At 40.7% G+C, this 115343-nt stretch carries 85 protein-coding genes (1 of these 85 running past the window's edge); 47 read left to right on the top strand and 38 right to left on the bottom strand.

Translation table 11 applies throughout. From position 1 onward, the window contains the following. The 5 genes from H6H03_RS24395 to H6H03_RS24375 all read left to right on the top strand — a co-directional run. Positions 1-439, top strand: partial view of an SDR family oxidoreductase gene (locus tag H6H03_RS24395; protein ID WP_190957640.1) — the 3' portion only. It extends 374 nt beyond the left edge of the window; only the last 439 of its 813 coding nucleotides appear in the window; its start codon lies beyond the left edge, outside the window; the stop codon is at positions 437-439. A 256-nt stretch (positions 440-695) separates the two neighbouring features. Next, entirely contained in the window at positions 696-821 is a 126-nt protein-coding gene (locus H6H03_RS41450) for a hypothetical protein (protein ID WP_277926181.1), read from the top strand. A 91-nt stretch (positions 822-912) separates the two neighbouring features. Further along, complete coding sequence (locus tag H6H03_RS24385; RefSeq protein ID WP_190957639.1) at positions 913-3300, top strand: glycoside hydrolase family 15 protein; 2388 nt, start codon at positions 913-915, stop codon at positions 3298-3300. 74 nt (positions 3301-3374) lie between these two features. After that, positions 3375-3965 carry a DUF4232 domain-containing protein gene (locus H6H03_RS24380; protein WP_190957638.1) on the top strand — a complete coding sequence of 197 codons (591 nt, stop codon included), beginning with the start codon at positions 3375-3377 and terminating at the stop codon, positions 3963-3965. Positions 3966-4208: 243 nt separating this feature from the next. Continuing rightward, on the top strand, positions 4209-4649 hold the full coding sequence (locus tag H6H03_RS24375) for a cupin domain-containing protein (RefSeq protein ID WP_190957637.1): 441 nt from the start codon (positions 4209-4211) through the stop codon (positions 4647-4649). Positions 4650-5071: 422 nt separating this feature from the next. Here H6H03_RS24375 and H6H03_RS24370 read toward each other — a convergent pair whose 3' ends face one another. Then, positions 5072-7663 carry a chloride channel protein gene (locus tag H6H03_RS24370; RefSeq protein ID WP_190957636.1) on the bottom strand — a complete coding sequence of 864 codons (2592 nt, stop codon included), beginning with the start codon at positions 7661-7663 and terminating at the stop codon, positions 5072-5074. An 839-nt stretch (positions 7664-8502) separates the two neighbouring features. On the opposite strand from H6H03_RS24370, the gene H6H03_RS24365 reads away from it, so the two are divergent. The 3 genes from H6H03_RS24365 to H6H03_RS41445 all read left to right on the top strand — a co-directional run bounded on the left by H6H03_RS24365 (position 8503) and on the right by H6H03_RS41445 (position 16995). Continuing rightward, positions 8503-11643: a two-partner secretion domain-containing protein gene (locus H6H03_RS24365; protein ID WP_190957635.1), complete on the top strand. Its 3141-nt coding sequence runs from the start codon at positions 8503-8505 to the stop codon at positions 11641-11643. Positions 11644-11657: 14 nt separating this feature from the next. After that, complete coding sequence (locus tag H6H03_RS24360) at positions 11658-14279, top strand: CHAT domain-containing protein (protein WP_190957634.1); 2622 nt, start codon at positions 11658-11660, stop codon at positions 14277-14279. 883 nt (positions 14280-15162) lie between these two features. Beyond that, the gene (locus tag H6H03_RS41445) at positions 15163-16995 is read left to right on the top strand and encodes a calcium-binding protein (RefSeq protein WP_190957633.1); all 1833 of its coding nucleotides are present in this window, start codon (positions 15163-15165) and stop codon (positions 16993-16995) included. Between the two features lie 360 nt (positions 16996-17355). On the opposite strand, the gene H6H03_RS24350 is transcribed toward H6H03_RS41445, so the two are convergent. The 5 genes from H6H03_RS24350 to H6H03_RS24330 form a co-directional block, all read right to left on the bottom strand. Continuing rightward, on the bottom strand, positions 17356-18141 hold the full coding sequence (locus tag H6H03_RS24350) for a DUF928 domain-containing protein (protein WP_190957632.1): 786 nt from the start codon (positions 18139-18141) through the stop codon (positions 17356-17358). 80 nt (positions 18142-18221) lie between these two features. Further along, positions 18222-20561, bottom strand: a complete 2340-nt coding sequence (locus H6H03_RS24345; protein WP_190957650.1) for a CHASE2 domain-containing protein — start codon at positions 20559-20561, stop codon at positions 18222-18224. Positions 20562-20713: 152 nt separating this feature from the next. Continuing rightward, positions 20714-21856: a DUF1822 family protein gene (locus tag H6H03_RS24340; protein ID WP_190957631.1), complete on the bottom strand. Its 1143-nt coding sequence runs from the start codon at positions 21854-21856 to the stop codon at positions 20714-20716. A 2-nt stretch (positions 21857-21858) separates the two neighbouring features. Continuing rightward, positions 21859-23076: a sigma-70 family RNA polymerase sigma factor gene (locus H6H03_RS24335; RefSeq protein ID WP_190957630.1), complete on the bottom strand. Its 1218-nt coding sequence runs from the start codon at positions 23074-23076 to the stop codon at positions 21859-21861. Between the two features lie 48 nt (positions 23077-23124). Next, positions 23125-25842 carry a CHAT domain-containing protein gene (locus H6H03_RS24330; protein ID WP_190957629.1) on the bottom strand — a complete coding sequence of 906 codons (2718 nt, stop codon included), beginning with the start codon at positions 25840-25842 and terminating at the stop codon, positions 23125-23127. 332 nt (positions 25843-26174) lie between these two features. Here H6H03_RS24330 and H6H03_RS24325 point away from each other — a divergent pair, with 332 nt between their 5' ends. The 5 genes from H6H03_RS24325 to H6H03_RS24305 all read left to right on the top strand — a co-directional run bounded on the left by H6H03_RS24325 (position 26175) and on the right by H6H03_RS24305 (position 31009). Then, positions 26175-26543: a Nif11-like leader peptide family RiPP precursor gene (locus H6H03_RS24325; protein WP_190957628.1), complete on the top strand. Its 369-nt coding sequence runs from the start codon at positions 26175-26177 to the stop codon at positions 26541-26543. 121 nt (positions 26544-26664) lie between these two features. Beyond that, entirely contained in the window at positions 26665-27852 is a 1188-nt protein-coding gene (locus tag H6H03_RS24320) for a radical SAM protein (protein WP_190957627.1), read from the top strand. A gap of 99 nt (positions 27853-27951) precedes the next feature. Next, positions 27952-28839, top strand: a complete 888-nt coding sequence (locus tag H6H03_RS24315; protein ID WP_190957626.1) for a hypothetical protein — start codon at positions 27952-27954, stop codon at positions 28837-28839. Positions 28840-28887: 48 nt separating this feature from the next. Continuing rightward, on the top strand, positions 28888-30132 hold the full coding sequence (locus H6H03_RS24310; RefSeq protein WP_190957625.1) for a cupin domain-containing protein: 1245 nt from the start codon (positions 28888-28890) through the stop codon (positions 30130-30132). Between the two features lie 127 nt (positions 30133-30259). Then, positions 30260-31009, top strand: a complete 750-nt coding sequence (locus tag H6H03_RS24305) for a JmjC domain-containing protein (RefSeq protein WP_313931907.1) — start codon at positions 30260-30262, stop codon at positions 31007-31009. A 15-nt stretch (positions 31010-31024) separates the two neighbouring features. Here the strand turns inward: H6H03_RS24305 and H6H03_RS24300 are convergent, their stop codons facing one another. The 3 genes from H6H03_RS24300 to H6H03_RS24290 form a co-directional block, all read right to left on the bottom strand. Then, positions 31025-33169 carry an NHLP family bacteriocin export ABC transporter peptidase/permease/ATPase subunit gene (locus tag H6H03_RS24300; RefSeq protein WP_199339079.1) on the bottom strand — a complete coding sequence of 715 codons (2145 nt, stop codon included), beginning with the start codon at positions 33167-33169 and terminating at the stop codon, positions 31025-31027. Positions 33170-33405: 236 nt separating this feature from the next. Then, entirely contained in the window at positions 33406-34848 is a 1443-nt protein-coding gene (locus H6H03_RS24295; protein ID WP_190957622.1) for an NHLP bacteriocin system secretion protein, read from the bottom strand. A 101-nt stretch (positions 34849-34949) separates the two neighbouring features. Beyond that, positions 34950-35990 (bottom strand): cyclic nucleotide-binding domain-containing protein, encoded by a 1041-nt coding sequence (locus tag H6H03_RS24290; protein ID WP_190957621.1) that lies wholly within the window; start codon positions 35988-35990, stop codon positions 34950-34952. A 531-nt stretch (positions 35991-36521) separates the two neighbouring features. On the opposite strand from H6H03_RS24290, the gene H6H03_RS24285 reads away from it, so the two are divergent. The 7 genes from H6H03_RS24285 to H6H03_RS24255 all read left to right on the top strand — a co-directional run bounded on the left by H6H03_RS24285 (position 36522) and on the right by H6H03_RS24255 (position 45815). After that, a complete protein-coding gene (locus H6H03_RS24285) occupies positions 36522-37286 on the top strand; it encodes a DUF928 domain-containing protein (protein WP_190957620.1) in 765 nt (254 codons plus the stop codon). Between the two features lie 3 nt (positions 37287-37289). Then, positions 37290-39563 carry a CHASE2 domain-containing protein gene (locus H6H03_RS24280; RefSeq protein WP_190957619.1) on the top strand — a complete coding sequence of 758 codons (2274 nt, stop codon included), beginning with the start codon at positions 37290-37292 and terminating at the stop codon, positions 39561-39563. Next, a complete protein-coding gene (locus H6H03_RS24275) occupies positions 39556-42228 on the top strand; it encodes an NHLP bacteriocin export ABC transporter permease/ATPase subunit (protein WP_190957618.1) in 2673 nt (890 codons plus the stop codon). Before H6H03_RS24280 ends, H6H03_RS24275 begins: the two co-directional genes overlap by 8 nt. 471 nt (positions 42229-42699) lie before the next feature. Further along, complete coding sequence (locus H6H03_RS24270) at positions 42700-43401, top strand: serine/threonine protein kinase (protein ID WP_190957617.1); 702 nt, start codon at positions 42700-42702, stop codon at positions 43399-43401. A 34-nt stretch (positions 43402-43435) separates the two neighbouring features. Beyond that, positions 43436-44371 carry a M48 family metallopeptidase gene (locus H6H03_RS24265; RefSeq protein WP_190957616.1) on the top strand — a complete coding sequence of 312 codons (936 nt, stop codon included), beginning with the start codon at positions 43436-43438 and terminating at the stop codon, positions 44369-44371. Between the two features lie 187 nt (positions 44372-44558). Continuing rightward, positions 44559-44897, top strand: a complete 339-nt coding sequence (locus H6H03_RS24260; RefSeq protein ID WP_242057975.1) for a hypothetical protein — start codon at positions 44559-44561, stop codon at positions 44895-44897. Between the two features lie 6 nt (positions 44898-44903). Continuing rightward, positions 44904-45815, top strand: coding sequence for an alpha/beta fold hydrolase (locus H6H03_RS24255; RefSeq protein ID WP_190957614.1), 912 nt, complete (start codon positions 44904-44906; stop codon positions 45813-45815). A 128-nt stretch (positions 45816-45943) separates the two neighbouring features. On the opposite strand, the gene H6H03_RS24250 is transcribed toward H6H03_RS24255, so the two are convergent. The 11 genes from H6H03_RS24250 to H6H03_RS24195 all read right to left on the bottom strand — a co-directional run bounded on the left by H6H03_RS24250 (position 45944) and on the right by H6H03_RS24195 (position 60035). Further along, positions 45944-46381, bottom strand: coding sequence for a hypothetical protein (locus tag H6H03_RS24250; RefSeq protein ID WP_190957613.1), 438 nt, complete (start codon positions 46379-46381; stop codon positions 45944-45946). Positions 46382-46606: 225 nt separating this feature from the next. Next, complete coding sequence (locus H6H03_RS24245; protein ID WP_190957612.1) at positions 46607-48121, bottom strand: phytoene desaturase family protein; 1515 nt, start codon at positions 48119-48121, stop codon at positions 46607-46609. A gap of 153 nt (positions 48122-48274) precedes the next feature. Next, the gene (locus tag H6H03_RS24240; RefSeq protein WP_190957611.1) at positions 48275-48463 is read right to left on the bottom strand and encodes a hypothetical protein; all 189 of its coding nucleotides are present in this window, start codon (positions 48461-48463) and stop codon (positions 48275-48277) included. Positions 48464-48594: 131 nt separating this feature from the next. Continuing rightward, positions 48595-49929 carry an NAD(P)/FAD-dependent oxidoreductase gene (locus H6H03_RS24235; RefSeq protein WP_190957610.1) on the bottom strand — a complete coding sequence of 445 codons (1335 nt, stop codon included), beginning with the start codon at positions 49927-49929 and terminating at the stop codon, positions 48595-48597. A 531-nt stretch (positions 49930-50460) separates the two neighbouring features. Beyond that, on the bottom strand, positions 50461-52560 hold the full coding sequence (locus H6H03_RS24230) for a PAS domain-containing sensor histidine kinase (RefSeq protein WP_242057974.1): 2100 nt from the start codon (positions 52558-52560) through the stop codon (positions 50461-50463). A 617-nt stretch (positions 52561-53177) separates the two neighbouring features. Next, complete coding sequence (locus tag H6H03_RS24225; protein WP_190957648.1) at positions 53178-54182, bottom strand: spore photoproduct lyase family protein; 1005 nt, start codon at positions 54180-54182, stop codon at positions 53178-53180. 462 nt (positions 54183-54644) lie between these two features. Further along, positions 54645-55463, bottom strand: a complete 819-nt coding sequence (locus tag H6H03_RS24220; RefSeq protein WP_190957609.1) for a carbonic anhydrase — start codon at positions 55461-55463, stop codon at positions 54645-54647. Positions 55464-55930: 467 nt separating this feature from the next. Next, the gene (locus H6H03_RS24210) at positions 55931-56185 is read right to left on the bottom strand and encodes a DUF7219 family protein (protein ID WP_190957608.1); all 255 of its coding nucleotides are present in this window, start codon (positions 56183-56185) and stop codon (positions 55931-55933) included. Between the two features lie 692 nt (positions 56186-56877). After that, on the bottom strand, positions 56878-58131 hold the full coding sequence (locus H6H03_RS24205; protein WP_190957607.1) for a DUF4336 domain-containing protein: 1254 nt from the start codon (positions 58129-58131) through the stop codon (positions 56878-56880). A 61-nt stretch (positions 58132-58192) separates the two neighbouring features. Next, positions 58193-58660, bottom strand: coding sequence for a GNAT family N-acetyltransferase (locus H6H03_RS24200; protein ID WP_190957606.1), 468 nt, complete (start codon positions 58658-58660; stop codon positions 58193-58195). 370 nt (positions 58661-59030) lie between these two features. Further along, positions 59031-60035 (bottom strand): SDR family oxidoreductase, encoded by a 1005-nt coding sequence (locus tag H6H03_RS24195; RefSeq protein WP_190957605.1) that lies wholly within the window; start codon positions 60033-60035, stop codon positions 59031-59033. Positions 60036-60125: 90 nt separating this feature from the next. Here H6H03_RS24195 and H6H03_RS24190 point away from each other — a divergent pair, with 90 nt between their 5' ends. Next, on the top strand, positions 60126-60806 hold the full coding sequence (locus tag H6H03_RS24190; RefSeq protein ID WP_190957604.1) for a TetR/AcrR family transcriptional regulator: 681 nt from the start codon (positions 60126-60128) through the stop codon (positions 60804-60806). A gap of 23 nt (positions 60807-60829) precedes the next feature. Here H6H03_RS24190 and H6H03_RS24185 read toward each other — a convergent pair whose 3' ends face one another. The 3 genes from H6H03_RS24185 to H6H03_RS24175 form a co-directional block, all read right to left on the bottom strand. After that, positions 60830-61273 (bottom strand): response regulator, encoded by a 444-nt coding sequence (locus tag H6H03_RS24185; protein WP_190957603.1) that lies wholly within the window; start codon positions 61271-61273, stop codon positions 60830-60832. A 95-nt stretch (positions 61274-61368) separates the two neighbouring features. Then, positions 61369-62862: a sensor histidine kinase gene (locus H6H03_RS24180; RefSeq protein WP_190957602.1), complete on the bottom strand. Its 1494-nt coding sequence runs from the start codon at positions 62860-62862 to the stop codon at positions 61369-61371. Continuing rightward, positions 62831-64810 carry a CHASE3 domain-containing protein gene (locus H6H03_RS24175; protein WP_190957601.1) on the bottom strand — a complete coding sequence of 660 codons (1980 nt, stop codon included), beginning with the start codon at positions 64808-64810 and terminating at the stop codon, positions 62831-62833. Before H6H03_RS24175 ends, H6H03_RS24180 begins: the two co-directional genes overlap by 32 nt. A gap of 411 nt (positions 64811-65221) precedes the next feature. Here H6H03_RS24175 and H6H03_RS41440 point away from each other — a divergent pair, with 411 nt between their 5' ends. The 7 genes from H6H03_RS41440 (at position 65222) to H6H03_RS24145 (ending at position 76290) form a co-directional block, all read left to right on the top strand. Continuing rightward, the gene (locus tag H6H03_RS41440) at positions 65222-65350 is read left to right on the top strand and encodes a hypothetical protein (protein ID WP_277926180.1); all 129 of its coding nucleotides are present in this window, start codon (positions 65222-65224) and stop codon (positions 65348-65350) included. Between the two features lie 184 nt (positions 65351-65534). Beyond that, positions 65535-66401, top strand: coding sequence for an MBL fold metallo-hydrolase (locus H6H03_RS24170; protein WP_190957600.1), 867 nt, complete (start codon positions 65535-65537; stop codon positions 66399-66401). Positions 66402-66938: 537 nt separating this feature from the next. Further along, positions 66939-70925: a magnesium chelatase subunit H gene (locus tag H6H03_RS24165; RefSeq protein ID WP_190957599.1), complete on the top strand. Its 3987-nt coding sequence runs from the start codon at positions 66939-66941 to the stop codon at positions 70923-70925. 112 nt (positions 70926-71037) lie between these two features. Further along, entirely contained in the window at positions 71038-71457 is a 420-nt protein-coding gene (locus tag H6H03_RS24160; protein WP_190957598.1) for a XisH family protein, read from the top strand. Next, positions 71445-71780 carry a XisI protein gene (locus H6H03_RS24155; protein WP_190957597.1) on the top strand — a complete coding sequence of 112 codons (336 nt, stop codon included), beginning with the start codon at positions 71445-71447 and terminating at the stop codon, positions 71778-71780. Before H6H03_RS24160 ends, H6H03_RS24155 begins: the two co-directional genes overlap by 13 nt. A 232-nt stretch (positions 71781-72012) precedes the next feature. Next, positions 72013-76002, top strand: coding sequence for an SMEK domain-containing protein (locus H6H03_RS24150; RefSeq protein ID WP_190957596.1), 3990 nt, complete (start codon positions 72013-72015; stop codon positions 76000-76002). A 135-nt stretch (positions 76003-76137) separates the two neighbouring features. Next, complete coding sequence (locus tag H6H03_RS24145) at positions 76138-76290, top strand: hypothetical protein (protein ID WP_190957595.1); 153 nt, start codon at positions 76138-76140, stop codon at positions 76288-76290. Here H6H03_RS24145 and H6H03_RS24140 read toward each other — a convergent pair. Beyond that, complete coding sequence (locus H6H03_RS24140; protein ID WP_190957594.1) at positions 76260-78101, bottom strand: tetratricopeptide repeat protein; 1842 nt, start codon at positions 78099-78101, stop codon at positions 76260-76262. The genes H6H03_RS24145 and H6H03_RS24140 overlap by 31 nt on opposite strands. A gap of 685 nt (positions 78102-78786) precedes the next feature. Between H6H03_RS24140 and H6H03_RS24135 the strand changes: the two genes are divergently transcribed. Continuing rightward, positions 78787-80040 (top strand): extracellular solute-binding protein, encoded by a 1254-nt coding sequence (locus H6H03_RS24135; RefSeq protein WP_190957593.1) that lies wholly within the window; start codon positions 78787-78789, stop codon positions 80038-80040. 253 nt (positions 80041-80293) lie between these two features. Here H6H03_RS24135 and H6H03_RS24130 read toward each other — a convergent pair whose 3' ends face one another. Together H6H03_RS24130 and H6H03_RS24125 are read right to left on the bottom strand one after the other, a co-directional pair. Further along, the gene (locus H6H03_RS24130; RefSeq protein WP_190957592.1) at positions 80294-81310 is read right to left on the bottom strand and encodes a FecCD family ABC transporter permease; all 1017 of its coding nucleotides are present in this window, start codon (positions 81308-81310) and stop codon (positions 80294-80296) included. Between the two features lie 138 nt (positions 81311-81448). After that, on the bottom strand, positions 81449-82291 hold the full coding sequence (locus H6H03_RS24125; protein WP_190957591.1) for a phytanoyl-CoA dioxygenase family protein: 843 nt from the start codon (positions 82289-82291) through the stop codon (positions 81449-81451). Between the two features lie 429 nt (positions 82292-82720). On the opposite strand from H6H03_RS24125, the gene H6H03_RS24120 reads away from it, so the two are divergent. After that, positions 82721-83665 (top strand): alpha/beta hydrolase family protein, encoded by a 945-nt coding sequence (locus tag H6H03_RS24120; protein WP_190957590.1) that lies wholly within the window; start codon positions 82721-82723, stop codon positions 83663-83665. Positions 83666-83781: 116 nt separating this feature from the next. Here the strand turns inward: H6H03_RS24120 and H6H03_RS24115 are convergent, their stop codons facing one another. The 4 genes from H6H03_RS24115 to H6H03_RS24100 all read right to left on the bottom strand — a co-directional run bounded on the left by H6H03_RS24115 (position 83782) and on the right by H6H03_RS24100 (position 86253). Further along, on the bottom strand, positions 83782-84405 hold the full coding sequence (locus H6H03_RS24115) for a 4Fe-4S single cluster domain-containing protein (protein ID WP_190957589.1): 624 nt from the start codon (positions 84403-84405) through the stop codon (positions 83782-83784). A gap of 241 nt (positions 84406-84646) precedes the next feature. After that, positions 84647-84814, bottom strand: a complete 168-nt coding sequence (locus H6H03_RS24110; protein WP_190957588.1) for a hypothetical protein — start codon at positions 84812-84814, stop codon at positions 84647-84649. 32 nt (positions 84815-84846) lie between these two features. Then, a complete protein-coding gene (locus H6H03_RS24105; RefSeq protein ID WP_190957653.1) occupies positions 84847-85041 on the bottom strand; it encodes a hypothetical protein in 195 nt (64 codons plus the stop codon). Between the two features lie 21 nt (positions 85042-85062). After that, entirely contained in the window at positions 85063-86253 is a 1191-nt protein-coding gene (locus H6H03_RS24100) for a tetratricopeptide repeat protein (RefSeq protein WP_190957587.1), read from the bottom strand. A gap of 253 nt (positions 86254-86506) precedes the next feature. Here H6H03_RS24100 and H6H03_RS24095 point away from each other — a divergent pair, with 253 nt between their 5' ends. The 4 genes from H6H03_RS24095 (at position 86507) to H6H03_RS24080 (ending at position 91254) form a co-directional block, all read left to right on the top strand. Continuing rightward, the gene (locus H6H03_RS24095; protein WP_190957586.1) at positions 86507-87931 is read left to right on the top strand and encodes a serine/threonine-protein kinase; all 1425 of its coding nucleotides are present in this window, start codon (positions 86507-86509) and stop codon (positions 87929-87931) included. Positions 87932-88463: 532 nt separating this feature from the next. Beyond that, complete coding sequence (locus H6H03_RS24090) at positions 88464-89726, top strand: proton extrusion protein PcxA (RefSeq protein ID WP_190957585.1); 1263 nt, start codon at positions 88464-88466, stop codon at positions 89724-89726. 165 nt (positions 89727-89891) lie between these two features. Further along, positions 89892-90368, top strand: a complete 477-nt coding sequence (locus tag H6H03_RS24085; RefSeq protein ID WP_190957584.1) for a hypothetical protein — start codon at positions 89892-89894, stop codon at positions 90366-90368. A 13-nt stretch (positions 90369-90381) separates the two neighbouring features. Continuing rightward, positions 90382-91254 carry a polyphosphate kinase 2 family protein gene (locus H6H03_RS24080; RefSeq protein ID WP_190957583.1) on the top strand — a complete coding sequence of 291 codons (873 nt, stop codon included), beginning with the start codon at positions 90382-90384 and terminating at the stop codon, positions 91252-91254. Between the two features lie 149 nt (positions 91255-91403). Here H6H03_RS24080 and H6H03_RS24075 read toward each other — a convergent pair whose 3' ends face one another. Then, complete coding sequence (locus H6H03_RS24075) at positions 91404-92663, bottom strand: alkaline phosphatase PhoX (protein ID WP_190957582.1); 1260 nt, start codon at positions 92661-92663, stop codon at positions 91404-91406. Between the two features lie 326 nt (positions 92664-92989). Between H6H03_RS24075 and miaE the strand changes: the two genes are divergently transcribed. Together miaE and H6H03_RS24065 are read left to right on the top strand one after the other, a co-directional pair. Then, positions 92990-93586, top strand: coding sequence for a tRNA-(ms[2]io[6]A)-hydroxylase (gene miaE / locus H6H03_RS24070; protein ID WP_190957581.1), 597 nt, complete (start codon positions 92990-92992; stop codon positions 93584-93586). Between the two features lie 15 nt (positions 93587-93601). Beyond that, positions 93602-94006, top strand: a complete 405-nt coding sequence (locus H6H03_RS24065) for a VOC family protein (protein ID WP_190957580.1) — start codon at positions 93602-93604, stop codon at positions 94004-94006. A 136-nt stretch (positions 94007-94142) separates the two neighbouring features. On the opposite strand, the gene H6H03_RS24060 is transcribed toward H6H03_RS24065, so the two are convergent. Continuing rightward, positions 94143-95036 carry a phosphate/phosphite/phosphonate ABC transporter substrate-binding protein gene (locus H6H03_RS24060; RefSeq protein ID WP_190957579.1) on the bottom strand — a complete coding sequence of 298 codons (894 nt, stop codon included), beginning with the start codon at positions 95034-95036 and terminating at the stop codon, positions 94143-94145. A gap of 181 nt (positions 95037-95217) precedes the next feature. On the opposite strand from H6H03_RS24060, the gene H6H03_RS24055 reads away from it, so the two are divergent. After that, positions 95218-96132 (top strand): c-type heme family protein, encoded by a 915-nt coding sequence (locus H6H03_RS24055; RefSeq protein ID WP_190957578.1) that lies wholly within the window; start codon positions 95218-95220, stop codon positions 96130-96132. Between the two features lie 71 nt (positions 96133-96203). Here the strand turns inward: H6H03_RS24055 and H6H03_RS24050 are convergent, their stop codons facing one another. Further along, positions 96204-97589, bottom strand: a complete 1386-nt coding sequence (locus H6H03_RS24050) for a serine/threonine-protein kinase (RefSeq protein ID WP_190957577.1) — start codon at positions 97587-97589, stop codon at positions 96204-96206. Positions 97590-97838: 249 nt separating this feature from the next. Further along, a complete protein-coding gene (locus H6H03_RS24045; protein WP_190957576.1) occupies positions 97839-98057 on the bottom strand; it encodes a DUF4278 domain-containing protein in 219 nt (72 codons plus the stop codon). Between the two features lie 39 nt (positions 98058-98096). Here H6H03_RS24045 and H6H03_RS24040 point away from each other — a divergent pair, with 39 nt between their 5' ends. Genes H6H03_RS24040 through mltA form a run of 3 tightly spaced genes read left to right on the top strand, consistent with a single transcriptional unit; the run spans position 98097 to position 99894 of the window. Then, on the top strand, positions 98097-98363 hold the full coding sequence (locus H6H03_RS24040; RefSeq protein ID WP_190957575.1) for a hypothetical protein: 267 nt from the start codon (positions 98097-98099) through the stop codon (positions 98361-98363). Positions 98364-98376: 13 nt separating this feature from the next. Further along, positions 98377-98631, top strand: a complete 255-nt coding sequence (locus H6H03_RS24035) for a hypothetical protein (protein ID WP_096538960.1) — start codon at positions 98377-98379, stop codon at positions 98629-98631. Between the two features lie 3 nt (positions 98632-98634). Next, on the top strand, positions 98635-99894 hold the full coding sequence (gene mltA, locus H6H03_RS24030) for a murein transglycosylase A (RefSeq protein ID WP_190957647.1): 1260 nt from the start codon (positions 98635-98637) through the stop codon (positions 99892-99894). Between the two features lie 86 nt (positions 99895-99980). Here mltA and H6H03_RS24025 read toward each other — a convergent pair whose 3' ends face one another. Together H6H03_RS24025 and H6H03_RS24020 are read right to left on the bottom strand one after the other, a co-directional pair. Further along, entirely contained in the window at positions 99981-100850 is an 870-nt protein-coding gene (locus tag H6H03_RS24025) for a DUF5895 domain-containing protein (protein ID WP_190957574.1), read from the bottom strand. 397 nt (positions 100851-101247) lie between these two features. Further along, positions 101248-101952 carry a haloacid dehalogenase type II gene (locus H6H03_RS24020; RefSeq protein ID WP_190957573.1) on the bottom strand — a complete coding sequence of 235 codons (705 nt, stop codon included), beginning with the start codon at positions 101950-101952 and terminating at the stop codon, positions 101248-101250. A gap of 340 nt (positions 101953-102292) precedes the next feature. Between H6H03_RS24020 and H6H03_RS24015 the strand changes: the two genes are divergently transcribed. Genes H6H03_RS24015 through H6H03_RS24000 form a run of 4 tightly spaced genes read left to right on the top strand, consistent with a single transcriptional unit; the run spans position 102293 to position 107010 of the window. Then, positions 102293-104053: a ScyA-related TPP-binding enzyme gene (locus H6H03_RS24015; RefSeq protein WP_190957572.1), complete on the top strand. Its 1761-nt coding sequence runs from the start codon at positions 102293-102295 to the stop codon at positions 104051-104053. Positions 104054-104065: 12 nt separating this feature from the next. Next, positions 104066-105205 carry a 3-oxoacyl-ACP synthase III family protein gene (locus H6H03_RS24010; protein ID WP_190957571.1) on the top strand — a complete coding sequence of 380 codons (1140 nt, stop codon included), beginning with the start codon at positions 104066-104068 and terminating at the stop codon, positions 105203-105205. Positions 105206-105242: 37 nt separating this feature from the next. Then, entirely contained in the window at positions 105243-106277 is a 1035-nt protein-coding gene (locus H6H03_RS24005; RefSeq protein ID WP_190957570.1) for an SGNH/GDSL hydrolase family protein, read from the top strand. Further along, entirely contained in the window at positions 106261-107010 is a 750-nt protein-coding gene (locus tag H6H03_RS24000) for an SDR family oxidoreductase (RefSeq protein ID WP_190957569.1), read from the top strand. The genes H6H03_RS24005 and H6H03_RS24000 overlap by 17 nt, the downstream gene beginning before the upstream one ends. 7 nt (positions 107011-107017) lie before the next feature. Here H6H03_RS24000 and H6H03_RS23995 read toward each other — a convergent pair whose 3' ends face one another. Continuing rightward, positions 107018-110563 carry a WD40 domain-containing protein gene (locus tag H6H03_RS23995; RefSeq protein ID WP_190957568.1) on the bottom strand — a complete coding sequence of 1182 codons (3546 nt, stop codon included), beginning with the start codon at positions 110561-110563 and terminating at the stop codon, positions 107018-107020. A 442-nt stretch (positions 110564-111005) separates the two neighbouring features. Between H6H03_RS23995 and H6H03_RS23990 the strand changes: the two genes are divergently transcribed. Continuing rightward, positions 111006-111185 carry a RepB family protein gene (locus tag H6H03_RS23990; protein ID WP_190957567.1) on the top strand — a complete coding sequence of 60 codons (180 nt, stop codon included), beginning with the start codon at positions 111006-111008 and terminating at the stop codon, positions 111183-111185. A 445-nt stretch (positions 111186-111630) separates the two neighbouring features. Here H6H03_RS23990 and H6H03_RS40525 read toward each other — a convergent pair whose 3' ends face one another. Then, positions 111631-111777, bottom strand: coding sequence for a ribbon-helix-helix protein, CopG family (locus tag H6H03_RS40525; RefSeq protein WP_096538967.1), 147 nt, complete (start codon positions 111775-111777; stop codon positions 111631-111633). Between the two features lie 909 nt (positions 111778-112686). Here H6H03_RS40525 and H6H03_RS23985 point away from each other — a divergent pair. Both H6H03_RS23985 and H6H03_RS23980 read left to right on the top strand, forming a co-directional pair. Next, positions 112687-113187: a sterol desaturase family protein gene (locus tag H6H03_RS23985; protein WP_190957566.1), complete on the top strand. Its 501-nt coding sequence runs from the start codon at positions 112687-112689 to the stop codon at positions 113185-113187. A 922-nt stretch (positions 113188-114109) separates the two neighbouring features. Beyond that, a complete protein-coding gene (locus tag H6H03_RS23980; RefSeq protein WP_190957565.1) occupies positions 114110-115204 on the top strand; it encodes a phosphotransacetylase family protein in 1095 nt (364 codons plus the stop codon). Positions 115205-115343 lie beyond the last annotated feature (139 nt).

Here is a 115343-nt window from a genome sequence, read left to right as displayed (position 1 = left end):
GTGTGCTAGAGAAGCTGCAAAAGAATTTCTACGTCGAGGAGTGCAACCGCAGATTTCATCTGCCGCAGGTAAGATTATCTGCATCAGTTCAGTACATGAGGTGATTCCTTGGGCGGGTCATGTTAATTATGCTGCTAGTAAAGGCGGTATTCATATGATGATGCAGAGTATTGCCCAAGAACTAGCTCCCCATAAAATTCGTGTTAATAGTATTGCCCCTGGTGCAATCAAAACTCCTATTAATAAATCAGCTTGGGATACTCCACAAGCTGAGGCGAAGTTACTAGAACTGATTCCAGCAAAACGCGTTGGTGATGTAGAAGACATTGCCAAAGCCGCAGTTTGGTTAGCTTGTGATGACTCTGATTATGTCAACGGTACAACTTTGTTTGTAGATGGTGGCATGACTTTGTATCCAGGTTTTAGGGAGAATGGCTAGAAAATAGACTGCTTTTCTGGGTTTGCTGATTGAAAATATGAATTTAGTTCACGCAGAGACGCAGAGTCGCAGAGAGTAAGAGTTGAGAAGAGTTGATTTTTGAATTTCATATTCAAATTCAGCAACGCCGCTTTTCTTCTGGGGTCATGGGAAAAGCCATTTTTGATGTTCGGTGATTATCGAGACTACTTCCTGCCTTCTAATCCTATGCCCACACAAGTTACAAGTCATGAAAGGGAATGGAGAACAGTAAAAAATGGCTTCAGATTCATCTAAGAAAACAATATTTGCGGCGATGGGTGCTAATTTAGCGATCGCGATCGCTAAATTTATCGCTGCTTTTATTACCATTAATTGTGGCAATCTTCATCTTCGGCATTGATGGAAGAATGTCTATTGATGCAGGATTATTTACTTGGAAAGCATTGACAACAGAATCTCAAAATAACTAAAAAGCTATTTAAAGCTAAACCATGAAAATTCATACTCAAGCACAGGCTTTTGGCTCACCTGGCATAGATCCGCGATGGACTCATGCAAATAAAGATGGAGTGGGAACAGCTTACTCTACCTCCAGTCACGTATGGTTTACTATCTGGAATGGTGTTGTGACCGAAATCTACCATCCGACAGTAGACAGACCTCAAATTCGCGATTTACAGTACCTGATTTCTGATGGCAAAAGCTTTTTTCATGAAGAGAAACGCCATCTGCGATCGCAAGTAGAACTTCTGTGGACTCATGGTTTGGGATATCGCATTACTAATTCCGATCCCCAAGGGCGTTATGCCGTGATTAAGGAAGTGATTGCTGACCCGCATTTATCCTGTATTTTACAACACACAAAATTAACAGGAGAGCGCGAATTTATTTCCCAACTCCATTTATATGCTTTGTGTGCGCCGCATTTAGAAGTTGGCGGTAGAGATAATAATGGTTACACAGTAGAAGTAGCTGGGCATCATGTTCTTGTAGCAGAAAAAGCAGGAACTTGGCTGGTGTTAGGCGCAACAGTCCCGTTTACTCGTCTTTCCTGTGGCTATGTTGGTCAAAGTGATGGCTGGACAGATTTAGCAGACGATTTCCAGATGGACTGGGAGTTTGATAGTGCGGTAGATGGTAACTTAGCTTTGACTGGAAAACTCAATTTAGCTCAAAGTCAAGAGTTTACTTTAGGGCTGGCATTTGGTACATCTTTGCACAATGCAATTTCTACCCTGTTTCAGTCGCTTAATCTGCCTTTTGAACAGCAGAAGCAGCAATATAACGAACAGTGGAAGCAATCGCGCAACCATATCAAATCATTAGAAAATGTTTCCTGCGATCATGGAAAGTTGTACCACAACAGTATTAGTCTGCTTTTGGCACATGAAGATAAAACTTATCCCGGTGCTTTAATCGCATCTATGGCTATTCCTTGGGGTGAAGCTAAGGACGACCAAGACCAAGGGGGATATCATCTTGTTTGGACGCGGGATTTAGTAAGCAGTGTAGCAAGTTTAGTGGCTGCTGGGGAAACAGATACAGCAGTGCGATCGCTCATTTATCTTGCCACCAGTCAGCAAGAAGATGGCGGATTTGCTCAAAACTTCTGGGTTGATGGCGAACCTTACTGGAAAGGTATTCAACTAGATGAAGTTGCGTTTCCGATTCTTCTAGCATGGCTTTTACACCAAGAAAATGTACCACTGAATTTTGATATTTATCCAATGATTCTAAGGGCTGCGGGTTATCTAATTCGTCATGGCCCTGTTACCCAACAAGAACGCTGGGAAGAAAACAGTGGTTATTCACCTTCCACACTCGCTTGTAACATTGCTGGCTTAATTTGTGCTGCCCAATTTGCCCGCGAACATGGCGATGAAGCAACAGCGACGTTTATAGAAGAATACGCCGATTTTTTAGAATCTCACATTGAAGATTGGACAGTAACTACAGAAGGAACCCTCGTTTCTGGCATCAAACAACACTATATCCGTATTACTCCTACAGATATTAATAATCCTCAACCAAACGAAAATCCCAACCAAGGAACTATTTTTATCAGCAATTATCCCCCTGGCGAATCAGCAGAATTTCCAGCGAAAGAAATTGTCGATGGCGGATTTTTACAATTAGTACGTTACGGAATTCGTAAACCTGATGACCCGATTATTGTTAATTCTGTCAAAGTAATTGATGCAGTTTTGAAAGTAGATACACCCGTTGGCCCTTGTTGGCATCGTTACAATCATGACGGTTACGGTCAGCAAAAAGACGGTCAGCCTTTTGTCGGTTGGGGCAAAGGACGTGCTTGGCCTTTATTAACAGGAGAACGAGGACATTATGAATTAGCTATTGGCGGTAATGTTAAAACATATATCAAAGCAATGGAAGGATTTGCTTCAGACACTTGTTTATTACCGGAACAGGTTTGGGATGAAGCAGATCAACCTGATGTCCACATGTATTTAGGAAAACCTACAGGTTCAGCCATGCCTTTGATGTGGGCACACGCAGAGTATATTAAACTGCTGCGATCAACTCATGATGGGCAAGTATTTGATTTTATTCCAGAAGTGGCGAATCGCTATTTAGGCGAAAGAAAGCAATGTCAATCATTAGAGATTTGGAAGTTTAATCGCCAAATAAACAAAGTTAAAAAAGGTTATACACTACGAATTCAAGCTTTAGTATCTTTTCAATTGCACTGGTCAGATGATAATTGGCAAACTGTCAAAGATACACCTTCTACTTCCACAAATTTAGGAGTAAATTTTGTGGATATTCCTGTTGCCACTCAACAATCAATCAGCTTTACATTCTTTTGGATTGATAGTGGTAAATGGGAACAAAGTAATTACCAAGTTGCAATTGAGTAGATGTTATATTGTCAGTAAATGAGTTGCTGGTTAGTAAAATAAGTAAGTAATGTAGGTTTGAAAGATAAAATTAAATGAAAGATAAAATCAAATTTTTCTCCAAAGTTTATAGGGATTTAGCTATTTATAGTGGCGGTATATTTTTAATTTTTCCGGCACTAATCACTAGTTGTGCAAATTACTCTTTAGCCACAAAACAACAATCAACACCAGCGATTACTGAGAATTCTGCTTCTCATCCTCCACAGTGCCAAACCGAACAATTATCAGTACGTAAAGTATCTACAAATGCTGGTGCAGGAAATGTCGTAATTATTTATGCTTTTACTAATAAAAGCTCATCGCCCTGCAATCTCTATGGTTATCCTGAATTTGTCTTACTAGACTCCAACAATCAGCCTCTCAAGGGCGTGAAAGTTATTCGTTCTCAAAATACATACTCCTCTCAACAAAAATCTCCACATGTTACTCTTGGGCCAAATGCACAAGCCTCCTTCGATATTGCTTACAACCATATCCAAGACATTGGACAATCTTGCCCCACCTCCGTGAAGATTCAAATTACACCCCCAAACGCCGATCGCTACTTTACCCTTACAGAAAAAATAAACGCTTGTACAGGTAAAGTCAGAGTTAGGCCAATACAACCAGGGATTATCCAATAATAGCGATCGCTTGCCAATATCGTAGTCACATAGGTTAGGACATAATGACAAGCGTGAATGCTAAGAATAGCAATAGTTTTACCTTCTGCCTCCTGCCTCCTGCCTCCTGCCTGCCTCCTGCCTCCTGCCTCCTGCCTGCCTCCTGCCTCCTGCCTCCTGCCTCCTGCCTCCTGCCTCCTGCCTCCTACCTCCTGCCTCCTGCTATACATTCCAGATTTACCGCCATCACAAAGAGCAATTTTTATGCAAAATAACTCATCACACAAGCCAACTATTGAATACTGGCACGTTTGGACTGACCAAGACGGTGTAAGCCACCAATCACGCCAACAAATTGAGGACTTTATTCACCAAGGTATAGCACCCGGTACTTCTCCTCAGTGGTTGTCTAAATTGAAACAACCTGGTGCAACAACCACCTTTACTGTACTACCCGTTGGATGGGTGGGAGACTGGCATGAAAACCCTAAGCCTCAGTGGATCGTTCCTTTATCGGGACGCTGGTTTGTCGAGACTATGGACGGACAGCGTGTAGAGATGGGGACTGGCGAAATTTCATTTGGTGCAGACCAAGGCACAAAAAAAGATGCACAAGGCCACATTGGTCATCTATCTGGAACGGTAGGCGATGCGCCAGCTGTACTGATGATGGTGCAGTTTGAAGAAGCCCCAAGTATGGAATAGCCTGATATTGGAATTAAACTATCCTTGTTTCACCTGCTGAACTTTCCTATAGCGATCGCCACTGATTGAGCTTCTTAGAAGCCTCATCTAGTTAAAAAGTGTGGTATTGTTTGAATTTTCTCCACCTGACATAATTATCCGTGCTTTTGATAATTTTAGGACTTACGTAAAAAGCCGCTCCGCGTCTACGTTTTCCGTGACCTGTGCGTAAGTCCTGAATTTATATCCTTCTAGAAGACGATAAAAAACTATAGCGTGTTCATGCCTGCTTAGTGGAAAAGGATGTAAATCTTTATCAAATTTATTATCAGCCGATTTTATTTACAGCGTTTTTCATATATTTGAACCACATCTGTCGTAGGGGCGCAAAGCTTTGCGCCCCTACCTTGTACCTCACTAGAACAGGAAATGCTATAAACTAATTAAGTTTTGACCATAATAACTGTACAATTACTCTTGCGAGAAATATTCTCTGGAATATTTCCTTGAATCACCTGTTGCAGTAAACTCTCACGGCTAGCCCCTAAAACAATCACATCGCTATTATCTTGTTCGGCACACTCAAGTACAGCCTCACTCACAGAATCGGCCTGGACTGGAGTAGCCATTATCTTGCCTTTAACTCGGCGTTGCAGAAAGCGAACAGATTTATCCAGTAATGTTGTGTCAGGTATAGATTCATGAGATTGAAATACTTGACATAGATTAATTTCGGGTGAGGTACTTAGAGAAGCAAGGGCAGGTAATAATTTAATAGCTTGCCTAGAGTTAGGGCCGCCTGCCATTGGCAGCAACCAACGGTCAAAGGCTTTTTTACCATCCAATTTAGCCAAGACAACATCACAAGGAGCTTGGCGAATTACAGTATCTACCACTCGGCTGAAAACTCTACCAGGAGTTGATGTAGTGCCTTTCCAACCCATCAACACCAAGTCAATATGTCGTTCTTTGACAGTTTCCAAAATTGCCCCAGCAACATGATGAGCTACTCGAATCTGGGTGTGAACGGGAATTCGCCACTTTTCTCCTAACAGGATTGCCCTTTGCAGAAGACGATCGCTTTTAGTGGTGTCTACTGGTGTTTCAGAGGGGATACGGCTGGATGGAACGATAATCACTTGTAAGCATTCTATTTCATAATTGCGATCTTTAGCGATCGCCACTGCCATTTCTAGTAAAGTCTGGGCTGTGTGTGGGTGCGAAAGCGGTACTAGTAGCCTTCCTTTGCCTGTGGCTGCGGCACGAGTTTGGTAAACCACATAAGAAGGTGCTGATTTTGGTTCTAGCTGTTCGGTGTTGCCACTGAGTCGCTCTGCTTCTACACGGATAATATCACTACGGGTGATAATTCCTACTAGCTTGCGACCTTCTGTAACAGGCAAGCAGCTGAGGTGATAACGATTGAGTATATGCAAGACATGGGCCAGTGTAGCTGTGGGACTTACTGTTACTGGCTCTGGTGTCATAATTTCGCTAATGGCTGTGTCTCCACTTAACTGTTGGGAGGCAATATTAATTAAATCTTTTTGAGTGATAATACCAACAACTTTACCATTTTGCAAAATTGGGAAGTTGCGATGTTGAGACTGGGAAAATGCCTGCACTGCTTCATCAGTGCTCATTTGGCTAGATAGAGTTTCAACACGTCGCTGCATGACATCTGCGGCGCTTAATTCTGCTAAAAGCCCCTTTGTAGTAGGCTCTTTTTTAATGTGAATTCCTTTCCACTCTAGTAGAAGATCGTAGAGCGATCGCTGGTCAATTTTTTCCGCTACTAAATAGGCAACTACAGACACAATCATTAACGGTAGCACTAAATTGAAATCTGTAGTCATCTCAAACACAATAATTACTGCTGTAATTGGTACTTTACAGACGGCACTAAAAAACCCAGCCATACCCACACGGGCGTAGGTTGTGGCAGCACTCATTCCCAGCAAACTATGTTCGGCAGCACCGACTAAATAACCAAGGGCAGCCCCCAACGCCAAGGTTGGCACTAGTAAACCTCCTGGCGCTCCGGAGCCGTAAGTTAAAAGAATTAGAGTAAATTGGACTACAAGCGCGATCGCTGCAAATAACCAGTCAGCATCACCTATAAGTAAAAGCTCTCTGAGTCCGGCATTATTGCGAAAGGTTACGGGTAATAGAGCGATGGCAACACCAGTGACTAACCCAACAATTCCAATTCGCCAAGGTAAACTCAGGTGTAGGACGCGGCGATTAATTGCTAGACTCGCAAGAACACCTTTATTAAACACAATGCCCAATAACCCAGCCAGTACTCCCAAAATCAAGTAAAAAGGGATTTCCTGAGCGAAAAATGTAGTATCTGGAAGTGCTAAATTCAGATGATTGAGATCCAGGCTGTGACTGCCATAGAGCCGTGAGATGACTGAAGCGATGAAGGAAGCCAAAATAGCAGTGCCAAGCGTGATGCCGGAAACATCTTGCAATAGTTCTTCTACTACAAAGAGTACACCAGCGATCGGTGCATTAAAAGCCGCAGCTAACCCAGCCCCGGCTCCGGCGGCGATGAGTTGGCGACGATGCTCTGGGGAAGTTGGCACCCAATTACTCAGTTGATTTGCCAAAGCTGCCCCAATTTGCACGGTCGGCCCTTCCCGCCCTAAAGGCATTCCAGAACCCAGCACTAGAGTAGCACTCACCAGCTTGACCAAAGCAATCCGCAGATTTAGCGGCATCGGCACGCGAGCCAATACTGCTTTGACTTCAGACATCCCACTACCTGATGCTTCAGGTGCAAAGCGTTCTACTAACCAACCAGCTAAGATTCCTCCGCCTAGTCCAATGCCTGGTAGCACCAAGTAGGCAGGCCAAAGGTAAGAAACATGGACTCGCCAAGCGCCTGCCCAGTCAACTGCCTGTCCTAACAGAACTGCCGCTAGTCCAGAAACTAGACCAATCAGGCAAGCTTCAACGAAAGCCAAGCGCCTGGGTTGAAGTAACTGACGCCAAAGCCTCAACCAGAAAATTTTACCCTTGACTAACATATTTTTAGCGATCGCTTGTCATAAATGTCTGAAATGTTTTCACGTTCACCCCATCTACAAGCTTTGCGCTAAAAAATGAAATCAGAATGAAATTTTTCTCTGTCAAAAGATTGATACAGCAGTTTTCTTTTGCATGAAGTACAAAGTCACTGGTTTTGAGGCAAGAGGCAGAAGGCAGTGTTTCGACTACGCGGTAATCGAGCGAAGTCGAGATTCAACAACCGTGTTTCGACTACGCGGTAATCGAGCGAAGTCGAGATTCAACAACCAGGCAGGACGGAGAAGAATAATTTGATTTGTGAATTCTTGGTTCTGTACCTCATTTAGTTGCAAACTGCTGTATATGCATTAGTAGTAAATGAGTTGTAGTATTTTCTAATACTTAGATGGCATGGTCTGGCTTTATAAAATTTGAAGCAAACAAATCCAGAGTATCAAAGTTGGCTGTAAGCTAATCAGCATTTAAGCTGCACTATTGAAATTATGAATAAATGGCTTAAACTCTCTCCTCTGCTCCTCTGCTCCCCTGCGGTCTAAACTGCAAATTAGGTGCTTAACAGCTTATTGAGGTTGTAACCTAATCGTCATTGATTTTTCCAGACTGATTCGCTTGTAATAAGCGGCGTTTTATGCAACTTACAGCAGTTTTCATCTATTTGAACGACATCTGTAGTAGGGGCGCAAGGCCTTGCGCCCCTACAGCTAAACTTTTTCACGGATGATTTAGCATTATTATAGTAATATTTATAACGATAATTAGGAATTTTTGACAAAAGAAATTGTTTAAAATTTTTAACAAATTGTTACTGTTTAGATTATTACTTTCGGCGTCCTGTTATTTGATTTTTGGAGAAAGCCATGTCCTAGCTGAAATTCAAGCTGATGGGACATTGGGTAGTGAATCATCAATCTTAATCCAAGGCGTTGAAGTGAAAGGGGCAATAGGAAATCGCATTGATGGTGGTGCAGTTCGAGGAGCAAATCTATTTCACAGTTTTAGCGAATTTAGCATTGGCGATGGGCAACGGGTTTACTTTTCCAACCCCACAGGAATAGAGAATATCCTCACACGAGTTACAGGTAATAACCCCTCGAATATTTTGGGTACATTGGGGGTTTTGGGCAATGCCAATCTGTTTTTCATTAACCCTAACGGCATATTATTTGGTAGGAATGCAAGGTTAGATATTGGGGGTTCTTTTGTAGCAAGTACAGCAAATGCTATTCAATTTGGTAATCAGGGTTTTTGGAGCGTTTCAACCCCGGAAATTACCCCTTTGCTAACTGTAAATCCTTCAGCATTATTCTTCAATCAAATTCCCAGGGGAACTATCGAAACCAGAGCGATCGCACCTACTGGTTTAGATGCCTCACAAGAGCAAACATTTGGTTTGCGGGTTAGCGATAATCGCAGTTTACTACTTTTGGGCAGTGACATCAACCTGAATGGAGGGAGCTTGAATGCCTTGGGGGGTAGGATTGATTTGGGTGGATTGGCAGCACCAGGAAGTGTGGAGTTGAAGTTTGCAGGTAACAATTTGAGTATGAGCTTTCCTGATGGTGTACCAAGAGCAGATGTTTCACTTAGCAATAATGCCAAGCTCAATGTTACAGCCGAAAATGCTGGTAGTATCGCAATTACCGCTCGAAATATCGACATTGCAGGAGAAAGTATCATTCAAGCCGGAATCGGTTTTGGCTTAGGAAATTTTGGCAATCAAGCTGGAGAGATTACGCTCAATGCCACTGATTTAATTACATTAAGGCAGTCGAGTACAATTCAAAACACAGTTGAACAAAATGCTATAGGTAATAGTGGTGATATTAAGGTCACCACAGGCTCATTTTCTATAAGTGATGGCTCTCAAGTAATTGTTAGTACTTTGGGACAGGGAAATGCAGGTAATGTCACAATTCAAGCTCGTGACACGGTTACGATTGATGGACTAAATAGTGAATATTACTCTACCAAAATAGTTAGCAATATAGCTCGAAAAGGTGTAGGTGAGGCAGGAAATATTAACATTGAAACGGCATCGCTCTCAATGAGGAATACTGCTTTATTAGATTCCGGGACTGCTGGTCAAGGAAATGCAGGTAATATTACTATTCAAGCTCGTAAAGCAGTTTTATTAGATGGAAGTGACATAGCAAGCGAGGTATCAAGCCGTGCAATATTCGGTAAAGGAGGAAATATTGAAATTGAGGCAGATTCGCTTTCAGTTATCAATGGCTCTCAACTGAGTACTAGCAGCTATGGAAACGGCGATGCAGGCAATGTCACGATTCAAACTTACGGGTTAAATGGCGTTGCTTTTGATGGCGTTAGTAGTGAAGATGGATTTCCGAGTGGAGCATTCAGCACAGTGTCTGACAATGCAGTAGGCAAGGGAGGAAATATCCAAATCGCCGCAGAGTCGCTGTTTGTGAGTAATGGCGCTCAACTACAGGTGGCGACAATTGGAAAAGGAGATGCAGGTAATATCACAATTAAAGCTCGCTCGCGCGTTTCTTTTAACGGTACTGCTAGTTATGGATTACCCAGTGGAGCTTTCAGTTCTGTGGAACCGGATGCAATAGGTAAGGGAGGAAATATTCAGATTACTACAGGATCGCTCTCGGTTAGCAATGGTGCTGGGTTAAACTCCCAAACTCGTGGTAGAGGAGATGCGGGGAGTATTTCGATTCAAGCTGAGGATCGGGTTTTATTTGATGGAGTCAGTTTATTAGACTTCAGCAGTGGAGCATTTAGTACGGTAGCTTTGGGTGCCCAAGGTAAGGGGGGAGATATTGAGATTATTGCCAACTCGCTCTCAATTAGTAACCGTGCGCGTTTAAATGCTCAAACCGACAGCATAGGTCAAGCAGGCAATATTCTAGTGACAGCAAATACTTTTGATGCTGCTAGTGGTGGAAAACTTCTCACATCAACAAGCAGTAGTAGCAATGCTGGAGATATTACTTTGAGAATACGCGATCGCCTCACTTTAACAGGCGATGGTACTGGAATGTTTGCCAATACAACTGCCAATGCTACTGGCAATAGTGGTAACATTTTCATCGACCCCAAAATGATGATGATTCGCGATGGGGCTAAAATTGCTGTTGATAATCAAGGTACTGGTATCGGCGGTACTATTAATATCCAAGCCGGAAAATTAACTCTCGATAACCAAGCTGCGATTTCTGCGGAAACAGCGAGTAATACTGGCGGTGATATTCAACTCAAACTAACAGAACAGTTGCTATTAAGGCGTAACAGCACCATCTCCACAACTGCGGGAACTACTCAAGCAGGCGGTAATGGAGGTAACATTGCCATCAACTCTCCATTTATTGTTGCTGCGGCTTCAGAAAATAACGATATTACCGCTAATGCTTTTAGTGGCAATGGTGGCAGAGTTGATATTACTGCTCAAAGAATCTTTGGACTAATACCCCGTAGTCGCACGGATTTAGAGAGACTATTGGCGACTAATGACCCGGAAAAATTAAATCCGCGATCGCTCCCTACAAGTGACATTACTGCCATTTCCCAAGCCAATCCCTCATTCAGCGAACAGGTAGTTATTAACACAGCAGATGTAGACCCCAGTAACGGACTTGTGAATTTGCCGACAAATATAGTAGATGCTTCCCAACTCATCGCCCAAAGTTGTAGAAGTGGTGGAGAAACAACAGCCAATCAACAAAGTGAGTTTATAGTCACTGGACGGGGTGGTTTGCCGCCTAACCCCATTGAGCCACTTAGCAGTGATGCCATTTGGCAAGATTTACAAGCCCATGCTTTGGTTAATGAAAAGGTAAGTGGCTCTCAAGAAAAGATAAATTTAATTTCAGAAACACCGAGTGCGATCGCTGAAGCTCAAGGATGGGTAACTAACCCTGATGGTACTATTACCCTTGTAGCTCAAGCTCCTACTACTACCCCTCACAATTCCTCACTCACACCTGTTAGCTGTCCGGTTGCCCAAAATTAATGTTGGATTCTCACATGGCAAAAAAACAGCCGAGATTTTGGCGTCAAGCTCTAGCTTTTGTGCTTTGTGTGCTGTTAGGGCTGAGTCTAACTCTGATATTTGAATTGAAGTCATTAGGACTGACGCGGGGATACGGAGACGCGGGGACGCGGAGAGTTTTTTTTAATAAACAATTAGACGGACTTGATAAAATTGCAGAGAAATCAACAGAATACTTATCGAATTCAACTTTAATTCAACAAGGTAGAGAACTGTACCAAGGACAACGATATGCTGAAGCGATAAATATTTGGGACTTAGCACTCAAAGCAGAAAATAATCCATCATCTCAAGCTATGGTGCTAAATTATCTCTCCTTGGCTTACCAGCAGTTGGGAGACTGGCAGCAAGCAAGTGAGACAATTAACTCTAGCTTAAATTTAATCCAAAACTTTCAACAGACAACACCACAAACAAAACTCATCTTTGCCCAAGCACTCAACACTCAAGGAAGTTTGCAATTAGCTCAAGGTAAGACAGAAGAAGCTCTTAATACTTGGCAACAAGCAACTAACATCTATACCGCAACGGGTTATACACAAGGCAGAATCGGCAGTTTAATTAATCAAGCTCAAGCCCAACAAGCTCTGGGGCTTTATCTCCAAGCTCGTAAAACCTTAGCACAAGTAGAACAAACATTAGAAAATCAACCAGACCAACAGTTAAAAACTACAGGATTGCGTAGCTTAGGCAATGTTCTCAAATCTGTGGGCGCTTTCGCTGATTCTCGCAGAGTTCTGCAACAAAGTTTGCAGTTGTCACAAAACGTAAGTAAATCACAACCAGAATTGAGTGCTACTTTACTCAGCCTGGGTAACACAGCTTATGCCCAAGGCGATACAGATGCAGCCTTGGCATACTACGAACAGGCTGCAAATATTGTCTCTGCAAACAGCATGACGCAGATTCAAGCTCAAATCAATCAACTTCAATTATTAATAGCAACTGGACAAACCAAAAAAGCCGAGAATCTCTCGCTAGAATTGCAACCAAAGTTTAGTAATTTATCTCCCAGTCGCTCAACAATTTACTCTCGCATCAACCTTGCTAAAAGTTTGGTGAAACTGGGAACGAAAGAATATACTACATCTGCTAAACTACTGGCGATCGCAATTCAAGAAGCTGAAAATTTAAGCGATCGCCAAGCACAGTCTTATGCTTTAGGTTATCTAGGCGGACTCTACGAACAAACCGAGCAGTGGCCAATTGCTGAAGATTTCACCTACAAGGCTTTGCAAATAGCTCAAGCCATTAACGCTCCACATATTGCCTATCAGTGGCAATGGCAATTAGGACGAATTTTAAAAGCCCAAGGTGAAATCAAGCAAGCAACATCAGCTTATGAAGTCGCTTTTACAACATTAAAGTCTCTGCGTAGCGATTTGGTGGCGATTAACAGTGACATTCAATTTTCCTTCCGTGAAGCTGTAGAGCCTGTATATCGTGAATACGTACAATTACTGTTAAACCCAGAACCTAGTCAGGAACAGCTAAAACAAGCCCGTCAAGTAATTGAATCGCTACAGTTAGCAGAACTTGACAACTTCTTTCGTTCAGCTTGTCTCCAAGGACAGATAGTACCCATTGAGCAAATTCAACAGTCGGCAGCAGCAGTAGTTTATCCCATCATTTTGTCAGACCGACTAGAAGTAATTCTGAGTTTACCTCAGCAGGGACTACGCCACTATGCCACGAAAATAAGTCAAAGCGAAGTAGAAGAAGTCATAGAACAACTGAGAGAAAATTTAGAAAAACCCTTTACAACTCCAGAGGGAAAATTATTATCTGCAAAAGTTTACGACTGGTTAATTCGCCCCGTGGAAGCAGAACTGGCCAAAAGTCAGGTAAAAACCTTAGTTTTCGTTTTAGATGGAGCTTTGCGGAATGTACCAATAGCTGCTTTATATGATGGTAATAATTATTTAGTAGAAAAATACAGCATTGCCCTAACCCCTGGGTTAGAGCTATTAGGGCCGCGTCCTTTGCGCCAAAGCAAGCTAAAAACTTTGGTTGCTGGACTTACAGAAGCACGACATGGTTTTAGTTCCTTACCCAATGTCAGCGAAGAATTAAAAACAATTGAGTCGGAAGTTCCTAGCGAAGTTCTCCTGAATCAGACATTCACTAGTTCTGCATTACGAAAACAGATTGACTCAGTGCCTTTTTCTGTTGTGCATTTAGCAACTCACGGTCAATTTAGTTCCAATGCTGATGAAACTTTTGTGTTGGCTTGGGATAAACCAATTAAACTCAACGAATTAAAAGACTTACTTCGCAGCAGAGAGCAAACAACACCTGAGCCAATTGAATTACTCGTTCTCAGTGCTTGCGAAACTGCTGAAGGAGACAAACGCGCCGCTTTAGGACTGGCTGGCGTAGCAATTCAAGCAGGCGCACGCAGTACTTTAGCTTCCCTTTGGAGTTTAGATGATGAATCGGGGGCGCGTCTAGTTGGTCAATTTTATAAAGAGCTAGCGACTAAGCAAGTGACAAAGGCAGAAGCACTGCGCCAAGCCCAACTGTCTCTGTTAAAAGACCCAGATTACAGGCATCCCATACATTGGGCAGCTTACGTGTTACTGGGAAATTGGCTGTAGTAAAAGACGAAAATTTTTTTCTGCTTTATAGCAGAAGGCAGGAGGTAGAAGGCAGGAGGCAGAAGGCAGGAGGTAGGAGGCAGGAGGCAGGAGGCAGAAGGTAAAACTATTGCTATTCTTAGCATTCACGCTTGTCATTATGTCCTAACCTATGTGACTACGGCTATATTTTTCCAAACTGCTACATAAAACCAAAAACTCAACCTGTAATACTAATTCCAGAAAAAAATGAAACAGATGCGTAGGTTGGGTTGAACGAAGTGAAACCCAACACATACAAGACTTTGAGGTGTTGGGTTTCGTTCCTCAACCCAATCTACATCTATATCATTGGCTTGTTAACCAAAGTGCTTGCCTTGTTAAACAAAGTCCTTGGCTTGTTAAACAAAGTCCTTGGCTTGTTAACTAAAGTGCTTGCCTTGTTAACTAAAGCGCTTGGCTTGTTAACTAAAGTGCTTGGCTTGTTAACTAACGATCGCACATATTGTCTCTTAGCTCAAAATTTCAGTATCGCCCCTATCGAGTCATCAAAAATCTTAAGTTGGAGATGCCTCAAAATCTCCAAGATTTGTTTTAAGAAGGCAGCAGGCAGTCCAGATGAAGCAATTTTGTAAGCCTTACATGAAAGTCTTTTGCCCATTCTCTACTTCCTACTCCCCACTCCCCACTTTCAAGCTAGAGGGCAGGAAACATACATAGATAGCTGCCCCCTGCCCCCTGCCTCCTGCCCTCTGCCTTTCCTGATAAATGGGTTGCTAAAAAATTTTTTGGCTTTTTTATAATTTGAGTGCATAAACCTCAAAAGTGCAACGTGTAACTCAGCAAGAAGTTCAAAGGCTAACACCAAACTTCATTACACACATAAAACGAGGTTTAAAGTAATATGGAAAGTTATACTGGGGACAACAATAATAACACCTTCCTGGGACTTAATAGTGAATCTTGGATACTCAACGGACTAGGCGGTGATGACTACCTAGCTGGTGCAGATCAAAATGACACCATTAATGGTGGAACTGGAAACGACAATTTGCTTGGTGCTGCTGGGAACGACATAATTTATGGCGATGATGGAAATGACAACTTGTATGGCGGTGCTGGAAATGACAACTTGTATGGCGGTGCCGGAAATAACAACCTGTATGGTAATGACGGCGATGACACGTTAAATAATATATTTGGTTCAGTAGATGGTGGTGCAGGTGTTGACACTCTAGTAGCCAACTACAGTCAGTTGAATAATGGTGCTGGTATAGATATAGGATATTTGGGGCAAAATGTTATCTTCAGTCGCCTCACTGGTACTGGCGTCCTTGGTTATAGCAATATTGAAAAATTGAACGTCACAGGCACACAATACGCAGACATCCTGCGTGGTGGTGCTGACAGCGATAGCCTGTTTGGTGGCGCTGCTAACGATCAAATTGAAGGTCGTGCTGGCTTTGATTATCTTTATGGTGAAGCTGGTGATGATACTGTAATTGATACAGATGGTTCAGTAGATGGTGGTGCAGGTGTTGACACACTAGTAGCCAACTACAGTCAGTTGAATAATGGTGCTGGTATAGATATAGGATATTTGGGGCAAAATGTTATCTTCAGTCGCCTCACTGGTACTGGCGTCCTTGGTTATAGCAATATTGAAAAATTGAACGTCACAGGCACACAATACGCAGACATCCTGCGTGGTGGTGCTGACAGCGATAGCCTGTTTGGTGGCGCTGCTAACGATCAATTTGAAGGTCGTGCTGGTTATGATTATCTTTATGGTGAGGCTGGAGATGATACTTTTATTGATTCAAATGGTTCTGTAGATGGTGGTGCAGGAATTGACACGCTAATAGCCGACTACACTGATTTGAATAATGGTGCTGGTGTAGACGTGAGAGCAAATGGCATCTTCAGCCTCGTGAATAATAATGCACTACTGAGTTACACTGGTATTGAAAAAGTTGACATCACAGGCACACAATATGCAGATATCCTGCGTGGTGGTGCTGGTAATGATTCCCTCAAAGGCGGTGCTGGTAATGATACCCTCAATGGCGATGCTGGCGATGATTTCCTCAAAGGCGGTATCGGCAATGATTTCATCAACGGTGGTAGTGGCTATGATATTGTTAACTATGAAGGAAATTATACAGACTATACAATTTCTTTCCTGAACAATGGCAATTTACAGGTGATTGATAATGTCACTGCCAATGGTAACGAAGGTATCGACATCCTCACTGGTGTAGAATTCATTACTGCACAAGGTGGAAATTTTGCAGTCCTCACAGGTGGTGCAGGCAATGATGTGCTAACAGCATCAAACTACTGGACTTTCCTGTTCGGTGGTGACGGAGCGGATAACCTAACTGGTGGAACTGGCTATGATAACCTCGTCGGCGGCAATGGTAATGATAGTTTAGTAGGCGGTGCTGGCAATGATACTTTAATAGGCGGTGCTGGCAATGATATTGTCACTGGTGGTGCTGGTGCAGATAAATTTGTGTTTAACTCTAAGCTAGAAGGTCTGGATATTATCAAAGACTTCAGTAGGGTTGAAGGTGACAAGATTCAGATTTCTAAAATTGGTTTTGGTGCCGCTGACTTCAGCAGTTTCAGCTACAACGATGCTACTGGTGCTTTGTTTTTCCAAGGAACTCAATTTGCCACCATTGAGAATAAACCTGCTGGTTTTGCAATTAGTACAGATGTGCAGCTTGTTTAAAATTCTGTCAAGATTAGTTTGACAATTTCATTATCTTCAAAACCAGTCCTTACTCCGGCGAAGGGCTGGTTTTTATCTGCATAAAAAGTGCTGTGGTTGGAAAGCGATCGCTAATTTAGAATATAATAAAAAAGCCTATCATAACAAAAAAGTTGAAGGTTTATTCAACGGTCAAAAAATCCGCTATAAATTAATCTGGGATAGAGTGCGAGTAGTGTTTGAGCCTGGTTGGACATTACAACAAGCGATCGCTAATTTTGTAATATCATGTTCTGATAAATGGTTATAATTAGAACTGACGCTCTTACGCAGAGAATTTAGAATTATAAGTAATTAAACGAAGTTGATATTATTTAAATTTCAGCTTTTTGCATTTTTGCCAAATTCGATCGCATCTGTACCAACCTGAGATAAATCAACTTGTTTGAGTAGCTCGCTCCAAGCTGATACAATTTTTGGATCTTTTTGTTTAGTGTTTTGTAAATTTTCTCCTAAACTGGTTAAAGCATCATACCAAACACCATGTTGTGCAAAAAAACTAGCTTTTTCTAATGGTGTTTTAGCTGCTGCAAGTTGTTGTTGCCATGATGGATTGATAGCGACTTGTGTCATTGAACCTTGGACGTAAACAGCAGATGATGGCTTGTCAGGATCGCAATAAATCGAAAAAGTCCAACGATAGGATTTACCAGCTACCAAAGGTTTTGTAGGTTGTACGGGTAGGCGAAAAATTCCCGATCGCGTTTGTGGTGGATTAAATTTTGTATGATAAACGTAATTATCTGTTTCGTCTTGAATTACAAACTCAACAGGGACTTTGGGACTTAATCCATCGGGTACAAAAAACCAAAATGTTGGGGTTTGAGATACTGATTGTCCCCATACTAAATCTTTATTTCCTGTCTTAGTTATGGGTACTAAAGCTGTCAGCTTTTCATACTGCTTACAGGAACCACGGCTACCTCCACCCCTACGCCTTCCTGTGGGTTCTCCTGGCTTTTCCTGTGCTGTTGGTGCAACATAGGTGATTTTGCTTGTAGGTGTTAAGGTTTGAGCCTGTACATGCAAATTTCCAGATGGGTTAAAAACACTCAAGGTAAGGGCAGATATCAGCGTGGTAGTATGAAACCAAAGTACCTTTTTCATAGTAGAAATTATTTAGCGATCGCCAGAAAGAATCAGAATTTAGAATTTTTATAGCTAGTTTATTACTACACTTGCGATCGCTATAATTTCTGGAATTTTTTGCTAATAAAGATAAATATAGTACTACTAAGTAGCAAAGAGATCATCGGTGGTACTAAAGGTATCCAGCCGCCTTGAGTCAACAAGATTAAGCAAAGTCCAAAGAGAATAACTGATGCTGTGCTGACAGCAATACTCATGTAAGCTATTTTGCGAAGATACCAAGCCAGCAAACCACCTGTCAAAGACCATGCCCCAATCCAGCAAATATCAGCCCATTGGCTCCAAACCCATAACAAGGGTCTTTGGTCTAAAGCAGCACTGAGTATTTCGCTGACCATCTGTGCCTGAATAATTACGCCTGGGATAATTTCTGAAGGATTTTTCCCATCTGGTGTATACCAGTAATCGCTACTGCTGTTACTGGTGACGCCAATCAGAATAATCCGGTTTTTCAAGGCATTTGGGTTAATTTGTCCGTTCAAAACTTGGCTGAGGGTAACTTGAGGTGCGATCGCTTGCACGGAGGGCGAAAAACGGTAATTTAATAAAATCTGACTACCTTGGTCATCTATGGACTGATAACCGCCAGTTCGATTTTGTAAGGATGGGAAAGTTTTATTTCCTAGTTGCAAATCCCAATTTTTGCTAAATTTGGCTGTAATTCCCTGTTTTTTCAAATAAAGAAATGCCAGTTGCACGCTAAAGGCAGAAGCCGCAGTACAACTTGAGGAAATCGGGTTGGGAGTCATCGCCAACAAATGACGCCGGAGTACACCATCATCGTCTTCAACAAAATCGCTAAAACCCAGTCGTGTTTCTGGTATTTCTGGCGGGGGTGAAATACCTGTCGGGTCGTATTTGGGGTCAGCACGTTTACAAATTGCAATCAAGCGATCGCTTTTTTGCATCCGCTTGGCTAGTTCTGGTTGATTGGTACTTACTGGAAAATCTCGGTATATATCTAGACCGATAGCCACTGGTTGATATTGTTCCAGTTTCGCTAATAGGAGATTAAGATACTTATCAGATAAGGAACCTTGGCGCGGTTCCTGTCCCTGCGCTTGAATATCTTGGTCGGTAATAGTTATTACTAACAGCCGCGAGTCTGGCTGTTCTTTAGGTCGCAGTCGCATTAACTGGTCGAAGGCTTCTAATTCTAGCGGTTGCAGTCCACCGAATAACCGTATTAATACGATAATCAAAGTAACACTAAAGCTATTTAAAAAAACTGCTGGTAATTGCCTAAAATTCGGACGCGGCAGATATAAACCTAACCTGCGACCGCAGAGATCCTGCCAAGTGGGGGAAATTTCTGCTGGGTTTTGGCAAATTACAGGTAACCAAGTGGCGCAGGGAAAATCATCTTCTAGAGATTGTAATCTTTCTCTGGCCTCTCTGACGGCTGCATATAAAGTTTTCCCCCGTGAAAAAAGTGTCAAAAAGTGCTTCAAAAATTCCTGCGCTACCCTATCTGGTACGGGTTCGCGCATGACAATTACCTGGGGTAAATGCAAATCGGCTAAATCTTGGGCTAATCCCAAACCATCACAAGAGTTAAAAATTGCCAGCTGCAACCCTTGAGCGATCGCCTTTTGTAAACCATACTTTAATTGGTCAATGGTTAAACTTTCGCCAGAATTAAGCAGCATTCGCCCTTTGCCTTGGCTGGAACTATGCCCCGCAAAAAAAAGAATGTCCCAGCCTGACTCCCATAATTGTTCTGTGAGTTGGGAACGGTTGGGTTCGACTAAAAACTTGAGTTCGGCATTCGGTAATTGTCGCAGTAAATTTTGGTCTTTTTCGAGATCGATGCCCTGGCGATCGCCTAAAATTGCTAATATTCTGACTTTACCTTTACTCTTTTGAGAATTTGTTTTTATCGAACGAGTATATTCTGGCGGACTCAGCGCAATCTCAGCTTGTGGATAATCGCTAAAAAAATGCCACAAACACCAAGGAAGCTTTAAAACCTGTTCAGATTCCGCAGTAATTATGCAACGAATTTCTTCTTTTGGTGAGAGTTGAGTACGTAGTTTCCGGTCAATATTGAGAAACAGCGAACTATTGAGCCAGGTATTTAAACTGTCTTGTAATTCTTGGCAGAGGTTATCAAACTCCGCTTGGGAAATATGGGTAACATCTTCCTCATCAATTTCAAAGTCTGCAATGCTGCCACTGCGCCAACCGAAACTAGCATACAAAGCTGTATACATTTGTTGCCAACGTTGATAAAGATGCTCCAATTGTGGTGCAGCAGGCAATCCACCTGTAAATTGCATGGGAGTAGGAGTATCGGTTTGCCAAAGTTGAGCAATAACCGTGGGAAAGCCTTGGTGTAAGTTTCCTTTTCCTAAGTTGAGGACGATGAGTTTGCTCATGGGTGGGGACTGGGGACTGGGGACTGGGGACTGGGGACTGGGGAGACAAGGGGACAAGGTGACTTGAGTGAGAACTTGCAACAAGTCTTTCCCCTTCCAATTCTCCTTGTCCTCTTCCCAATGCCCCATGCCCAATGCCCAATGCCCAATTATTAACTTTCAAACTCTTCGATAAAATTGAAATCATCTAAAACAATCTGAAGGCTAAATCGTGTGTTTTGGGGACATTTAAATCGTTTGAGTTGAATTGAATTATCTGTTTCCCTGGCTTGCACTGATTGGACAATTTCTCCAGCAGCAGAAATCAATGCCAAACTAATATTTCTCGGTAAATAGAAATTGCGTTCTTGAGGATACAGTTGAGCGCGGATTCCTACTCTACCATCTATTTCTGCTGTCAAAGTCAACATTAATACTACAGCTTGATTGTTATTTGGTAACTCAATTTCCTTAACTCGTTGGATTGTTTGCTCAGCCGCATCGTTAACCTGACGAAAACTAAAGGCGAAATCTGGCTGCGTACCCAGGAAGGTTTCTATTGTTTGCCAGCTATCTGCAACTATATTTTGGAACCACTGACGCAAGTTAACAAGTGCTGGTTTGTGTGTGAATCTTTGCGGCCAGTCTTCCCTATTTAACAAGGCTCCCCAAATTTCAAAAGGCAATTCCAAGCGAGGATTAGTAATTGTTGGACTTGTTAATCTTTGCCAGAGATTTTCTAGTTGAGTGGCTGATAAAACAGCCAAAGGAGCCAGTGCTGTTTGTGTTTGTTCTTCGGGATATAGTTGACGTACTACCCAAAACACATTTAAATCCTCAATCATTTGAGTAGCATCTAATGAGTAAGTCCGTTCTTGGTAATCGTAGCTACCTTGATTTTTTAATTGTTCGTGGGTAGTATAACCCCAAATTCTCATCCACTCACCATCGGGATTAACTTGTACAGCTAAATAATAATCTCCTGCCCATTGAGGAATATCTATCCATTCTTGGGGTACAGAAAATTCTCTAGTTTCTAAGCTTTTATCTGGAATTAAAATTAAGCGTTTTGTATCGATATTTATAGCAGTGCCGTTGACCAATTCCCAACTGATTGGCAATGTATCAATAGTAGCTTCTGGTACGTATTCTGCTTGTAACCAAGGCAAAAAAGTACTGAGGCATACTTGATTGAGAAAAACATTCCAACGGCTACGGGGACTAACACTAGACTGGCTTTGCTGCCAAGATTGATTTTGAACTTCGGGAGATACCTCTAACCACAGTTGAGTCGGAGGAACACAAAATGATGACATAGCTATTGCTCCTTTGAGGGCTGAGGTTCTAAATTACCGAAATAATTTTGTAACCATTCCTCTAATACTGCACTAATATGTTTAACCACGTTGGAAGTCGGAGAAATATGCATTGTTTCTTGACTCCATTTGGCGATCGCTAGTAATAAAGATTCTCTCGTTTTCGTCAATTGCCGCGATACTTGATATTGCTGGATTTGCTGTTCTTTAGCAATTTGTTGTTGAGTAAGTCCTTTTTGATAGTATAATTGCAGCAATTGTTGTGATTGGGTAGGCAGTTTTCCCAACGTAGTAATTAATAAATTCTGGATTTCTTGTTGTTGATTTTTTTGATTTTCTGCTTCTTCTTTGGCGATTAAATCTGCTAATAAAGATTCATTTTGAGTAGTGTCTGGTAAATCATCTTGTAATTCACTATCTGCTTGACCTGTTTTCGGTGCGTTGAGTGAAGAAACCACAGGATATAAATAAGAACGGGCGTATTTTGCAGATAACAGCAGCCATTTTTCAAGAGTTTGGGCGTTGGATTCCGTGCCTGGTGGGTTAAGTTGCGTTAAGCGATCGCGGTTGTAGAGTTGAACAATGGCTTCCCAAGTATCTTGGTCTGGTCTTTGCAACTTCCGCACTCCTGGCGATTTGCTCAGAATGTAACCATCTACAAAACATTTCCAAGCTAACAAGTAACAGCCAATAGTTTCATCTGTTAGCCCAGCATTTTGTAAAGATTCCTGTAGTCGCTTGCGGCTCAATTTTAGTAGCAATGCCCAATCGTTACAAAAATCTATTTCTTGTTTTTGCCGCAAAGCATCACGAATTACATTGCCAAAAGCCACATTGCTGTAGCTTTTGAGGGTGGCTTTTTGGTCGGGATCGCAAGCTTTGAGAATTTTTGGTAGTTCTGCGATCGCTATTTGAAAACAGTCAGACAATGTACACTGGACGCTAGCAATTTGAGGAATCGTCCTTTGTGCTGACCAATAACAAGTTTCTTGCAAATAAGCTGATAGATGTGCTTCAGCTAAAGAATTGGGCTGATTTTGCCAGTTTTTATGCCAGTAAATTGCCCAAAAATTTTCTGAGCCTTTGTTTTCTGATATCTGTACCAAGCAATTTTGGATACTGCGCCGTAGTTTGGCATCATATATCCAACAGTTGAAGCGATCCGCTTCAAATTGGATGAAAGTCGAAAATATTTCTGAAATGTTCTGGCGAGGACGCATAGATTCAAGATGAACCTTCAAAAACAAGTAGTCAAGATCGGGAGGATGTCAAGGTTGACCTATTAATATAAAACCTGCCCAATCTAATGGGTGAGGATAGCGTTTCATTGTAGTCAACATGGCTTGACGCAATGCTACTGCTTTATCAGTGTGATGTTGTATGTTGCGATAAAACTCGGTCATCAGTAAAGAAGTTGGTTCATCAGGTAATGCCCATAAAGAGACTACTACACTTGGAACCCGTGCAGCAACTAAGGCACGAGATAACCCTACTACTCCGTCTCCAGTAATCTTTCCTCGTCCGGTGTTGCAAGCACTGAGAACGACTAATTGAGCGTTTAATTTGAGATCGAGAATTTCACTGGCACTAAGGATACCATTTTCTTGTGTTGAGGTTTGCCCTTGGACTGTAGGATCGGGAGCCAGAGCGATCGCTCCTGGTACTCCTAAGCCGCGAAAGTCGCTAAGCAAGCCGTGGGTAGCTAGATGAACTAGAGTTGAATTGCTCATTTGTTGCAACACCCTAGATTTGTTGGCATTTGCACCAATCAGCGCTTTTGTTTGGAAGAGTTGGGCAATAGCTTTGGCTTCTTGTTCAGAACCAGGGAGAGGAGGCAATTCTTCCGGTGGTTCCCCTGGTTGAGTGACAATTTTCGGCATAATTGGATTGCCAACAATTAAGTTTGAGTCAGAAATTTTATTTGCTCCTGGCTTTTTTCGTAGTTGATATGTGATATCTAAAACTTGAATAGAAGGTGAAATCGAAATTGTATGCCGTTCAATTAATAATTTACCTGTGGCATCTGGAAGGGTGGCAAAAGGAACAAGAAAAAGCGATCGCTGAGGAATAAATATTACATGATTATTGGGATCTTGAGGAAGCAAATCGTTAATAGGTTGAATCAATAATTGATGCAGTTGATGTAAAGGGTTTTCATTAATTACAGAAGATACGTTACTACTTATCTGTAAACTCTGATTTCTAATACTAAGCAACTCACGAGTTTTAGAAACTAACTCTGCTAGTCCTTTTGGATAACATAACTGAGGATTTTGACACTGCCAAAGAGGTTTGAGGTCAACTCGACGGAGGGTAATATTACCTGTTGGTTGGACAACCCAGATTAAAAGTTCTGATTCATGGGTTTCTAGCTTTCCTTCAACTAGGAAATTTCCAGGCACAATGGAATACTCTACTAAAGTTGCATGATGATTTTCAGCTATTTTTTTAATCTCTGCAATCGTAGGAGAAGCAAGGGTTGTAGTTGGTGCTTGTGTTTGGGTAGCAACAGTAGAAAGGCGGCGAGAAAGTAGCTCTGCAAGGGCACGGGCACGCCCCCGTTCAGATATTTGCAAGGCGGCTTCGGGTTGGTTTTGGGCAACTAATACCGCTTGTAGATTGCTATAAGGTGCATTTTGGGTTTCAAAAATCGAGATTTTAAAACTATCATTGCTGCCTAGTCTGGCTCGCAAAGACTCCCAAATTTCAATTGCTTCTTCGAGGGTTTTTGCTGCCCCTGCTGGATTTCCTGATTGGAGGCGAACTGCTGCGGCGTTAATTTTAGCAATGCCTTGTTCTCTGTGATTATTGCGCGAGGAAGCGTATTGAAAATATTTACTGTAGGACTCTAAAGCTTTGTCGAGGTTGCCCATTTGAAAGTGGACGAGTCCTTGATTACCAAGAATACGATACAGAATATCGCCATCGTGTAGTCTTTCCCAAGAAATTTTCCAACCTTGGTCAAAAAGTGCGATGCTCCCGTGATAATCTCCTTGGAAATAAGCTATACCTGCTAAATTTGCTAGAGTTTCAGCTTCTGAACGTAAGTCTTTAAGTTGACGAGCGATCGCTAAACGTTGCTGATAATAATCGCTAGCTTTTGAATAATTGCTTTGATTTTGATAAATAATACCTAAGTTGCCCAAAACAAACGATTCTAGAGATTGCTGTTTGATTTGCTGAGCTAAGGTTAATGCCTGTTGTTGATAGTCAATCGCTTTTTTTGGATCTCCCAAAGCTTGATAGACAATCCCCAAGTCGCTTAAAGCTTTTGCTTGTCCTGCTTGGTCTTTATTTTTTTGAGATAAAGCCAGACGTTTTTGGTGAAACGCGATCGCTTTTACATACAAATCTGCTCCATAATAAGCATTGCCTAAATTTCCTAATGCTTGGGCTTCTTGAAGTTGTGCTACCTTGGTATTTTGCTGGCGAGTGTGAATTAACTGCCAATAATCATTTAAATAATCTATCGTCTCAGCATAATAATTTCCTTTTTGGACATGAGCCAGTCCCAAATTTCCTAAAAGGATAGCTTCTAATTCAAAATATGCATTTTTTTTGCTAATTTCTAATCCTTCTTTATAGTAATTAATTGCTTTATCGTACTCACCTTGAAGATGAGCAGATAATCCTAACGTTGCTAAAACTTTAGCTATTTTAGATGGATCTTGACTAGTGCGTGCCACATCTAAATCAGACTCAGAGATAGACTCATTTGAGAAACTATCAAGGGAAAAATAAGCAATTCCAGTATTGCTAACTCGTTCTCCTTCCCATTGCAGATGCCCAAGAGGCTGATAGAGGGTGAGTATTTGGACTTTTTGAGTAGTATTTGGAATAGAATCGTTTTTTGCCAGTTTTTGAATTTTATTTTGTGTAACTTTATCTGAAGATTTTGCAGCAATAATTTGTTGGCCAATTAAAGTTGCCACCAAAGAAAGAGGAATAAAAAGAGCTAAACCAATTTTTTTCCAAAAAATTTGCATAAATAAAACTTCTGGATGTATGTTTTCGCGTCCTCAACCGTATCGCTTTAGCTTCTGCCGATAATTATCATTTTCATCAAGAGAATGAGTGAGTAAATTCACTAGCTTTAGATTTGGCAAACGCAATCAAAGCACTACGGTTATAGCATTAGGCTCTGGGATATGTTTTTAGAGCAACAGTAAATTTACTTAAAAAACTATAAAAATTGATATTATTTAAATTTGTATCGGAAAATACTTAAATTTTCTTAACCTTTATATATCGACAATCGCCAAATACATTGAATATACTGAACGCGACAAATGAAAAGTCATTCTGACAAGGAGTAATAATGTCACAAGAGGCAGTTATTCAATTCTTTGATGCTGTTTTTAAAGATACATCTTTGCAGGGAAGGCTGAATCAGCGTTTGGCTGAAATCGCACCAGAAGCACTGATTCAAATAGCACAAGAGCATGGTTATAGCTTTACAACTGAGCAATTAAAAGCAGCCCTACAAGAGGCTGAACTATCTGATGAACAGTTAAATGCAGTAGCTGGAGGTAGACCATCAGATTTCGTTCGTGAAGGTGGGCCACCCTGGGTACAAAACCAGCCTTACAGTGCTACAACGCAAGATGGAGTGGCCCAAGAAGCGATTAATTCTGCCACCGATTCATGTCCCTCTGCTGTGGAAGCGTTTCGTTCGCTAGCAAATTAATCAGTAGCTATTGCTTCTAGCTTGGTTGATTTGAAGATTTTATGAATGCCGAAATCTTTCTCATCAACCAAGCTGGTTCATAACTATCAGCACAATCTATAAATTGCCATTGGAAAAACGTATGACATCGAAAGAGAGGAAAAGAGTTCAATTTGTAATTAAGAGTTCTAAGTTCTGTAATCTTCGTTGTCGTTACTGCTATGAATATGCAGAGTTAGGCAATCGTGAGGCGATCGCACCAGAGCAATTAGACAAGATGTATGCTCATATTGCTAGTTATTATAATCGCCTCGATCGCCCAGTAGATATTCAATTTATTTGGCATGGTGGCGAACCTCTTTTACAACATCCAGACTATTATTGGCGAACCTTTGACCGCCAGCAACAAATTTTTGGCGAACTAGCTAGTTCTGTAACAAACACTGTCCAAACAAACTTAACTGTACTCAACAACAAACATATTCACTTGTTGCGAGAAGGATTTGATGGCGTAGGAGTTTCTGTAGATTTATTTGGGGGACTGCGCGTTAATCAAGCAAACAAAGATTCTCTACAGGTTGTGTTGGCGAATATGGATCGCTTACAATCTGAAAAAATTAACTTTGGATGTATTACAGTTCTAACTAAGTTAAACTTGCCATATCTCGAAGAAATTTATCGGTTCTACGAAAAAATAAAAATACCATTTCGAGTATTACCACTCTTCAACGGCGCTTTTGATGGACAACATCAAGGATATGAAATAAGTGCCAATGAGGTTTTAAATGCTTATCGTACTTTATTCGATCTGTGGTTAGAAAGTAAAAGCCCAGTGAGAGTAAGACCAATTATTGATTATATTAAACCAGTAATTCGTCATTATATTCCTAATGCTCAGCCAGATTTTTATAATAAGCGAGAATGGGAATATATGTATTTAGTTAATGTTAATGGTGACATTTATAGCTATGCAGATGCTTACAATAGTGAATTTTGTCATGGCAATTTATTTGAGACTCCTCTAGAAAATATAGTTCTCAGCGCTGGACATGAAAAAGCGATAATGGCGGCAGAAAAACGCATGGCATCTGCGTGTCATTCATGTGAATATTTTGGTAGATGTAGCGGTTATCCTGTTGCTGAAGAAAGTGTGATTCACAATCAAATTGATGCAGATGGAAATGCTCAATGTACAAAGGAAAAAGGAATTTTCCAATACATTGAAAAACGTTTTAAAGAAACTGGAATCATCAATCCAATAACTCGTAAAGTTAATATGAACCAAGATTATATTTCTAAACATATTTTGGGTTTAGATATTCCTGGCTGATTTTGAGACTTGGGTAAAAAGATTTTTCAATAAGAATTATGACTCCTGAGTTGTAAATTATATTTTGATAAATAACAAATATTTGTTTGAGAAAATGCTATGTTAGCCGAAAGTAAATTTACGTGTATACAAGAAGGAATAAAGCTTTTTTTAGATATTAATGTAGATAACCAAATCCCTAGAATTTGGCTTAGTTCAGGGATAACACAGGAAATAGAATCAGTGTGCGATCGCATTCAATATCGGCCTGGTGCATTCCTACCAAAAGAACCTTGGAGAGAACCTAGCTTAACAGAATATCATCGGCTAAATGCGAATGAAACACTCTCACAGGTTGGCTCGTGGAAACTGGGAGATTATATCGGCGTATGTCGTTTTCCAGATGAAGTTTTAGCACCTTTAGAAACAATACTCGAAGAGTTAAAAACAAGAACTGAAACACTTCAATATTATCCATCTGCTAGTACTCACCAAGATTACGAAAGTGCAATGCAGAAAATTATCAATTATTCTCACCGTTATTGTCTATCAAATGAGGAAGCAAAACTTCTAGGTTTAAGAGTGACAGTCCCCGGATTACGCACGCTAACAATGGAAGATGCCAAGTATTTTGTCGGAATGCATCTTGATAGTTGGGATCGATCGCCTCTGAGACGCAGACATCAATCAAGAAATCGTATTTGTATTAATTTAGGGCGTGAGGATCGCTTCTTCTTATTTATTAATCTTCCATTAATGGAGATGTTTAAAGCTTTAGGTTTATCTGACGATGAAGTTTATAAACATTACCGAGGAACAACTGTAGGTGATGAATTTATGAAACTATATCCTGATTACCCAATTGTTAAACTCAAAGTAGCGCCAAAAGAAGCGTATATTGCGCCGACAGATAACTTAATTCATGATGCATCTTCTTTGGGTAAGCAGTATCCTGATATCACTTTATCTTTCCTTGGTCATTTTGGAATTCAATTTCCAGAAAATTAGGAATTATAAACTACAATACAAAACATTTTTAAAGTAAAAAAACTAAGCATGTCTAACCAAGATTTCGATTTTGAAAGATTAATTCAGCCTATCGATATAGCTACTTTTTTGGAAAACTATTGGGAGCAGCGATCGCTTGTTCTGATTCGCAAACAAGCAGATTATTATGCCAGCCTTTTCTCAATGGAATACGTTGAGGATTTGATTCGCTTTACAGATTTAAAATCTCAAGACTGTAGAGTGTTTAAAACTACAGAGGGAGAATCTGTTAAAACCTATGCAGCGATGGAAAATAGTTACAGCAATTCCTATGCAGCAAATCAACTTTACGATGCTTACAACCAAGGTAATACATTATGCATTCACAAGATTCACGATCGCTGCAAGTCGGTTGCTACTTTTTGCCGGAATTTAGAAGCATTTCTCAATCATCCTGTAAATATTAACTTGTATTTGACACCTAAAGACGCTCAAGGATTTCCACCACACTATGATACACATGACGTTTTTGTGCTTCAAATTGCAGGATCTAAAAATTGGCGAATTTATGAATCTTTTTCAGATATCCCTTTAGTTACCAAAGGCTACATAGTGGATCAAAATAAACTTGATGCCCCTTTGCATGAAGTTTGCTTGCAGCCTGGTGATTTATTGTATATTCCTCGCGGTCACGTTCATGAAGCAATGACTTCAGAAACCTCCTCATTACATCTCACCGTAGGAGTTTCTGTCTTTGAATGGGCAACTTTAATTAATGAAGCGATCGCATCTGTCGCCGAGCAAAACGTCAACTTTCGTAAAGCACTACCAGTAGGTTTTCTCCATAACAGCGAAGCAAAAGCATCGATTAAAAACCAACTAGCACAACTACTCCAAATCCTTGCTGAGTGCGCCAATGATGAAGATGCTATGGAACGATTGACTAAACGCTTCATCAGTGGAATGTCTCCCTTACCCGACGGGCATTTTATCAGTTTGGATGCCGTTAACGAAATTAATCCTAACACTACCATTGCCAAGCGACAGGGAATGATTTGTCAAATCACGAAGAAAGCAGACTCAGTGATGATTCAATTCCCTGGAGGAACAGTTACAGGCCCGCCGCATATTGAGCCAGCGCTTCGCTTTATTGTAAATTCAGAAGAATTCCTCGTCAAAGACCTTCCAGGTTTTTTGAGCAACAATAGCAAATTAGTTCTGGTACAGCGTTTAGTCAAAGAGGGACTGTTAAAGATTCAACAGCGATCGACTACAAGCACAACCGAAAGTCTGAAGATTACAAGTAATGTCTAATCCCGATTTTGATTTCGAGAAATTAATTAAACCTATCGATAAAAAGGCTTTTTTAACAAAATATTGGGAGAAAAAACCACTTGTTATCATAAGAGAAGAGGCTGATTACTATGCAAGCCTCTTGTCAATGAAAGATATTGATAATATCATTCGTTTTATTAACCTAAAAAGTTCTGATATTGAAATCGATTCTCTAAATAATTCTCAAGGTTTTAACTCTTCTGATTTTCATAGGTTACCTAGTATTAACAACCTTTATAAAGCCTACTCTCAAGACCAGACTTTGCTAATACACAAGCTCCAAAATTATTGGCAGCCAATTGCTACTTTATGTAGACATCTGGAGCAATTTTTCAATCATCCTGTTAATGCTAACCTATATCTGACACCTGAGAATTCACAAGCTTATCCAACACATTTTGATTTAAATGACTTCTTTATTCTTCAATTAGAAGGTTCTAAACTTTGGCGCATTTATGATTCATTTTTAGATTTACCCATTGCTACCCATATCCAACCAATACCAAAAGAAATACTTGAGACATCACCACGCGAAGTTTATCTCAAGGCTGGTGATTTATTGTATCTTCCTCGTGGTTATGTGCATGAAGTATTAACATTAGAAAGTTCTTCATTACATCTGACAGTTGCCATTGATGTGTTGAAATGGAGTCATCTGATTGTTGAGGCGATCGCATCTGTCGCCGAAGAAAACGTCAACTTTCGTAAAGCACTACCAGTAGGCTTCCTTCATCGCAGCGAAGCAAAGGCGTTGATTAAAGACCAATTAGCACAACTACTACAAGTCCTAGCTGATAGCGCTAACCATGAAGATGCTGTTCAACGGTTGGCAACGGTTTTATTAAACTATCTATAAAACTGCAAACATAACCTAATCACTTGTCTGCTCTGATTGAATCAACTTTGCATAAAAACCATCAAGCTGAGACATTTCTTGGTGAGTACCTCGTTGCACTACTTTACCTTGTTCTAGAACAATGATTTCATCACAGTCGCGGATGGTACTTAAACGGTGAGCCACAATAACGCAAGAACAGCCTCGATAACGCAGATTTCGATCGATATTTTTTTCTGTCTCTGCATCTAGGGCGCTGGTTGCTTCGTCCATAATCAAAATTGTCGGGTCATTGACTAATGCACGAGCAATTTCTAAACGCTGGCGCTGTCCACCACTAAAATTAGTAGCACCCTCAAGCAAGTTACCATCATAGCCTCCAGGTAAAGCTAGAATCACTTCATGAATGGCAGCATCTTTGCAAGCTTGCACTAATTGAGAATTGGACACTGTATCATCCCACAAAGTTAAGTTATCTCGAACAGTACCAGCACACAGAAAAATTTCTTGTTCTACCATTGCCAGAGAATTAGAAAGTATTGCCCTTGAAATTTGTTCTCTAGGTATACCATCAAACAGAATTTCTCCCGACCAAGGTTGATAAAGTCCTGCAAGCAATTTAGCAACTGTTGATTTACCAGAACCGCTACCACCAACTAAGGCTACCCGTTGTCCTGGTTTTAACTGAAAACTCAAGTCTTTAATTAAAGGATCGTCAGTGTGCGAATAGCCAAATGTGATATTTTTTAATTCTATATATCCTTTAAGTTTGCAGGATGAAGCATACTGTAAAGGTTTAACTATTGGACTGTGTAAATTTTCTCCTTTTCCTTCTGAATCGGTTGGGTTTTCTAACACATCATCTAGACGATTTAAGTCTCCTTCTAATTCCTGTAACATACTACCGAAACTTACTAGAGAGTTAACTGGAGTTAAAAAGCTAGTTATTAAACTTTGGAAAGCAACCAACATACCAATGCTAAGATGCCCATCCATAACTCGTAAACCGCCAATAACTAAAACAGATAAGGAGCTTAAACTAGTCAAGAAGACAGGTAGAATTCCTAACACTTGATTGGTAATACCTAACTCTTGTTGAGCGTTGAGAAATTTTGTATAGTAGCCTGACCAACGGGAGAAGAAATCAGACTCTAGGGCTGATGCTTTCAGGGTTTCCATACTTTGAAGGGCAGCAATTTCTGTACCTGCAACTTTGCCCTTATCTTGGATAATTCGCATATAAATATCTTTACGCTGCTGGGAAATCCACTGTAAAGTTAAGATATTAATTACAGCAAAACAGATAGCGATCGCAGTTAGCACTTCATCATAAGCAAACATGATGATAGCATAAAACACCACCATCACTGTATCAATTACAGTCCTAGCTAACTGTCCCGAAAGCACTTGTGCAACTTTAGTATTGATATTAATCCGAGTGCTGATCTCTCCGGCAAATCTTTGGGCATAAAAGCTCACTGGTAAGCGAAGAATATGGTCGATAAATTGCCCGGACATCTTCACTGATAACTTGATATTTAATTTTCGCAAAAACCGTCTTTGTAGTAATGTTAGTATCACCTGAATAATTACAGTAATCGCCATGCCGAAAATCAACGGGCGCAACCACTCTGTACGATTTTCCACCAAAATACTATCTACAAAAATCTGATTAAATACGGGTAGAACTAACCCTGGAATAACTAAAAAAAATCCTGCCAGAAAACAATAAATAATCGCTCCCCAAGAACCCTGTAGGCGGTCAAGAAGTGAAGCTATTAAGCTAGGCTTACGACCCCCACGTTGGAATCCTGGGCCTGGTTCCATCATCAAGACAACTCCTGTATAAGCTTCATCAAATTCTTTCAATGAAACTCGCCTCGGCCCGCTACCTGGGTCGTTGATATAAACCCAATCTTTTTGAAATCCTTCTACTACTAAAAAATGATTGAAATTCCAAAAAACAATATATGGCGGTGGAAGTTGTTCTAATTGTGTCAACTGTTTTTTAAAACCTTTGGCTTGCATTCCGTAGTTTCTTGCAGCTTTAACAATGTTAGAAGCTTTGCTACCATCACGAGATACACCACAATTTTGACGTAATTCTGCTAAAGGTACAATTTTATGATGATAAGCCAAAATAATCCCAAGGGCTGCGGCTCCGCATTCCACTGCTTCCATTTGCAATAAAGTGGGAGTTTTAACGCGGGAGTAAATGTTACTTTTTGCGGCTTCTAAATTTGATGATGAAGCTTTTTTTTGTAAAGAATTAAGCTTTTGAATTAAGGATATAAATTGCCGAATTAATAGCACAAGACTATTTCCCTAAGTAGGTAGACATAATTGAATGTAAAATACAAAAGTTTAAAACCTTGATAGCAATTGGCTTTTCCCTTTTACCCTCTGCCTCCTGCCTTCTAATTAATGCCAGTAAGTTCTCTTAATATGGGCAAGATATAAGTAATTGGTGCTTGCTCTGCTACTGTAACTCGGACATTGGTAGTTGTCCCCGCAGAAATATTTAATTTTGGCCCTTGGGAAGAAGACCAGCGATAGCCGCTAAAGTTCGATGGAGCTAGTTCCATTTCTGCTCGCATTTCTATGTTTGTGCCGCCAGTAGGTAAGATGTTTGTCACTAAGTCAGGATTACCAATCACAAACTTTGCACCTTCTTTAGTCACAGGGAAAGGGGAAACAGAGGTAACTTTGCCGACAATTCCACCAAAGCGTTCTCTTTTTACAGAAGTAGGAGTAATTTGCACAATCATTCCTGGTTGAATCTGTTTACCATCTTGGACATTAAAGTAAGTGACGGCAATTAATCGAGCATTTTTATCGCCGACATTCAAGGTAACAAGAGGAGTTTTTGGAGTCATAAATTGTCCGAGAAAACCAGTTACTTCTAATACGCAGCCGCTATTAGGACTAATAATTTGGCTATTATCTAATATTTGTTTTTCTAGTTGAGCGATCGCTCGGTTAACTTCTTGAATTTGATTATTTTTAATATTGATATTTTCGACGTTATCTTGCTCGATACGCTGGCTTTTTGTATCTAAATCTTTTAATTGCGCTTGCAGTTCACTTAAAGAACTGAGATTTTGTAAATATCTCTGTTGCGCTTGTGTTTCTTGCACATCTAACTGTTTGATTTGCGCTTTGATATCAGAGACATTTTGCAGTCCTTGTTTATATTCTTGATCTGCTTGTAAATATGTATCTTTGGCAATGGCTCCGACATCTACAAGTTGCTGGCGCTTCTGCAATCTATCTTTGAGTACGGGTATGAGACCAACAGCATCATTGAGCTTTTGTTGTAAACTAATACGTTGTTCGCGAATAGCATTTAAATCTTTTTCATAAAACGCAGGTGTAAGAATCTGAGTATCTCGCAAACGTTGGATATAACTAGCTTTAGCAGAAGCGATCGCCTCTTTTTCTTTAGCAGTACGTTGCCGCTGAAGCAACAATGAATGCTGTTCCTGTGTTTGTAATTGCCCTAATTTTGAGCGTTGTAATTGTAATTGCTGCTTGATATCGGTGGGGTCAATTGTTGCTATGGTATATCCTTTTTCTATACATTGTCCTGTTTTAACATTTAGACTTTTTAACTGTCCTGAAATTGGCGACTCAAAAGTTACAACTTGGTTAGGTTGAATCAGTATTCCCTTTCCTGTCACTGCAAGCGGAATACGTCCCAAAATACTCCAAATTAATCCCAGAATTATAAAAGTACCCAGCGTCACCAAAGGTAGCCAATCTATAGGATTAACTATCTGCATTAACTGATCCAATCTTTCTGGAGAAGATAAACGTTCTAGTGATTCTTTGCGAAATATATTTTCTCGATTTTCAGCCATTTATTTATTAATTTGTAATTCGTAGTTAATCTGTAGTTATGCCGTAGGCTAACGCACCTTGAATTCTTGACGGTGCGGCGCTACATTTTCTTCTACCTGCTTCAAGATTTCCGATTAAAACGTTTAATCATCCAGTCAAATCTAGCACCTGCTAAGGCAGTATTGTCTAATGTATCTAAGTTAAGTTCATCTTCAACTTCAATATCTTCTGCTAAGAGTTGATCTAGTTGATAAGCCAATGTTCCAAATCCACGACGGAAAAGGCGATCGCGAATCCGATCTACTAAAACTACAGCGATCGCTCGGTAAAAACGTGCTGTAAATCCCGGATCTTGCTTTAATTTTCCAGCTAGTTTTTGTTGTGGTAGAGCTAGTAATACAGAAGATTCTGCTGCCTTGACTGTGGCAGAGGCGGTAGTTGCTTCCACAAAAGACATTTCCCCTAAAATTTCGCCTTTGATTGACTGAGCAATTTCTTTTTCGGCAGTTTCATTGTGTGGGGTAGTAACAAAAATTCCTAACTTCCCATCTAACAAGATATATAGTGCTTCAACAGGTTTTCCGGCTTCAATTAGTACTTTACCTGGATTGACTTTAGTTTTTATTCCCTGGGAAATTATCCAATCAATATCGCCATCGTTCAAAATAGCAAATACAAACAAAACTTTTCGCAATGCTTCTCCCGGAACTACTTTATTTTTAACAAGAAAATCTGTGAGTCTCCGCAACTGTTGTGACATTAAAACAGATAGCGTTTGATAAAAATGTGCAGCAAACTCTGTATCTTGTTCTAGCTTTTTGAGTAATAATTGCTTTGGTAATGTTAATACCTGTGAGGGTTCCAGAGCTATAACAGTGCTAGATGGAGGACGATTATCTACAAAAGATAAAGCTTCGACAATTTCTCCTAGAGAAACGCGATCGATTTGTTGTAAATCTTTTACATTCCCTGTGGGAGACACACAAATACTTAATGCTCCTTCTAACAAAATTGCTACTGTATCAATAATCCCTTGACCTTCTTGGATGATTATTTCATTAGTACTATACTCTATACATTTGCCAATACTGAACATCCAATTAATATCACTTTCTTTGAAGCAAGCAAAAAGAGGATTTTTGAATAATATTTCTCTAAACATACGTAAATTAAAAAAAATTAACCAAGAAAAACGAACTACAAAGGGTGCATAGCTGTGCGCTCCTACCAAGTATTTGTATCAACATTTACTGCACAGCTAGCACAACTCACCCAACGATATAAGACTTATTGACTTTTCAACGTCAGTTGCTAGAAAGCGTTTACAAGTCAGGAAGCCTGTTTAACATCTTTACTTTTTTCTTCTTACACTTAGGGACTTCCAAATAAAAAAATGTTCCAAAACTGACGCGAAAACTCTCTCTACTCCTCCTTTCTCTGTGTTCTCTGTGGTAGCCTGCGGCAAGCCGCTGACGCTCGTCGCTACCGCTTCGCTAATGCGTCTACGTTTATTTAGATAATTTATTTGTTGGAAGTCCCTTAGTTACTACTTCTGCCAAGTTATACTCACTGCAATCAGATTTTGGCAATATTTTTAACCAATTTTTTAGATGGGAAGTTAATATGGATTTGCTTATTTGTAGTTAATTTTACTCAATAGCCCCTTAAAGATTGAAAATTAATAGGACTGAATATGGATTCGATACAAAAATTTATAAATTTTAGTGGATTTTCTATATCTCTGATATTAATGATTTCTAGTTTGCCGAGAATTGCGAGCGCACAATCACCAGAGAAACTGAAATTTCAGAATTGGAAGATTAGTCAAAACTTTATTCCACCAAATCGAAAAGCACCACAGACTACGGCTGGTGGTGCAACCCGTGGCGAAGATGAGTGCGATTCAGACAGAAAAAAAAGTTTAACTTCTTTAATTCCTCCAAATAAGTTAGGTTTAACTCTTGCAGAACGTCCGACATTTTATTGGCTTGTACAGCAAATGCCATTACAAACTGTTGAATTCTCACTTCTAGACGATCGCGGTATAGTTTACAAAACAACTTTTCAACTTCCAAATCAATCAGGAATTATTGGTTTTACGCTCCCAGCAAAAGCACCGAGCCTCAAAGTTAATAAACAATACCAGTGGTATATAGCGATCGCTTGTGATTCAGAAGAGCCAGAGGACAAAATTACTGTCAATGGTTGGGTAGAACGGATTCAGCCAACTCCTGATTTATTGAAGCAGCTAGCAAACACAAATCCCAAGGGACTTTCTCAAGTTTATGCCACACGTGGGATTTGGTACGAAGCGCTACATACTTTAGTAAAGCAACGTCTTAACAATCCTAGCGATCGCACTGTCATGGCTAATTGGCAAGCATTATTAGAATCAGTGAATTTAAAAAATTTAGTTTCCAAACCTTTAGTAAATACCAACAATGCTCAGACTAAGTAATTTATGTGGAGTCAGATAAAACGCCTATTTTGGCAATGGCGCGGTATCTTTATTGCTACTCCTAGTGCTGGAGCATTTGTATTAATTCTGCGGTTGAGTGGATTATTGCAAATGTTAGAATTAGCAGCACTAGATCGAATGTTTCTATTACGTTCTCCAGAACCAGTTGATCCGCGAATTGTAATTGTAGAAATTAACGAATCTGATGTCCAAAAACTTGGTAAGCGTGGTTATTGGCCTTTACCTGATGCCTTACTTGCACAAGTTTTAGAGAATTTAAAACAACAAAACCCCAGTGCTATTGGTTTGGATTTATATCGAGATTTGCCAGTAGGATTTGGACATGAATCGTTAGTTAAAGTATTTGAGTCTACACCAAATTTAGTTGGTGTGCAAAAAGTAGCCGAGAGTGAAGATAGCTTTGCAGTTGCACCACCGCCAGCTTTGAAACAACGCGGCCAAGTTGGTGCAAATGATTTTCCTTTAGATGTAGATGGAAAAGTTCGCCGGAGTTTGATGTATTTAGCCGACAAAAATGGCGAAAATGTCTTTAGTTTTGCTTTTAAACTTGCTTATCTTTATTTGAGCGATCGCCACGTTGATGTCGGACAAACAAAAGATTATTTAGTTAAAACAGGTAATGTTATTTATCCCTTATTTCAAGGCAATGATGGCGGTTATGTTCGGGCTGAAGACCAGGGTTATCAAGTACTGCTAAATTACCGAGCTTCTAGACAAAGTTTTCTGTACATATCTATTATGGATGTGCTAGAAAATCGGATTCCTAAAAACTTATTAAAGGGGCGGATTATATTAATTGGTTCCACAGCAGAAAGCCTCAAAGACTTATTTTATACGCCTTACAGCAGTAGAATTTTAACAGCACCTAAACGCATGGCTGGTGTAACTATTCATGCCCATGCCATTAGTCAAATTTTAAGCGCTACTTTAGACGGTCGCCCATTAATAAAAACATGGAGCAAACTATACGAATGGTTGTGGATTTTTCTTTGGGCGCTGATTGGCGCTATATTAATATGGCAACAAAGATATAGCGGTAGTTCTAAAAGAAAATCATTATTACCTTTGATTAGCATTTTGTTAGCAGGATGTTGCCTTATAGGTAGTAGCTATCTCATTTTTATAGCAGGGTGGTGGATTCCTGTGATTCCACCATTAATGACATTAATTTGTTCTGCAATTGCTGTGACTGCCTACATTGCTCGGACTGCGGGAGACATTCGGAAAACTTTTGGCCGTTACCTTACCGATGAAATAGTTGCTAATTTATTAGAAAATCCTGAAGGTTTGAAACTTGGGGGAGAACGTAAGAAAATTACTATTCTTACTTCTGATTTAAGAGGTTTTACAGCTACCTGTGAGAGATTATCCGCAGAAGAAGTAATTAAAATTATTAACTTTTATCTAGGATACATGGCAGATGTCATCACTCAGTATCAAGGTACAATTGATGAATTTATGGGTGATGGGATTTTAGTTTTATTCGGCGCTCCTATCACCAGAGAAAATGATGCTATAAGAGCGATCGCTTGTGCTGTGGCAATGCAATTAGCAATGGAACCTGTGAATAAAAAGATTCAGCAAATGGGATTATCAAAGCTAGAAATGGGTATTGGCATTAATACAGCAGAAGTAGTAGTTGGGAATATTGGCTCGGAAAAACGAACCAAATATGGCGTTATCGGCGATCAAGTTAATTTAACCTATCGAATTGAATCTTATACAGTCGGCGGACAAATTTTTGCTTCCGAATCAACTATTAAAGAAGCTGGTTCCATTGTCAAAATTATTGGAAATAAAGAAGTACAAGCTAAAGGGGTAAAGCAATCAATAAAGATTTATGAGGTGGGTGGTATTGGTGGAGGATATGATTTATATCTTACTCAAGAAGAAGAAATCTTTTTTGAACTGCCAGAAGCAATTCCCCTAAAATATGCGATTTTAGATGGCAAAGATGTACATAAGACCGTCATTGAGGGAAAGTTAGTAAAGCTTTCAGCCAAGGGAGCGCAAGTATGTTATAACTCAGCAGTAAATTCTGTAGTTTTACAGCCCTTTACTAACTTGAAACTGAACTTATTGATACCCAATAATAGCGAAATGAGCAAAGATATCTATGCTAAAGTTTTAGACAAAACGCCAGAACGAAATAATTTTTATATTTACTTTACTAGTCTGCCGCCAGAAGTGGAAGCGCAATTTCATGCCATACACCTACAACAAAGAAATATTGAATCTCTAACTCCAAATGAGTGAATCTAAGTTACTGCTCACAGGTAATCAATCCTTAGTATTAGACGATCCGCAAATAGTTTGGCAAATGAAATCTGGTGCGATCGCTCTATTTGCTATTTCCATCGAGCAAGGTATTGAAGGTGTTCGCCGTTATTTATTTAGTGTGAATCCGGGAGAAGCATTGTTTGGGATATCAGCTGATAATCATAAAATATTAGCGATATCTCTAGAAGATACTGAGTTATCGCAATTAACTGCACAGGAATGCGAACAATGGATAAATCAGGGGAAAAATGAAGCAGAAAAATTTCTCAATTTAGTGCAAATTTGGGAGAACAATATTTGTACTTGTGTAGGCATTTATTCTACTGAATCAGTTTTTGTTCATACTGAAAAGCTTGTTAGTTGGAACGAAATTAAACTTGTTATTGAGCAACTGCATACTGATTTTTGCGACACTTTAACTCAAATAGAACAGGAAGAATCGGCAGCAAATTGGACTCAATTTCAAGCACGGAATAAACTTAACTATGAAGTCAAACTTACTGCTTTAGGCAGCTTGGCATCAGTCCTCAAACCTCAGCAAGCGCAACTGATACAAGAAGGCACGCCACTATTAATTGCCGCAGGTGCAGTGGGTAGGGCATTAGGAATTAAAATTCAACCACCTCTGCGTTCTGAAAACATGCAGCGGATTCAAGAACCGTTAGAAGCGATCGCTCGTGCATCCCGAATTCGCATTCGTCGGGTATTGCTCAATGACCGATGGTGGCAAAAAGATAGCGGCCCTTTGTTGGCTTACACTCATCAAGACAACCTTCCGGTTGCAGTGTTACCAGCAGGGGTGGGAAAGTATGAAATTTTTGACCCACAGAAACAAACTCGCATACCTGTAAACAGTCATACTGCTGAACAACTAGCTCCCTTTGCCTATGTGTTTTATCGCTCCTTACCCGATCGAAATTTAACTGCGCTTGATTTAATTCTGTTTGCCTTTAAGGGACAAGTTCGAGAACTGGCGATTATCTTTCTGACAGGAAGTATCGGCGCATTGTTAGGAATGTTAACCCCCTTAGCAATTGCCATCCTCATTGATTCTGTGATTCCTGATGCAAACAGAGGGTTGTTATTGGAAATCGGATTGGGTTTGGTAGCCGCCAGCTTGGGTACAGTAATTTTTCAAATTGCCCAAGGTTTTGCCAGCCTAAGATTAGAAAGCAAAGCCAGTTTAGACGCTCAAGCAGCCTCATGGGATAGATTATTTAATCTGCGAGTATCTTTTTTTCGAGAATATTCAATAGGGGATTTACAATCTCGTGTTTCGGCGATCGCTAAAATCCGCCATCAGCTCAACGATACTGTATTACGCACAATTTTTACTAGCTTCTTTTCCCTACTCAATCTGGGATTGTTATTTATCTACAGTTCCAACCTCGCTTTAGTTGTGGCAGCCGTAGCATTAGTGACAATTATTTTAACTACTATCTCAGGTGTACTTAGCCGCCAGAAGTTACGTTCTTTAGAAGAGATAGAAGGGGATATTTTTGGTTTTACCGTACAGATGGTTGCTGGCGTGTCTAAACTCCGAGTCAGCAACGCAGAAGACCGCGCCTTTGCCTACTGGGCAAAAAAGTATACTCAACAGCTAAAACTTAAACTGAGTACAGAGTTAATTGAAGATGTCTTAGCTATCTTTAATACCGCTATGCCGACTGTCAGTTCGATAATTATTTTTTGGCTAGCAGTCACATTAATTACACAAGACCCATCTCAAAGCGGCACAGGACTATCTACAAGTACATTCCTGGCATTTAATTCAGCCTTTGCCATATTCATTGCTGGGGCAACTCAACTAAGTAACACCATAGTTAGCATATTAGATATCAGCATTTTCTGGGAACGTGCAAAGCCCATCTTTCAGTCTCAACCAGAAATCGACCTTAGCAAAAGCGATCCGGGACGATTAACAGGTCAAGTAAAAATCGATCGCGTGACATTCAGCTACCGAGAAGATGGCCCTCTGAATTTAGATCGTGTAACAATTGAGGCAGACCCAGGAGAGGCGATCGCTTTGGTAGGGCCTTCTGGAAGCGGCAAATCAACTATTATTAGGCTGTTATTGGGTTTTGAAACCCCAAAAAATGGCACGATTTACTACGATGGTCAAGACTTATCAGGGTTAGATACACTAGCAGTACGCAGACAGATTGGTGTAGTGCTGCAAAATGGTCGCATCAACAGCGCTTCGATTTTTGAAAATATTTCCAGTGGCGCATTAGTGACAATGGAAGAAGCTTGGAAAGCAGCACGCATGGCTGGATTTGCCGATGATATTCAGTCGATGCCAATGGAGATGCACACAGTCATTTCAGAAGGCGGTACAAATCTTTCTGGTGGACAACGACAAAGGTTGCTCATTGCTCGTGCCTTAGTACTAGAACCGAGAATCCTAATTTTTGATGAAGCTACTAGTGCTTTAGATAATCGTACCCAAGCTATAGTTAGCGCCAGTCTAGACAAGTTGGGGGTAACACGCATTATCATTGCCCATCGTCTTAGCACCATCCGCAATGCCGATCGCATTTATGTAATTGAATCTGGCCGAGTTGTCCAGCAGGGTAAGTTTGATGAATTAGTCAATCAAAACGGATTATTTAGCAATCTGATGGCGCGACAAATGGCTTAAAAAGTTTACTTCAGAACACAGGACTTACGCACAAAGCTTGTCTGTAACTCCTTCTCCTACACCCCCATACCCTATAGCGATTCTGATAACTGTAGGATCTCAAACACAAGTTGATACAGGATTTTTAAGGTAAATGAGATACACAGGTAGGGGCGCACAACTGTCATTGGTGTCAGCTTAAGCTCAAACGCTTATCCCATAGGCGTTTTACCCCACCCCCAACCCCTCCCCTTACCAAGGGGAGGGGCGGTTTTGGCTTTAGACAAAACCGGGGTGGGGTGACGGGGATCTTCATCGTAAGTGAGTGAATTCATGCATCACGTCTTGGCAAAGCTTTTCACGTTAAGTTGACACCGATGCACAGCTGTAAAGCCCCTACGATAACCTGTACCTCACCAAGCTGCAATCTGCTGTAATAGTTGAAATTAATCAGGTAGTGTATCTTATTGTTTGTTGCTAGATACTGCCCATATGGACAACTCGCTTCCAAAATATTTTCTAGAAAGCATTTATCAGGAACTACTACCTGGTTTACAAATTGAAAGTATTAATCCCCGCGATCCAATTAAGGTTAGCTATATTCCACAACCTTGGCGGTTGCTGGGCAAAGGCAATTATGCCGCAGTGGTGTATCACCCCGATTACCCTGAAAATGTAGTGAAAGTTTATGCCCCAGGACGACCAGGCTATGAAGAGGAAGTAGAAGTCTACCGCCGTCTACGTTCTCATCCGGCCTTTTCTAAGTGCTTGTATGCCAAGGATGGCTTTTTAGTTTTGAAACGGCTTTATGGAACAACCCTCTACGATTGTATGCACTTAGGTTTACCAATTCCCAAGCAGGTAATACGGGACGTTGATGAAGCTCTTGAATATGCTAAAACTTGTGGACTCCACCCCCATGATGTCCACGGTCGTAATGTCATGATGTACGAAGGTAGAGGATTAGTCGTAGACATTTCAGATTTTCTTCAACAAGAACCTTGTGCAAAATGGAATAATCTCAAAAGGGCTTATTACTGGTTATATCTGCCTCTGTTACGTCCACTTCGATTGCGTGTGCCATACTCTGCTTTAGATTTTATACGCAAATTTTATCGTTTAGTAAGTTCTTTCAAGCACCTCTGTCATCAGCTAGCCCGAAAATTAAACTATTTCAAATATTTAAAGCTTTAGTTACTTTAGACATCCGCTAATAATTAACTGAAAAATGGATAATAAACGTATTTACCTTAAAAATATTAAATCACAGCAGAGTACTCTCTTAAAAGAAATTTTTCATTTAGCCTCGAATTTTGATGATGGTTCGCTTCATGTAAAACAACTACATCAAACTTTAATTACACAAGCAACAATAATTGAAAAAATATGTGCCCAGGAGCAAGCAACACCAGCAAATCTAACTGACCAATCTCGGAAAATATACTCATGGATCAAATTTTTGACAGATGAAGGGAATCTAAAACTTCACCTAAAAAATACTTGCTATCTGTTGGAAATAGCTACGCAGATTTTGAGTATGAGTGGTCAACAAGCACTACAACTAATGATTGCGATCGCTAATTTGTCTGGGCTATATCAGGGTAAAAGATCTACTGGCGCAGCTACTATCATAATTAGTGAAGGTTTTATAAATGCACCAAAGGCAGTGTTGCAAGCGTTAGTAGAATCTGCTCTTGTTGGTAAGAGTCAAAATAATACACGAATCATTAGAACATTTGCCAGTACAGAAGAGTACAGTAATGTTTTGTTAGAGCTTGATTTGATTGCTGAGGTAGTGGCAGAAAACCCACAAGGTAAGTTTTATAATCTTGATGAGTTATTTGATAAAGTCAATAATGAATATTTTGCTGGCAGTCTTGCTAAACCACGTCTAGCATGGAGTCGCATTAATACTTACCGTAAATTAGGACACTATGAGTCGGCTAGAGATAGGGTAGTCATCAGCTTGACTCTTGATGATGCTAAAGTACCTGAGTTTGTAGTTGAATTTGTGTTGTATCACGAATTGTTACATAAACACCACGGCACGAAGTGGGTTCAGGGAAGAAGAATGGTTCATACTAAAGAGTTTCGTGCCAGTGAAAGCCAGTTTAAATTTTATAACGAAGCATCGAAATGGTTGAAAAAATCAGCATTTGATTGAAGAAGGCAGCTATGCTGAGGGCAGAAGGAAGAAGTCTTGAACCTGCCTTGAAAAAGACTTTAGAAACCAGAACAAAATGTTATTTTAAAGTAGAAAGTAGTTTGATTGAAAGCATTTGTTACTGTTAGTACCAATGAAAGTTTTAAAGTTAGTCTTGGCAGTTCTGTTACTGATAAGCACGCCTGCTATGGCAGTTGAGTTGGAAGGGCAGAATATTGATGGTCAAAAATTGCCTGCCAAAGCTTACTATTACGCAACTGGTGGGGTCTACAAAGTTCAGGTACGGTTTCATAAACAACGAGCAACAATTTATTTTGACGATGGTAACCAAATAACCATACAGTTGAAGCAGCAGGCGATCGCTGATTCCAAGAATATTGAAGGCTTTGGAATACTAGGGCAATATCCCCTAAGTGGAATATTCAGTATTGGGTTAGTGTATAACAATGATTGGCTCGGCAGTAGCGATGGTCAATTACAACAGTCCAATCCGCTCTCTGGGTTGTGGAAAATTAGTTTGGAGTGAATACCAATGCTTCCTAATTTTCTCCCATCACAAGTTAATCACTTAACAGACCCAACAGCGATCGCTTTTGTCCAAAGTATTCAAAGAATTGCTCTTGCAACTTCCCTAAGTCAACACCCTATCCTCACAACCTACATTCACAAAGGTAGAGGAGGAACACCAATTTTGCTGCTGCATGGCTTTGACAGTTCGGTTCTAGAGTTCCGTCTGCTGTTCCCATTGCTTGCCACTCAAAATGAAACATGGGCAGTAGATTTGTTAGGTTTTGGTTTTACACAAAGGCAAAAAGAAATAACCTACAGCCCAACTACAATCCAAATTCACCTTTACGATTTTTGGAAAACTTTAATCAACAGACCGATTACACTAGTAGGTGCATCAATGGGAGGTGCAACTGCAATTGAGTTTACTCTCACTTATCCTGAAGTTGTGGAATCGTTAGTATTGATTAATAGTTTAGGTTATACTTGCGCTCCCACCTTTAGCAAATACTTGTTTCCACCTTTCGATTTCCTTGCTGTAGAATACTTACGTCAACGGCACATTTTGGCATTAAATTTAGGCAATATTTTAGCTAGTAATGATAAATTACTTTTGGCTATTCAGTGTGCGATGCTACATCAAGAAATGCCTAATTGGCATGATGCGATGATTTCTTATGTGAAAACTGGTGGTTATACTAACTTGGCAAATAGAATTCGTCAAGTTGATAAACCAACACTAATTTTATGGGGAGAATCTGATGATATGCTCCCACCTGAGGATGCAGAAAAATTTCAGCAAGACATTACTAATTCTCAACTAATAAAGCTAAAAAATTGCGGTCATGCCCCTCAAATTGAACAGCCCCAACTGACATGTCAATATATTTTACGGTTTATCAAAAATGAAGGCTGGGAAACACTCTTAAATATATAAACACAACAACCGCTCCAACTGATTGTGCAAGGGTGGTTGTTGTGTTGTGGGAAGAATTAAAATTTTCCCATTTGATTTTTAATTCAACTAAGCGAATTAAAGTTTTGCACGTATTGAGGTATTAAAATTTAGTCATTTCCGAGTTGATTGTTCACGAATTTAAACGCTGGCGATGGATCGTTTGGATCAATGAATATTCCCTGTAACACGGAACCGTTTATGACGGTAGTAATTCCTGGTAAAGGTGGGTATATTCGTGGTGCAAGAATGTTGTTGTAAATAAATGCATTCTCTTCAATACTGCCTACAGCAAGTTTGTATTTGTCACCGTAAGTCTTTTCAACTGCTGATTTTAATTGTGTTTTGGCATCTTCAGGAAACGCTTTTGAAACCAAAAGTACAACTGTAGTCTTGTCAGAGTCTAATAATTCGGTTTCAACATTTTCGCGATTAACAGTCGTCCAATTAGCCGCCATCGCTGGTGATGTAAAAAACATCAAGGTACTTACAAGCACAACCAAAAACACTGAGATTAAGCTTCGTCCGATTTTAGCAATACTATTCATGATTTTTTCTATGTGAATCGAAAATCTCGTGAATAGCCTAACATTACTCAAAAAACAGATACAAGGACAGTTAAGACACTTAAGACAGTTAACGATAATTTAAGAAAATTTTTAGGTTTAGAGAAATTGCCATTTCAAAACTTTGGATATCTCCACCCAAAGCTATCTCCTGATGATATGACACAGTATTTATTTGCAATATGCTGTAATTGCGAATTGCTTTGACTATCTGGCGTTATTGTCATAGTCGGTTAACACAAAATCTTGGCTAATAAACCCAGCAGCACTACGCGTTGCTTCCAAAATTGTGAGTAATCCACTTCCTGGGTGAACTGCGCCACCAATCCAGTACAACCCAGCAATATTTTCAGAACGAATTGGAGGACGAAATGGGCCAAGTTGGCTCCAATTGTGGCTGAGATTGAAAACAGCACCTAAATGAACTCGATAATCATCGTGCCAGGTTTGTGCAGTGTAACATCTCTGGGTAACAATATGTTTTTCAATATTGTCATATCCAAGCTTAGATAGTCGTTTAATAATAAAGTCTTGGTAACTTTGTTGTTTAACATCCCAGTCCACGCCATAAGAAGTATTTGGAATTGGTACTAACACAAACAATGTGCTGTGTCCGGGTGGTGCATTGCTGGGGTCTATAATTGTAGGATTGCAGACATAAAACGGCGGATCGGTTTCATCTAATGCAGAATCGTCTATCCAAGGGCGATCGCGTCGGCGTATGTGTTCTGATAAATATATTTGATGATGTGGTAAATTTTCGTAGCGGCGATCTATACCTAAATAAAGCATGAATGTAGAGCATGAAAATTGCATTTGCTCAAGCTTGCGATCGCTGTAGCGGCCTCGTGCTGAAGCTGGTAGCAAATTACGCACAGCATAGCCAAAGTCAGCATTGATAACTACTGCATCAAAATTCAGGCGATCGCCAAGTGCAAATTCAATACCACGAACCTGTCCCTGCTCAATCCAAACTTGATGCACTGGACGATTGAGGTGAATTTGCACCCCCAAATCTTGAGCAGCCTTAGCTAATCCCTGTGCTAATGCCCGGAATCCTCCCACTGGATGCCATACTCCTTGGGCAAATTCCAAAAATGGAATCAGACTAAATACACTCGCTGCCACAGTAGGATGCATTCCCAAATATTTGGAAGGGTAGCTTAAAGCATAGACTAAGCGCTCATCCTGAAAAAATCGCCAAAAGTGTTGATATAAACTCTCCCAAGGACGAAATGAGAGTAGAGAGAGAATTTCATTCCAACGCAAGTAACCCAATAGATTCCGTACAGGAGTTCCCAGATAAGGCTTATAACCCAATTGATATTTACGGATATGTTCTGCGTACCAGCGATCGAATGCTAATGGTAAATCTGAACGCAATTTTGCCAGTTGTGTTTTAAAAGCTTTTAAATCCGAGGTTAAATCCAGTTGCGTGCCATCCCAAAATCGAAGGCGAGTATAGGGTTCCAATCGTTTGAGTTGAACATAGTCAGCAAAATTTAAGCCAGCCTCCTGAAAAAGCTCCTCATAGAGATGTGGTAGTTGGAGAATAGTCGGCCCTGTATCAAAGGCGTATGAATCAACTTCTAACCCGCGCATCCGTCCACCTACACGTTCATCTGCCTCAAAAATTTGCACTTTATACCCTAGTCCAGCAAGTCGGATGGCTGTGGCTAGACCACCAGGACCGGCTCCTACAATAGCAATTTGTTTAGACATAAATAAACTCCTCATCCAATTGCAGACTAAATAGACTTCTTGCAGAAGTCGGGGAAAGGGGAAAGGTTTGGTATTTTCCTTTCCCCTTTAACATGTATCCCTTTTCCCACCTCTTCCAAAAAACACTTTTGCAAGAGACTCCATGAGCTACGCTCACAAGGAACAATAAAAATCAATCTTCTCATGCCCAATGCTCAATGCCCAATGCCCAATGCCCAATGCCCAATGCCCTATTTTCAAAGCAGGTCTAATGCTTTCACCAAAGAATGGCTCAAGGTAAGGGACCGAAACTTGTTTAGTTTCTGCTACTAGTTGCGCTCGATCGCTTAATTCTATCGACACTCCAAACACCCAAGATTTTCGTTCCCAATTGAATTTACTACAAAAAGGCAAGGAGAAGCAGGCGTTCGTCGGCTGCTTCTCCTTCCCTTTGTAACAATGTTTGGTGATTTTATTCCTTGGAAGTCTTTAACCTAGCTAGCAACTTGGGTTATATTGTTAACGGTTTTTGCTTCTACATAAGCTTCTCGGCCTGTAATCAATCTAGAGCGACGATTACGAGTGATATAATTCCACGCCCATTGGAATACTACTAGTAATTTAGTATCAAACTCGATTAAGAAATAGATGTGAACTATTAGCCAGAATACCCAAGCGAGGAAACCTGTGAGTTTGATGAAGCCTAAATCTACAACAGCTAAATTTTGCCCAATCATCGCCAAACTACCCACATGGTTGTAATGAAATGCTGGCAAAGTTTGACCTTGAAGACGTTTTTGAATGAGTGTAGCTACATACTCTCCTTGTTGTTTGGCTACGGGTGCGACACCAGGTAAGGGTTTACCATCTTGATGGGAGAAGTTGCCTAAATCTCCTACTACAAAAATGTTTTCATAACCCTTGATAGTTAAGTTTGGTTCTACGATCGCACGTCCGGAAGGATCGCATTCTACACCTGTACGTTCTGCAAGGACTTTCCCCATTGCTGAACCTTGAACACCTGCTGCCCACAATATAGTTTTTGAGGCAATTTCTGTCACTTCATCGCCTTGCTTGAAAGTAACTATATTATTTTCAATATTTGTCACTCTGGTGTTAGTTTGGATAATCACACCCAACTTTTGCAAAGATTTTGCTGCTACTTGGGATAAATCTGGTGAAATGTGTGGGAGAACGCGATCGCCCCCTTGTAATAGTAAAATTTTCGCTTCTGAGGTGTCGATGTTGCGGAAATCTTCTTTGAGAGTTTTGTATGCCAACTCGGCGATCGCACCTGCTAATTCTACTCCTGTAGGGCCGCCACCCACAATCACAAAAGTCAACAAAGCACGGCGTTTTTCAGGATCGGTTTCTTTTTCTGCTGCTTCAAATGCTGAAAATATCCGACGGCGCATTTCTATCGCATCTTCAACAGTTTTCAAACCAGGAGCTGATTCTTTCCAGTTATCTTTACCAAAATAAGAATGGTTAGCACCTGTGGCGACAATTAATGTATCGTAAGGTACTACTTGATCGCCCATTATCACTTGTTGTGCTTTGGGATCGATATCATTTACTTCTCCCAGCAATACTTGGGTATTCTTACTTTTGCTGAATACAGCTCGCAATGGTGAGGAAATATCAGCAGGTGATAGCGTACCTGTCGCAACTTGATATAAAAGCGGTTGAAATAGGTGAAAGTTACGTTTATCGATGAGAGTAACATTTACATTCGCTTTAGCAAGATGTTTTGCTGTGTACAGCCCACCAAAGCCTCCACCAATGATTACAACTTGATGTCGTTTATTATTGTCAAGTGCAACTGCCATACGAAATATTTCCTTGTGTTAAGAGAATTGTAACTTTTCTTAACAAAGTTGTAACAGCATAATGATAGAGGTTGCCGTTTAGTTAGAACAATTTAAAAAATTGTGAAAGTATCAAAGTTAGCAATTAATCGTTATTAAAAGTGAAGAGTTTATTACAAAGTTATCGAAGAAAGGTAGAGGCTGATACCAATTCAAAATTCTTGCATTAAGAGGATGTTTGAAAAGTATTTCGGTGTGATTTTAGGCACTTATCGATCCCCCCTAACCCCCTTTAAAAAGGGGGGAACTGGAATTAAAGCCCCCCTTCTTAAGGGGGGTTGGGGGGATCAATAACGTTTTGCTACCGACGAAAGGACTTTTCAAACAACCTCTAAGAAAATCATAAGTAGTAAGGCTTTGGTGGGTTTGCATCTGTCTTATTATTTTAGCGAATTGGTATCAGAGACGGTGCGATCGCCACAATAATTAAGTATTAAGAATAACCCCACGAATACATATAAACCTTGAAAGCCTATCCTCAAGTAAAAACAGTTATTTATTGGGCTGTGCAATTGGAATTTGAATAATAAATTCTGCTCCCTGGTTAGGAGATGAAATACACTGTAAAGAACCGCCGTGCCGCTCGGTAATAATTTGATAGCTAATCGATAAACCTAACCCAGTACCTTTACCCACAGGTTTGGTAGTAAAAAAAGGATCGAATAACCTTTGTCTAATTTGTTCGGGAATCCCACAACCATTATCAATGATCCGGATAACTATTTGTTTAGCATCTAGTTGTTGAGTAGAAATCCGGATTTGTGGTTTATTATGTGTAATTTTTCCTTGAATTAATGAATATTCTAAAGCATCAAGAGCATTGACCAAAATGTTCATAAATACTTGATTTAGCTGTCCGGCATAGCACTCAACTAAAGGTAAATTGCCATAATTTTTAATAATTTCAACTTGGGGATAATTAGTTTTGCTTTTTAGACGATGATCTAAAATCATCAAAGTACTGTCAATACCTTGATGAATATCTGTTGGCTTTAATTCAGCTTCATCTAAGCGCGAAAAGGTACGAAGAGAAGCCACAATTTCGCGGATGCGTTCTGCACCGATTTCCATTGAAGAAAGCAGTTTTGGCAAGTCCTCTATTAAAAAATCGAGATCGATCGCTTGAATTTGCGTTTGAATTTCCTGTACAGGATTTGGGTAGCTAATTCGGTAAATTTGAAGTAGATTTAGTAATTCGTGAATATAGTTGTGGGCGTGAGTCAGATTTCCATAGATAAAATTAACTGGATTATTAATTTCGTGGGCAACTCCAGCAACTAATTGACCCAAAGAGGACATTTTTTCGTTTTGGATGAGTTGCAATTGGGTGGTTTGTAGTTCTTTGAGAGTTTGCTCTAGTTCTATTGCTTGCTGTTTGAGTTGAGCTTCTGCTTGTTTATGCTCAGTAATGTCGCGTATGATGCCTTGAAAACCCACAACCTGTCCATTAGTATCAATCACAGGTGAAGTGTTAGATGTAATCCAGGCATAAGTCCCATCTTTGTGTTTCACTCTCACCTCAAGTCCAGCTTGTTTTTTAGCTGTTTGAGCAATGTTGTTCAGAAAAGCTATACAAGGTGGCACATCTTCTGGATGAATAATCGCTAAAAATGATTGCCCTACAAATTCTGATATTTCATATCCAAACATATCTTTAAAGTTAGGAGAAAGATAAGTAAATATGCCATCCAATGTCATGGAGTAAATCGCATCGTTGGCATTTTCTACCAAGCTACGGAACTTTGCTTCACTGGCTGTGAGAGCCGCCTGAACTTGCTTCCGGTCTGTAATATCTTCTCGAATTACTAGCAAATATTTCGGCTCACCTTGAGCATCGAGAATGGGAGTTTTTTTAATGTGCAAAATGTGGGTTTCGGCGCTTTTTGGATGAACTATCTCTTCAGGAATTTCTATAACTTTTTTGCTAGTGAGTGCTTCTTTATCTTTTTTGGTAAACAAATCAGCTTCTTGTTTGGGAAATAAATCATAGTCGGTCTTACCCAAAATTTTATCGGCGCTGGCACCAACTAACTCTTCGGCTGCTGGATTGCATAAAACAAATCGCAAATCGGTAGCATCTTTAACAAAGACTGCTACAGGCATTGCTTGGATAACAGAATGTATAAACTTTTGAGCAGTTTGGAGTTTAGCTTCTGCTTGTTTGCGCTCGACAATTTCACTTGCAAGGGTTTTATTGATAGCTTCTAACTGGGCTGGGCTAGGTAGTGTTAAAGCTTGAGGTATCAGATAAATTAATGCAAATGCTGTATATATGGAAATAATCGCAGTTAAAGCCTTTAAAGCGCCTGCAACCCAGTAATCAGGATGCCAAAGCGTCCAAATTTCCATCAGATGTCCAGTACCGCAGGCAAGGATAAAAGCACCAAACAAGAGAAAGACCCCGTTAAAAGGAACATCTTTGCGTTTGGAAATAAAGTAAATCAGCAATAGGGGGATAGAATAATAGGCAAGAGCGATCGTTGCATCAGAAATAATGTGGAGCCAAACTAGCCCTGTTTTCCAGAGATAACAATGCCCGTGAGGAATAAAATCGTTTGAATAGAAGAGATAGTTGAAAAATGCCAACATCATGCTAGAGCTTGCTGCAATTGTAGTGTAATATGCAACTTTAGTATTCCCAAACTATCGCTAAAAGGTAAATCAAACTCAGCTACTCAAGTTTGGCCCCCTCCAAACACTCTGCCTTCTGCTTAAAAAGCGGCGTTGCTGATTGAAAATATGAATTTACCTCACGCAGAGGAGCCTGTGCGTTGGGCGGGCAATGCCGACTTGTTCGCGAAGCGTCTCGTTCGCTCTTAGCGTCTCGTAGAGAAGAGAAGCAACTGGCGTAGCGCAGAGACGCAAAGAGTAAGAGTTGAGAAGAGTTGATTTTTGAATTTGGCATTGCTGAATCTAGGGATGATTTCAATACGGTTCGGTTAACGTGTTTATTCCTCGAAGATCCCCCCAACCCCCTTAAAAAGGGGGGCTTATAACCCTCTTTTACCCCCTTAAAAAGGGGGTCGCCGTAGGCGGGGGGATCTTAACCGAACCGTATTGGGGATGATTTTTACCTCACGCAAAGGCGCAAAGGCGCAAAGAATCTACCTTTAGCCTTCGTCAAAAATCTTAATTCATCCCGCATTTATGCAACGCCTTGAATTTCGTATTCAAATTCAGCAACGCCTAAAAACAAGGTACACCAACAGCTAAGTCCAATATAAAATCTTCGCATTTGGAAAACGCTGTTGAATCTCACCCTGAAAAAAGCGTTTCATCATATTCATTGTGTCAGCATCATAAACATACTTAGTTCCACCAAACTTATTGCGCTTAATACTACGTTTTTCCTCATCCATATCTAGCTTAGAATGTGGATACCAAGTTTGTAAAACTTCTTTTGAGCCTGGTGTAAAGCGGTGCGAAATTAGCTCAAAGGTCAGGTTACAGTTGAAATCTAAGGCTTCGCTAATTGAGTCAAACAAGCCCCTGTAGTGTACTTGCCAATCATCTACAGGCATAATTGGCGCAATTACTAATCCTACTGGATACCCACTATCAGCTAACTTACGTAATGCCCCAAGTCGTGATGCTACAGATGCTGTACCGCCTTCAAACCTCCCTGAAACAGGCGCAGCATTAACACTCATCCGGCAGTGGGTATGCCCATTGTGAGGTAAATCCAGTAAGCTATCTACCTCATCAAACTTTGATACCCAGCGTAAATGTGCATCGCTGCGAGTACCAAAGTAACGGATACATTCAGCAAGGCTACCTGTCAGATGCTCAATCCCAAGTGGATCGGTATAGCAACTAACTTCATAAGTTGTGACTTTTTCGGGTCGTTCATAACTAGTTAAGTTGTTTAGGATTTGCGGTAAATTAGCGAAAGTGCGAATAACTGGCGGGCCTGATAAGCTACCTGCCAAGTAACAATATTGGCAATGTGCTGGACAACCCTCGGCAATATGAAACTGCCAATCAGCCGATGGTGGAATAGGGCTGAGTTTGAAGTGGCTTGGTGGTGCAGTGACAACGGCAAGGGTACGTTTGGCAATATCGTAAGTTTTGCGCTCATCTTCACCACGCAACCCAGTCACGCGGTTACGTGGTAACTCGATGATTGGTAAGTTCAGGGACTGCACGCGCTCCAAAATTTGTTGCCCCCAAGGCTCATCTAAAGCAGCAGGAGTAAACATAACCTGTTGAGGTATCCACAACTTAGTTGAAGGTTTTACTAAGTCTGTTGCTAGCACATTCTTTTTGATTGTATTGAGCAAAATCTTTCTCCGTTATTTCTCGAATTGATATCTGCAATTAATTTTCTTTGGCTTGTCGAATTACCTGTGATAACAAATAAAGATTTATTCCGCCCCTAGAACAAGTCATATTACTACTTGGGCATTGGATTAAAACTTATTCTTGCGCTCTTTATTTTGTAGCTGATTCGTTAAAAAGCTAATTTTTGCAAAGTATAAACTCTGGAGTATTGCTATAACTCTATTTTAAAATTAGAATTGAGAATTTTTTATCTATTAATAGAGCGGATTGTACTAAATTGAAAGGTAGTAGTTTCCTGATACTTTCATGGACTCAAGGAAAAAATCGGCATTGCTGATTGAAACTAATTCATACTTTCAATCGGCAATGCCATATTTTTAACCTTGTTGATATTTTTACTTTGTTGTCGAGCCTCGATAAATTCGCTCCATCTGTTCTGGAGAAAGCACCGTCATTGGAAAGCCTGTATCTGTGGAAATATGAGGTTTATGAAAAGATTGAAACGCCTGTTGTTGAGTTTTAGCGAAAGGTTTTTCGCCATTGTGAGTCAAAGGTAGGCTCGATAATCTCTCATCTATCTCAGATGAGGAAAGCTGATTTAAGGGCAAGACATAAGCGTGCTTTTGTGAGTCGTATGCCAAAACTTCTCCTGTCTCGATTTGATAAATCCAAGCATAAATACTAATTTGCCCTTGATGGAGTTTAGAACGAATCACCGGATAAGTGCGTAAATTTTCGATTTGGGTGAGTACATTCTCGGCAATAATTATTTCTAAGAGGTCTTCACCTTCGTAGCCACTATAGTTGTCTTTTACCAATCGTCGGGTTGCTTCTGCATACTTGAGCCAGTCATGTACAAGCGGCATTTCTATCCGCAAGCTGTCTAACTTCATTAAACCTTTCATAGCACCACAATGGGAGTGCCCGCAGATAATAATTTGTTGAATATCTAATGCTTGAATAGCATATTCAATCGTTGCCCCTTCACCGCCATTAGTTGCACCATATGGTGGAATAATGTTGCCTGCATTGCGAATAACAAACAACTCTCCTAGTCCAGCTTGTGTAATCAAGTTTGGATCGATACGCGAATCAGAGCAAGTAATAAATAGTACTCTGGGTTTTTGCCCATGAGAAAGTTGTTCAAATAGTTGTTCATTAGCCGGAAAGTAACTACTTTTGAATTCGCGCAAACCTTTAATTAATTTTTTCATAGATGCACCTAAAAGAACAAGTAATGCTTTATTATTTTACGAAAAATTTGGTTTCAAATTTTCAAAAGTAGGAAGTCACAGAGCAACAACTGGTTTATATGGCAGGGAACAGGTTTGAAAGTCCATTGGTGTCGGAGTTTTAATTTGGGTTATCTCAAAATTGTTAGAAATATTGGCATCTGAATCTATTTTATTTAGTATTAATTTTTAATTGGTTAAACCTCAAATACTGATGTGGTGCTCGATGCGATCGCTTTCAAATTCTCCGTACTTACAACTTATTAGAGTACCTGGCGATCGCTAACAATCCAAAACCTAGCTTTTCATAGGTACAACGTGCTGGGGGATGACCGCCATCGCCTCCTGTCTCCACCATAACACCTCACCTTGCTTGGTCGGATATAAAAGTGCGGTTGTTTATACCTTCAGTATATTTGATGGAGGGAAAGCACAATCAATGCTAACAATTAAAGATTTGTGTCTTTTTCAATATTTAAGGTTTGGTAGCTGTATTTTAGCCGTTCCCAAAGTGCCTCAATTTGCTTGTATGACTCGTCAGCAGAGAGTTTTCCCGCAGTCTGAAGATTGCAGATATAGTCTATTCGTTGCGAAAATTCTTGCAGATTTGCATTGAATACCAGATTGTTAGGTGTGAATTTACCTGAATATTGGTATTTTTGATAAAGAAAACTCTGCTTGTCTACTTGATAATGGTTATTCATATAGCACTCCTAATGACAAAACAAGTAATTTTATTAAGTCGTGAAAAAATTGCGATCGTATTCAATAATTTTTAACCTCTATCTAAGAGTAGATATTTCTAGTTTTTAATAAAAATATCTAGATAAACCTCAGTATTTATCTTCAGTATATGCAAAGTATTTAATATCAGCAATTGGAGTTATTTGTTAAATTAATAAAACTAATTTATCTCAAAATCTACACCACTTTGCAAATAAATGAAGTACATATCTTATACCAATTCCATCTGGAAGATACACAGATGTGCTACCCTAGCCAATACATTTGTTGCATTCTTTTTTTCAAATTAGTATTAATATAATAAATTTAGGACTTACGCAAAAACTCTCTGAAACTCTTATTTCTTTGTGTCCTTTGCGTCCTTTGCGGTTTGTTTTTTCATAATTTTGCGTAAGTCCCGAAATTCTCTCATATAGCGGTAGACACATAGGTTAGGACATAATGACAAGTTTGAATGCCAGGAATAGTAAAACTTTTACCTCCTGCCTTCTGCCTTCTTCTATATCAATACAGAGCAAAGTTAAAGAAAGGGTAGATTAATTTTTTCAGGTCGATACAATGCGATCGCCGTCTAGTGAATGCACTCACATTCCTAACAATTTCTGGCGTTGGCACTAATGCACAACTGTACATCTCTAGGGCATATTGTTGATTACACCTTTTCTTTTGCTGGCGTTGCGATACCGCGCTTAACTAGACCCGCTTCCAGTTCCTGAATGAATCTTAAGTCTTCCTCAAATAGAGGCTGGCTTTCGGTTCCAGAAAAGTCTTTACTTACAGAGGGATTTTTTTCAAGGAAAGCAAATGCTTGCCGAAATTGATGCGGATTTGCCAAAATTTGCGAGTCAAAGTGACAGGGAATAATCTGCTGAAAATCCCAACTTGCAACTCTATCAGCCCAGTTGAGGACTTGTCTTGGTGCTTGGGGAAGAATGAGGATTTGCAGAATCGGTGCGACAAATGGTCGCCCCTGACCTCGTAGAGCATCGAATGTCTGCTTCCAGGTTTGTTGCCACCGAAAAGGAAATAAACCAAAGTATGATTGTAGCGATCGCTCTTGTGCTTTGAAAGCATCACGAAACATCTGTCCCATTGAAGTAACTTCCAGTGCACTTGGACGGAAGTAAAGCGCAAATAATGAAATGCGTTGCCATCCTTTGCGGCGGTTGTCTTCATTGTCCTCCATCGCTTCTAAGGCATTATCCCTTGCATGAAACAGTAAGGGATAAGGATCTAATTGGAGGATTTGGGGCGGGTCTTCTGGTACAGAAATTATAGAATCAGTTACAAGCAGAGTGCGCGATCGCTTATGCAATACTGCAACTTCCGCAAAAGATCCTCGTCCTAAGTTGATGTCCAATATTGCATAGTCAAACTCATCAGCAAAAGGAACAAGGCTGGAGTTTTCTGGGAGTTCTTGAGTTCGTTTTTGGGGAAAGCCTAGCCAACTCAGCGGCAGGTTGAATGGGAAACTCCACTGGTGCGGGGCAACAAAGACTTGTGCTTGAGGAAAGCGTCTAGAAAAGGGGCCAACAAAGACTTTATGCTCCAGGCCAGAACTGGTTGGGAGTAAGATATACTTAACTTCACCGTGCTTTGCTACCAACTCATTAACCAAGCCAACACACTCAGCTGTTGGAGCAACGGGCGCGTAGACCAGGAGGCCACCAGCAGCCAGCTTGACGATAGTCATCCGAATCGGCACGATGGTGTAAAGAATACCGTGAAGCTGATCGAATGTCCAGATAGTGTCCTTAACTATTTCCTTGCGAAGTGTCCGCCGCCTGCCGTAGGGGTAGAGTGGAACAGCAGGCCAAAATGGCCATGACCAATCTTTTGGCTCGGTGGAAGGATACATCCTTTGCTCTTGTAGTTCTATCCTCGACTTAGATCCTTGTGAGTTCATCGCTGTCAAAATGTCTCGTGTTTTACTACATAATCTTGCAATAGCAATTTCGAGCAGGGAATCAAGCGAGCTTTTTCATCATAAATACGCTGTTTGGGTCGTCTTTGTAGTCAGCGAATGGGCCTCGGTACTCGAATCCATATCGGGTGTACAAGGCTCGTGCTGGGACGAACTCAGGAAAAGACCCTGTTTCTAAATATAGGCAATGGTAAGCACGCTGTTGGGCTTCTTTTATGATATGTTCAAGAATCTTTGAGGCGACACCCCTACGACGGTGAGCCTTGGCGGTACGCATTGATTTAACCTCACCAGTTTTTGAATCTAGTTCTTTCAATGCCCCACATCCAAGTAATTCATCACCCTCCCAAGCCGAAAAGAAAGTAATCTCAGGCGATCGCAATGCTTCTAAATCAAGAGCATGAACGCTTTCGGGCGGGGTAATCTCATGCATATTTTCGAGATGTTCGCAAAGAAGGTCAGCGATCTTTTTGCCTGTCAGGTCATCTTCACGAATTTGCAATGGACTCATCTCCTAAATTTGCTAGGAAATTATACTCTATAGAAGTTCACAGAATTTCGCATTTGAGGCGAAAGTTTTTATTGCGATCGGTTTGTTTCCTCCAGTTTTATTTAAAGGATTACCAAGAAATCAATTATTACTCAATACAGTTCAGATAAGACCAAAACACTTGTAGAGACGGCGATTTATCGCGTCTGGTAAACCCACAGTTTTGTACAATTAGCCTTTAACCCAAGCGTATTGAATTATTACTATTTGTGTGGTAAACATCTTGTCCCACTCTTTTTACGGGCGGGCGAGACGCCCACCCCACAAGAAAATTTGAATGTTTTTTATTTACAAATCTCTAAGTCCCATAAGGTATTTGAAAATATGGATTCTAGAGATAGCCTTGAGATTGATACCACAACACCGTATCTTTCAATGTATCCGTGAAAGGGCGAAAGCTTACTCCCAACTCTCGGTCAGCTTTGGCTGAACTTAAATTCGCTTTTTCCAACAAAGCTTGGACGCCAGCCAGTGGCATAGGGTTGACTCCACCTATCAAACCTGTCCAGGTTTCCAATAACCATGCGATTGAGAGTGCAAGCCAATCAGGAATTTCCATTTTGGGAGCTTTTACCCCTGAAATTGCTTCTAGCTCTAAAGCAATATCTTTCATGGTTTTCAATGGCCCCGCTACAATGTAACGCTCACCCCGTTTCCCTCGTTCGGCAGCGGTAACCATACTTGCTGCCACATCCCGAACATCAGTCAATGAAGCACCACCATCCACTGTTCCCGGCAACTTACTTGCCAATAGATCCAACACGAGTTGCCCGGCAGAAGTCGGTGCGGCATCCCCAGGGCCCATCATCCAACCGGGCAAAATCATCACCACATCCATTCGGCTAGTTTCCAGAAAGCGATAAATTTCCTGTTCTGCCAAAACCTTAGTTTTGAAATAGAGGTTCTTTTGGGCGAATTCGCTGTAAGGAGCTGTTTCAGTAGCAGCCCGATCTGGGTAAGTCTGGATTACCCCACTGGATGAAGTGAAAACTGTTCGTGCCACCCCTTGTGCTTCTGCTGCTTGCAAAAGTTCTATTGTCGCATCCACGTTGATGCGCTTCATTTTCTCCCAATGACTACCTGGCTGATAATACTCCCGAAAAAAGGCTGCGGTGTGAAACACCACATCTACTCCCTTTAATGCTTGAGTAAAGGCAGGCACATTCTCGATATCACCCTGAATAAATTCAATTGGGATGTTTCCCAGGAAGCGTTTAGCTTTATCAATAGACCGAACCAGCCCCTTGACTTGCCATCCCTGCGATACTAGCAATTGGCAAAGATTACTACCTAAAAGACCTGTCGCTCCAGTCACAAACGCTGTTTTGCCACTCATGATAGTTATCTCCTGGCGATCGCATTTCTTGTAGATTTAGTCCCAACTTTGCTAATGTGAGCTATTACTCACATGCATATTTGGAAGTATATGAGCAAAAGCTCACATCGTCAATCTCCAGGCAATAAAAAAGTGAATTCACCCATTTCAGAGAAAAGCCGCCGCAGTCCTTCAGGGGAGCGCGGTCAGCGACGGCGCAATTTAATTCTGGACACTGCCGCCGATTTGCTGGCCCAGGGAGGCCCAGAAGCTATCAACACCAATGCCTTAGCTGAACGAGCGGGGATTTCAGTTGGCTCGGTTTACCAGTATTTTTCTGACAAGGAAGCAATTTTAACAGCCTTGGGGGAGCGATATATACAGCAGTTGGGCAGTAATACCGTGGCTGCTCTCCAACAAGATGTGTCCGGTCTCGATTTTGCTACTATGATAGATCGCGTAATTGACCCCATGATTGCCTTTGAGCGCAAACATCCTGCCTTTAGACATCTCAATGCTGGGCAGTCAGAGGAAGGAACCTTGGCACAAGCGACTCAACGGATCGATCGCGAGATACTGACAACCATTTACGATTTACTTATACGGGTTTCCCCGGATGTCAAACCCATAGAGGGCTTGCAGATTGCGCGAATAATGAAAGCTCTCTACAAAGGTATGAGTTATCTTATACAGCAGGAAAAAGAAATTGTGAAGGATGGTGGAAATATTGATGGTATGATTACTGATATGAAACGGATGATGGCGGATTATTTAGAAAACCATTTAGGTTGATTGTATCTTCGTAAATAGTGCGATTAAATTTGTGGTTTTTCGTTAAAAATAATCCAGTGGAGATTAAGGGTCATCACAATTTCCACTAATTCATTAAAAGCAACTGGCTTAACTATGTAAGCATTTACACCTATGTCATAGACATTATTGATGTCGGCATACTCCTTAGAAGAACTGAGAACTACGACTGGTAGGCGCTTGAGTTTTGGTTGTTGGCGTAACCACATCAAAACCTCAATTCCAGATCTGCGGGGTAGTTTGAGATCGAGCAAGACCAGTACAGGCAAGGGATAAAGGGTGCGATCGCCATAAGGTTCCTGTCCAGACAGATACATCACTGCTGCATCGCCATCATTTACAACCTGAACTGGATTTAAAATGTTAGCCTTGCGGAGCGCTCGTTGCAGCAGAAGCACATCTTTGTGATTATCTTCTACAAGCAGAATAGTTTCTTGCTCTTTACTCATGAAATTTTTGTTTTTATAGCAAGGGACTGGGGACTGGGGACTGGGGACTGGGTGAGCATAGAGGCACTGAGAATAATAACTCTGAGCGTCGACAGTCAACAGTCAATGGGTAAATCTAACCAAAATCGGCTTCCCTGTCCAGGTTGTGATTCTACACCAACTTGCCCGCCCATACGTTCGACTCCTTTGCGGACAATTGCTAAGCCGATACCGCTACCAGGATAAACTTCATAGCTATGTAGACGCTCAAAAACATTGAAAATGCGTTGTTGATATCTTTCCTCAACACCAATGCCATTGTCTTGCACCCATAAGCGAACGAATTCATTACGTTTCTGTGTCCATATCCGTAACTGAGGTTGGACTCCTGATGCAACAAATTTAATTGCATTGGTTAGCAAATTGCTAACTACTTGAATCAAAATAGTAGGGTTTCCCATAACTTCAGCTAAGGGTTCTTCAATTTGCACTCTCGCCCCCCGCTGTGTTAATTCTAATTCTAGCTGTCTGAGTATTTGTCTCATCAATAAAGATAAATTAATAGCTCGTAATGGCACTTCAGTACTGCTAAGGCGACTGTATTCAAGTAGATCTTGAACAAGCTTGTCCGCTTGTTGTGTACTTGCAATAATGCGTTGCAAATAGTTTTGTTGGTTTTCTAGATCGGATTGGCTTTTTTGGTTCTCTAGGAGGATTGAACCAAACGCTTGGATAGCGCGTAATGGTTCTCGCAGATCGTGGGAAATCGAATAAGTAAATGCTTCTAAATCTTGATTAGCCACTTCTAGTTCAGCAGTGCGCTCTCTGACTCGCTCCTCCAACGTCAGGTTTAGTTGCTGAATTTCGATTTCAGCCTGTTTGCGAAATGTAATATCTTCTATTAACCCATCTAATACTTGTTGTCCCTCAACTGTATTTAAAGCTATGCTTAACGCTACCCAGATCCGGCTTCCATCTGCTCGTTGCAATTCAATCTCTTGCTCTTGGTGTTGAGGTGGCGGCAGTTGTTGGAGTATTGAATAGTATTCAGGGATATTCAATAGATTTGTTGCTGAGGCTTGTGATAATGAATCCAGTCCTAATAATTCTAGAAATGCTGGGTTACACTCAATAAAATTTCCATCTGGGTAAGTACGAAATATACCTACCTTTAGTTGGTTGAGCAAACCTTGGAGACGAATTTCAAGTAAGGTAGCTTTTTGTTTGATTTCCTTTCGTTCTAGTGCAACTCGCACAGCAGTAGGTATGCGAATGTAGCGGTTGGGTAATTTGAGAACATAATCATCTAGTCCAGATTTCATTGCCTCTACGGCAATTTCTTCATTACCTGTGTTAGTAAACATAATTACTGGACAGTTGGGATACTGGTGCTTAATGGTGTGTAAAACTTCTAGTCCAGTACTCCAGCCTAGTTGATAGTCGGTAATTACTAAATCGAATTCACCTGCTGCGACTGCATGAGCAAAACCAGCAGCTTCACGAATTTCTTGAGGTTGAAATTGCGGAAATTCTCGCCTCAATTCTCGCATGACTAAAGCGCGATCGCCTGGATTGTCATCAATTATCAGAATGCGGAGTACTTGCGTCATCACTATCGTTGCTATGAGGAACAGCTTTTGGTAAAGCAATCCAAAAGCGACTACCAGCACCTAATTGCGATTCTACCCCGGCTCGACCGTTCATTCGCTCTACTCCTTTACGCACGATAGCTAAACCAATACCAGTACCTGGATAGGTTTCAACGCCATGTAGTCGTTCAAAGACGCGAAAAATGCGCTCTTGATGTTCTGGCGCAATGCCGATGCCGTTGTCCAATACAGATAATTGTATCCAGTTTTGCTGTTCCTCTGCATAGATTTGGATTGTTGGCTGTATTCCAGGCTGCACAAATTTCATGGCATTGCTGAGTAAATTAACTACTACCTGGACTAGTGTAGAGCGGTGAGCGATGACTAACGGCAATGGTTTTGCTACTGTAACTTGGGCTTGCTGTTGTTGTAGTTCTGTACTTATTTGTTTTAAAGCTTCTTCGACAACACCAGTTAAATCAACTTTTTGCATTTCAATTTGGGCACGGCTGAGACGGCTGTATGCCAGAAGATCCGCAATGAGGGTATCCATTTGTAATGCACCCTCTGTAATATATTGAATGTATTCTTGCCCAACCGAGTCTAGTTTGTCTGTGTAGTCTTCTTGCAATGCTTGAGCAAAGCCTTGCATAGTACGTAATGGTGCGCGTAAATCGTGGGATATTGTGTAAGTGAAGGCTTCTAGCTCTTGATTTGTTTCCTGCAATTGTGCAGTACGTTCAGCAACACGCTCTTCTAGTTCATTGGCGTAACTTTGAATTTGTTCGCGTAGCAGAGATTGTTGAATAGCGATCGCTAACTGAGCCGTGACTTCAGAAGCAATGCTGTGGGCTTCTTCATCAAAAGCATCAACAACAGTTGTAGATAAATTCATTTCGCCAAATAGTCTTTCTTCGACAAACATCGGAATACAAAGGCTACAACATATTCCTTGAGAACGTAACTTTACTAAAATCGGCGGACAGGATTCTGCTGTTGCCAAATCTGGTATATAGCGAATGTTTTGTAACTCCCTTGCCTTAGCTGCAAAATCAGTCAATGGCAATTGAGTACCAATAAGAGGTTTTAATTCTTTGTCAGTAATGCTGCCAGCGATAATTTTGCTTGTAGATTTTTCAAAATCAAACACAGCTACAAATGCTTGTTGATAAGGTAAAATCTCACGCATTTTAACAAGAGCATTATTAATTAGAGATTCAATAGATTCGGCTCTTAAAATTGCTTTGTCAATATTATGCAAAGCAGCAAGTCGTTGAGCAGCACGTTGAGCCTGTTGTGCTTGCTGTTGGGCAATTGTCAGTGCAGTTTGATAATTTTGAGAAACTTGCAAAACTTGTCGCCAAATAAAGTAACCTAAAAAAATACCAATTACTATTGCTAAAGCAACGCTAGTGAAAATAATTTGGATTGTTGTTATTTGCACCGCTTGAGTACGCTCAGTACGTAGCTGCTCCTCAGTGGTGATAAAGTTAGCGATTTCGTTTCGGATTCTGTCCATGATGCCTTTGCGAAGCTGAAATCCTGCTAATGGTTCAGTTTCCCCACGTTCTTTACGGGCGATCACTTGGGAAATTTGACGATTCCAATTTATCTGTTGGACTCGAAGTAGTCTTAAACGTTGAGTCTGTGTAGGATTATCTGAAACTAAATTTGCTAGTCTATCAAAAGCAGCATTAATTTGAGAATTAGATTGCTGATAGTGCTGAAGAAATTCCCGATTTCCTGTAAGTTGATAACCGCGTACTCCGGTTTCTAAATCCACTAATAGTTTTTGAGTAAGATAAGCTTGAGCAATTACTTGGTCAGTATGTTCGACCCAATTCATTACCGAAAGCAGGCGAGTGATTTGCCAAATAGAAATTCCTGACAATGACAACAGCAATATAATTGGTAGACCAATGGTGCTGAAGATTTTACGTCTAAATATAGTTTGAGCAATGTTTAACATGTTAACGAATCGGATAGTGTAAGGTACTTTAATAGATAAAAATTTTAATTTTTGAGTTTAGTTTAGTTAAATAGAAAAATATAGTTTAATTTTAAGATTTAATACTTCAACAATTGCGGTAATTCATTAGCTAGTATGCGAAAACTGCAATCTCAATAGAAAAACCTGATTATTGGCAGTATCATGAGGAGGTACAAATCGATCGTAGCTAATTAGGATTCTCTGCGTACCTCTGCGCTTGACTTTGCGCTCCTCTGCGTTTAAAAACATTAATTCCGTACCTCACTTAACTGGGAATCGCTATAAAGCCTACACTAAGGAGCAAGCACCATACACCATCACCCTGTTGCCTGTTCCCACTTAAGAGTTGCCTTTTAGATAAAAATGCTAATGAAGAAGTAAAGTACACTGATGTCGAAATCTGTTGAGCAACGCATCGAAGGTGTCATCAATCATCTTTTGCCAGCCACCGCACTACAAGGAAAATTCGGTTCGCCAAAAACTTTTTTACTTAGAAGAGTCCAGCAAAGCTCTAGATAAAGTTCTTTTTGGCTAGGTCGTCATCTATCTTTTATAAGTTCAGTCAGTGGGTGAAAATATTTTTTGCGTAAATAGTCATCAACCTAGAGACTAATATTTAAAATCGGATAATTTCTCAACTAATGGGGGACTAACACTAGTAAAAGAAGTTGTTATCATCGCCCTAGTGCTAAAAGAATTATCTATGCACATTCATCATCTCAATTGCGGCTGTATGTGTCCAATTGGTGGGGCACTCTTTGATGGGTTTAGCCGCGGTCTAGCAGCCCATCTTGTTTGCCATTGTCTGCTCATAGAGACAGAACAAGGCCTAGTGTTGATTGATACTGGCTTTGGTCAGCGTGATATTCAAGCACCATCATCACGACTGAGCCAGTTTTTCATTTATTTCAATAACATCCAGTTCGATCAAAAATACACGGCGCTTGCTCAAATCGAGCAACTCGGCTATTCCAAACGTGACGTTCGTCATATTGTGCTGACCCACCTTGATTTCGATCATGCAGGGGGTTTGGAGGATTTTCCAGAAGCAACTGTTCATGTTATGCAGACCGAAATGGAAGCGGCGCAACAGCGGCGTGGTTTTATTCAAAGCCGACGCTACCGTCAGTCTCAGTGGGACGAGGTAAAACGCTGGAAGTTTTATGAGGCTGGGGGCGAACCTTGGTTCAATTTTAAAGCAGTACGCAACCTTAAAGGACTACCGCCTGAAATTCTGCTCATACCGCTGGCTGGTCACACACAAGGTCATGCAGGTATCGCCATCCAAACATCTCAAGGCTGGCTTTTACATGCGGGTGATGCTTACTTTTACCGCCACGAAATCGGCTTTGCTCAACGACGTTGTACGCCACGACTACGTGCCTATCAGTGGATGATGGAAGTAGACCGCAAAGCTCGACTTGATAATCAACAAAAATTGCGTGCCTTATCGCTGGCTCATAGTACTGACGTGCGCTTGTTTTGCAGCCATGATGCCATTGAATTCAAAATTTTAAAAGAGCAAGATAACTCGCAGTTGCACAAACATGATTTGCCCTTTGTTAATTGAGTTTAATAGAGGTTCATTAAGTCCGCAGAGGTTCACAGGTGGAGGGTTTTAGCGTTTGTGCATAAATTCGGGAATTATAACTAATTAGCCGCAAATTATATCACAGATGCGATCGCTGCCATTCCTCTTTAAGCAGAGGAACAAGCCAGTGGTCATGAAACTGATTGTTTTGCCAGAAATATTATCTCCTAATCTAGCTGGCAACTCCTATATCTTAATGTCTACAAGCAAGAGAGGACAAGCGATCGCCACCTTGCTAACTTAAGCTATATTAGACTTTATAGCTCAATAGTTAAATAACAATGTAAATAAAAATTTACATAAATAAGAGTAATTACTTTAATAAGTTGTCAATATAGGTTAATAAATATTTCTTTTTTTATATCGAATTGTGTCAGATAGGCGATAAAATGCCCACTGGGCAAGCATTTTCTGATAAAAAACTCATATTGCCCAATAATAACGAAGTTAACTGCGGCAGTATCAGCTGCTTATGAACTTCTAGTAGAGAACACGCATCAAAGGAGCCGAGGAAGCATGTTCACCCACGTCAAGTCCACCATTAGACACATTGCGCCTGATAACTTACGCGGACGTAATTTAATCAAGGTGGTCTATGTCGTGCTTGAGTCCCAGTACCAGAGTGCATTGTCACAAGCGGTGCGGGCGATTAACGCTAGCAACCAAGAACTGGCGATTGAAATCAGCGGTTACTTAATTGAGGAACTCCGAGATCCAGAGAACTATAAGGAGTTCCAAAGGGATATGGAGAGTGCCAATATATTTATCGCCTCCCTGATTTTTATCGAAGACTTAGCACAAAAAGTAGTAACAGCAGTAGAACCACATCGCGATCGCCTAGATGTTGCCGTTGTCTTTCCCTCTATGCCAGAGGTTATGCGCCTGAATAAAATGGGCAGCTTTTCCCTGGCACAGTTGGGTCAGTCAAAAAGTGCGATCGCCCAATTCATGCGGAAACGCAAAGAAAAATCCGGTGCTGGATTCCAAGATGGGATGCTCAAGCTTTTGCGAACGCTACCGCAAGTGCTGAAGTTCCTACCAATGGACAAGGCACAAGACGCACGGAATTTCATGCTCAGCTTTCAGTATTGGTTAGGTGGTTCTCCAGAAAACCTGGAAAACTTCTTGCTGATGCTAGCTGATAAATACGTATTTAAAGGTTTAGAGAAACAAAATCTAGCACCTCGCACATATCAAGAGCCAGTGGTTTATCCCGATATGGGGATTTGGCATCCTTTGGCTCCGAGTATGTTTGAGGATGTCAGAGAGTACCTAAATTGGTACACAGCACGTAAGGATATCTCTAAAGATCTCAAAGATCCCCTAGCTCCCTGTATTGGGTTAGTATTACAGCGCACTCACCTAGTTACAGGTGATGATGCCCATTATGTAGCAATGGTGCAGGAGTTGGAAGCGCTAGGGGCACGGGTATTACCTGTGTTTGCTGGTGGTTTGGATTTCTCTAAGCCTGTGGATGCCTACTTCTACGAACCGAATACCAATGCACAGTTAGTAGATGCAGTGATATCGCTGACTGGTTTTGCCTTGGTCGGTGGGCCGGCTAGACAAGACCATCCCAAGGCGATTGAATCGCTCAAACGCTTAAACCGCCCTTACATGGTGGCATTGCCTTTAGTGTTCCAAACCACAGAAGAGTGGATGGATAGCGATTTAGGCTTGCATCCCATACAAGTAGCTTTGCAAATTGCGATTCCCGAATTGGATGGAGCAATTGAACCGATTATCTTATCGGGTAGAGATGGGGCAACAGGAAAGGCGATCGCTCTCCAAGACCGCATGGAAGCCGTAGCCCAAAGAGCATTAAAATGGGCTAACCTGCGCCGCAAACCCAAGCTAGATAAAAAAGTCGCCATCACTGTTTTCAGCTTCCCCCCAGATAAAGGCAACGTGGGAACCGCCGCTTACTTAGATGTGTTCGGTTCCATCTACGAAGTGATGAGAGCTTTGAAAAATAACGGCTACGACCTTCCAGAGTTGCCAGAATCAGCCGAAGCACTGATGCAGGAAGTCATCCACGACGCCCAAGCACAGTACGCCAGCCCGGAACTGAACATCGCCTACAAAATGTCAGTGCCAGAATATGAGGCACTTACTCCCTATTCGCAACGCCTAGAAGAAAATTGGGGGCCACCTCCCGGACATCTTAACAGCGATGGACAAAACCTGCTGATTTATGGTAAGCACTTCGGTAACGTCTTCATCGGCGTGCAACCCACCTTTGGTTACGAAGGCGACCCGATGCGGCTTTTGTTCTCGCGTTCGGCTAGTCCCCACCACGGTTTTGCTGCTTACTACACCTACCTAGAGCAAGTTTGGCAAGCTGACGCCGTGCTGCACTTTGGTACTCACGGTTCTCTAGAATTCATGCCGGGTAAGCAAATGGGTATGTCTGGAGAATGTTATCCAGATAACTTAATTGGTTCTATACCCAACCTGTATTATTACGCAGCCAATAATCCTAGCGAAGCGACAATTGCCAAGCGTCGGGGTTATGCCGAAACAATTTCTTACTTGACACCGCCGGCAGAAAATGCTGGATTGTATAAAGGTTTGAAGGAACTCAGCGAATTAATTGCTTCTTACCAAACCTTAAAAGATACTGGACGCGGTATTCCCATTGTCAATTCCATCATGGATAAATGCCGCATCGTCAACTTGGATAAGGATATTAACCTGCCAGAAACCGACGCCAAAGAGATGAGCGCCGACGAACGGGATAATATTGTTGGTATCGTCTACCGCAAGTTGATGGAAATTGAGTCTCGGTTGTTGCCTTGTGGGTTACACGTAATTGGTAAACCGCCAAGTGCAGAAGAAGCGATCGCCACTCTTGTTAACATTGCCAGCTTAGATCGTCCAGAAGAAGAAATTGTCAGCTTGCCGCGAATTATTGCTAACAGCGTCGGGCGCAATATTGACGAAATTTACCGAAATAGTGACAAAGGTATTTTAGAAGATGTCCAGCTATTGCAAGACATCACCTTAGCCACCCGTGCAGCTGTTAGTGCCCTTGTTCAAGAGAAAACCGACGCTGAAGGTCGAGTTTCTCTAGTTTCGCGGTTGAATTTCTTCAACATGGGCAAAAAAGAACCTTGGGTAGAAGCGTTGCATAAAGCAGGCTATCCCAAAGTTGACACAGCTACGCTCAAACCCCTGTTTGAGTATTTGGAATTCTGCCTCCAGCAAGTTTGTGCAGATAACGAACTGGGAGCATTACTCCAAGGCTTAGAAGGCGAGTACGTCCTACCCGGCCCCGGTGGCGATCCCATCCGTAACCCGGATGTTTTGCCTACGGGTAAAAATATTCACGCCCTAGATCCGCAATCCATCCCAACAACAGCAGCAGTCCAATCAGCCAAAATCGTCGTAGATAGGCTTTTGGCGCGTAACAAGTCCGAAAACGGTGGAAAATGGCCAGAAACCATTGCCTGCGTCCTTTGGGGAACCGATAACATCAAAACTTATGGTGAATCCCTAGCACAAATTATGTGGATGGTAGGCGTGCGTCCGGTTCCCGATGCCTTGGGACGGGTGAACAAGTTGGAATTGATATCTTTAGAAGAGTTGGGACGCCCCAGAATTGATGTGGTAATCAACTGTTCTGGTGTATTCCGCGACTTGTTCATCAACCAAATGAACCTGCTAGACCAAGGCGTGAAGATGGCGGCCGAGGCAGATGAACCCTTGGAAATGAACTTTGTTCGCAAACACGCTTTGCAACAAGCCGAAGAAATGGGGGTTAACTTGCGTCAAGCAGCAACTCGCGTTTTCTCTAACGCTTCTGGTTCCTACTCGTCAAATATTAACTTGGCAGTGGAAAACAGCACTTGGGATAGCGAAGCCGAGTTGCAAGAAATGTATCTTAATCGAAAATCTTTTGCTTTCAATTCCGATAATCCTGGGATTATGGACGAATCACGAAAGATTTTTGAAAGTACATTGAAAACTGCTGATGCAACTTTCCAAAATTTGGATTCTTCCGAAATCAGCTTGACGGACGTTTCCCACTACTTCGACTCCGACCCCACCAAATTAGTCGCAAGTCTGCGCGGTGATGGTAAAACACCAGCATCTTATATTGCAGACACGACCACAGCCAACGCACAAGTGCGGACATTATCAGAAACCGTGCGCTTGGATGCGCGTACCAAATTATTAAATCCCAAATGGTACGAGGGGATGTTGTCTCACGGCTACGAAGGTGTACGCGAACTCTCCAAACGATTGGTAAATACAATGGGTTGGAGTGCGACAGCCGGTGCTGTGGATAACTGGATTTACGAGGATACTAACGAAACCTTCATCAAAGATGAAGCAATGCGTCAGCGGTTGATGAATCTCAATCCTCATTCTTTCCGCAAAGTTGTTTCAACTTTGTTGGAAGTGAATGGACGCGGTTATTGGGAAACTAGCGAGAGTAATTTAGACTTACTACGTGAGTTGTACCAAGAAGTTGAAGACCGGATTGAAGGGATTGAATAATTCCTAATCATAATTGTAGGGACGTTTTATAGAACGTCTCTACATTTAATCGGTTTGAAAAATTTTATGGAATGCGGCTAAATGAAAATCAAATATATAATTATGGATATGTATGTCTGCTAAAGATGTCTTTCATGAAGTTGTCAAAACAGCTTTACAGAAAGATGGTTGGCAAATTACTAACGATCCACTCACAATTAGCGTGGGAGGCGTTAATCTTTCGATTGATTTAGCCGCCGAAAAGCTCATTGCAGCAGAACGTGAAGGACAAAAAATTGCAGTAGAAGTCAAAAGTTTTTTAGAAAAGTCGTCTGCTATTTCAGAATTTCATACAGCATTAGGACAGTTTATTAATTATAGAGGTGCATTACGACGGCGACAACCGGAGCGTGTTTTGTATTTAGCAGTACCTTTAACAACTTACAAAACATTTTTTCAACTTGATTTTCCTCAAGAAATGATAGCAGAAAATCAAGTGAAAATGTTGATATATGATGTAGAGCAAGAGGTAATTTTTCAATGGATAAATTAACTCGATATCGCCAGCTTGTACAACAGATATTAAATGATTATAGTGAGCAAAAACCAGCTAACGGAAATATAGAAGTTGAAACAATTTTTGATACACAACGTGACCATTATCAAATAGTTCATGTAGGCTGGGAAGGTCAAGACTGGGTACATAGTTGTATTATTCATATTGATATTAAGGGTGGAAAAATTTGGCTTCAGTGGAATGGTACAGAAGATGATATTGCAGCTAATTTGGTAGCTGCGGGAGTTCCCAAGGAAGATATTGTGTTAGGTTTTCAGTCTCCTTTTATGAGACAGTTTACAGAATATGCTGTGAGTTAGGAGATGTTTTGAAAATCTCCAAGTACTACTTAATGAATGTTAACCCCAACTCCTGTGTTTATATGATATTGATGGGGTAGACAATGCTAAATAAGGTGAATCAAATTATTAAGTAAGAAGTATTAATTATGGATAATTGGCAAGATATTATTAGAAGGAAGTTGTAATTATTATTTTTGTTTTTTGAATAATTTAGATTTATTAACAGAATAATATTATTTATTAGTTCAATATGAATTTATTAGATTCGGAAAACAGAATTAATGAATTAATGTCTCGTTTCATAGCTCAGATTAAGCACTCTAATGCAATGAGTAGAACAGACATTAATAAAATTGCTGAAACTATATTGATACCTCTTTTTGCTAAAGTTTACGGTTACGAGCATCTTAATAATCTGAATTATACGGAAGAGAATAACTATCCCGGTATTGATTTAGGAGATGAAACAGCAAGAGTAGCTTTTCAGGTTACATCAACATCTAATAATCAAAAAATTAAAGATACTTTAGAAAAATTCGTAAAGAATAAATTCTATGAAAAGTATGACAAGTTAATTATCTATATTTTGACAGAAAAGCAGGGGCATTATACAGGTAGTGGACATGAAGAAATAATTCAAGGTAGGTTTCATTTCGACAAAGACAAAGATATTCGAGATTCTCAAGACATCCTCAAGGAAGTTGCTAATTTACAAATTAAGAAAACATGCGAAATTGAAAGTATTTTAGAAGAAAATTTTGGTGAAGCAAGAAAAGCACCTGAGAGAGAAGTTGCTGATAAAGTTAAACAAATTATAAATGAAAATATTAAATTTTTCGTTGGACGTTCTGAAGAAGTTAAAACACTTAACGAGTTTTTAAGCAAAAATTACGGTGTGGTCAGATTGTTGATAGCTGGTGCAGGTTTTGGTAAAACAGCACTACTAGCAAACTGGGTTAATTTACTCCAGAATCAAGACTGTTTTATCGCTTACCATTTTTTCAGTCAGCGATATGATATTACTCGATCTGTAAAAAATGCTTATCGCCATTTGTTGCAACAACTTTATATTTACTACGACGAACTCATCTATCAACAACTACCCAATGATGAACAACAGTTGAGAGAGGCGCTTTATTATCTCTTACGAGAACATGGCGCACGAAAAGATAAACCATTAGTCATAATTCTAGATAGTTTAGATGAAGCTGAAAATCCCTTTGAGTCACCTTTTCCTACTCCTCTACCTGAAAATGTATTTGTGATCGCTTCAGCAAGAGCAGAAGAGGGAGAACAACCAGAATACCTAAATGGCTGGATAGATAGCGGAGAGCCTATTTTTCTTAACCGATTACCTCGTGAAGCGATCGCAGATTGGTTAAAACAAGCTGGTGAGGGTGAGTTAGCAATATTTGCTGATGATATTCATTTTGTTAAGCAACTTGATGAGATTACCCAAGGCTTTCCGCTTTACCTCAAATACTTGACTGATGATTTAATTCATACAGCAAAACAGGGAAATGATGTGCGAGAAATTTTAGCACAAACGCCAAAAGGATTTGAAAAGTATGTAAAGCAGCAGCTAAAACGCTTAGACCAGTTGGAATTACCGGATCAGCGTTGGAAATTTTTTGCATTGTTGGCAGTGGCGAAAGGCACTCTTGAAAAAGAGGATGTAAAGGCGCTGACAGAAATGCGCGATCGCCATTTACGGCAGCTACAACAGTGCTGGCAAGTGACACGCTGGATGAAAATTGCTGAAAACAAACTTTATGCTTTTGCACACCCATTGCTAGGAAAAACTTTTGCAAATGAGTTGGGTGACGAAGCTGAAGATGCTTTAGAGGCTTTGATTAACTACTGTAGTCGCTGGCAGGACAACCAGAGTCGTTATGGGTTGCGACATTATGCTGAACACTTACGAGATGAGAAGCAGTGGGAAGATTTGTATGCGATCGCACGGAATAAAACTTTTGCATCTTGCCAACAGGAAAATTTACCTGATGAGCCTGATTTGCCTTTGAAAACTATTCAGATTGCTTTGCTTGGTGCTGCTGAAGAAGACAAAGCAGGTGAAATGGCAGAGTTTTTGTTGGCTCATGCACGGCAGTTAGTACAGACAACTTCGCAAGAGTCACCCTTAGATGCACTGCACAAAGGTAGTTTAGACCGTGCCTTAGTAATGGCGGACTTGTATGAAATTGAGCGATGTGTTTTGTGGTATTTGCTGCTGGCTTGGGAATTGAAGGATACGAGCAAATTGGAAGAGGCACAAGCGACATTGGAGCGATTGCAGCAGAAAGAACTACCATGTTTTGACATACTGGGAGATGGTGATTGGCAATGCGATTTTGCAGTATACTTTCTCGCTCATGATTTTGAAATAAGTGATAGTATTTGTGAAGTTTTAGAACAAAAACTATTAAACGATCGCTACCGACGCTTTCTGTCCATATATCTCAGCGATTTTGATCGCTTTACTGCGGCTATTGATACTACATTAAAAATTAGCTCAGATATACAAATAATATGGCAATTGGCAAGTATAGCAAAGGTACAGGGACAGAAAGGGGATATAAGAGCAGCTGCTACTTTTGACAAAGCACTAGAAATTACACGAAAGCATTTTCCCAGTCATGATTGGTTTGATGCAATGATCATGATAGGAGAAACACAAGGAAAAATTGGGCATCAGGAAGCAATGTTAGCAACTTTTACTGAAGCCTATGATTTGGCAAAAACAATAAATAATTCATCAGAACCAAATCTTCAATTGGAAGATTTAGAGAGGAAGATAGCCACCATTAAAACAGGAGAAGAAATTTCCACAGAGGTAATTGAAAGTGATGCAAATGACAATGAATATAATATAGATGACAGATTACTACAACTCAAGGACAGATTGAATACTTCTGAAGTTTTAAACACTGAATCAGATAAAAACGAGCTTTTATTTGAAATCGCAGCTTTGCACTCAGACAAACAACAATATAATGAAGCTCTAGAATATGCAGGTAGGATTAATAATCCAAATAGAAGAGCAAAGATTCAGGGCATCATAGCACAGGAGCAAGCGAAATCAAGCCCAACTTTAACAGCAAGGACAACCTTTGCTACTGCTCTTCAGATGGCACAAGAATATGAACAATATGAATCAGCATTTTTACAAGCATCAGCATTAGCAGGCGTAGCAGAAGTACAACTCAAAGCCACATCTAAGCAGATAGCAGCAAATACCGCCAGCATTGCTCATCAAATTGCTCTAAGTATTCATAATCTATGGCAACAAGCAACCACCCTAGCAAGAGTAGCAGAAGTGCTGGTAAAGGTAGAAAAAGAAGATGAGGCAAAAGAAATTTTTAATCATGCCATTCAAACTGCACATAAGATTGAATGGCAATCGGAACGTGTACACAGCTTCAGATATATAGCTTTAGCACAGGCAAGGATAAAATGTTTCCCTTCTGCGTGTCAAACGGCTCATAACATTGAATTATCTTCGACTAAATCCGAAGTTCTAGAAAGTATAGCCAAGTTACAGGCAGAAGCCGGACAGAGGGAAGAAGCAAAAAACACTCTCTTTTATGCCTCACAAATACTCCCATCTATTTCAGAAGGACAACGTTTTGTAGAAGGTAAACGGATAAATATTATATGCACAGAAATTGTATTAGAATCTATTATTGACAATGAGACTACAAAAGTAAAATTTAACTATTTGCTGAAGTTTGCACGAGAAAGTGGAAAGCAGCGAGACATAAACTTATTGACAATAATAGCAGCACTCTTAGAGATGGGAGATATCCCAACTGCGCTCAATATTACAGATGAAATTGAAGATGCATGGGAACAAGTGATAGCATTGTGGCTGATCTCTAAAGAGCAATACAAAAAACAAGAACAAGTCACTACCCTCGACGCTATTCTTAAAGCTAAAAACAAAATAGACGATGAACAAAAGCAAATGAAATCTCTTAATGTAATTTCTTGTGTACAGGTATTAGCAGGATTAGGTGAGCAAGCTGTGAGGACAACAGAGGCTATTCTCACAGACCGTAACAGGCAACTTCCAAAAATTGCCTCATGGCTTGTTCAGACAGGTGATCACCCTAATTTCAAGAAAATATTAATTCCCTGTGCTTATTACCTGGATGCTGCTTATGAAGTGTGCGAATCTCTAGCGCAACTATATCCTGAACAAGCAGCAGCAGTGGCAAGGATAATCAGTAAAACGAGTTGATGGTGTTATCAGCTAATCTTAAAAAATTCAACTCACTACGAAACATAAAAGTGCGATCGCTTTATTTTTGAGGTTTTCTGTAAGGTGATACCTACGGTAAGCTACGCTAACGCACTCACTCTTTCATAACAGGCGATGTCTTTAGTGATACTTACAGTCAGGTACGCTAAAGTCTACTCTTGCACAACAGGCGATCGCCTACAATGCCATCATAGAATTAGCGATCGCTTTTTGGGAATTTGCAGGTGCGATCGCGCTCACTCTTCCACAACAGGCGATGTCTGTTGAAGTTGTTCAATTAGCTGAATAATTTGTTGATAATACTGGATATTTCCTTCTTGATAATACAAGTCTGCGGATTTTTGAAAATCGGCAATTGCTTGTTGCAAATTACCCAAATTTCGGTTGACATCTGCTCGCAGGATGTAAGCTGAAGCCCAATGAGGTTGACGTTGTAGGGCTTCGTTTAAATCTGCTAAGGCTAAGTTGAAGTTTTCTAAAAGAGAATAGCTACGCCCCCGATTGTACCAGTCTTCAGCAAAGCTGGGGTCGATGGCAATTGCTTGAGTGTAATCTTTTATCGCACCATAATAGTCTTCTATGGCGTAGCGAGCGTTAGCCCGATCGCTGTAAAATGCAGCAGATTGAGGATTGATTTGCAATGCTTGGGTGTAATCTGCGATCGCACTTTCATATTTTTCTAAAGCATAGTTGGTAGAAGCCCGATTATAATAAGCTTCGATTAAATCGGGATTGATTGCTAAAGCTTTATCATAATCTGCAATGGCTCCATATTCATCCCCTAAAAGACGACGAGCATTGCCCCGATTGCAGTAAGCTTGGGAAAAGTCAGGCATCAATTCTATGGCTGTTGTATTATCATCAATTGCTCCTTGGAAATCTTGCAAAGCTTCACGGGCGATACCCCGGCCATAATAAGCTGCGGCAAAGTTATCATTAATCTGCAATGCCTTATCGTAATCTTTAATTGCCCCTTTATGATCTCCAATAGAACGACGAGCTGCGGCGCGATCGCAATATCCTTCAGCTAAATTAGGATTGAGTTGTAATAAGCGATTACTATCTTCAATTGCACTTTGGTAGTTTCCCAATCGGCGAAGCGCATTCGCCCGAAAGCCGTATACTAAAGCTAGTGTCGGATTTTCTTGCAATGCTCGGTCATAATCTGCAATTGCACCTTCATAGTCTTCAAGGGTGCTACGCACCAGGCCGCGTTCGCAATAAGCTTGCACATCATCAGGATTGAGTTTCAGTGCTTGGTTAAAATCTTCAATTGCGGCTTGATAATTTTGCAGGTGAGACAGAATTAAACCCCGATTGTAATATGCGCTGGCAAAGTTGGGGTTAATTTTTAAGGCGCGGTTATAATCTGCCATCGCACTTTCATAATCTGCTAGAGCGTAGTGGGCATTACCCCGGTTATGATAAGCCTCTGCCAAGTTAGGATCTAATTCTAATGCCCGATGGTGATCGGCGATCGCTTCGTGATAATTTCCTAAGAGGTGGTGAATATTACCCCGATTGCTGTAAGCTGCGGCAAAATCAGGATACCACTGTAAAGCTTCTTGAAAATCTGCGATCGCTCCTTGAGAATCCCCGCGATCGAAACGAGCTACGCCGCGATTATGATAGGCATTGGCAATATCAATATTGATGTTATCAGCTAATTGGGTACTGATTTCTATGGTTTGGATATAATCGGCGATCGCTTTGTCGTAATTTGCTAAGGCAAAGTAGGCATTGCCGCGACTGTGGTAGGATTGGGCGAGATTTGGGTCGATTGCTAATGCTTGGTTATGGTCGGCGATGGCTTTTTCATAATCTCCTAAAAAGTAGTATCCATTGGCGCGGTGATAGTAGGCTGTGGCAAACTTGGGGTTGATTTCTATGGCGCGATTGAAATTGGCGATCGCACTGTGATAATCTGTGAGATTGCTTGAAATAATTCCTCGATTATGGTAGGCTTCGGCGTAATCAGGATTGAGTTTGATTGCTTGGGTATAAGCTGTAATGGCTGCTTGATACTTCTGTTGTAAATTATTGTTGAATCCTTGGTTGAAAAAATCTTCAGCATTCATATAAATAATTTTTTGGACTTATGATAGCCCCTAACCTTCAAGTAGGGAAATTTTTAATGAAATGATTTTCAAATCATTTTAAATACTATTGTGCCTAGTGTTGGAATTTTTGGTTGCAAAAGAGCGATCGGGTTTTATTAGTTTTGGTAATAAATCTTTAAACACTCGGTCAAATAATTTAGCAGAGAAAACTAAATCTCGCGGATGGACTTGATTAAAGCTTTCCTAGTTTGAAGACAAGTATACATAAGACCTCTTGCAAAAATCCTTGAATCACCCCTCCCCAACCCTCCCCTTGTGAAGGGGAGGGGGCAAGATTTCAAGTTTCCCCCCTTTATAAGGGGGGATAAAGGGGGGTCTATTCGACTTATGCAAGAGGTCTATAGTATAGCTTTATCAGTAATTTCACTTATAGACGATGAAATAATAAATAATATACTGAAGTTTTCTCAACTCGACTTTATCCAAAATTAAGAACTTGGTTCGCTTGATACGGTAAAACCCCTGGCTTTTTGGCAAATACTTTTTCTACGTCACAGATTATCGATGAAGTTAAAAAAGTAAAACCACTGCCCCACAGAGGTTTCAGCGATAGTGTTCGTGCCACGACTCCGTAGGAGTATCGCGTTGCTAAAAAAATGGATAAATTCGAGCTAATGACTTGATAATTTATAGGAGCAAAAATATGAAAGTTTTTCATAAAAGTGCTTTGTTTGTTTTAGGCTTAATCTCAACAAGTATATTCGTTTCTATCACAAGGATTGGTGAGTTTAATCAGGTTGGTAAAGCGCAAATAAGTCCTAGCAAGAATACCCTACGTGTTGCATTATTTCCATATATTCCTGATACTGCTAACGATAAATACAGCAAACTAGTTAAAAGAATAGAAACGGAATTTGAGCAAAAAAACCCTTCCATTGATTTAGTTTTAAAGCCTCTTACCGACGATGATGGTTTTTATGAGCCAGATACTTTAAAAAAATGGCTAACTGAATCTCCAGCAAATAATGGCTATCACCTTGTAGAAATAGATACTTTATTATTAGGAGACCTTGTAAAATCAAACGTGATTCAACGGTGGAATGCACCACTAACCCAACATGACTGGCATCCAGCAGCCCGTAGTGCTGTAACAGTGAATAACCAAATATATGGGGTTCCACATTGGCTTTGTAGTCACTTTATCTTTTCTCGCGATAAATCAGTTGTAGAAGCAAAATCAATTTCTCAGCTTCTTACCGCTCTCAACCGACTCAATCCAAAGATACCAAATATAGCAGGAGATTTGAGAGGTAGTTGGAATCTACCAGCCCTTTATCTAGATGCATGGGCTGATACGTATGGTTTAAATAAAGTCGCCTCGGCTATATCACCTAATCTCGATCCAGTTGTCATGCAGTCATTGAAAGCTTTTTCTAAAGAATGTGTAACCAACGGAAAAAATCCATGCTTAGATGAAACTTATCATGATGATTTTGATTTGAGTGCTAAAGATTTTGCTAAAGGTAAAGTCGATGCTTTTTTTGGATATTCAGAAAGGCTAAATTTTATATTGGCACAAGGAGCAAGCGCTAGAGATATTAAAATAGCTTCCGCACCATTTGGCCGAGGAAAACATCCGCTTCTATTTGTTGACGCCTTTGTATTACGAAAAGATTGCGATCAAGCTTGTCAAAAAGCTGCCTCAAGCTTTGTTGCGTATATAAATGCACCATCTACTCAAGAATGGATTTTGATGAGTCAAGACGCTGGTAAAAAAGCTATTCCTAGATACTTACTTCCAGCAACACTCAGCGTCTTTCAAACACCCAAAGTTAAGCAAGATCCATATTACAAAGTTCTAAAATCAGAAATTACAAACGCTTTACCTTATCCTAATTCTGGTTTTCCAGCTATTCGAGAACAAATGAACAATAGCATTCTCAAGGAACTTCAATAGATCTGTCTTGAAAATAAACAGTTATAGCCGTAGTCATACCAATTCAAAATTCACAATTCAAAATTAAGAAATCCATATTTTAAAAGGATTTCTGGATTTGGATCTGTTTCAAAATTTTAGTGAATTGGTATCACATAGGTTAGGACATAATGACAAGCGTGAATGGTAGGAATAACAATAGTTTTACCTTCTGCCTCCTGCCTCCTGCCTTTTGCTATAAGACAGTAATTAGAGAAACTTCCCAGTATTTGTATCAGAATTTATTAAAGCCAGCAGAACGACGATAAAGTAACCAGATAAACAGTGGCGAACCTAGCAAGGCGGTGACAGAACCTACTGGAAGTTCTACTGCTCCTAATCTAGAGAGTAAGTCTGCAAAGGTCAGTAACCATGCACCAGCAAGGGCGGAAAGTGGCAAAACAAAGCGGTGATCTGTACCAACGAGCAGCCGGACGCCGTGAGGGACGACAAGGCCGACAAATCCAATTAAGCCACTGATGCTGACTGCACCTGCGGCTAATAATGTGGCGACACCACCAATTAATAGGCGCGATCGCGTTAACGAAATTCCCAATCCCACAGCCAAATCATCGCCCAAAGCCAACACGTTCACCGATCGCGCCAGTAAACATCCCGCCACCAATGCAACGATGATGTAAGCACTAGGAATAGAAATTTCTTGCCAACCCCGTCCATTGAGGCTACCAACTAACCAACTCAGGGCAATTTGGATTTGTCCGTCTTCAGCTGAAAGCAGTAAGGTGCTTTGCACAGCGCCAAATAGAGAACTCACTGCCACCCCGCCTAAAATCAATCGCTCAACTGAAATTCCCGACCCCGCACGACCCAGTAAAATTACGATCGCCGAAGTCAAAATTGCACCTATCCACGCAGCTAGAGGAATGGCGATCGGAAATATTTGCCAGGCAATCATTAAAATTACAATTAATCCTGCACCCGCAGAAATGCCGAGAATAAAGGGATCGGCAAGGCTATTGCGTAACATTCCTTGTAGCAAGGCTCCCGACATACCCAAAGCAGCACCCACGATGAGAGCCGCACAAATGCGTGGAAGACGCAAATCCCAGAGAATTGTCTGTTTAGTCGGATCGCCTTGGTGAAGAATCGCTTGCCAAAACTCAGACATACTAAAAGGTACTGCTCCTTGGGAAAGGGACAACACTAGCGTGACCACCAGTCCGACACCAAATAGCAAAACAGCCCAAAATACGCGGTATTGACTGAAAATTGTCTGAAATAGTCTTTTCATTAATCGAGGGGGAGTAGGGAGACAAGGAGAATAAATTTTAACTCTTGTACAAACGCGTAGACGCTCGAACAGCGTCTTCTCGTAAGAGTATAATCGCGTCTGTACTCTTAACTGAGTACTCCTAATCCCCAGTCTCTTTTAACCATAGGCACCACTGGGAAGAAATCCTAACAGTTGCTTCAATCTGGGGTCTGCTTGTTCATAGCAGTGACTAGGCATTTGATAATTCATAAAGGGTGCGTACTTATGTCCAACCAGTCTCTTGGCATAAGTAATCTGTGTAATGTAGCGAGTAATTGAGGAAGAGTTTCTAGAGCCTCTATGCCATACCTGATTGTTAAAACAAACAGCAGAACCCATCCCTCCTAAGCAGCTGTAAATTCGGTCTTCATATCCTGAAATATTACCGTCGCACAACTTACCAAACAGATGAGATCCCGGAATCACTTGAGTCGGGCCATTTTCTTCGGATAATACATCTGTCAGATAGTAATTCACTGTGAATGCAAGAACATTCAAGCGAATATTAGTCAAGGGTTTCCCATCAAGGGAAATTACATGCGGTGTGTCGTCTTGATGCCATGCATTTTTAGCTAATCCGTCAGTTTCTGGAGGAATCTTAAATGAGTTATTGTGAATAACATGAATTGTATTAGCATTAGAAATACCATCATCCATTGAGTAGCCTGTTCCATTTGTACCACCAATTAAATGTTCTGCAAATGTCACGATTGGCTCTAAAGCAAAAAGATTTAAATTTTGCTGAGAATGCTCGAACATCCGCTTCATTATTTTCTTAGATTTTTTATAATCTTTACCTTCTGTCTTCTTGAGAGTTTCATCTAAATCATTTCTGAGGATTTCACATTGCTCCGGTGTCAACACATTGTCAATCACCAAAAATCCATTATTATGAAAATACTCAATCCAATCATTTAATTGCTCTGTAGTTGGCTGCTTACCATTTAGATATTCAGGCATTTTCTTCCTTTATTTTAATTTTTATTAATACACAAGATAGCCTTGGCTTTTGAAACTGTTTTCCAGTCTGAAGGAAAACTTTCAAAATTGGATGTTCTCAAATTATTAAGTTTTTTCAACAAAAGTTAAGGATGAATGGGACTGCGACTGTTTCAGGAATGTTTGTTGAAAATCTCGTTCCTTCACGACTAAAATGAATCCTTAAAACATGGGTGTACTCAGTAAACACTATTTTATAATGCCCAGGACTTACGCAAAATTATGAAAAACGAACCGCAAAGGACGCAAAGGACGCAAAGAAATAAGAGTTTTAGGGAGTTTTTGCGTAAGTCCTATGCCTAGAAATACAAAGAGCGATCGCTGGTGCTTGACCATCTTCATTATTTACTGCTTAAATCCTATTGACTGGTAATAATTGGAGGCAAATAAATGGTTTCGGATGGTGAAATAAGCACAGGTGCAACTACTTTTAACCCTGGCCCTCTATTTCGATTAGTCAACAACTATAAAACGACTATTCCCACTAATGGAGATTCCGCAGATATTTATTATCCTGCCATTCCCAGTTCAAATATCAATCACATCAAAACTCCCATTGCTTTATTCTTGCCTGGCTCGCGTGTTGATATATCTCAATATTCTCAATTTGCTCATATTGTCGCCAGTTACGGATTTACAGTAATTGTTCCCGAACATATTCGTTCTTTACCAGATTTTGGATTTACGGGGTTGATACCAGAAACATCCCAAATCTCTCATGTTATAGACTTTATGCTAGCAGAAAATTCTAATCCAAATTCACCAATTGCTGGTAATCTTGATTTAGATAAACTAGTATTATTAGGACATTCTTTCGGTGGAGCAGTTGGTTTGACTGCGATTGATAATTCTTGTATTTACCCAGTTTGTGAAGGTGAATTTCAACGCCCTCAACAGTTAAAAGCAGCAGCTTTCTTTGCTACTAATACATTTGTAGGTATCGGAAAATTTATACCAATTAGAAATCAAGGGATTCCAATAGCTTTAATCTTAGGAAGTCAAGATGGCTCATCAGTAACTCCCCAAACAACACAAACAAGTTATGATTTAATTCAAGAACCTCCAAAAGCATTAATTACTATAGAGGGTGCCAATCATTATGGCATCACAAATATTAACAATCCTCCTGGTGCCAGACCAGACCCAAATATCCCAACTTTGGCACAGGAGAAATCAATTGAAACCATCGCTCGTTGGAGTGCGCTTTTTTTGCGGGCTTATACACTTGGCGATCGCGGCGCTTTAGATTACATCAATAATACAAGCGATCGTTTGGATGAAAATCTGCGCGTCCTCATTCAAGATGACCGGGGACACGGGGACACAAAGACGTAAAGATAAGGGAGATTGGGAGATCAGGGAGACAAATCAATTCAAAATTGACGCATTAAAGAACTTCTGCCTTCTGCCTCCTGCCTCCTGCCTTCTCTTTTCCCATGCCCCATCCCCAATTACATCAATTCCAGTCCACCTCGATAGCCAGTAACAATGCGGCTACCATCCTTGAGAATGTGAACTTCGATTTGGTCGCTAGCCCAGGTAATCTGGTCAGATAAAGCAGGGTTAAATATATGAATCCTCTGGTTACTAGAAGAAACTGGAGAGTTGGGAGAATTAATTGCCAGAGATTGCACAAAAGGCCCGTCAATTAAGATATCAAGTTGTTCTAACAATTCTTGGGAGCCAGGCGGTGCAGATTCAGACTGTAGCTGCTTGAGGGTGAACCCAGTAAAAGACATTACATTCAATCCAGCAGCTTTTAGCTTACGAGCTAAAGACGCTAGCGTAGGCGCTTGCCAAAATGGTTCTCCACCAGAGAACGTTACACCAGTGTTGCGAGGATTATTGAGGATGTTCTCTGCAAGAGTATCAACGGCAACAATTTGGTTAGCCTCAAAAGACCAGGAGTCAGGATTAAAGCAGCCAGGACATTCACGCGGACAACCTTGCACCCAGATAACTGCACGACAACCAGGGCCATTGACTTCTGACTCATCAACGTAACCCATGATGTTGAGATAGCCAGAGGGAATTTCCGTGAGTGCTAGTGATGGGTCAGTTGGCTTAGTTTCCATCTCTTTAACTCCTTTTAAAACCGTTGCCTGTTAACTATATAACTATAGCGAAATATTGTAATACTCCACCTTAGTAAGGAACTCAGGCTTTTTTGTCGGCGTTTGTACTCGATCGCTACTTAAAATGGGTGTTTTTCATGCCGAATTTTCTTACCAACACCAATTTTAAGAATGATTGTGAGACATGGAATACTTAGAGCAATTACTAGCAAGTTTGTATCAAAAAATTGAAAGTAGTAAATTAACTTGCGTGTTCCCAATCACTGAGTAATTCATGCTGCTGTACTATTTTCTTGGACTTGCGGAATGGTACTTTCGGAGTACCAATATTCATCCCAGGAAAAGACTGTTTTTTAGTCTTGGTAGGTCTGTTTTCTTGTGTTGTTGAACTGATTAGTGTGGTTTTCATTGCTAATTAGATGTTTAATTAAAACTTCAGCACTAATCTATAACATCAATTTTCAAATGGCAAATTTCTAAAGAGAGAAAAAAATATATATATTGGGCATTGGGCATTGGGCATTGGGAATTGGGTTGTTGACTGTTGACTAAAAAGTTAGGAGTTATCCCCATTGTCCGCTTGTCTCCGCACACCCCCCATGCCCCATGCCCCATGCCCCATGCCCCATGCCCCATGCCCCATGCCCCATGCCCACTTTACATAACTCCCATCTCTTGCAACCCCTGGCTTAGTCTTTTGGCTTCTTGGGGGTTATGCTTTTCATGAAGGGCGATCGCTTTTTTGAATGCTGCTATACTTTCTTGATGATTGCCGACTTTTAGCAGGACTACACCTAAATTTTGATAGGCTTCGGCGTAGTTGGGATTTAAGACGATGGCATTTTGATAACAAGCGATCGCATCTGTAAATAAACCCAAAGCTTTAAACGTCATCGCCAGATTATAATATCCCGCAACAAAACTCGGATCGATTTTCAACGCTGCGATATAAGCAGTTTTCGCGCCATTAAAATCTCCTGCGGCTTTGAGTAAGTTTCCCAGGTTGTTGTATCCTCCTAGTTTGAGCATGGGATAAATTGGCAATTTAATTGCTGTTTGATAATGAGAAATAGCCACTGGAAAATTTTTTAACCGACTGTAGGCAATGCCTAAATGATAGTGAAGTTCGTACAAAATATCGTAGTTTTCTTCCCCAGCTGCGTGACTTTCATTTATGCGCTGCAATCCTCGTCTAAGTAACTCCATTCCTTGGGAAATTTTCCCAGTTTCCACATACAATGCCCCTAATTTACTGCAAACATAGGGATCGTCAGGATGAGTAGCGAAAAATCCTTCCATCGCTGCTGCGGCTTTGGCATATTTATTATTTTGAGCGATCGCACTTTTTTGATATCCTGTGTGGAGAATTGCTACTCCTGGTAAATAACCTACCTGCCAGTGTGGTTCTTTGGTTAAAATTGCCGACACGCTATCATCAACTAAGGCATGGTAAGGACGGTCAAAGCGAATATCTGGATGATTGCGGAATAATCTTGAAACCAGAGAATAAGGAGATTGTTCTGCACCAACTTCCTGGCGAACAAGGTTGAGTAACAGATATTCCTCCCTAGCAATGGTGTCTTGCAATAGCGGTACAATTCCTGGCGTGAGAGTTTCATCAGCATCTAACACCAAAACCCAATCACCAGTTACATATTTTAAAGCTGCATTCCGGGCGGCGCTGAAATCATCGCACCATTTAAAATGGTGGACTTTCGCCCCGAACTCTTGGGCAACATAAGGAGTGCGATCGATTGAGCCTGTATCCAACACTACTATTTCATCTACCACTTTGTTGACACTGCTTAGACATTTGGGCAGTGTTGCTGCTTCGTTTTTCACAATCATGCACAGACTCAAACTCATAGGCTAATCTTTGTTTAACTTAGTGTTTAAAAAATTGGGAATGGGGAATGGGGCATAGGGCATGGGGAGATGAGACAGGGAGAAGAGTTTTTCCCTCTACCCCATGCACCCCGCCCCTCTCCCTCTCCTCTGCCTCTTTTCAATGCCCAATGCCCTATGCCCCATTCAATTATGTGCAAAAATCAAGATTAACAAAATAAGTGAATGATTAATTCCAGCAGCAAGGGGGAATTTAATGCAGGGCCAAACCATCGGTGGACGCTACCAAATTTTCACCCAACTGGGACAAGGGGGATTCGGTACGACTTTTTTAGCTCAAGACATGCAAAGGCCTGGAAATCCACAGTGCGTTGTTAAGCATTTTAAACCACTCTCTACTGATGCATACACTTTAGGGGAAGCCAAACGTTTGTTCGATCGCGAAGCATTAATTCTGGAAACGTTAGGAAAGCATGACCAAATTCCTCAATTATTGGCTCACTTTGAAGAAAATCAAGAATTTTATTTAGTTCAAGAGTTTATTCCAGGTCATGACATTACTCAGGAAATACCTCCTCTAGGCAAGCGATTGAGTGAATCTGAAACTATTAAACTTCTAAAAGAAATTTTGGAAATTTTAGCATTTGTTCATCAATACAATGTAATTCACCGGGATCTTAAACCTGCTAATATTCGACGTAGACAGTTAGATAACAAAATAGTACTAATTGACTTTGGGGCTGTAAAACAAATCACTACCCAAATGACTAATTCTCAAGGGCAAGCAAATTTTACAGTTGCCATTGGTACTTATGGTTATATGCCAAGCGAACAAGCTAGTGGCACTCCACAGTTGAGCAGTGATATCTATGCAGTGGGAATTATTGCTATCCAAGCTTTGATAGGAATTAATCCTGCTGACTTTGGCACTCAAGGACTACCAAGAAACCCGCATACAGGAGAAATTGATTGGCGCAATCAAATACAAGTGAGTCAGCAGCTAGCAGAAATTATAGACACAATGGTGCTGTATGATTTCCGCCAGCGTTATCCTACAGCGACATCGGCATTGCAAGCTTTAGAAATGCTAGATAAAATACCAGATACTACAATTCAAAAAACCTTACAATTGGCACGACCACAAAAGTTTTTCCTCAGTGCAGGAATAACGGCAGTAGTCGCTACTATCAGTCTATGGTTATTGCAATTACAAACTCCTAGCCAAAATTTTTTGATGTATCAAGATTCTAGCTATGGCATAAAAATTCAATATCCAGAAACTTGGAAAATTCAAGAGACACCGAATCTAATCACTAAAGAGTTAGTAACATTCTTATCACCTCAACAAACTGAAAAAGATAACTTTCGAGAACTTTTGACTATAAGTGTTGAGAATTTTTCTGGGACGTTACAAGAATCGCAAGATTTATTTATTAAGGGAGTAAAAACTACTTTATCTGATGCGACTATTGTAAACATCAGTGAAACGAGTCTAGCAAAAAAAAGAGCTAATCAATTAATTTTTATTGGTAAAGATGGAAAAAAGAATCTAAAAAATTTACAAGTTTGGACTTTAAAGGGGAATCAAGCATATATCATTACTTATTCTGCTGCAATAGATGATTACGATCGCTTCTTACCCACCGCAGAAAAAATGATTGAATCCTTTGAAATTCATTAATGATTTTGTCAAACTAAAATTAGCCACACGGCTGTGAGTTGAAAATAGCGTAAAAATATCGTCCACCGCACCACTATTTGAGATAAATCATGGCTCAAGCTTTACCTAAACAAATCACTTTTGATGAATTTATCGAGTGGCTGCTGACCGGATTTTTCAAGCAGGAGGATGAGAAAGGCGATCCAAATCAGCGCAGGTAGGGGCTGGTAAAAATTTGTACTTCCAGCATAGCTAGGTTGACTGATAGTTACAATTGTAGTAAATGCACTCAGCGAACCTATAACAATCCCTATCAATCTTTGACCAAATAACTTGAATTTCATCGTTTTGCTTACCATGTGGATACGCTTGAGTTTAAAATTTTAGAAAATCGCCCTTTGCCTGTACCTAATCATTCAATAGGTGTACAATCAAAATAACAGATTTACCTTATAATTATTGGGTAATAGCGAATAATGTCTTTAACTAACTATTAGCCATTATTCATGCTTATTTAAATCTGCTAAATATTGTAAATTATTAATTATATATAATGAAAAAGTCATTCGCAATCAGAGCAGAATTACTTTATCAAAAGCTGAAGGAATATTGGCGATCGCCAAATCGTTGGTTTGTAGATACACCAGAAAGGGCACTCTTGGATGCTTACGAAGCAGCCCAGAGAATTAAAAATATTGAAATTGAACATTTTGATGGCAAAAAAATCTCTTCCGCTTCAGGAAAATATACTGAAAATGTCATGTCTTATTGGCAAGTATACCTTGATAAAAACTTAACTATCATCAAGATTAGGCTTGCTGAATTTACATTGAGTCGGGCAATTATAGATATCTCTAATTCTGCCTTGTTAGAAAAATTGCGCGTTATTGATGAAATTGTAGAAAAGTACGCTATCAAAAATAAACTCATTGATTCTCAACCCCAGGGAATTAACCAAAGCAAAATCAAAAATTCGCCAGACTCATTTGATATTAAGGAAATTAAAACTACATCTCCATTTCAAAAGACTGGAGTCTTTCCTGGGTCTATTGGTAGAAGTATTAATGTAATTAAAGGAGATTTTTCTCCACATGCAGAAGAAAATTTTACCAGGAATTATCGATTATCTAGAAATAGGACAAGAATTGCCCTGAGATTTTTCCTTATCCTAATTCTTGTACCGCTGGTAACTCAGCATTTATCTAAAGAACTGTTAGTAAATCCCATAGTAGAAAAAATCCGAGGAGAGAATACAACTCAAATTTTCATTAATTCTGACATGGAAAAAGAGGCTCTCCAAAAATTACGTAATTTTCAAGCAGAATTAAGATTTGAATATTTACTAAATCAAACACCACAATTATCATCCACAGCCGTACAACAAAAGATAAAAGACAGAGCATCTGAGATAGCTGAAGAATTCCGGATTAAAAGTAATAGCAGTATTAGTAATGTTTTTGCTGACTTAATATCACTAATTTCTTTTGCATTGGTCATCAGTTTCAGTAAAAAAGAAATTGTGGTTGTCAAAGCGTTTATAGATAATATTGTTTACGGACTTAGTGATAGCGCTAAAGCCTTTTTAATTATTTTGTTTACAGATATATTCGTAGGATTCCACTCACCGCATGGTTGGGAAATTGTTCTAGAAGGATTCTCAGAACATTTAGGCTTGCCAGCAAATAACAACGTAATATTTTTATTTATTGCTACATTTCCTGTAATTTTAAATACTATTTTTAAATACTGGATATTCCGGTATCTGAGTCGCTTATCTCCGTCAGCATTAGCTACCTTAAAAGAGATGGATGAATAATTGTAAGAATTTGGAATCTAGAATCCAGAATTCAGAATTCAGAATTCATAAGACTTGGGTATACAAGCTCAATAATTTGAATAAAATATAGTAATCCAGATGACAAGCTTCTATCTTTCATATATAAGCTTGTCCCCTTATCCCCTTGTCCTTGTGAGGCGTGGTATGGATTTTGAAAGCAAAGCTAAGACTTCAACTGCTACAAATAAGATAGATTTTACTCAACCAACTGCTACTCGTAAGCCACTAGAATTGCTCCGAGAGACCGAGGCTTTGTTACGCCGCCCAACTGTAACAACACTAGTGCCGATTTTACCACCAAAACTCAGCAATAGGTTGCAAACAGCCTCATCTTTAGCAGATGATTCTTTTAAAGAACTGTCAGAAATTGACCTAGACAATATTAGTGATTTTGAACTGCGGCCGGCGCGAATTTGTCTTGGCTTAAGCTTTATCGGTTTTGGAGCGCTAATGATATTAGTGCTAGTGTTGTACTTAAACACTTTGCATCCAGAACTTAATGCAATAGAGCAGATTCGGCAATACTGGTATCAATATGTTTGGTTTGTCAGTTTAGGTATCACAGGAATGTTTATGTTAGGTCGTGAAGCCATGCGTCCGATCCCAAAACGCCGAAAATGAGGAGATTTTATACGTGAATCATGATGCTTTTATTGTTCCACCAGGTTCAAAGATTTCTTTGAAAAAAAACTATGACCCAGCTTATAAAACCGATTTTTATCAAAAAGCCGATGCTCTAACTAAATTAAAATCAGATATTGAACGATTAGCAAATTACCAAAATATTCTCTATGCTCAAAATACTTATGCCTTGTTAATTATTTTTCAGGCTATGGACGCTGCTGGTAAAGACAGCACAATTAAACACGTGATGTCTGGCGTCAACCCACAAGGATTTCAAGTATTTAGTTTTAAAGGGCCGAGTACAGAAGAATTAGACCATGACTACCTGTGGCGAACGACAAAGGCTTTGCCAGAGAGAGGTCGAATTGGTATATTTAACCGTTCATACTATGAAGAAACTCTAGTTGTTCGCGTCCATCCAGAAATGCTCAAAAAGCAACAATTACCGAAATTTAGTGAAGGAAATCAGATATGGAAACAACGTTTTCAAGAAATTAACAACTTGGAAAAATATTTAGTGGATAATGGTGTAATTATTTTAAAGTTTTTTTTGAATGTCTCAAAATCAGAGCAGAAAAAACGATTTCTAGAAAGGATTGAATTGCCAGAAAAAAATTGGAAATTTTCAGCTAACGATGTTCGGGAAAGAGCTTTTTGGAATGATTATATGGATGCTTATGAAGAAGTCTTTAATCACACTAGCACAAAATGGGCACCGTGGTATATTATTCCTGGCGATCGCAAATGGTTTACGCGCTTGGTAGTTGCCGATATCATCTGCACAAAACTAGAAGAACTAAATCTAAAATACCCGACAGTTACAGAGGAACACAAACAGCAACTTTTAGAAGCAAAACGCATTTTGGAACAAGAAGACCCTTAAATAATTCGTAATTGATAATTCGTAATTCGTAATTTAATTAATTGAGGATTCAGACCCCAATTAATTTAAGGCGACTAAATTGAAATTTTATAACACCTTTAATTACGAATTACGAATTACGAATTACGAATTAGTAATTATGTTGATTATTACCAGGGCCCCCAGATAGCAAAGGTTATTCCTGGACTCTGCATGTTGACAAACATTGTCTGACCGTCGGGGGAGAAGCAAACCCCAGCGAACTCTGATGTATTGAGAGCGTTCTTAGCAAACTTGTAAAGACTGCCAGTCGGAGTAATGCCCAGAATGTAATCCGTTCCATCCCCATCTTCACAGAGAAAGATGTCCCGGTTGGGGAAAACCACAATATTGTCTGGATTGTCTAGAACGCCAGAATTGTTGGGTTCAATATAGAGTTCAACAGTATTGTTAGTGGGCGAATAACGCCAAATCTGCCCATCTCCAGAACTACCCCCACTCTTGCAAGTGAAGTATACATAACCACCGCCATAAAAGATGCCTTCCCCACCAGAAAACCTGGCGGCACCTTTGTTAAACCCTTCTGTTCTGACGGTATCAGTGGCGGGATCGGGAGTGTTAATCTGTACCCAATCTACCGCTCTAGGCGTATTTTTTGGGAAACCTGTAGCTGTGTTGATTCCAGACGACCCTATAATCCTTAAGGCGTATAACAAGCCACCAGCACTCAGGTTGTTGGTTTGGTTGGGAATGAAGCGGTAGAACAGCCCGTTCCCCTGGTCTTCAGTCATGTAGATATACCCTGTGTTGGGGTCTACAGCGGCAGCCTCGTGATTAAAACGCCCCATTGCGGTTAGTGGAACGGGAGTAACAAAAGTACTTGCACTGCTAGGAACTTCAAAAACATAACCATGCCTCTTGCTGTTATTGGTTTCAAAAGTTTCCTCACAGGTTAGCCAAGACCCTGAAGGCGTAGGGCCACCGGCACAATTACGAATGGTTCCTGCCAGGACTCCCCGATGTTCTATCAAGGTGCGCGAAGAACTAACAACCAATTTAGTGCAACCGCCCCTCGCATTTGAGTTGTACTTGCTGCCAGTAGGAGCGCTCAAACCATTGCTAGAACTGGGAGTGAGTTCGTGATTGCGAATTAGAATCGTATTGCCATTGGAACCTGGAAAAGCACCCATACCATCGTGACCACCGGGTACTCGGTAACCATCATTCATCGTTTGACCGGTTTCGGACAGTCTGCGGTAGGTGAATCCAGGTGGTAAATCTAATACTCGGTTGGGGTCGGCCACTAAATTGCCGTAGGGGCCCGCAGCGATCGCCGGTTTAGCATAGAAGGCTTGCAAAGGAGATAGGAGAACAGCACCTGTAGCCGATGCCCCTGCCAAGGTAAAAAACTCGCGTCTTGATAGATTCAATGTATGCTCCCTAATATTTTTGATCGGGCTTAATTTGTTGCAAGTAGCCAGGCTCAATTATCTAGGATGAGCAGTTTATTTGAATTTAATAGGAGGTTAAAAACAGTTTATTTAAGACATTTTCTTAATTTAGGAAATATATAAATTTCTAATAGCTTTTTTGGGTAAAAAAAACAATTAAACTAGGAGTTTGCCAGATGAAAAAAGCGTCTCGAAGAGAAGTGTTGCTCGTTCTCTATTTCCTTTTAACCCTCAAGCTCTGAATTCTGCTGTAAAATCAGTTTGCTGGGGTACTCAGCAAAATTGCAATTCTAGATTTTTGTGATGTGCTTACTCAGTTACCGACTATCAACGCCCTAAAACAGCCCACAAGTTCTGCTTGGATCGAACAAGCGATCGCTAACTTAGATATCATCTTACTCGACCACTCCCACTGCGAACGTAAAGCCGCAGGGGTGGCGTTGAACTTTATGTTCCGCTACCCTTCTAATACTAAAATGGTGCGGGAACTCACAGCGATCGCCCGCGAAGAACTAGAACACTTCGAGCTAGTTAACCAATGGCTAGAACGGCGCAATATTCCTTTGGCTCCCTTACCACCGCCTCCTTATGGGGCGGGTTTAAAAGCTGTTGTACGTCCTCAAGAACCCCAGCGATTTTTAGATTCCTTACTAGTCACTGGCTTAATCGAAGCACGCAGCCACGAACGCCTGGGGTTATTAGCTGCTTACTGTCCAGAGCCAGAATTAGCAAAATTTTATCGTGGCCTTATGGCGTCCGAAGCGCGCCACTACGGTATATATTGGGTTTTAGCTGCTACTTACTTCGACAAAGAAATTGTCATGCAACGCCTTGATGAATTAGCAATTGTTGAAAGTGAGCTGCTGGCAACTTTGCATCCAGAACCTAGAATCCACAGTTAGTAGACCAAGGCCACTATGAAGCTTCAGCTAACACACTTGAGACTGCTTGTCTCCAATTACAAAGATTCTTTTTTGTTTTACCGAGATTTGCTAAAATTCGATGTCGATTGGGGCGATGAAAATAGCGGATATGCTGAGTTTAATAGCGGAAATCTCAAACTCGGTTTGTTCAAACAAGAATTAATGGCTCAAGTAGTCCCAAGAATCGATCAGCCTTCGTATGTTGCCAATCGAGATAAAATTGTCTTGATTTTCGCAGTGGATAACGTGGATGAAGTGTACGAAGAAGTAAAAAATACTAATGCGATCGTTGTCACTCCACCAACAGACCGTTCAGATTGGGGAATTCGCACAGCCCATTTTCGAGATCCTGATGGAAATTTAATCGAAGTTTACAGCAATTTGGGAATTGTTAGTTAAAAGCAACTCACAAAATTTTAGATTTGAGATTTTAAATTTTGGATTTGGATTAAAAATTCAAAATTGACAGCATTTGAAGCATAGTTTACAACATAAACTGCTCAAAAAACATCTACACCCAAAGACTTTAGCAAGCCTATTGCCTATTGCCTGTTCCCTCTATTGGCATTTTTGATTCAAACAAACGCACAGGTTTAGTCTGCAAATTAGAAGCAATTGAACTTACTCGGTCTACCACAGAAATCATATATTTGTAATCCGGTACTTGTCCGTTGGGTACGTAGCCAACTTCTTGAGCTAAACCTGAAGGTAATTCGCTCATTACTTTGCGGATGAATTCTTGACGGTTGCGCTCTATATTAGGCCCAATCAAAACCACACCCAGTGGTACATAGTGGGGATCTTTAAAAAGTATGCGGAATTCGGTCGGGCTAAACTGTGAAGCATAGAGACTCAAATCAGCCTCCGAAACTGCACAGGCGTTGACTTTTCCTTGAGCTACAAATTCCAGCCCTGCTTTTGGTGTGGGTGCAAACAATATTTCAGCCAGTGTTGTACCATAAAGGTTGTAAAGAGGAAAATAATATCCTGTTGCCGAGCCTAACTGGCCTAAAGCTACTGTTTGACCTTGTAGTTGTTTTAATTCAGATATTGAACTGTCTTTGCGAACAACAAAAATTGAACGCAAATTACTAATACCTACTAAAGGAAATAAAGGAACATATTGATGCCGTGCGATGGCAATAGCCGCTAAACCTGGTGGCGCAAAGACCAACGACCAAGCACGAGCCTCAAGGCGTTCAACAGCTTTGTTTTCATTAAAAGCAGGCTCTAATTGAATATATGAGTTTGTTTTTTCACCTAAATAAGTATTGAATTTAGCATATTGGTTAATTATTTGTTCGCCTCCACCATAGTTAATAACGCCGATAGTTAACGGGCCTTCAAACTTACGTCTTGGTTGGCAACTAGCAAATGCCAAACCTAGTACATGAAATAGAAATAAACGGCGGGGAAATCGGAAAACCATCACTAATTATGATTGAGAAAATAATTTGGGTTAGAGAACTAATTTAAATAAACTTATTTACAGCTTAAATAAACAAAATTTAAACAAAAAATTAATATTTATTAATTAAGCGATCGCCAGTTTTGTAATAGGTATAAATAGATATTAAACAAACTCATATACCAACTTCGTTGCTTAGGTTATGTTAAACAACATTACGTTAAAAAACTTAAAAATAAGTGCTAAATTTAATCTACTTTTAATATTAGTTTTCATAGTCAGTATTTTGGGAAGTGGCATTGCCTTATCTAGTGTACTTCAGGGGAGAGCGCAAAATGAAGTAACTTCTCAAGCGCAAATTCTCATCCAAATGGTGAATGCAGTTAGAAACTATACACAGATTCGGATTGATCCCTTATTAGCACCTAGACTAGAAACTAATCCAACATTCATGCCTGAAATAGTGCCAACTTTTTCCTCAAAAGAGGTTTTTGAAAATTTTCGCAAAAAGCCTGAATATAAAAACTTTTTTCATAAAGATGCGACACTTAATCCCACAAATTTAGCAGATAAAGCTGATACTTTTGAAACTGAACTTGTACAGCGTTTTCGCAACGAACCAAACACTTTAGAAATTACTGGCTTTCGAGACTTGCCAGAAGGTGAGGTATTTTACATTGCCCAACCACTGAAGATTACACAGCAGCAATGTTTACGATGTCATTCTACACCAGATCAGGCCCCTAAAAGCCAATTAGCAACTTATGGTTCTGAAAATGGCTTTGGCTGGAAACTGAACGACATTGTTTCTGCTCAAGTAATTTCTGTCCCTTCAGAAGAAATTTTTGCCAATGCCAAACGGACTTGGATATTGATTATGGGGCTTTTGATTACTATCTTTGCAATTATAATTTTCTTGATTAACTTTTTAATTAAAAAAGCTGTAATTCAAAGAATAAAAAGAATTGAAAAAATCGCACAAAGAGTCAGTACTGGTGACATGACTGCTGATTTTGAAGAAATATCTAATGATGAAATTGGTGGATTAGCAGAAGCATTTAATCGGATGAAATCTAGCTTAAGAATAGCTATGGATATACTTAATAATCAGAGTTAAATAATTATGGTTATGGTGCATGGGGACGCGGAGAATAACCAATGCCCTATGCCCCATGCCCCATGCCCAATTCAAGAAAGCAAACGTTGTTCAAATTGTAAGGCTTTTTGAGCTTCAGGAATTTTTGAGGCTAAAATTTTTACTAGTTCTGCACGAGAAATTTGTCCAGAAGATTTAACAGTTTTTTGCACTAAGAATTTAGCTATTGGGCCGATTAAATCAGCTAATTCCCGTTCGCATTTTTCCACAAATTTGTCGCTGATGACTTCTTCTTGATTTGGGAAATTATTGGGGTTAATTTCCGAGCGATCGGATTTAACAGTAACATCTTGGAGTAAAGTGGGTTTTTCTAATAAAAATATTGTTTTATTGTGAAAATCAAGTTGTTCATTTCCTCGCAGATGAACTTCTAATCGACTAATTAATTCTTCGCAGTTGCCTGCTGAGAGTGCAACTTGTTGGAGTAATCTTGGCGCAACAGGCCCGACTAATTCCAAGAGAATTTTTTCTAAGCGATTGTAATTTTCTGGAGACAAAATAGAAGCAGATGAATATCCAATTGAATTTTGTTGAGAAAGTGAAGCTTGAGGGGGTTCTGTAAAATCTGAAGGTTGAGGTAATTGGGCTTCTACTTTGGTATTAAGATGCTCAAGCACGCGTAGAACTTCAGCCGCAGACTGATAGCGCTGTTTAAAGTGGTGTAACACCATCTTAGATAGCACAAATGCCAATTCAGAACTAACATTAGCCTGATGCTGCCAAGAAATTTCTCCTGTATCTGGGTCTTCCTCAAAGTTTGTCGGATGTATACCTGTCAACGCTTGAATAGCAATAATGCCCAACGAATAAATATCACTGTTGGGTCGGGGCTTACCTTGCCCTTGTTCTGTAGACATGTATCCTGGGGTGCCAATAATAATACTAGCCCTGGTGTGCCCTACAACTGTGAGTAGTTGAGTTTCCATTTGTTTGACTGCACCAAAGTCAATCAGCACTAAGTTACCGTCTTGTTGCCGCCTAATTATATTGTCTGGCTTGATATCTCGATGAATAACGTTATGGCTATGAATAAATTGCAGAATACCCAATATTTGTTTGAGGAGTTGAATTACTCGATCTTCTGTCCAACGTCCGTTGGGAGGTAGTTCTGCTTTGAGAGTATGCCCTTCAATGTAATCTTGCACCAAGAAAAACTCTTGGTTGTGTTCAAAATAGGCTAAAAGCCGAGGAATTTGGTCATGGGTTCCAAGTTGTTCTAGTGTTTCTGCCTCACTGGTAAATAGCCGTCTGGCAGTTTCGAGAAATTCAACACTGCGAGTGGCTGGCTTGAGGTGTTTGACTACGCATTTCGGAAAACCAGGCCTGTGGGTATCTTGGGCAATGTAGGTTTGACCAAATCCTCCTTTGCCTAAAACTTGAAGGACTTGGTAACGTCCGTCTAATAATTGTCCTAGCATTGTGTTACTTGCTTAAGTCCTCAAATTAATCTTGGCACAACTACCAGCTTTAGAAAGGTTTTTTGAAAAAGGAAATATGTAACTAGTGCTGAAATTCCAAAGTTTTTTGAGGATTTTACTACAAGTTTTTGACTCCCTAAACTCCAAATCCGCTTAATGCCATATTATTGTTGAAACTTGGAATTTATGAGATAGTATTCCAAGTTTTTTAGTACTTGCTGGTTGGATGACTAAAGTAACTTCTTGTGTTTACGCAGTTTTATTTACAAAGTAATCGATTCCCCTAAAGCTCAACTTATAAGCTATTGGTGCTTCGGGAACTTCGTCCAATTTGGAATTTGGTTCAACATGATAGCTAACGCCACGATATGTCAAATTATTACCTGACGTAAAGGCCTGTTGTGTTTTTTTGTCGCCTACTGGGCTTGGGTTATATTCATAACTCAAACCACGATAGTAAAGTTTCATAATTTTTGCCTCCTGAATAACTGTTGTTCAATAATGTTGATGAATTATCAGAGTTTAATTGAACAGTTATGCAAACTTTTTCAGGAACTGGTTAAACGGTTAGCCGTCTTGGGGCATGGGGCATTGGGCATTGGGCATGGGGCATTCCAGGAAGTGTGGGAGGTGTGGGAGGATGGGGAAGAAATCTTTCCCCCCACACTCCCCACACTCCCCACACTTCCCCATCTCCCACTCCCCCCATCTCCCGTATGCCTACCCTTTTCATTCTGGGGTAACGTGGTTAACAATGGGTTGAATGTTTTTTAAATGATTCAATCTTATGCCTAGAACTCCAAATGAATACGCCGTATACCTCCTACTGGAAACCGGCCACCGGGAAGAAGTACGTTTTCCTACTATTCAAGAGTTTCAAAAGTGGTATAGTGGCGAACTTGTGCCAAAATCTGCTTCCAGTGACTTTATTAGCGTCCCGATCAAGAATATTCAGGGAGAGTATATGGTAGTACGTCCTTCTCGGATCGTGGCAATCCGGGTAGAACCTGTTTTTAGTTCCAGCGTTGAAAGATTCAACTAAATGATGAGAAAAACCCTTGCTTTACTTTCCTTGAGTCTGGGAATTGCCTTTGTAAATCCTCTTTTGTCGGGTGTTGCTCAGGTTCCTAATTTACAGCCCTTGCCAATACCGACTACTCCCGAACTGCCGCCTCTGCCAGCACCAACTACCCCTGAATTTACGCTGCCGCTAAAACCAGTGGCCATCGGAGGTGATTGTACGCTGCGGCAGAGTTGCTTGGGTTGGGATGACCAACTTTGGGGTCAAAGGGGTAAAACAGGCGATCGCCTTGCTCTATTGGCTTCTATTGACAATAGTTTACGTTACTTAGCAAAGGATGAAGCGATCGCAGCATATCAAAATTATCCGATCAAGGAAATTACGCTCGATCGCGTCCGCCGCAGTTTATTACGTTTTCGCCAACTAGTTGTCAGTTCTAAGTCTCCAGCGCAATTACAAGCTGCTGTCCGGCGAGAGTTTGATTTTTACCAGTCTGTGGGCAACGATGGCAAGGGTACTGTTAAATTCACAGCCTATTATGAACCTGTTTACACCGCTAGCCGTGTCAAGACTGCAACATATAAGTATCCTCTTTATCGGCTACCGCCTGATTTCAGTCAATGGGCGAAACCCCACCCCAAACGAATTGATTTGGAAGGCAAGGATGGTTTGCTGGGAAATAAAAGCCAGCTTAGCGGTTTAGAAATACTTTGGTTTCGCGATCGCCTAGATGCATATATGATACATATCCAAGGTTCTGCCCAAATTAAATTAACTAATGGCAAAACAACGTCTGTTGGTTATGCAGGTGGAACAGATTACCCTTGGACTAGTATCGGCAAAGAACTAGCTAAAGATGGCAAACTACCCTTAGAAGGTTTGACAATGCCACGTTTGATTAGTTACTTCCACCAAAAGCCCCAGGAGTTGAATAATTATCTGCCACGCTGGGAAAGATTTATTTTCTTCCAAGAAACAGGTGGTAGGCCAGCTACCGGCAGTATTCATGTGCCAGTCACAGCAGAACGTTCCATTGCCACAGATAAGTCTCTCATGCCTCCGGGAGCGCTAGCCCTAATTTATAACTCATTTCCCTATCCAGCCACTGGTGGCAAACTCGAAAGGCGGACTGTCAGCCGCTTTGTCCTTGACCAGGATACAGGAAGTGCCATTAAAGGCCCAGGACGAGTAGATTACTTTATGGGATCTGGGAAATTAGCAGGCGATCGTGCTGGCATCACAGGCGGTAATGGTTCACTATATTATTTATTGCTCAAGGAATAGGTATTGGGGACTGGGGACTAGGGACTAGGGAAGAGTTTTCCCAGTACCCAATCCCCAATCCCCAATCCCCAATCCCCAATCCCTACTTAATACGGCGGATAAGCAAAATCATCTTCATCAGCATACACATAAGAACTAGAAACCCCTGCCATTGCCATTTTGGGTGTTTCTGGTTTTACAGGTTCCTTGGCAAATTCTTTGTATTCTTCAAAAGTCTTACAGATAATTGCAGACTCCAGAGAATCAGAAGCAATTAAATATTGTGTTAAAGTTCCTACCGTCGGATGTTTGTAATCTACAGTTGAAGCTACTAAAACTGTATTTGGTTCAATGCCTCTTTCTTCACACTCAATTATCGGGCAAAAAATTCCATGAGCGTGGAATAAAGGGCCTTTTGGCGTTAACGGTTGCTTGCGATAGACAGCATAAGCCTTTTCTAGTTCCGCAACGAATCCACTAACTACTTTCCCTTGTTGGAAGTCGCAGTAAGTTTTGCTGAAACTTGCTCCTGCTGCACCATTAAGCGTTAATTGTAGTGGCGATTGATGTAAAAACTTTTTATTCTCTCCCACTATAAAAATTAAATAACGAGTAAAGGTTTTAAATTTAAGTTTGTCTGCTAAAAAAGCATCATAGTTATCTTTGAGCGTACCCAGTTTCAGACCCGTTTCTCGGTCTTTGACAGACAATGGCCCCCGCCGCACTATAACTAAGCGTGGAGTGGTGCTCATAAAGACAGTTTCTACTCCAGAGGTAAATTCATGCTCTACCTGCTGCCAATTTTCATCTGGTACAAAGCCGACAGCATTGGCATTGTCAAGCTTCAGCGCCAAACCGTAAGATTGCATACCATCTGCGCCATACCGAGGATTAATCATCTGACACCAGGGGATGACTTGAGAAGGCGGTGCATTGAATTTCTCGTCTTCAAAGTCGAAATTAGCAGATGCTTTCATCGTTTTAGGCTATCAAAGTGTTTTCTTGAACAAGTTTATCGGCAGGAAGCTGATTTTGGTGAGACAGTTATGTGCTGTCCTCAAGTTTAGAAACAACTACGTTACGGTTAGTCCAACGCTATGGTATAATAAATCGCTCCAAAGGACTGCCGAACGTTACGCCAAACTGCCATAGTAGTTTTTCCAGAGTAAGGCAGAATTAATCTATGTTGCAATCCCTGTTTTGTTTTTTAACAACAGCCATTAGTGATTAGTCATTTGTTTTTCTTTGCGTGGGGTGGGCAGGAAAGCCCGCCCGGACGGGTGAGGACACCCATCCCACAATAAAATTTCTTGCAACATTTTAGTCTTGTCACACTACTACCTGTATACCAAAAATCAAATATGAATCCTATATTCAGGACTGTTTTGTTGAACTCAAAGCAGCGAGGGTCTTCAAATCAGGGACTTCTAAATCAGGTTGACTGACTGCTGATACAGTAGCACCAGTTCCTTGTCGATTTGCTCGACGGTTCACCCAGACTGTCGATAGTCCTAGAGATTTGGCTGCAACGATATCGTGATAAACACTAGCCGCAACATGTAATATTTCTTCCAAGGGTAGATTAATTCTCTCAATAGCAACTTTGAAATTATTTAAGGAAGGTTTGTAACTTTTTGCTTGTTCTGCTGTGATTATTTCATCGAATTCGACCTCCAAATGCTTTGCTGAGAAAGCGAACAAATCGTCATCTATATTTGATATAATTACTAGCTTAAACTTTTGCTTGAGGTTTTTAAGTGCCTCAACGGTATCTGGGAAAGGTCGCCAATACTGAATTGAATCAGGAAGTGAATTTATCTGGTCATTAGTTGGCTCAAATCCAATTTTTTCACCAAATTTCTCGACTACTCTCTTCAAAATTTCTCGATACTTGATGTATTCTCCTTGTTGGATTTCTGCTTCCAATTGAGCAAAAAGTTCCAGAATTTGATTGTCATTTAAATTTTGGTTGTGTGCCAGCAGAACTGGCTTGAGCGCCCCTAAGATACCGTTCTCCCAATCGATTAAGGTTCCATAGCAATCGAAGGTTAAAGCTTTGTACTTATTAAAGTCAATCACGTTTTTATACTCCAGAATTTGATTAATTGTGTTGAGTTTTCACAAGCCAAAAAACAGATAAATTCGTCTAATTTTCGCCATATATGGCGTTATTAAAGTCTCTAAACATCTCTCTTATATCAAAGCTGGGTTTAAGTAGATATACAATCAAATACTAAACTCTGTGAAGATAAGTAAGTAGAACGGTACAACAAAACTAAACTATGTAAAGAAAAATAAAGTAAGCTAAAAGCCTGATATTTACAGTATCCTGTACGATATTGACAATAAATATTTAGTTAAGTCTACGTGTGTGGGATAATGTTACAAGGCAGAGGAAAATATTCCTAAGATAGTTTGTATGGATGCTAAATTTGAGGATATCAAAGCAGATACCAGTAAAGAATTAAACTCAACTGAACAGCAATCTCATAGCAAGCCATCCAGACCTTTTTTGGTAGCAGAGGCAGTGGTTAAAATCCTAGAAAATCTGGGAGTTGAGTATGCTTTTGGGGTTTCGGGAGGTGCGATCGCGCCAGTATGGGCTGCACTACACAATAGCTCCATTCAGGTGCTGCACTTTCGGCATGAGGCTGGAGCTGCTTTTGCGGCCACTGAGGCGTACTTTGCTAGCGATCGCCCGGTTGTAGTGTTCGCTACCACAGGGCCAGGAATTACCAACGCTTTGACAGGATTGTTAGCTGCTGGTTGGGAGGGCGCTAAGGTAATTTTTGTGTCAGCGTCAACTTCGGCACCACAGCGAGGACGTTGGGCTTTCCAAGAAACCACCGCATACACTACCCCCTGCACAGGTATTGTTAGTTCGTTGGAGCAAATATTTCATTACGCAGCTACTGTTGAATGTAGCGATCGACTTCCAGAGGTTTCTCGAAGGCTTACTGTTGGGCTAGCACAACCAGGAGGATTTGTAGCTCATATAAGTATTCCGACAAATATTCAAACAAATTCACTAAAGACTTCGTTGCCAGAAGTAACTCTGTCTCATGCTGTAGCAACAGTAACTGAGGAAACAATCACAGAATGTGCCCGATTACTGTCTGAAAGACCCTTTGCCATTTGGGTTGGCTTCGGTGCGCGCCAGGCTGCCGAAGAGATTCGCCAACTTGCTCAAAGAACAGGATCTGCTGTGATGTGTTCGCCGCGTGGTAAAGGGATTTTTCCAGAAGATCATCCACAATTTATAGGAGTTACGGGCTTTGGTGGACACAAGTCTGTTTTGACATATATGGAAGAGTACTGTCCCTTGCATACTTTGGTTTTGGGAACGCGCCTTGGTGAGTTTACCTCGTTCTGGAACCCTACCATGATCCCTGAGCAAGGATTTTTACATGTTGACATCGACCCAAATGTACCAGGAGCAGCGTACCCAGATGCCAAGACATTTGCTATCCAGTCTGATATCAAAGTCTTCCTGAAGGAGTTACTGAAGTACTTTCCAGCAAAGAATAGTCACTCAAAGCCGATAACGCTGCCTCAACCAGAACTTGATTTAATCAAGCCATGTAGGAGCGGTTTAGTGCGACCCAAAGTACTTATGGATGCGATTCAACAGGTAATTATTGAAGGAAGCGATGCAGTAGTGATGGCTGAGTCCGGTAACTCCTTTGCCTGGGGAATTCATCATCTGCGATTTAGTAAACCAGGCCGCTTTCGTGTCAGCACTGGCTTCGGGTCTATGGGGCATTTCGTTACGGGCGTCGTAGGTGCGGCACATGCAATGAATGGTAAGGCTGTTGCTATTGTTGGGGATGGTGCCATGCTCATGAATAACGAGATTAGCACAGCCGTGCAACACCAGATTCCTGCTGTGTGGATTGTACTCAATGACTCGCGCTACAACATGTGCGGGCAGGGAACAACAATGCAAGGTTTCAAGGGTATAAATGTAGAAATTCCGCAGGCGGATTTTGTTAAGATTGCCTGGGCGATGGGAGCCGATGGCATTCGTGTTGAAAGAGAGTCTGACATTCAGGCTGCACTAGAGAAAGCGCTTGTTTCAACTAATCCGTTCGTTCTTGATGTAATAATCGACCCAAGTTGGAAAGCACCGATTGCAAATCGTATTAATAACTTAATTTCTCAAAGCGCTACAAATTATTGAGAGAACTGGGACATGGTATATCCTTCAGTTGGCATTTGCTCGCTAGCAGTTAGCTTTCCTAGCGTTAGACGTACAAAAGATTACTACAAAGAAAAATACCCTGAGATAGTTGCTCAAGTAGAACAAAAAAGCTTCGCAAAGATGATCTCTCTAGATAATTGCAAGCCCAGCAACGAGTTTGAGTTAGAGATGATGCCTTATCTGTCAGATCCTTTTCGGGGAACTGTTGAGCAGAGAATACTTGCTCCTGGTGAATCGTCTCTGACTCTAGAGTATTGTGCAGCAAAGAATGCCATCGAAGCGGCAAAGCTTTCTGCCAACGACGTGGATCTTCTACTCGTCGCTTCGTTTTTACCAGAACAAGTTGGATTTGGGAATGCCGCCTTCCTTGCTCGTCAACTAGGGCTACAGTGTGGTGCATGGAATCTTGATGCCTCATGTGCTAGTACCCCGATCGCCCTTCAAACTGCTTGTGCTTTGGTACAAGCAGGAATACATCGCAATGCACTAGTAGCAATTTCATGTACGTACTCTCGCTTCTTCGACAAAGACGATACTCTTTCATGGTTTTTTAGCGACGGTGCTGGAGCTTTCTTGGTTAGCTCACTAAAACCGAACCAAGGCATTCTTGGTACAAAAACAGTTAATACTAGTATCTTGTGCGATCAATTCTCTTTTAAACTTACTGAGGACGAACAAGGTAATCAACAGTTTCGGATGCAGGTGCCAAAGGGCACGAACAAAGCGATCGGCGAAACTGCTGCGGATCTACTGCTTACTTGTTGTGAGGGAGCTATTGCTGCTGCGGGTGTGACCTTAGAGCAAATTGACTTTTTTATTTTTAATACTCCGACTGCTTGGTTTGCGAGTTTCTGTACGCGTGTATTGGGCATCGATCCAGAACGCACAATCAATGTCTACCCTCTCTATGCAAACATTGGACCAGCACTAACTGTAGCCAATTTGTACCACGCTGCACACTTGGATAAAATCCGCGAAAATGACTTAGTTTTGATCTATGGCTTTGGTGCAGCCAGTTCTGCCTCTGCAAGTGTCATGCGCTGGGGAGATGTGGCGCTAGGTTCTGCTCCCAACAATGGGTCTGATTCAACAATGAAAAATTCTGAAACTAGAAGTATCATTTCTTGCTAAGATATCCACCAGGATTTAAAGCATAATCAATAGTTAAATGAAAAAAACAATTGTGACTACAGGATTTTTCCTGTTGTCTTTCATGTTTCCGCTAAAAGTAGTAGCGGCACAGAATTACGAAGATATTTATGTTTTTGGTGACAGCTTTTCTGATACAGGAAATGCATTCAATGGCACAAATGGAACCTTTCCCCCAAGTTCAACATACTTTAATGGACGTTTTTCTAATGGTCTAGTTTGGGTAGAATATCTAGCACAAGACTTAGGGTTATCCTTCAATCCTGGCGCCGACTTTGCCTTTGGAGGGGCAACCACCGGAGTCAATAACATTAGTAATCCAGGATTGCCTGGTTTGCAGGGGCAAATCAATAGTTTTACAGCAGCAAATCCCTCTGCTAATCCCAACGCCCTCTATATCGTGTGGGCTGGTGCGAATGATTACTTCAGTTACTTTGGAGGAGGTGTTCCTGACCCTAATCAAGCAGTCGCAAATATATCAGCGGCAGTGACATCACTTGCTGCCGTAGGCGCTCAAGATATTATGGTAGTTAATTTGCCAGATTTGGGAGAGTTTCCGGTTGCAAACTTCAACAGTCAAATACCCAGCTTGTTCAGTACGTTGACTGATGCACATAACTCTAGCTTGAACACAACTATCAAATCTTTGAGCCAACAACTAAACCCTGATATCAACATAATTCCTTTCAATGTCAATGACTTATTTAGTAGGATAATCGCCGAGCCTGGGGAATTCGGTCTCACGAATGCCACTAACTATTGCATACAAGACTTGTCAGTGGTGCCCTTAAATTTGCCTACACAACCAGTTGCCTGTAATCCGGATGAGTTTTTATTTTGGGACCCAGTTCATCCTACAACTGCTGCTCATCAACTAATCGGAGAATCTGCATTTTCAATACTGAAGCCAGCGTCTGTCCCTGAAGCTTCTAATATTTTAGGGCTGTTGGCTTTTGGTGTTTTAGGTACAGCTTCGGCACTACAACTCCGTTATCAGTTAATACAGAACACAGTAGTTAGGAGGAAAAGTCACATCTATGACAGGTCAATTTGATGGGAAAGTAGCATTAGTTACTGGGGCTTCATCGGGTATTGGTCGGGCAACGGCGATCGCATTTGCACGCGTTGGAGCAAAAGTAGTAGCTGCCAGTCGTAGAATTGCTGAGGGAGAGGAGACTGTCCGCCGCATACAAGAGGCAGGAGGAGAGGCTATTTTTGTTCCAGCCGATGTCTCAAAGGCTGCTGAAGTGGAGGCGCTAGTTAACAAGACAGTGGATACTTATGGAGGTTTGGACTGCGCTTGTAACAATGCCGGACGCGCAATTTTTGGGCCACTCATCGAAATGCCAGAAGAAGACTGGAACCAAATGTTCGATGTAAATCTTAAAGGAGTGTGGCTATGCCTCAAGTACGAGATTAGTACAATGCTCAAACACAAAGGTGGCGCAATTGTGAACGTTGCTTCAATTGGTGGTATGATAGGTGCTCCAGGTACTGCCGCCTACAGTGCCACTAAAGGTGGAGTTATTGCCTTAACCAGAGCAGCAGCAATAGAATATGCCAAATCTGGCATCCGGCTGAATATTATAAGCCCTGGGAGCATTGAAACTGATATGTTTGCAAGTGTGCCCACAGACCTACTTGCTCAAGTTGCAGCTGGGCATCCTATAGGACGTATTGGCAAGCCAGAAGAAGTTGCAGAAGCTGTGGTATGGTTGTGTTCTGACCTAGCTTCCTTTGTTACGGGACATAATATGATAATTGATGGGGGATATACCGCACAGTAAGTGTCGTTTAATCCTGTTTCTCAACTGCTCCTAAATGTTTCAGAGCAAGTTTTTGAGCTTCAGTTAAACCTGTCGCGTTAGTAATATTCATCCCTTGGTAGCGTCCATAGCTTCTTAAAGTATTTAGGCACTCACCTGTCTTGACATTCCAAAGCTTAATAGTCTCATCTTCACTACTACTAACCAAGGTGTGGCCGTCGGGACTAAAAGCGACTGACCAAACTAACTTGGTATGTGCTAACAAAGTTGTTACGCAACTGCTTGTATTCAGATCCCATAGCTTTATCATTTGATCGCCACTGCCAGTTGCAAGGGTGCAATTATCTAGAAAGGCAACTGTGTATACGCCACTAGTATGTCCATATAAAGTTCCAATACATTGGCCTGTGCTGACATCCCAAAGTTTCACTGTTTGGTCAAAGCTGCCACTCGCCACTTTATTACCATCAGGACTTAAGGCGACTGACCAAATCCAGTCAGTATGACCGTACATAGTCTGAAGGCAACGACCTGTGCTGACATCCCACAACTTTACTGTTTGGTCATTACTAACACTGAACAGCATCTTACTGTCTCGGCTAAAAGCGACTGCCCATACCCAATGAGTGTGACCTTGTAAGGTTTTGATGCATTGCCAGGTCTTAGTATCCCACAGTTTCACCGTTTGGTCTTCACTGCTACTGGCAAGTGTACTACCTTGGGGACTGAATGCAACTGATGTGACTCGATTACTATGTCCCAACAGAATTTTGAAACATTCGCCACTGCTAACATCCCAAAGTTTCACTGTTTGGTCTTCACTGCCACTGGCAAGTATAGTACCTTGAAGATTGAAGGCTACTGATGTGACCCGATTACTATGTCCACGCATAGTTTTGAGGCACTGACCAGTACTAGTATCCCACAGCTTCACTGTTTGGTCATTACTGCCACTAGCAATTGTAGTACCTTGGGGACTGAAGGTGACTGACCAGATACCATTACAATAACCCTGTAAAGTTTTAAGGCACTGACCAGTGCTTGTATCCCAGAGTTTCACCGTTTGGTCATCGCTGCCACTTACCAGCGTCTTACCTTTTGGACTAAACGCGACTGACCAAACCCTGCTATTATGTCCGTGTAGAGTGTTAAGACAGCGACCAGTACTTGTATCCCAGAGTTTCACTGTTTGGTCATCACTGCTAGTTGCTAGTATCTGACCATCACAACTGAAAGCAACAGAATTAACGCAATCAGTATGACCATGCAAAGTCTGAAGGCATTGACCTGTTGTGACATCAAATAGGATCACAGTTTGGTTATGACAGCCACTAGCCAAAGTTTGACAATCGGGACTGAAAGCAACTGACTTACTCCCACTATTATCAACCCCCATACTTTTGAGGCATTGGCCGCTGGTAGTATCCCACAACTTCACAGTTTGATCGTCGCTGCCACTGGCAAGCATAGTACCTTGAGTACTGAAAGCCACTGATGTAACGCGATTATTATGTCCCCGCAGAGTTTTAAGGCATTGCTCGCTGCTAGTATCCCACAGCTTCACCGTATGGTCTTCGCTGCTACTTGCAAGCAAGTGACTGTCTGGGCTGAAAGCAATTGACCAAATCCCACCACTATGACCTTCCAAATTTGCAAGGCATTGCCCCGTATTAGTATCCCATAGCTTGACCTTTTGGTCATCACCGCCACTAGCAAAAATATGACCATCAGGACTAAAAGCCACTGGCCAGATAAAACCTGTGTGCCCTTTGACGGTAAGTAATTGTTTTCCATCCGCAACCTGATACAGGCGAATCTCACCATTAGTATCCCCTGTAGCCAAGAGTTTTCCATCAGGGCTGAATGCCACAGAATGAATACCGCCGAGGGTTTCAACAAAAACAGACTTAGCTAAATCGGTATAAGCAAAATTTACATTGTGCAAATTTACGTTACGTAGGTCTGCTTGCCAAACAGTCAAATAAGAAAAATCAAAGCCATTTAGATTAGTCTTCAGATAACAAAGCAGATTAAGAATATTGCCAGCCGTGTATCCTGGTTCTAACGGAGATTTTTCTCGCAGTGTTCCAAGAATTTGAGTTAGCTGATTTTCAATATTTTTTTTGCTTCTTAAGCTATGAAATAAACCATCGATAACTGGTTTGATGATGAGACGAACTTGAGTATCTTTAACATAATCTTTACCTGTCGCCTTCATTAGAGCATGGCGCTTAAATAAATTAATCTTATCAAAGACAATCTCTTCACAAACTTGTTCTATCAAGCTGGTAGTCACATATTCCATAACTACAGGTTGTAGCGTAAAAAGCGATCTACTTTTTTCACTAAGCGTAGGCGCAGCCTTCTCGATTAGCGATCGCCTTCCCAGTGATTCTATAGCTTCTAGTAATTTTCCTTGTGGTATTGGTGATATAATATCATCTCGCAATTCTTTTAGTGTTATCGGCTCGCGATTAATCGCTAGCCAATACATGATGTCCTTTTCTAAATCAGACAAGCGTTCAAACTGCTGCTCCAAAACATCACGAATGTCGCCAAAAACAGCAGTGTCTTGTTGTAAAAATTCAGTTACATTCCCATCAAAAATATCTTGAATTGTGGTGGCAACTATCTTCAACGCTAATGGATTACCTGCATAGCGTTCAATCATTACTTGCAATTTATCCTCTGCCGCAGATAGCCCTTTAAGTTTTAAGATTTCTTGCCCTTCAACTACTTTTAAACCACTGAGTGCTAATGAGCGAACAGGTAGCGTTTCTCCTTCCAGCAATGCTACTTCTTTAGGTTTTTCCCGACTAGTGAGCAATAAGCAGCTTTGGTGAGTTGCTTCTCCAACCCGCCTTAAAAGCTCACCATATTCCTCATATCCTTCTCGATAAACTCCGGCGCGGCTACCACTACGGAGAATTGATTCTGCATTATCAAGTATTAGTAAACAACGATTATTTTGTAAATAATCAAGTAGGCGCGATACCCGTTCGCTAAAACTTTCTGGTAAATTAGCTTCTGTTTCTTGTTCGTCAGAGAGAAATTGAATTAAGTTATTGAGAATAACTTTAACAGGTGGGGCTTCTCGTAGCGATCGCCAAATCACATACTCAAAGTTTTCTTGAATTTGTTGAGCGAACTTAACAGACAGTGCTGTTTTACCAATACCTCCTATTCCTAATACTGTCACTAATCGGCAGTCTTCATCAAGAATCCATTGTTCTAACGTACTAAGTTCTTCTGTACGTCCATAAAAAACTGAAGTAAAGATAGCTTCTCCCCAATCTAGACGACTATTTGAGCTTGAATAGTCACTTTTATCTATTTTTAATGAAAAAGCTGAAAACAACTTCTCAATAGTCTGTTTGTCAACCCCTCCTTCCCGATTCAACACTTTCGAGATCGTACCTGAATATAATCCAGAACGTGCGCTCATTTCTTCGAGAGTGTACCTGTTTCCAAAATTTTCCTTTGCTTCTGACTGATGCTTTGCTTCCTTTATTTTTTGCAAACCTTTAGTAGTAAGTGCAACGCCACGCTTACGTCTCCAATTCTGTAAAGTCATGTATTAATTCACCGTTTGCTTAATCACCTGTGACTAGAAAGAATTATCTACGAGGTTGCTCTAAATATTTGAGTAATATTTATAACATAGCAATTATCCCGTATTGCAGAGGATTTAAAAAAGTCTAACGCCAAAATGTTCACCGATCAAAGCTATATTGGGTAATCTAATGGTTTCTATAAGTCAAAATCTATTGGCCGAGAGACGATGTAACGTCTGGGGTATTGCTGACATCATCTGTTTAACTAAAAGCTTGTTGGATTTGGGTAATGCCAGATTTATTACGTGTGATGTTAGTTGCTTAATACATGAATTCTTCAGTAATCTGATTCTGGCATAAAGCTTAAGTTCAATCTTAAAATCTCGATTTTCACTGGTAAAGACGATTGTGAATTGGCAATCTTGATAAAGAAAGTTTGTAAATATTTAGTCTATCAATACAATGAGTGATACTGCTGTAGAGAGATTTTCTAGATTAGCAACATCCACAAAAAAAAGGACGCTCAAACGAATCACCATAAACCTGACATCAGATGAAGCCGAAAACCTTGAAAAATATTGTGAACAGACAGGTCAAACAGCAACGGATGTGATTGAGGAACTCATTCGCTCATTACCATAACCTGAGTTTTCATACTAAGTTTCAAAAGTTTGGAATTTAGAATATCCACAGTGAAACTTGAGAAACATCCTCTGACTTCCGATTGTGCAATCTAACAATGATTATTATGTCATTTTATTTACAAATAAAAATAAAGGACAGAAGGTAAGAAGAATTCCAAAAACCTAATAAACTCAGTTTAGAGGCACTCCAAAAGAATAAGATTTTGTGGACACCCGTACCGCATTTTTTTACGTTACAAAGATTACCTTTGTAATGATTGAAATCACTAGTGTTATCAAGGTAATAATCTCCTTACTTAAATTCCACTTAGTGGCGCGTGTACTCTTTGTGTCTACAGGATAGTCAGCTTCGTGAAGGCGTACTGCGCCAAGTGTTAACGAGCGCAGCACGCCATCGCTAAGCTGTTACCTCTCAATCATTACTAATAAATTGCGAACTACTTTCATTTCATCACTGGCAAGGCCCGGATGAGTTCTCTAATCACATCCGTTGCTGGCCTACCGGTCTGTTCACAATATTTTTCAAGGTTTTTGGCTTCATTAGATGCCAAGTTTACAGTAATTCGCTTGACCGCCCATTTTTTGTTCATGCTCAAACAGTTAAATCGTGTATTGATAACTTCAAAACCTGATTTTACCTTTCCGACTGGAAAGTAACCTAAATTTTGGATCTGCCAAGATACCCATAAAATTAGGATAATTTGTAAATATTGTAATATTGCAGTTGTACTTTATCATCCAATCACATTTTTAATCACCTAATTTTTTTGGCTTACACGCTTGTAAACTAGCGCCTTTTAGTAGAAAAAATAACGCTGCTTGTTCAAAGTGCTTAAGACAATTTAGATTTAGAGCTTGAGTGCGTAAGTTCTAAAAATCCAGACACAAAAGCCAGAGGCGATCGCCTACTACATAGAATATTTCAGTAGTATTAAATACTCTGCTCACTGGGGTATCCAGTTAATTATTCATACCCTAGATTTTGTTGTGGAGCAATTTGATTGTCAACCTGCTTACTCATTTCAATAACCTTAGTTTCCTTGGACAGGGATTGTTTTATCGTTGTGGCCAGTTCCACAATTGATGCTGAATTACAACTTTTTTGCAATCAAAAATGTCCACGCAAGTCTTAACCTAAATTTGTACTAATTTTAACTCAATCTTTGCTCAAGCTGTATGCCTTAGTAAGAAGATTGTCTAGTAACCGTGCTAAAATACGGTATTCCCATCGGGTTGTAGATGTATTGTCTCCATTGACGCAAAGGTAGAAGCCAAATTCAAAGCTCTTACCATTGACTTTTTAGTGCGTTGAGGATTGTAGATTGATGAAACTGCAACTTATTAAATTACACACACTTTGAGCCAACCAAATTAACTAGAGCGTAGACCCATAAGATACACAAATACTTATTGCATACTGGGAAACCATCTGTCTACGCAGACAGCATAAAATTTGGATAATTTCTGTGGAGTTTTGTTACTAAACTTGAGGAGTAAAAATGCTTGAGGCTATCGCTGTTGCTTGGTTATTACTATTATTTGGCGATTTCCTATCTACATTCTTTTACCACGTACCAGAGCATGTTTTCGGTAGCCTTCATTTAAAAACGCACCACTCCTGGAAAAAGGACTTTCGTCACTACGCTATATTAACTTTCAATCCTCAAGTTCTTTTAGATGGGATCTTAGGAGCTTTGCCTTATATACTCATAGCAGTAGTTCTCTGGTCTTTTTCTCCCATCGGCGTTATTGTTGGACTACTGCTTGGTCAATTTCACGTATGGTGGAGACACATAAGCGTTTTGGGTTGGCAAACTCCAAAGCCTGTAAATATTTTATGCCAGATTCTATTTATTACTACTCCAGAGAGACACTGGTTACATCATCACAAAACGAATTTAGGTTTTGGCGACATTTTTACCTTTTTTGAACAACCTGCACAAATCTGGATGCGTTGGCTACGGCTGCTGAGGCTTCGTTTCCGCTACTCTCGTATTTAACCGAAGCTAGTGGCTTAACTAAAAATTTTTAAATAGGGCATAGGGCATGGGGCATTTGTCGGTTGTCTGGACTGCTTTTTCTGCTTCCTCTACTCCCTGTGCCCCCCACTCTCCGCATTCCTTACTGCCATTTTCCATTTTTCAGCCTTAGTTCTCTATTTTCAATATCTGAATTTTTTAATCAATAAATTAGAAAATTAATCAACTATTGATGAGTTTATATTTATGAGAAACAACTAATCGTTATTCTCACATTTGCAAGGGATGTCTACCCCCGGATTTCTCACCACATCTCTCAAAACCTTGAGCAGGGGAGCAGAGGAGAGTTCAATGTGCCTTGTTCTTTCCCCTCTGCCCGTGTGCCCCTCTGCATTTCAAACTTGGAGAAATGCGGGTTCCACGGGCTACGGCTACGCACATGAAACCCACTTGACCTAAGTGTATTTTCCATCAGTGAGACATTGAATTTAAAAGTTTTACCGTAAATACCCTTAATTTTGTAGTGAATTGAGGGTTGAATTTTCAAGCTATAAAGACACAGAATTTTTCCAAAGATAATTGACTACCAGCCTTTGCTGATTTTATGTGTGAAAACGATTGTGCATGATATGAAAATCCTTGTAGAGACGTTGTAATTGCTAGTCTCTACATCTGGATTTATGCAGCGATTGGGTAACACCCCCTAGCAATTACTATTTTTTCAAAACAGGGTGGGGTTAGAGGAATGCTTACCTCTAACAATCATTTTTCAAATTCGCTTCACATAATTTCCTATTGTGTATCGTTGTGTATTGCATCCAAGCTCCAAGGGCTATATTCTGAAAAATCCTAGTTTCTAGGAGCGAGAGGCTTTTGCCAGAACGAACTAGAATTAGGAAACACCTAGTGGGTTCTTCTGACTTTTGAAATTAGGAGTGCATGTGTGCCCAAATCCCCTAAATATTTGCTGATTGGATCAACCGAGACTTACAGCGGTAAATCTGCAACTGTTCTGGGTTTGTCTCATCAGCTACAGCAAAAAGGACTGGATATAGCTTACGGTAAACCGCTCGGTACATGTTTGAATTCGTCTAGCGGAACTGTAATTGAAGAAGATGTTCAGTTCATCGCTCATAGTTTGAATCTGCCCGAAAACCGTGTTGCACCTACAATGCTGGCTTTGGATGAACTAAATGTGCAAAAACGCTTGCGTGGGGAGGACAAAACAAATTATCAGCAGTCGCTATTACAGCAATATTCGCAAATGTTGCCAGGAGATTTGGTGTTGCTAGAGGGGCCTGGTGATTTGTCTGAAGGCAGTTTGTTTGACTTATCTTTACTACAAGTGGCTGAGGTATTGGATGCTGGTGTGCTGTTAGTAGCCCGTTATAAATCGTTGCTTTCAATTGAGGCATTATTGGCTGCTAAGGAGCGTATGGGCGATCGCTTGATTGGTGTCGTCATCAATGATATCCCTGTGGCAGAACTAAAAGCGGTTGACACTGTGTTACGCCCATTTTTAGAACAGCGGGATATTCCAGTGCTGGGAATGCTGCCAAACAGCGATTTACTCAAGAGTGTGAGTGTTGGCGAACTCGTTAAGCAATTAAAAGCCGACGTTCTGTGTCGCAACGATCGCCTAGATTTGTTGGTGGAAAGTCTGGCAATTGGCGCGATGAATGTCAACTCGGCTGTGAAGTATTTCCGCAAACGCCGGAATATGGCAGTGGTAACAGGAGGCGATCGCGTCGAAATTCAGCAGGCTGCTTTGGAAACTTCTACCCAATGTTTAATTCTCACCGGGCAACTACCACCCCCACCATTCATTCTCAGTCGTGCTGAAGAACTAGAAATTCCCATTTTATCTGTTGACTTAGACACCCTTACCACAGTCGAAATTGTTGACCGCACTTTTGGTCAAGTCCGTCTCCACGAACCGATTAAGGTTCAGTATATTCGCCAGCTGATGGTTGAGCATTTTGACATTGACCGTCTGTTATCTAAACTTGGTTTAACTCCTGCAACGGCATTGTCTTAGGGCATGGGGCAAGCAGGAGGTGTGGGAGGTGTGGGAGGAAAGGGAAGCATAAATTCTCTTTTTCCCCATCTCCCCACACTCCCCTCTCTCCCCTCTCTCCCCTCTCTCCCCTCTCTCCCCACACTCCCCACACTCCCCT

The organism is Nostoc paludosum FACHB-159, from assembly GCF_014698835.1.
GTDB classification, from domain to species: domain Bacteria; phylum Cyanobacteriota; class Cyanobacteriia; order Cyanobacteriales; family Nostocaceae; genus Nostoc; species Nostoc paludosum.
The sequence above is the reverse complement of the archived record's forward strand: the minus strand, read 5'-3'. Positions and strand labels throughout refer to the sequence as shown.

Bases quoted from the DNA above. Each gene is read 5' to 3' on its own strand.
- H6H03_RS41450 (WP_277926181.1), top strand. From the start codon at position 696: ATGGCTTCAGATTCATCTAAGAAAACAATATTTGCGGCGATGGGTGCT.
- H6H03_RS24385 (WP_190957639.1), top strand. From the start codon at position 913: ATGAAAATTCATACTCAAGCACAGGCTTTTGGCTCACCTGGCATAGAT.
- H6H03_RS24380 (WP_190957638.1), top strand. From the start codon at position 3,375: ATGAAAGATAAAATCAAATTTTTCTCCAAAGTTTATAGGGATTTAGCT.
- H6H03_RS24375 (WP_190957637.1), top strand. From the start codon at position 4,209: ATGCAAAATAACTCATCACACAAGCCAACTATTGAATACTGGCACGTT.
- H6H03_RS24370 (WP_190957636.1), bottom strand. From the start codon at position 7,663: ATGTTAGTCAAGGGTAAAATTTTCTGGTTGAGGCTTTGGCGTCAGTTA.
- H6H03_RS24360 (WP_190957634.1), top strand. From the start codon at position 11,658: ATGGCAAAAAAACAGCCGAGATTTTGGCGTCAAGCTCTAGCTTTTGTG.
- H6H03_RS41445 (WP_190957633.1), top strand. From the start codon at position 15,163: ATGGAAAGTTATACTGGGGACAACAATAATAACACCTTCCTGGGACTT.
- H6H03_RS24350 (WP_190957632.1), bottom strand. From the start codon at position 18,141: ATGAAAAAGGTACTTTGGTTTCATACTACCACGCTGATATCTGCCCTT.
- H6H03_RS24345 (WP_190957650.1), bottom strand. From the start codon at position 20,561: ATGAGCAAACTCATCGTCCTCAACTTAGGAAAAGGAAACTTACACCAA.
- H6H03_RS24340 (WP_190957631.1), bottom strand. From the start codon at position 21,856: ATGTCATCATTTTGTGTTCCTCCGACTCAACTGTGGTTAGAGGTATCT.
- H6H03_RS24335 (WP_190957630.1), bottom strand. From the start codon at position 23,076: ATGCGTCCTCGCCAGAACATTTCAGAAATATTTTCGACTTTCATCCAA.
- H6H03_RS24330 (WP_190957629.1), bottom strand. From the start codon at position 25,842: ATGCAAATTTTTTGGAAAAAAATTGGTTTAGCTCTTTTTATTCCTCTT.
- H6H03_RS24325 (WP_190957628.1), top strand. From the start codon at position 26,175: ATGTCACAAGAGGCAGTTATTCAATTCTTTGATGCTGTTTTTAAAGAT.
- H6H03_RS24320 (WP_190957627.1), top strand. From the start codon at position 26,665: ATGACATCGAAAGAGAGGAAAAGAGTTCAATTTGTAATTAAGAGTTCT.
- H6H03_RS24315 (WP_190957626.1), top strand. From the start codon at position 27,952: ATGTTAGCCGAAAGTAAATTTACGTGTATACAAGAAGGAATAAAGCTT.
- H6H03_RS24310 (WP_190957625.1), top strand. From the start codon at position 28,888: ATGTCTAACCAAGATTTCGATTTTGAAAGATTAATTCAGCCTATCGAT.
- H6H03_RS24305 (WP_313931907.1), top strand. From the start codon at position 30,260: ATGAAAGATATTGATAATATCATTCGTTTTATTAACCTAAAAAGTTCT.
- H6H03_RS24300 (WP_199339079.1), bottom strand. From the start codon at position 33,169: ATGGAAGCAGTGGAATGCGGAGCCGCAGCCCTTGGGATTATTTTGGCT.
- H6H03_RS24295 (WP_190957622.1), bottom strand. From the start codon at position 34,848: ATGGCTGAAAATCGAGAAAATATATTTCGCAAAGAATCACTAGAACGT.
- H6H03_RS24290 (WP_190957621.1), bottom strand. From the start codon at position 35,990: ATGTTTAGAGAAATATTATTCAAAAATCCTCTTTTTGCTTGCTTCAAA.
- H6H03_RS24285 (WP_190957620.1), top strand. From the start codon at position 36,522: ATGGATTCGATACAAAAATTTATAAATTTTAGTGGATTTTCTATATCT.
- H6H03_RS24280 (WP_190957619.1), top strand. From the start codon at position 37,290: ATGTGGAGTCAGATAAAACGCCTATTTTGGCAATGGCGCGGTATCTTT.
- H6H03_RS24275 (WP_190957618.1), top strand. From the start codon at position 39,556: ATGAGTGAATCTAAGTTACTGCTCACAGGTAATCAATCCTTAGTATTA.
- H6H03_RS24270 (WP_190957617.1), top strand. From the start codon at position 42,700: ATGGACAACTCGCTTCCAAAATATTTTCTAGAAAGCATTTATCAGGAA.
- H6H03_RS24265 (WP_190957616.1), top strand. From the start codon at position 43,436: ATGGATAATAAACGTATTTACCTTAAAAATATTAAATCACAGCAGAGT.
- H6H03_RS24260 (WP_242057975.1), top strand. From the start codon at position 44,559: ATGGCAGTTGAGTTGGAAGGGCAGAATATTGATGGTCAAAAATTGCCT.
- H6H03_RS24255 (WP_190957614.1), top strand. From the start codon at position 44,904: ATGCTTCCTAATTTTCTCCCATCACAAGTTAATCACTTAACAGACCCA.
- H6H03_RS24250 (WP_190957613.1), bottom strand. From the start codon at position 46,381: ATGAATAGTATTGCTAAAATCGGACGAAGCTTAATCTCAGTGTTTTTG.
- H6H03_RS24245 (WP_190957612.1), bottom strand. From the start codon at position 48,121: ATGTCTAAACAAATTGCTATTGTAGGAGCCGGTCCTGGTGGTCTAGCC.
- H6H03_RS24235 (WP_190957610.1), bottom strand. From the start codon at position 49,929: ATGGCAGTTGCACTTGACAATAATAAACGACATCAAGTTGTAATCATT.
- H6H03_RS24230 (WP_242057974.1), bottom strand. From the start codon at position 52,560: ATGATGTTGGCATTTTTCAACTATCTCTTCTATTCAAACGATTTTATT.
- H6H03_RS24220 (WP_190957609.1), bottom strand. From the start codon at position 55,463: ATGAAAAAATTAATTAAAGGTTTGCGCGAATTCAAAAGTAGTTACTTT.
- H6H03_RS24210 (WP_190957608.1), bottom strand. From the start codon at position 56,185: ATGAATAACCATTATCAAGTAGACAAGCAGAGTTTTCTTTATCAAAAA.
- H6H03_RS24205 (WP_190957607.1), bottom strand. From the start codon at position 58,131: ATGAACTCACAAGGATCTAAGTCGAGGATAGAACTACAAGAGCAAAGG.
- H6H03_RS24200 (WP_190957606.1), bottom strand. From the start codon at position 58,660: ATGAGTCCATTGCAAATTCGTGAAGATGACCTGACAGGCAAAAAGATC.
- H6H03_RS24195 (WP_190957605.1), bottom strand. From the start codon at position 60,035: ATGAGTGGCAAAACAGCGTTTGTGACTGGAGCGACAGGTCTTTTAGGT.
- H6H03_RS24190 (WP_190957604.1), top strand. From the start codon at position 60,126: ATGAGCAAAAGCTCACATCGTCAATCTCCAGGCAATAAAAAAGTGAAT.
- H6H03_RS24185 (WP_190957603.1), bottom strand. From the start codon at position 61,273: ATGAGTAAAGAGCAAGAAACTATTCTGCTTGTAGAAGATAATCACAAA.
- H6H03_RS24180 (WP_190957602.1), bottom strand. From the start codon at position 62,862: ATGACGCAAGTACTCCGCATTCTGATAATTGATGACAATCCAGGCGAT.
- H6H03_RS24175 (WP_190957601.1), bottom strand. From the start codon at position 64,810: ATGTTAAACATTGCTCAAACTATATTTAGACGTAAAATCTTCAGCACC.
- H6H03_RS41440 (WP_277926180.1), top strand. From the start codon at position 65,222: ATGTCGAAATCTGTTGAGCAACGCATCGAAGGTGTCATCAATCATCTT.
- H6H03_RS24170 (WP_190957600.1), top strand. From the start codon at position 65,535: ATGCACATTCATCATCTCAATTGCGGCTGTATGTGTCCAATTGGTGGG.
- H6H03_RS24165 (WP_190957599.1), top strand. From the start codon at position 66,939: ATGTTCACCCACGTCAAGTCCACCATTAGACACATTGCGCCTGATAAC.
- H6H03_RS24160 (WP_190957598.1), top strand. From the start codon at position 71,038: ATGTCTGCTAAAGATGTCTTTCATGAAGTTGTCAAAACAGCTTTACAG.
- H6H03_RS24155 (WP_190957597.1), top strand. From the start codon at position 71,445: ATGGATAAATTAACTCGATATCGCCAGCTTGTACAACAGATATTAAAT.
- H6H03_RS24150 (WP_190957596.1), top strand. From the start codon at position 72,013: ATGAATTTATTAGATTCGGAAAACAGAATTAATGAATTAATGTCTCGT.
- H6H03_RS24145 (WP_190957595.1), top strand. From the start codon at position 76,138: ATGTCTTTAGTGATACTTACAGTCAGGTACGCTAAAGTCTACTCTTGC.
- H6H03_RS24140 (WP_190957594.1), bottom strand. From the start codon at position 78,101: ATGAATGCTGAAGATTTTTTCAACCAAGGATTCAACAATAATTTACAA.
- H6H03_RS24135 (WP_190957593.1), top strand. From the start codon at position 78,787: ATGAAAGTTTTTCATAAAAGTGCTTTGTTTGTTTTAGGCTTAATCTCA.
- H6H03_RS24130 (WP_190957592.1), bottom strand. From the start codon at position 81,310: ATGAAAAGACTATTTCAGACAATTTTCAGTCAATACCGCGTATTTTGG.
- H6H03_RS24125 (WP_190957591.1), bottom strand. From the start codon at position 82,291: ATGCCTGAATATCTAAATGGTAAGCAGCCAACTACAGAGCAATTAAAT.
- H6H03_RS24120 (WP_190957590.1), top strand. From the start codon at position 82,721: ATGGTTTCGGATGGTGAAATAAGCACAGGTGCAACTACTTTTAACCCT.
- H6H03_RS24115 (WP_190957589.1), bottom strand. From the start codon at position 84,405: ATGGAAACTAAGCCAACTGACCCATCACTAGCACTCACGGAAATTCCC.
- H6H03_RS24110 (WP_190957588.1), bottom strand. From the start codon at position 84,814: ATGAAAACCACACTAATCAGTTCAACAACACAAGAAAACAGACCTACC.
- H6H03_RS24105 (WP_190957653.1), bottom strand. From the start codon at position 85,041: ATGGGGCATGGGGCATGGGGCATGGGGCATGGGGCATGGGGGGTGTGC.
- H6H03_RS24100 (WP_190957587.1), bottom strand. From the start codon at position 86,253: ATGATTGTGAAAAACGAAGCAGCAACACTGCCCAAATGTCTAAGCAGT.
- H6H03_RS24095 (WP_190957586.1), top strand. From the start codon at position 86,507: ATGCAGGGCCAAACCATCGGTGGACGCTACCAAATTTTCACCCAACTG.
- H6H03_RS24090 (WP_190957585.1), top strand. From the start codon at position 88,464: ATGAAAAAGTCATTCGCAATCAGAGCAGAATTACTTTATCAAAAGCTG.
- H6H03_RS24085 (WP_190957584.1), top strand. From the start codon at position 89,892: ATGGATTTTGAAAGCAAAGCTAAGACTTCAACTGCTACAAATAAGATA.
- H6H03_RS24065 (WP_190957580.1), top strand. From the start codon at position 93,602: ATGAAGCTTCAGCTAACACACTTGAGACTGCTTGTCTCCAATTACAAA.
- H6H03_RS24060 (WP_190957579.1), bottom strand. From the start codon at position 95,036: ATGGTTTTCCGATTTCCCCGCCGTTTATTTCTATTTCATGTACTAGGT.
- H6H03_RS24055 (WP_190957578.1), top strand. From the start codon at position 95,218: ATGTTAAACAACATTACGTTAAAAAACTTAAAAATAAGTGCTAAATTT.
- H6H03_RS24050 (WP_190957577.1), bottom strand. From the start codon at position 97,589: ATGCTAGGACAATTATTAGACGGACGTTACCAAGTCCTTCAAGTTTTA.
- H6H03_RS24045 (WP_190957576.1), bottom strand. From the start codon at position 98,057: ATGAAACTTTACTATCGTGGTTTGAGTTATGAATATAACCCAAGCCCA.
- H6H03_RS24040 (WP_190957575.1), top strand. From the start codon at position 98,097: ATGAATTATCAGAGTTTAATTGAACAGTTATGCAAACTTTTTCAGGAA.
- H6H03_RS24035 (WP_096538960.1), top strand. From the start codon at position 98,377: ATGCCTAGAACTCCAAATGAATACGCCGTATACCTCCTACTGGAAACC.
- mltA (WP_190957647.1), top strand. From the start codon at position 98,635: ATGAGAAAAACCCTTGCTTTACTTTCCTTGAGTCTGGGAATTGCCTTT.
- H6H03_RS24025 (WP_190957574.1), bottom strand. From the start codon at position 100,850: ATGAAAGCATCTGCTAATTTCGACTTTGAAGACGAGAAATTCAATGCA.
- H6H03_RS24015 (WP_190957572.1), top strand. From the start codon at position 102,293: ATGGATGCTAAATTTGAGGATATCAAAGCAGATACCAGTAAAGAATTA.
- H6H03_RS24010 (WP_190957571.1), top strand. From the start codon at position 104,066: ATGGTATATCCTTCAGTTGGCATTTGCTCGCTAGCAGTTAGCTTTCCT.
- H6H03_RS24005 (WP_190957570.1), top strand. From the start codon at position 105,243: ATGAAAAAAACAATTGTGACTACAGGATTTTTCCTGTTGTCTTTCATG.
- H6H03_RS24000 (WP_190957569.1), top strand. From the start codon at position 106,261: ATGACAGGTCAATTTGATGGGAAAGTAGCATTAGTTACTGGGGCTTCA.
- H6H03_RS23995 (WP_190957568.1), bottom strand. From the start codon at position 110,563: ATGACTTTACAGAATTGGAGACGTAAGCGTGGCGTTGCACTTACTACT.
- H6H03_RS23990 (WP_190957567.1), top strand. From the start codon at position 111,006: ATGAGTGATACTGCTGTAGAGAGATTTTCTAGATTAGCAACATCCACA.
- H6H03_RS40525 (WP_096538967.1), bottom strand. From the start codon at position 111,777: ATGAACAAAAAATGGGCGGTCAAGCGAATTACTGTAAACTTGGCATCT.
- H6H03_RS23985 (WP_190957566.1), top strand. From the start codon at position 112,687: ATGCTTGAGGCTATCGCTGTTGCTTGGTTATTACTATTATTTGGCGAT.